The sequence below is a fragment of the Pseudomonas sp. C2B4 genome, from assembly GCF_013359695.1.
GTDB lineage: Bacteria > Pseudomonadota > Gammaproteobacteria > Pseudomonadales > Pseudomonadaceae > Aquipseudomonas.
This window is the reverse complement of record NZ_JABFMU010000021.1, coordinates 1-84,449: the sequence shown is the minus strand read 5'-3', so window position 1 is coordinate 84,449 and position 84,449 is coordinate 1. Positions and strand designations below refer to the sequence as shown.

The following is an 84,449-nucleotide window of genomic DNA, read 5'->3' as shown; positions in this document are numbered from 1 at the left end:
GCGGATGGCCTCTTCGCGAGCAGGCTCGCTCCCACAGGGGACTGCATTTCAACTGTGGGAGCGAGCCTGCTCGCGAAGACGGCGGCACAAACACCAACGAATTGCCTGAAGAAACACACAAGAACAGCCTGAGGAGATCCCCATGAACGCAGCCGTAGACGTTCTGCAATCCACCCATCAGCACATCAACCGCGACCGTCTGTGGCAGTCGCTCATGGAGCTGGCGAAACTCGGCGCCACGGTCAAGGGCGGCGTCTGTCGCCTGGCCCTGACTGACCTCGACCGCCAGGCCCGCGATACGTTTGTGAAGTGGTGTGAGGAAGCAGGCTGCACCGTCAGCATCGACGCCGTCGGCAACATCTTCGCTCGTCGTCCGGGCCGCAATCCTGACCTGCCGCCAGTGATGACCGGCAGCCACATCGACACCCAACCCACCGGCGGCAAGTTCGACGGCTGCTTCGGCGTGCTGGCCGGCGTCGAAGTGCTGCGCACCCTCAATGACCTGGGCATCGAAACCGAAGCGCCGATGGAAGTGGTGGTGTGGACCAACGAAGAGGGCTCGCGCTTCGCCCCGTGCATGATGGGCTCCGGCGTGTTCGCGGAAAAATTCACCCTGGAAGAAACCCTGGCCAAGGTCGATGCCGAGGGGGTGACCGTGGGCGAGGCGTTGAATGCCATCGGCTACGCGGGCCCACGAGCCGTCAGCGGCCACGCGGTGGGCGCTTATTTCGAAGCGCACATCGAGCAAGGGCCGATTCTCGAAGACGAGCGCAAGACCATTGGCGTCGTCATGGGCGCCCTCGGGCAGAAATGGTTCGACCTGAAACTGCGCGGCGTCGAGGCCCATGCGGGACCGACCCCGATGCACCTGCGCAAGGATGCACTGGTCGGCGCTGCCGTCATCGTTGGCGCAGTCAACCGCGCCGCCCTCGGTCACCAGCCCCACGCCTGCGGTACCGTCGGGTGCCTGCAAGCCTATCCCGGTTCCCGCAACGTCATCCCCGGCGAAGTGCGCATGACCCTGGATTTCCGGCATCTGGAACCGGCACGGCTGGACTCGATGATCGCCGAAGTCCGCGAAGTCATCGAAACCACCTGCGAGGAACACGGCCTCACTTACGAGCTGACACCCACCGCCGACTTCCCGCCATTGTATTTCGACAAGGGCTGCGTCGAAGCGGTACGCGGTGCCGCGCAAGGCCTGGGCCTGTCGCACATGGACATCGTCAGCGGCGCGGGGCACGACGCGATCTTTCTCGCCGAACTCGGTCCGGCCGGGATGATCTTCGTGCCGTGCGAAGGCGGCATCAGCCACAACGAAATCGAAAACGCCGCGCCGGATGACCTGGCGGCCGGGTGCGCGGTGCTGTTGCGGGCGATGCTGGCGGCTTCGGCGGCGATTGCGAAGGGGCAAATGGCGGCATAAGGACTGCCCTCACTCTTCCTGTGGGAGCGAGCCTGCTCGCGAAGGCGGTTTGCCATTCAACATTGATGTTGGCTGACACACCGCTTTCGCGAGCAGGCTCGCTCCCACAAGTTCTTCGCACTATCGCTGGGCCTGGCGGTCGTACTCTTCACAGGGACCATCGCATGTGTGGAGATCCAATGAGCCAGGACGTCCTGACCACCGAAACCAGTCGCCGCCAGTTGCAGCAGATCATCACCGGCCTGTCCGACGGGGTGATTCTGCTGGAACTGGACCAGACCATTGTCTGGGCCAACAACGCTGCGCTGGCCATGCACGGCGTCGATCGGATCGGCGAACTGGGGGCCGATGCCGAGGATTATGTCCGGCGTTTCGCCTTGCGTTATCGCAACCATCATCCGGTGCCGGCGGATAATTACCCGATTCACCGCGTGGCGCGTGGGGAGACCTTCAGCGATGTGCTGGTGGAGCTGACGCCGGTCCATGACGAAGAACATACCTGGGTCCACCGCGTGCGCAGCCTGGTGGTGACCGACAGCCACGGAGAGCCGGAATCCCTGGTGCTGATCATGGACGATGTCACCGACTGGGCCAGCGCCGAGCAGCGTTTCGAGAAGACCTTCGCCGCCAATCCGGCGCCGGCGGTGATCTGCCGTCTGAGCGATTTGCGCTACATCAAGGTCAATCCCGGTTTTCTCGAAATGACGGGTTATGCCCGCGATCAGGTGATTGGCAGCTCGACTTATGAGCTGGACGTGCTGGACCAGGCCGAAAACAAGGACCTGGCGAAACAGCGCTTGCGCGAAGGCGCGACCATTCCGCAAATGCAAGCCGAACTGCGCATGGCTGACGGCGACTACAAGCAAGTGATCGTCGCCGGCCAACCCCTGGAGCTCAACGACGAACCCTGCATGCTGTTTTCCTTCGTGGACATGGAGCCCCGGCGCAAGGCCGAAGTCGCCCTGCGGCAGAGCGAGGAACGGTTTGCCAAGGCATTTCGCCTGACACCGGTGCCGATCCTGGTCTGCAGCGCCGGGGATCAGGTGGTGCTGGATGTGAATGACGCCTTTCTGGAGACCCTCGCGTATCCCCGCGAAGAGGTACAGGGCAAATCCATCGCCGAGATCGACTTCATCCATGACAAGGGCGCGAAGGCCAAACTGCTAGCGGCGCTGGAGAAAACCGGACGACTGGACCGTGTTGATGTTCGCGTCCGCAAAAAAGACGTCGGGCTGATCGATTGCGCCGTGTCGGCGGAGACCGTGAACATACAGGACACCCCTTGCTACTTGCTGGTGTTGATGGACATCACCGAGCGCAAACGCACTGAGCTGGAGCTGGTGGCGGCCATTGAAGAGGTGATGAAAGACGCTTCGTGGTTCAGCCGCACGCTGATCGAGAAACTGGCCAACGTGAAAAACGTCAATTCGCCGCAATTGCCCAGTGTGTCCTTCACCGACCTGACGGTCCGCGAGCGTGATGTGCTGGAGCTGATCTGCGAAGGCCTGGCCGACAAGGAAATCGCCGCGCGCCTCAAGCTTGCGCCGAACACGGTGCGCAACCACGTCGCGACGGTGTATTCCAAACTCGATGTGCACAGTCGCAGCGAGGCGATCGTCTGGGCGCGCGAGCGTGGGTTGTTCGCCGGGGCAGGGCGATCCAGGGGGCAGCGCTAAGGTGCAAATGCACTAGCTGTCATAGTGCAAATGGAGGTTTTGGCAGGGTGCAGCGGCTCTTAGGCTGAGAGCGTGCGAACGGAGATCTCCGGATCCTTCGCGCGCGATTGTTCAAGCCGATCAAGGACTCGCCATGCAGCTGAAACACCTGACGTTTGCAGTCCCTTGCCACGAGGGTCAACCGCGATGATTCACGTGGCGCAATTGCGGTTGCAACTGGAACGCAGTTTTTCTCCCCTGGCCTGCGAATGCACCATCACAGGCGATCATTCGTTGACGGTGAAGCTCTACCATCCGGTGTCCGGGCAGGTGGACCTGGTGGTCAGCGGGTTGAACGTGGCAACGCTAAACACCAGCGAAGCGGTCGCCGCGCTGATCGAAGAGCTGCGTTACGAGCTCGAAAGCAACACCCTGCATCGCTCCGATCCCGTGCTGTGATTTTTGTCGGTTTTGACTACCGTTGGGGCTGAAGAACCCACGAAATCGGCTTTCCCATGACTCGCCCGTGAACTTTTTGGCAGTGTTTTGTTGTCACAAACTTGTCGATCACTTTTCGCGGGTCATCCTATGAACAGTCTTGGGAAACGCGTTTTCACACCACTTGCGCTGTGTGCTGTCATTCTCGGTGGCTGTGCCAGTCCGCCGCCACCTCCACCCGCCGCGCCGCCGCCACCGCCGGTCCGCACCTGCCAGGCCATGGATAAAACCGATGTGCTGGGCGATGTGCGTGATGAAAATGGCGAGGTGACGCGGGTCACTACGACCACTCGCTGTGTCACGCAGTAAACACTTGTGGGAGCGAGCCTGCTCGCGATGACGGTGTGACATTCAACTTCAATGTTGACTGGCAGACCTCTATCGCGAGCAGGCTCGCTCCCACAGTGGTTTGGCTTGGGTGTCAGGGCATCAGGACAGGAAACCACCATCGACGTTCAGCGAAACACCGGTGGTGTAGCTCGACGCGTCGCTGGCCAGGTACAGCACCGCGCCGGCCATTTCGCTTGGGTCCGCTACACGCTTGAGCGGGATCTGTGCCAGCGCGGTATTCAGGATCGCCTCGTTCTTCACCAGGGCCGAAGCGAACTTGGTGTCGGTCAGGCCCGGCAGCAGGGCGTTGCAGCGGATGCCGAACTGCGCGCATTCCTTGGCGAAGACTTTGGTCATGTTGATTACCGCCGCCTTGGTCACCGAATAGATGCCCTGGAACACGCCCGGGGAGATGCCGTTGATCGAAGCGACGTTGATGATGCTGCCGCCACCGTTTTCGCGCATCAGCTTGCCGGCTTCCACCGACATGAAGAAATAGCCGCGAATGTTGACGTCGACGGTCTTCTGGAATGCGCCGAGGTCGGTGTCCAGCACGTTGCAGAACTGTGGGTTGGTCGCGGCGTTGTTGACCAGGATGTCCAGGCGTCCGAACTGTTCCTTGATGCCGGCGAAGACCTGGCTGATCTGCTCCATTTCACCGATATGGCAAGCAATGGCCGTGGCCTTGCCGCCGGCGGCGATGATCGCGTCGGCCACGTGCTGGCAGCCTTCGAGCTTGCGGCTCGAAACGATCACGTGGGCGCCTTGCTGGGCCAGCAGTTTGGCGATGGCTTCACCGATACCGCGGCTGGCACCGGAAACGAAAGCGATCTTGCCGTCGAGGTCGAACAACTGAGTCTTGGACATGGGATTCTCTTTTAATGAAGTCTTGTTATCGAGTCAAAAGCCGGGGTTGCAGCTGATGCCAGTCGGTAGGGGCGGGCTTATTGAGTTGGTTCAGTAAGCCCACGTTATCGTTTACGACCATCGCGAGCAGGCTCGCTCCTACAGAGGATCGCCAGGGTCAGAGATCGGATTTCTGGATGACCTGCAGGCTCATCTGCTCCAGCAGTTTGTTCATGTGAATGAACTGCGCAAAGCGTTTGTCCTGGGTCTGGCCATGGTAGAAGCGGTAGTAGATCTGCTGCACGATGCCGGCCAGGCGGAACAGGCCGTAGGTGTAGTAGAAGTCGAAATTGTCGATCTGGATCCCGGAACGCTGGGCGTAGTAATCGACGAATTCGCGGCGGGTCAGCATGCCCGGGGCGTGGCTTGGCTGACGGCGCATCAGTTGCACCGGGGCCGGGTCGCCGGCTTCGATCCAGTAGGCGAGGGTGTTGCCCAGGTCCATCAGCGGATCGCCCAGCGTCGTCAGTTCCCAATCGAGCACGCCGATGATCTGCATCGGGTTGTTCGGGTCGAGGATCACGTTGTCGAAGCGGTAGTCGTTGTGCACGATGCTGGAGGTCGGGTGATCGGCCGGCATCTTGTCGTTGAGCCAGGCCTTGACCGCTTCCCACTGCGGCGCATCCGGGGTCAGGGCCTTCTCATAGCGATCGCTCCAGCCCTTGATCTGCCGTGCCACATAGCCTTCGGGCTTGCCGAGATCACCCAGGCCATAGGCGTTGTAGTCGACCCGGTGCAGTTCGACGAACTTGTCGATGAAGCTTTTGCACAGGGCTTCGGTTTTCGCTGAATCGAGCCCCAGTTCCGGTGGCAGTTCCGAGCGCAGGATGATGCCCTTGACCCGCTCCATCACGTAGAAATCGGCACCGATCACCGACTCATCGGTGCAGTGCACATAGGCTTTCGGGCAATACGGAAAACCGTCGCGCAATTGATTGAGGATGCGGAATTCGCGCCCCATGTCGTGGGCGGACTTGGCCTTGTGGCCAAAGGGCGGCCGGCGCAGGACGAACTCCTGCTCAGGGTATTCGAGCAAATAGGTGAGGTTGGACGCGCCGCCCGGAAACTGGCTGATCTGCGGCAGGCCACTGAGGCCCGGAATGTGCGCCTTGAGGTATGGATCGATCAGGCTGGCATCGAGTTCTTCGCCGGAGCGGATACGGGTGGACTGGTCAGTAAGCGCCATGCTTATCCCTTCTGCTTATTTTGGAGGCCAGACATCATTGGCTAATCTAATGGCGCGCCTTGAGCGCCACAAGTGCGACACGGTCTTATAGGTTAGCGTGTTGCCGGATAATCAGTGTTCCTGATGTGTGAGAAGCGCGGTTGCGGGCTATGGTTGAGAGGGGCTGATGGCTTCCAGGACGGAGGTGTGGAATGGGTTGTCCGCAAGTGTGTGCCAGTGCCACCCTGCAATGCAGCTTCGGCGCCGCGCCGGCGGTGCTCAATGTGCTGCCGGTGAACCGCACGCTGACCGGCGGGCTGCCAGCGGCGAACATCATGGACCACATACCGCTGGTGAATGTCACCACGTTCGGCATGTGCACCAGCCTGGCCAACCCCACGGTCGCCGCTGCGACTGCCGCGGCACTTGGCGTGCTGACGCCGATGCCGTGCATCCCGGCCACCGCCACGCCATGGATCCCCGGAGGCCCGCCGACCCTGCTGCTGGGCGGCATGCCGGCTATCGATGCCAACAGCACCCTGATGTGCAACTGGGCCGGGGTGATCAAGATCGTCATGCCGGGGCAGATGCAGATGCTCATTCCCTGATTGATGCACCGAAAATGTTGGCAGTACCGGCCTCTTCGCGAGCAGGCTCGCTCCCACATTGGATTGATGAACGACCCGGATCAAATGTGGGAGCGAGCTTGCTCGCGAAGAGGCCGGAACAGTCAGCACACCGGATTCAGGTTTCGGCCGGATCATTCCAGCGCTGAAACCACCAACGCACCCTTGAGATCGGTTTGCCCGTGTCATCCAGCGGCCGGCCGTCACTGGCGAAACCCTGTTCCGGCTCGACCAGTTGTCCATTGAGATAACGGGCCTCCACCGCCGGTTTTCCATTGGGATGAAAACGCTGGTAACGCCCCTCGCGCACGCCATCGCGGTAAAGCTCGGCTTCAGCCAGTTGTCCGTCCGGGAAAAAATTCAACGCCTCGCCATGCAGCAACCCGCGCCGGTAAGTGGCCTTGCGTTGCAGCCAGCCTTCGGGCGCGTAGAAACTGGCGATGCCCTGCAGTTTGTCCTGCTCGAAAGGCAGTTGCGCCGACAGTTGGCCATTGGGGTGATACAGCAGCGTGATGCCTTGCAGTTCGCCTCGGCTGTATTGCAGATCGGCCTGGGCGCGACCGTCGTCCTTGATATGCAGCGCACCGTCGAGTTGCCCGTCGAGCAGGCGACCCTTGAGCTGCTTATCGTTCTGCTGCACATCCAGCGGCGTCGTGGCCATGGTCACTCCCTGTCAGTTGACTTGCACCAGGCCGCCCTTGATGGTCAGCATGCCGCCACCATCCACGGTCTGCGAGGCGGCGGCCTTGTTCGTAAGGCTGATGCCGGCATCGTTGGTCATCGTGGTGCCGGCCTTGTTTTCCAGGGATGTTCCGGCCTGGCTGCTCAACGAGGTCCCGGCTTTCTGACTGATCGAGGTGCTGGCCTCGGCCGCCAGATCCGCACCGCTTTTGATCGCAAAACTGCCACCACTTTGCAGGGTCAGGGTACCGGTCACCTTGATGGTCAGGTTGCCGTCCACCGTCAGGCTGTAGTCGCCGGTGACCTTGTGCGCGTAATTGCCGCCGGTGCTGTGGTTCTGGTCGGCACCGACCTTCACCGTGCGGCTGTCCTTGACGTCGAGGCTGTCGGTGCCGGTCTGGATCGTCACGCTACGGTTGCCTTTCTCCAGGGTCACGGTTTCGTCACCGTCCTTCACGGTCCGGGTGCGCGCGTTTTGCACCGTGAGGGTTTCATCGTGACCCACCGTGGCAGTGGTATCGTTGAGCACGTTGATCTTCAGGTCTTTCTGCGCCTGCAAAAACACCTCTTCGGCGTCTTTCTTGTCCTCGAAGCGCAACTCGTTGAACCCGCCGCCACCCTTGGATGACTGAGTCTTGATCCCCGATTGCGTCTGATTGGCGGGCAAGGCATAGGGCAGGGCGTTATCGCCGTTGTAGACGCAGCCGGTGACCAGGGGGCGGTCGGGATCGCCGTCGATGAAGGTCACGATCACTTCCTGGCCGATGCGCGGCACGAATTGCATGCCGAAACCCTTGCCGCTCCAGGGCAGCACCACGCGCACCCAGCAGGAACTGGTCTCGTCATTTTTGCCGTCGCGATCCCAGGGGAACTGCAACTTGATGCGACCGTATTCGTCGGTCCAGATTTCCTCCCCGGACTTGCCTACCACGAGCGCTGTCTGCGGATGCATCCGTGGTTTGTGCGTGGTGCGCGAGGGGCGAAACGGCGTGGCCTTGGGGATGGCCTCGAAACGGTTGCGGTAGTGCTCGTGGCTGACGTCATGGGTCACCCGGGTCACCACCCAATCGATGTTCTGCGCCGGGTCATCATGCCCGGCGAGGGTGAACCAATGCCCCGGAACCAGCCAGCGGCAGTCGCTTTCGCCGACAAAGCGCTTCTCCTCACTGCGCAACCCGTCCACCCGCTGTTTGGTCAGTGCATCGCCACGGGCCTTGGCGGTGTAACCGCCCGGATGCTCATACATCGAACGCGGCCCGGCCACGGCTTCGGCCTGGGCGTACAGCGAGGTCGTCGGTGTGGTGAATTCGTAATCCGTCGCCCGGTACACCCCGGCCACGGCCTGCACACAGACCTGGCCTGCGCGAATGCCATGCAGCTCGCGTTCCCCCATTTGCTGGCCGAGGTAATTGACCTTGGGCCCGTTGGGAATCGGCACGAACGCATCGTTGCTGTCCCCCAGTACCAGCGTGTGCTTGCCGTCCTCGTGGGTGAAAAACCAGAAAATCCCCTCGTCCTCCAGCAGTCGCGAGATAAAACTGAAATCGGTCTCGCCGTACTGCACGCAATATTCCCGAGGGGTGTAACTGCCGGTGAGCGAGAGCTTGAAATCGGTGAAGCCGTGGGCCTTGAAAATCGTGGTGACGATGTCCGACGTGCTGAGGTTCTGGAACACCCGATTGTTGCTGGCCAGGGTCAGCCACCAGAGCCAAGGCCTTAAAACCAGCTGATAGCGCTCAGCCGTGGCATCGGCGGGGAGTTGGCGGATTTCGGCGACCAGCGCGTCCAATGGGCGGGTCTGGGCATCGTTGTGCAGGGTGGTGGTGACGTGGCTGGCGATGGCCGGGCTCAGAGCTAGGGAAGTGCCGTCATTGAGGCCGTTGAGGGTGTACGAGCCGAGGCTATTGAGCGCTTCATCGCCGGACAGTGACTCAGGGTAAAGCGCCGACAGCGAGGGGGCGGTGAGGGAGAGGGTGGTGTTGCTGTCGGCGGCGCGGGGCATTGGCTTTGATTCAGTCGGGTGCGCAATAAGCGTCGGCGGCACCGATGCAGCCGCTGCATGGCGTGATGTACGAGCCGTACCGGTCGCCGACGGTCTCGTAGGAAGTCAGTGATGAGACATCCTTGCCCAGAGGATGCACAACGAGAGATAGCTCCGCGATGGTGGCGCCTCTGTCATGGATCTGATGAATTATTTTCTTTTCGGCACATCCCGGGTTGCGATATTCACTGATGGCATCTGATGTAGTCGTACAGCCGGTAATGCCTTTGCGAACAGTGTCATTCGCCTTGGCCACGGCAATTCCAGCGGCTTTCTCTATCCACTTCGTAACGCCAAAAGTGCCCGCTACGGTTTTTATGTTTCGTTGCAGGTCGGGGGATACGGCGAAGTACCAATAGTTACCCGCGGACAAGCAAACAGCGATAACGCCTTCACTGTTGACACCGTTGCTTGTTAAAACCCGAGAAAATGCCACTGCTGCATCGTAGGAGGCATCATCCGGACCCATCATGTTTCCAAAGTATTTGGCGAGCAGGTCTTTCGTGGTTTGTTGAAGTGGCATGGCTTATCTCCATTCCTTCGGATTGTTGGACAGGCGTTTCACCGAGCCCATCGTCGTTGTGTTTTTGTTACCCCATTCAATCTCGGGATGAACACCCTTGTCGGCCGCCGGTTGCTGGACGCGTTACTCCAACACCCACTCCGCCAACTTCCCTGTCACCTGCGTCATCAACACATTCTCGATATCCCTGGCCCCGGCCGCACTGCATTTGGCCAGCACGGCCTGCACAATCCCGGCATCGAATTCAAACTGCTTGCCGGTCGCGGCTTTGTAGCGGCCGCGCAGTTTCTCCAGTTTCGCCAACACAATGCCCTCCAGCGTCGCCTCATCCAGTGGCCGGTACGCGACCACGGTCATGCGCGCCAGAAATGCCGGGCGAAAGGCTTGCAGCAACACCTTGTGCAGGGCTTCGTTGAAGGCGTCGGTGCCCAGCTGCGCCACGGGTGTATCGAGCAGCAACTCGGCGCCCACGTTGCTGGTGGCGAGCATCACGGTGTTTTTGAAGTCCACCACCAGGCCGGTGCCGTCCTCCATCACACCTTTATCGAACACGTTGTAAAAGGCTTCGAGCACGTCCGGGTGGGCCTTTTCGATTTCGTCCAGCAGCACCACGGAATAGGGTTTGCGCCGCACCGCTTCGGTCAGGACACCGCCGCTGCCGTAGCCGACGTAACCGGGCGGAGCGCCTTTGAGCTGGCTGACGGTGTGGGCTTCCTGGTATTCCGAGAGGTTGATGCTGATCAGGTTGCGTTCGCCGCCGTACAGGGCATCGGCCAGGGCGTAGGCGGTTTCGGTTTTGCCGACGCCGGTGGGGCCGACGAGCAGGAACACGCCGACCGGTTTCTGCGGGTCGGTGAGCCCGGCGCGGTAGGCTTGCAGGCGTTGCGCAATGGTGTTCAGCGCGATGCTCTGGCCCATCACCCGCAAGCCCATGCGCTGGCCGACGGTACGGACCGCGTGGGCTTCGTCGGCAAGCATTTTGCCCACCGGGATGCCGGTCCAGCCGGCGATCACTGCCGCCACGGTTTTGGTGTCGACCTGTTCCGGCACTAAGGGGTCGTCCTGGCGAATAGCATCGAGCCCGGCTTCCAGGCGCAGCAGTTCGGCGGCCAGGTGATCGATGCGGGTGTCGGTGGCTTCATCGGGTTTGTCGCTGTCGGCGCGTTCGCTCAAGGCCAGCAGTTCACGGCGGGTGTCCAGCAGTTCACGCACCGCGACCCGCTCTTCGCTCCAGCGGGTTTCCAGCTCGCGAATGGCCTGTTCGTTGCTCAGGGATTCGCTTTCGAGCCCGGTGATGCGTTCGCGATGATCAAGCCCGGTGGCCTGTTCCCGGCGCAGGCGTTCGACCTCATCTTTCAGGCTTTGCTGGCGGTGACGCAGACTTTCCAGCGGTGGCGGCACATCGTGCTGGCCGAGGGCGACCCGGGCGCACGCGGTGTCGAGCACGCTGATGGCCTTGTCCGGCAACTGGCGCCCGGAGATGTAGCGGTGCGACAGCTTCACAGCTTCGTGAATGGCCGCATCCAGTACCTGCACGCCGTGATGCTCTTCCAGTTTCGCAGCAACGCCGCGAAGCATTTCCACGGCGGTGGCTTCGTCCGGCTCCTCGACCTGCACCAGCTGGAAACGCCGGGCGAGGGCCGGGTCTTTTTCGAAGTATTTCTTGTACTCCAGCCAGGTGGTGGCCGCGAGGGTGCGTAATTCGCCTCGGGCCAGCGCCGGTTTGAGCAGGTTCGCCGCGTCGCTGCCACCTTCGGCACCTCCGGCGCCAATCAGGGTGTGGGCTTCGTCGATAAACAGAATGATCGGTTTTTCAGCGCTGCGAACCGCATCGATCACCCCCTTGAGCCGCTGTTCGAACTCGCCCTTGACCCCGGCACCGGCCTGCAACAGGCCCAGGTCCAGTACCCGCAGGCTGACTTCTTGCAATGAGGGCGGCACATCACCGGCGGCGATGCGCAGGGCCAAGCCTTCGACCACGGCGGTCTTGCCCACGCCCGGGGCGCCGACCAGGATCGGATTGTTCTGTCGGCGCCGCAGCAGGATGTCGATGCACTGGCGAATCTCGCCATCGCGCCCGACGATCGGGTCGATGCGCCCGGCGTGGGCGTCGGCGGTCAGGTCCTGGGTGTACTGATCGAGCACCGAGTCCTGCTTGGGTTGTGCACTCTTCTTGGCGACAGCGCGTACACCGCCGACATGTTCACGGGATTTTTCCGTCCACTCCAACAGGTTGGCGCGCAGGGCTTCACGGGGAATGCGCAGCAGCGATGAAGCACTGTTGAGCAGCAGGCTGCGGCGTTCGTCGCGGTCGATCAGCGCCAGCAGCAACAGGCCGGAGCGAATACTCTCCAGTCCCAGCACGCTGGCCTGGACCACGGCGTCCTCCAGCAGGCCGAGGGTGTGCGTCGAGATCGCCGGCGTGCGGGTGCTGCCCGCCTTGAACAAGTCCAGCGCCTTGTTGATTTCAGCGCTCAGGGCATCGCGCTCCAGACCGAAGCGCGGCAGCAGGAAGGCAAAGTCACCGCCCTCGATATCCAGCAACTCCAGCAGCAGGTGTTCGATTTCAACGAAATGATGGCCCCGTTGCAGGCAGCGTTGCGCGGCCCGTTCCAGGGCACGGCGGTTGTCCGGGTTGAGGCGTCCGATCAGGCTGGCCAGTTCCATGTTCAGGTGATCTCCGGCTGACGAAGGCGGGTTTCGATCCGCTGCACGGCGAGGCTGGTCTGGCGTTGCAAACCGCCGTTCCAGCTGAGCACCGGCGCCGTGTCGCGGCCGAGTATCAGCGGCCCGGCCCCACGCACCAGCAGCACCAGGGTTATGTCCAGGTCCGGGCCGAAATACAGGGCGCCGAGGCTGGCCAGGGCCGGGTGTGCTTCGCCGTCCGGAAGAAAGCCTGCCGCTTGTGCCGAGCTCAAGGGGCCGAGGGTGAGGCGAATCCCGGCGTGTTCATCCCACACCCGCGTGCCGGCGACGGCGCTGCGCCCCAGTTGCAGATTGCGGCCTCCGGGTTGCAGGCGGCTGCGGCTGGCCGGCGGAATCTCGCGCCAGGCCCCTTCATAAGCACTGAGTTGCACCGGCATTTCAAACTGTTCGCGCACGATGGCGGCGAAGCCGGCCAGTGAACGGCGGCCATCGGCGAACAAGGCGCTGCACGCCAGCACGGCGCTGTCGGGTATGGCCTGACGTTCCCGCAACGCCTTGGGCAACAAGCCCGTCAGCGCCCGCAGTTGCGCGTGGACGGGTGAGGCGCCCGGCGGGGTGAAGCCCACGGCGATCCGGTGTTTGCGCATCACCTTGTACAGCAGGCTCAACAGCCGATGCTGGAACAGATCGAGAAACGCGGCCGGCGCATGGTCCCTGGCCCGGGCCCGCTGCTGCAACCATTCCTGATAGGCGTAGGGCAGGGGGCCGTCGGGGCCGCCGAGGCCGAACATCGGGGTGCTGAGCACCGGGCGCTCGCCGGGTGCTTCGCTCAGGCTTTCGACCTCACTGGCGGCGAACAGCGGCGTCAACGGCCCACGCAAGCGCAGGGCTTCGGCCTGGGGCGCGCTGCCGCTGCCCAGGGAGTCGGCTTGCGGACTTTCGCGCTCCAGCAGCAACAACGCCTGCAACAGCTCGAACGCCTGCGGGTCGCGGCGCAAGCGTTGGCTCAGGCTCAGAGGGACAGGGGCATGCCGGCTTGGGGTTGCCATGCCTTGACCTCCTTGTCGGACTGCACCAGTACCGTACGCACGAAGCGGTTAGCCGTGGCATACAGGGAAAAGAACTGCGCCAGTACCGCCGAAAACAACACGGCGCTGCTGCCGACGAAATGCTGCGGGTCGAGTTGCAGACGCACTTCCAGGCCATTGCGCCAACCACGCCAGGCATCTTCGCCGATGTGCGCGATCACGCGCTCGCACTCCAGGCCCAGCAAGCCCTGGATCTGCCGCAAGGCTGCGGCCTCATCGCGCAGGTTATGCAGTTGCAGGATCTCCTTGAGCGCATCCAGGGCCTGCGGCCCTTCGACCAGCGATAAATGATTGAGGGTCAATTGCGACACCAGCCGCCAGCGCGACTCGCCGTCCAGTTGCGGCAGGCTCTGGGCGCTGGGCGGATTGCGCAACCGCGCCCAGGCCACCGGCCCCGGGCGTTCGAAGCCCAGGGGCGTGCCGGCCGGCAGGCTTTGCGCCAGGTGTCGATTGGTGCAGAGCAATTCCGCGGTAAGGCTGTAGTCGAACAGGTCGGTCAAGGGATTGAGGCGCGCGTCCACCAGACTCAACAGCACGTCACTGCCCAGCCGATTGGGCGTCAGCGCGCTGACCCGTCGCGCATGCCAGTAGCGTTGCTGTTCACCGCCACTGTGCTGCCGGCCGTAATAGGCGGGGAGGCGCTGCACACCCTGGGCCGAGCTTGCGCGCACGGTGCGGATGCTGTGGATCTCGACGCTGTTTTCCCGATGGCTGTCAGCGACCAGTCGGTATTCACTGCGGGTGCCGTCCGGACGCAACGGCTCCGATGTGCGCGGAAAAAGGTTGATGACCGGCGCGCAGCCCAGGGCAATGTCGCTGGCTTGAAGGGGCAGGCGGCTGGCCGGGGCGCGGTCGAAGACGATGTACAGCAACAGGGTCGGATCGGCGCTGGCCGCACCGGCCAGCGGTAAATCGAAGAAGTTGAATTTCTCCGGGAAGGCAAAATATTCGGCCAGCAGACGCATGCCGGGGTGGACACCGTCTTCATCGGGCAGCAGCACTTCATCACTGGCGAAACCGACGATGTCCGGCAAACCGCTGAGCGCTACCGGCACACTGCCCGGCGCTCCGGCGAGGACGTTGATCGCGTGGGCGCCGAGCAGGTCATACAGGCAGGCGTTGGTCACCGGCGATGCGGCCAGATGCACCCGCAACCGGTCGATCGCCAGTTCATCCCAGCGGGTTTCCCCCAGGCAACGCAGGCTCAGGCGCAGGGCGGAGCGGGCCTCACTCACACCGGTCAGCGCCTGGGCCTCGTCGCTGCCGAGCAACAAGGCTTCGGTGACCTCTATCGGCCACAAGCGCACCGCCGCGCTGGTGCGAAAGTGGATGCTTTCGCCTTTGCTGGTGGTGACGAACAGCGGAGTATCCCGGGGCAAGGGGTAGCCGCCGTCGAGTTTGCCTTTGCCAGGATCGGGCTCGAACTGCACGATCGCGCAGGACGGCAAGGGGCGCATGGCCAGCGGATAAAGCTGTTCCAGCAACGCGTCGCTGAATTCCGCGTAGTCGTCATCGAGCCGGCGCTGCAAGCGTGCCGCCAGCAACGCGAAACCTTCCAGCAAGCGCTCGACGTGCGGGTCGGGGCATTCGTCCGGGGACAGTTCCAGGCGCCGGGCGACCTTGGGGTAGCGTTCGGCGAATTGACTCCCGGCGCGCCGCAGCCAGGTCAGTTCGCGCTGGTAGTAGTCGAGCAGTTGCGGGTCAATCGAGTCGCTCATGGCGCACCTCCAGACTCTCACCGGCCTGTGCGATGACAAACGCCACCGGCCAGTGTTGTCGGCCGCTGCGCAATTGACCGAGCAGGCGAATGCTCAGTTGCTGAGGTTGCCCCGGCAGTGGATTGATCTGAACCTCGGCCAACAGCAGGCGCGGTTCGAAATGCTCGATGGCGGCACGGACCTCCCGCGCCAACTGACGACGGTCATCGCTGCGCTGCTGTTGCAGGGCGGTCCAGTCAGCGATGCCGTAGTCGAGAATGCTCGGCGGGGTGGTCAGCGCCCGGGGACCGCGGCGGGTGTTGAACAGGCGTAGCAACTCCGTGTGCACCGAGTCGAGCAGGTCCTGGCGATCGAACACCTGCGCGGTATCCGTCTCGCTTGAGGCCAGGCGCTCGAACAGTGGTGGGAGAATGCCAGTGCCGGCCATGGCCGCCGCGTCCGCTTACTTGGCCAGCTTGTTGGCGGCCATGTCCCAGGTCGAGGCGGCCGTGCCTTCCTTGGTGCCGTCGTCTTTCTGCGCCGTCAGCTCCCATTTGATTTTGGTGAAGTTGAGCGACAGGGTTTCCACCGGTTTGCCGCCGGTGCCGCCACTGACGCTGACGTTGGACAGCACCACGTTGGTCAGGGTGTAGATGATGAACGGCATCAGCTTGCCGTCGCCTTCGGCGGCGTTGCGCCCGACGATGACCTTGGCTTCCGGGATCGGTTTGCCGGCGCAGCAGTACTCGTTGAGAGAGGGGGTCGAGCTGTCGACAAATTTGGTCAGGGTGAACTCGCCGATGTGGGGTTTGCCGGAGGTGCGCTCCGAGTTGCTCACGTCATTGGTCACTTGCATCGCCACGTTATGGCTGTAGGACATGACTTCGATCTTGTCCGTGTAGCCCTCGAGCAGGCTGTCGCCTTTGATGTCGCCGCCGAGGTCGAGAATGATTGCATCCATCGCATGTAACTCCAGAAGGTTATCGCGTCAGATAAGCGGGGAACCCCGCCGGAAAAATCCGGCGGGGGCAGGGTGGGTCAGGCCGCGACCGGTGGCGGCAGGGTGGCGACCAGTCGGATCGATGCGGTCAGCTCCTCCAGCTGAAAGTGCGGCCGCAGGAACACCGTGGCCCGATAGGCGCCCGGCTTGCCGGCGACTTCGGTGACGTCCACCCGGGCCTCTCGCAACGGGTACTGCGCCTTGATCTCCTGCGGCGCGTTGTCGTTGATCAGCACGTAGTCGGCGATCCAGTTGTTGAGGTAGGTCTGGACGTTGTCGCGGGTCATGAAACTGCCGACCTTGTCGCGCATGATCACCTTCAGGTAATGAGCGAAGCGCGACGCGGCGAGCACGTAGGGCAACATCGCCGAGATGCGCGCGTTGGCATTGGCTTCGTTGGTGTTGTAGACCTTGGATTTGTTGGTGGTCTGGCCGCCGAAGAACACCGCGATGTCGCTGTTTTTCTTGTGGCACAGGGCGATGAAACCGAGGTCGTTGAGCTCTTTTTCCCGACGGTCGGTGATGGCCACTTCGGTCGGGCACTTGAGCGACAGGTCGCCCGAACTGGTGCGGAAGGTATGCGCCGGCAAGCCTTCCACAGCGCCCCCGCCCTCGGCGCCGCGAATCGCCGCGCACCACCCGTATTTGGCAAAGGCTTCGGTGATCCGTTGCGACAGGGCCCACGCCGCATTGCCCCACAGGTATTTACTGTGATCAGTGCCGTTCACGTCTTCGACGTAGTTCATGCCTTCGACCGGTAAGGTTTCCGGGCCATAGGGCAGGCGCAGCAAGAAGTGCGGCAACACCAGCGACACGTAGCGCGAATCTTCGCTTTCGCGGAAGGAGCGCCACTTGATCAGTTCCTGGCTTTCGAAGACTTTCGACAGATCACGGGGCACGGCCAGTTCGGTGAAGCTGTTCATGTCGAACAGCCGTGGACTGGCGGCGGCAATGAACGGGGCATGGGCCGCGGCGGCGACGTTCGACAGCTTTTCCAGCAGGCCGATGTCCTGCGGATGCCGGCCGAAGGTGTAGTCCCCCACCAGCAGGCTGAACGGGTGGCCGCCGAAGGTGCCGTATTCCTCTTCGTAGATCTTCTTGAATAACGCGCTCTGGTCGAATTCGACGGCTTTTTCCAGGTCGTTCTGCAGCTCTTTCTGGGAGACGTTGAGCAGGCGCAGTTTCAGCCGGGTGCTGGTTTCGGTGTTCTGCACCAGCATGTGCAGGCCGCGCCAGGACGCCTCGAGTTTTTGCAGGTCCGGGTGATGCAGCACTTCATTGAGCTGGGCGCTGATCAGCTCGTCGATCTGGCTGATGCGGTCGTTGATCATCGCCACAGTGTCCTTGTCGATGGCCATGCCTTCGTCGAGCACCTGGGTGGCGAACTCCGCGAGCATGTCGCGGGCGTAATCCTGCTGACTGTCGTCATGGGCCATGCGGCCCTCGGCGATGATGCGGTCGAGCAGGGATAAGGTCTGGGTCGTACTGTCGCTGGCTTGGCTTGAGGCGGAGGCGGGCATGACGGAGTCTCCCTGGAGGCGTGAGTGATCAGGCTTGCGGTTCGGCCGGGGTTTCGGCGTCGGTGTCGCCAGCGGGCGCGGCGGTGTCCGGACGGGCCGATTTGATTTCCTGCAGGCCCTCGGTGTTGGCGATGACGTCGCGCAACAGCTTGTCCAGATCGTCGTTGCCGTCGAGTTTGGTCAACAGGTCGCGCAGGCGTTGACGGGCTTCGAACAGACGCCGCAATGGGGTCACTTGCTCGACCACCTTGACCGGGTCGAAGTCGTCGATGTGTTTGAAGTTCAGCTCGATGTTGAGCTTGCTGTCGTCGCCGCTGAGGGTGTTGTTGACCTGCAAGGTGGCGCGCGGGGTGATCGAGGCGAGCACTTCGTTGAAGTTGTCGCGGTCGATTTCGGTGAAGCGCCGTTCACTCAGTTTGGGCAGGGGCTCAAGGGGTTTGCCGGAAAGGTCTGCGAGAATGCCGACCACCAGTGGCAATTCCTTCTTTTCGATGGCGTCGCCGATTTCTACGTCGTAAGTGATTTGCACTCTGGGCGGGCGGACCCGGTCGAGCTTGTGCTGAGTACTTTCTGCCATGGTGGCTGACTCCGATGCATGGGGCGGGCGCAATGCAGCGGGGAACCCCGTTCATCGCTTTCCCTTACTGGACCGTAGGTTAGAAAGGGTGGCAGATGGACCTGTCGTTCCTTTGACAAACCTTCCACATTCGGCGGGGGGGCCGAACTACCCAAGACGCTAGAACAGGTCTATAAAAATGCAAGCAAAAACAATTTTGGACGGACCAGCGAAAAGGAAAATTCATTTTGTTTGCACGAGTGTTTGCCGCGACCTTGCTCCTGAGTCTTTGCAGTTGTTCGCTGTTCGGGCCACGGGTTGACCTTGACAGCCTGACCCTGGATGTCGCCCCACGGGCCAACGACGACACACCCATCGCCGTGGATTTCATCGCGGTAAAAGATCCTGACTTGCTCAAACAGTTGTCCGGTATCACCGCCCGGCAATGGTTTGCCGAGCGCGAACAGTTCCAGCGCGACTATCGTCAACTGATGACGGTGTGGGGACTGGAGCTGGTGCCGGGGCAGTTCATCGATCGCCAGCCCTTTCCGTTGGGGGGGCAGCGGGCGGCTGGACTTTTGGTCTTCGCCAGCTATAACACTCCCGGGGCGCACCGCTTGCGCCTGGATGACCAGAGCGATGCCTGGCTCAAGTTCGACAGTCGCGAGATGAGCCTGGTCAATAACCCACCCAGGCAGTAACAGCGCCAGCCGCCGGTGTGTGCGGCACCCAAGGATGTCGAAGGGAGTCGTATGAGTCTGCTACCTGACGCGGTTTGCTGGCACGAAGGCATGCAATTGCTGCCTCAGCATTTCCAGTTGCAAGGGTTGCGCGCCGAAGCGCTGGCGGCGCATTTGGCGCAGGCCAGCAACCCGTGGTTCTGGGGGGTGAGCCGGGCAGAATTCGATCCTTCGGCCTTGAGCGGCGGGCGGGTGCGAGTGCTCCATCTTCAGGCGACCTTGCCCGACGGCTTGCCTGTCAACATTCAAGCGGGCGTGGGGCCGATGCTGGAGCTGGATGTCGGCGACGCGGTCAACGCCACCGACGATGCCACGGTCACGGTCTACCTGGCGGTCAGTCCGTTGTGGCGGGCTGGCCAGTTGTTGCCGCTCAAGGGGCGGTTGCAATCGGTGGTCGGCGAGGCGCTGCCGGACCTGACCAGCGGCGAGTACCCGGAGTCCATCACGGTGTGGCGGCCGAACCCACGCCTTTGCACGCAATTGAACAAAGCCGATTCGATCTGTCTGCCGTTGCTGAGAATCCGCAAGGAGGGCGGCGGTTTTCACGCGCTGCCCTATACGCCACCCACGCCCTGCCTGTTGCCAGATTCGGTGCTCGGGCGGCGCGTGGCCGCGCTGTGTGCCCGGGCGCGGGAAAAATGCATGTTCCTCGCCGGGCGCCTGCGTCAGGCGCAGCAGGCGGGCAATCAGGACGACGCGCTGGAGATTCGCCGGCAACTGACCGCGCTCTGGGCACGCCTGCCGGAGGTCGAAGGCACGCTGAACACTCGGCTGGCCACCCCGCAAGGATTGCATGGGCAACTGCTCGGAATGGCCGGCGCCTGGTCGGCCTTCGATCCTCTGGCCGGGGTGCCGGCGTTTGCACCACTGGACTTTCTTGAGCTGCAACGTGGCTATGAGGCGCTGCTCGATTGGCTGGAGAAGACGCTGGAGCTGATCCGCGCCGGTTATCGCAGCCTGAATTTCGAGCGCAACGAACAGAATTTTTCGATTCAACTGACCGACGATCAACCCAGCCAACGCCTGGTCATCGGCTTGCGCATGCCCAATGGCGCCAGCGAGCAGGCCGCCGGCGAATGGCTGCGCGCCGCGATCATTGCCTCGGCGCCGCACGTTGCACTGCTCGGCCGCCAGCGCATGAGCGGCCTGGCCCACCAGGCCATGAGTCGCAACGAGCAAGTGGCCTACGGTGTCGGCGATGACACGCGGTTGTTCGTGGTGACGGCCGAGGGTTCGTGGTTCGACGCACGGGTGCCGCTGGTGATCGCGGCACCTGCCTCGAAGCCGGTCAGCAGTCCGTGGCAGGTGGTGCTGTTTGTCGCTCAGGCTGGCGAAGAGGTTTGATCAGGGAAGGGGCGTGACATGTCGCAAGTCATCGCAACGGCTACACGAGGCCTTCAGGATGCGCCCTTGAGCAGCGCTTTTCGCGAAGCCTGGCAGCAATGGTTCCGGGCCTGGAACGAATTGCCCAAGGACAGTGAAGACGATTCGCTGGTGGAGGCGGTCGTCGAGTTGTCCACCCAGGCCTCCCAGCGACTGTGGCGTACGGCGTTTGCCCGGGTCGGCGACGCGGCCACCGATCAGGTCAAGGCGCTGGTCTATGCCTTTGTCGCGCTGATCGATGAAACGCTGTTGTTCAGCCCCTGGCCGGGGCAAGCGGCCTGGCAGGACAAGCCCCTGGAATCGCGACTCTATGCCAGTCGCCAGGCAGGCGAGCAGTTGCCGCAGGCGATCAAGACGCTGCTGGATGAGCAGGACCCCACCACCCGCGACCTGGCCAATGTCTATCTGCAATGCCTGATTCTCGGGTTTCAGGGCGGCCTGCGCGGGGAGCAAGGCCAGATACAACATGAACGATGGCGTCAGGCGCTTTACACCTTCGCCTGGCAGCAGGAGGCCAGTTATGCGGATGTCAGTGCCCGCTTGCAGCAACCTGCGTTGGTGGCGCCGGTGCAGTTGCCGGTGCGTCAGTCGTTGCCCGACGGCTTTCGCCTGTGGCTGTGCATCCTCGGGATGGTGTTGTTGCTGACAGGACTGGGGCAGTTGTTCTGGCGCGACATCACGCAAAAACTCGAACCGGTGCTGCAGATGACTGACGTCGCGCAGGAGTCAGAGGAATGAGTGCCTTGGCGATCGTCGCAACGGTCATCGCAGTGGTGTTGCTGCTGGTTGTGCTGTTGCTGGCGCTGTGGTGGTGGCGCACGCAGAGCGGGGCGGCGATTCGCAGTTTCTATGCCGCCGTGCGCGCCATGGAGCAAGAACAAGGCGTCCAGGATCGCTACCAGATGCCCTGGCTGCTGATGCTCGGTCATGAAACCCAGGGCTCGCAATTATGCAGCCAGTGGCAACTGCAACCCACGGACAAACCCGCCTGGTTTGGCCGCTGGTGGTCCGATCCCGATGGCGCCGTGCTGGTGGTGCCCCAGGCGCTGTTTTTGCCGGATGAAGGGATGAACCGGCAGCGGGGCGGCTGGTGGCGACTGTTGGGCTTGATCTTGCGCCTGCGCAGCCAACGACCCTTGGACGGGGTGATCTGGACAGTGCCAGTCGGCCGTTTGGCCAATGTGGAACAGGCTGCCAGTCTCGGGCTCGCGGCGCGGCGACGGTTTATCGACTTGCTGCAGCGTTTCGGCTTGAGTCTGCCGGTGTACGTGGTGGTGACCGGCCTCGAAGAAGTGCCGGGATTTCAGGAGCTGATATCGGCGCTGCCGCAAGACGCCCACGAGCGCACGTTGGGATGGTCTTCACCCTTTGGTCCGGACACCGTCTGGCAATCGCAGAACACCGATCAGGCGCTGGACCAGGTGTATCGGGCACTGGCGGAATCGATCATCGAAATCGGCACCTTGTCCGGCCAACTGAGCAGTGACCTGTATGCCTTGCCGGAGCGTTTCGAGACCTTGCGCCGGCCTCTGCAAACCCTGCTGGAACCGGTGTTCCAGGGCAACAGCCAAGGCGAGGCACCACGGTTTCGAGGGGTGTATTTCACCGCCAATCAACCGGCATCCGAGGGCTTTTCGGCCTTCGACAACGACTTGCAGCGCAACGCCTTTATCCGTCTGTTATGGCGTCAGCGCGTGGTGGCCGAGCGCGGCCTGGCCCAAGTGGTGCCGCGCCTGTTGCGTCTGCGCCAGCGCTGGCAGCGTCTGACCGCCGGCGTGGCGTTGCTGGTCGGGGTGATCTGGGCCGGTTGCATGGTGTGGGTCTGGCAGCAGTCGGTCAAGGATGCCCATGACTTGGCGCGTCACCTGCAAGCGGCACAAAAGAGCTTCGTGGCCGTGACCGACGACAATCATTGGCTGGAGCCGACGCGGCGCAATGTCCAGAGTTTCTGGCGGGTGCTGGAAAAGGCGCCGCGCTGGACGTTTACCTCCCTGGCGTACCCCACGTCCTGGTTCTCCTCGCTGGATGAGCGCCTGGAGAGCCACTTGCGCGAGACAGCACAACGTCATCTGCTGCACCCGCTGCATGAACTGCTGATTGCCGAGATGGCGCAACTCAAATCCCTGCGCAACACCGAGCGTCGTGGCAATGTGGAAAGCGAGGATCCGGCGCAGTGGCAAAACTACGTCAAGGCCAATGAGCTGGTGTCGCTGGCGGTCAACCTTGAGCAACAGAACCAGTGGTTCTACCAGGCCTTGAACAGCACCAAGGATCCGCTCGAGGACCTGATCCAACTGAGCAACAACGCGCTGTCGCTGAACCTCAACGCCGGCACGTTGCGCCACGCCGCTTACTACAACCGCCTGATGCTCGACACCGACGACACTGACTTCAAGGCCCTGGACCTGAGCCTGGACCGGGCTCTGGTCGAGGAGAACTTCTCCGGGCTCATGGAGCGCTGGCTGGATCAATATTTTCTGGCGGACAACTTCGTGCGCCAGGCTGGTTACCTCAAGCTGCATCTGGAACAGTTGGAAGTGGGCAGCGGCAACTCCCTGAAGGAGCTCGAAGACCTGCGCGGGCTGGTGGATGACCTGCAGGCGCAGATCGGTCTGACCAACTCGGCGTGGGGGCGCGGCAAGGGCCAGGATCTGGTGCCGGGTTATCGGGAAATGATGAACCGGGTGCGCCAGAGCACCTTGCTCGGGCCTCAGGTGGAGCAGCGCCTCGAACTGCAGGCGGCGAACCTGCAACAGCGTTTTCGTGACCAATGGATCGCGCAATTGGGCGCCCGGGGCAACCTGCTCGCGCAGCAGGGCAGTGGGCAACTGGTGTTGCAGGAGCATGTGGTGCAGCTGGATAACGCGGTGCAGGCACTGTTCAAGCGTGATTTCGTCTCGATCGCGATGCACTCGGATCAGTCGGACGTGGCGGTGATGCAAGGAGAGAGTGTCGATGGCGATGACCTCAATGCGGCGCTGAACTACTTCGCCAGCTACAAGAGCTATGTCGCCGATGAGCTGCCACGTATCCCGGCGGATTATCGAGGCGCACTGATGCAGGCCGCCGAAGGCGCGGTGGCTAAGGCGATGTGGCAAAGCATCAGCACCCACAATGACCAGACGCATGCCTATGGCGTATTCAATGTGCAGGCATCACAGGCCATCGCCTTGCAGAAAGCCTTTATCGAGGTGCGCCGCAGCGATCTGGCCACGCGCCTGCAAAGTGCCCTGAACCGCCGCGCCATGGCGCAGATCACCGACGGCCTGGAGGAAGTGGTGGCGCAACCGTTGTTCAGCGGACGCGCGGAAATCAATCAGTGGGACGGTTCGAAGAGTCTCGGCTTGCAGCTGTTTGGCGCCACCGATGTGCAGGACTTGAAGCTCAATCTCAAGCAGCAGTTCAACACCATGCTCGGCATCACTGAGCGTCGCACTTCGGCGCTGGAGTGGCTCAAGACTCAGCAACAGAACCTGCCGGCGCTGGATTACGAGCGGGTGACGCAGTTCAGCGCGCTCAACGATGAGCTGCTCAAGTACAAGGATCAGAACCCGGCCAGCTCGCCGGCACAGATCGAGCAATTGGTCAGTCGTGACTTCATTGACATGGATACCGGGTCCTGCGGCCAGATCCTGCAAACCGCGAACCTGTCCGGCGGCCGCGGCACGCTGGCGATGCGTGCGCTTGACCTGCAACAAACTGCCCTGCGGCGCTGCCAGTTGCTGCAACAGCAGCAGGCTTCTGCCGCCTGGAATGACCTTGCCAATTACTTCAATCAGTACCTGGCCGATCGCTTTCCGTTCGCCAATGGCCTGCAGGTGGCCGATGCCGACCCGGCACGGGTCCAGCATCTGCTGGAGTTGATCGACAAGCGTCTACCGGTGGCCCAGGCCGGGCTCTCCCTGAGCCAGACCCCGGAACGGCTGGCCGCCGAGGATTTTCTCAACCGTCTGAAGCAGGCCAGCACCTGGTTGGGGCCGATGTTTATCCGGGACAAGAGCGGCATCCTCGGCGTTGAACTGGATGTGCGCTGGCGGACCGATCGTGATGAAGAGCGCGGTGCCGATCAGGTGATTGCCTGGAGCCTGGTCGCGGGCAACCAGCAGGTCAACTACCCCGGCGAACCCCAGTCGAACCTGCGCTGGATGGTCGGCCAGCCGATCCGCCTGACCCTGCGCTGGGCGCGCAACGGTTCACAGCGTCCGGTCAGCGATCCGTTGCAATCGAGTCTGGTCGTGCGGGACCTGGAGGCAGGGTGGGAGTACAGCGGTCCCTGGTCGTTGTTGCGTCTGATGCGCACGCATTATTCCGTGCAGCGCCAGCCGAACGTGGACTACACCGATTTCCCGCTGAGCTTGCGCCTGCCGGTCACGGCACAGCCCAATGTCACGTCGGGGCAAACCCTGATGTTCGTGCGCCTGTCGCTGATGACCCAGGGCTCGAAGTTGCCCTTGTCGATTCAACCGCTACCCACCCGTGCCCCGCGTTCGCCGTTTGCGTTCACGGGCACAACCGCCGCCAATTCGCTGCAGGAGGAGGGCCTGTGAGCCTGCCATCAATGACGTTGCCTGAACGGATCACCCAACTGCTGGAGCCGATCAGCGAGGAGTCACCTTGCGGGCAGGATCTGCGTTATGAGCGCGAGTTCGACCTGCTGCGTGAGCTGCGCCGCGAAGACGACACCAGCCTGCCCACGGGCGTATGGCAAGCGTCGATCAAACGGGCGCAATGGCCGGAGGTGGAGAAACTGGCAACCAGCCTGCTGCTGGAGCGCAGCAAGGATCTGATGCTCAGCGGATGGTTGGGCGAAGCCTGGCTGCATCAGGCGGGGCTTGAAGGGTTGCCCGACAGCCTGGCGCTGGTGGCCGGCCTGTGTGAGCGCTATCCGCACCAGCTGCACCCGCAGGCCGAGGACGGTGATCCGTCCTGGCGGGTGACGCCGCTGGAGTGGCTGGTGCGACGTTACAGCGAAATACTGCTGACCCGCGTGCCGCTGTTTGAATCGGGCAACAGCGAGTTCGGCGACTTCAGCCTCGATCACTGGCGACGTCTGCAATTGCAGCAGGTTCAGGGCAATGACAGCAAGGGTGCCAAGGCGTCGGCGGAGAATGCGCGCAGCGAACAGAAAAAGCTTATCGAGCAGGTCCGTTCAACGCCCTTGTCATCCTGGTCGCACAAGCGGGACAACCTGGAACTCAGCCTGCAACAGCTGCAGCGGCTGGAGGCCTGGAGTGATCAGCAGCTCGGCGATCAAGGCCCGGGGTTTCGTCCCCTGCAAGACGTCATTGAAGCGTTGTTGACCCTGGTCCGGGAGTTCATCGCCATGCATCCAGGACAATCTGCCCCGTCATCCGTCGAAGCCGCGCCGAAGGCCGTGGTGGAGCCGCAGGTCGAGTCGGCGGCAGCACCCACGCCCCAGGTATTTCGCGAGCCAGCCAGTCGCGAGGAGGCCTATCGGCAACTGCTGGTCATCGCGGACTACCTGTCGCGGACCGAGCCCCACAGCCCCGTGCCGTACCTGATCAAACGCGGGGTGGAGTGGGGCAACAAGCCGCTGAGTGAATTGCTGGGCGAGCTGATCAGCGCCGATGCCGAGTCCCGCCGGCTCTGGACGCTGCTCGGCGTCCTCTAATGGACTTGCAGGCTGGAGGCTGGCTGCGGTAGCTCGATCGGTGTCAGCACCGGTTGACCGGAGAAAAACGCCACGAGGTTCTTGCCCACCAGTTCCACGGTGCCCTGGGTCGCTTCCGGCGACAGGCCGGCGACGTGGGGGGTGAGGATCACATTGTTCAGATGTTTCAGGGCGTCTGGCACCTGCGGTTCGGCATCGAATACATCCAGCGCCGCGCCGGCGATCCGACGTTGTTCAAGCGCGCTGATCAGGTCGGCGGTGACCACCACGCTGGCCCGGGCGATGTTGACGAGGAAACCTTTGGGGCCCAGGGCATCGAGCACCTGGCGGTTGATCAGGTGTTTGGTGCCGAGGCCGCCGGGGGCGGCGACGATCAGAAAGTCCGAGGCGCGAGCCAGCTCGGTGGGTGTCGAGCAGTAGTCGTAGGGTACGTTGCTGCGATGCTGGCGGTTGTGGTAACTCACGGTCATGTCGAAACCTGCCGCGGCGCGCTTGGCAATGGCCAGGCCGACGGCACCGAGGCCCAGTATGCCCAGGCGTTTGCCGGCCAGGGACGGGCGCATGATTTTCGGCCATTCACCCCGGCGCACGGCAGCGTCGCAGCGAGGCACGTCACGCACCAGCGACAGCAGCAGGGCCATGGCGTGGTCGGCGACCGACGAGGCATTGACCCCGGCGCCGTTGGTGACAGTGATGTCCCGGTCGGCGGCGGCTTGCAGGTCGACCATTTCATAGCCGGCGCCGATCACGCAAATGATCTTGAGATTAGGCAGGGCGGCGATTTCATCGGTATACAGGCCCAGCGGGCCGCGGGTCAGGACTGCATCGATCTGGGCCCCGTGGCGGCTGATGGCTTCGGCGCGCTCGGCGGGGGTCGGGGCCAGAATCAGGTGGAAGCCCTGATGTTCGAGGATGGGCAGGTAATCATTGATGGTTTCTACCAGTACCAGAACGGTTGCGGGCATGCTTGGCTCCTGTTGGGCATGAGATTCGGACTCGAACGTCGCGTGAGAGTGCTGGCTCCGGGACATTTTGGCAATGCTGTCTTCGCAGCCTCGCTTTCAGTGTAGGAGCTGGCGCGGCCTGCGATTTTTTTCTGACGACACTGAATATTCAGGCGGGGGAAGGGGGCTCGGGCTTCTCTGCGGTCAAAAAGTGCTGCGCCGCTTCGAGGATTTCATCCGACAGGGCTTCGCCCCGGGTGGCGCGGGCCAGCGTCAGGGCACCGACCATCAGTGAGTACTGGACCAGCGCCTGCTGCCGATTTTCGGTGGGGTCTTCGGAATCCATCAGTTTGCCGAACGAGTCGAGCAGCCGGTTCAGACCCGCCATGAACGGCTCGCGCAAGCCGCTTTCGGCGCTCTCGTGGCACATGTCGCCAGCGAAGGCCACCACCGGGCAGCTTTCGCCGGGGTTATCACGGCTGTGGGCGGACAGGTAGGGCTCGATCAGGGCCCGACGTGCAGTCGCTTTATCATCGGTGGTGGCGATCCGTTCCCGCCAGCGCGTGCCCACCTCTTTGAACACGCGTTCGCTGGCTTCTTTGGCCAAGGCCTCCTTGGACTCGAAGTGACCATAGAAGCCGCCATGGGTCAGGCCGGCAGCGGCCATCACATCGACCACGCTGATCCCGTGCAGGCCACGTTCGCGGAACAGCCGTGTAGCGGCGTCGACAATGGTTTCGCGGTTGAGGTCGGCTTGCTTGCGGGAAACTCGGGGCATTGGCGGCTCACAGGTATCGAAATTGGCAATCAGAGGGCGTATTGGGCAATGCCATTGCCGAACGACCAGTTTTCTTTTTTCACTTCCACCAGATTAATGAAAACATCCTCCAGGCGCACGGCCAGTTCGCTGTTCAGGCTCTCGGCGATGGTTTTGTAGAGCAGTTTTTTCTGCTCGACGGTGCGTCCTTCGCTGAGGGTGATCTGGATGATGACCAATTTGTCAGTGCGCGGGATGCCAAGATACCCCGGATCGAAAATGAAGTGATGCTCGTCGTGTTCGTTGAGGATCTGGAAGTTATCGTCCTTGGGCACGCCAATGGTGCTGTGCATCGCGGCGTAGATCAGCTCGCCGATGCGTTTGGCGTAAGTGGGGTCCTGTTGCTTTTTGATTTCGACGCGAACCAGTGGCATGGGAAGACTCCAGATAGAAGGCAGGTGTGTTTAAAAATACATGATGATTGACCTTTATCAAGTGTGAATCGTCATTTGGCGATGAATCGCAGGGGCTGAACATCCTGGATCCCCCTGTGGGAGCGAGCCTGCTCGCGAAGACGGCGGCAGCTGCAACATTGACGTGACTGACACACCGCTTTCGCGAGCAGGCTCGCTCCCACAGGGGTTCTCCATCGTCTGAAAAATCCCGACCTGGTACCACCGTTCCTCACCTAAGTCTTTGCTTCTGTTCACTAATCCCGGACAATCGCGCCCCTGTTTCGGCCAGGGCGCTGCCTGTCGGGTATTCCGACGCGTTCTGGCCGGGTGGCAAGTGACCGGAATGTGGAGATCCCACCGGATGAATGATCAGGCCAATAGCGTTACCGAACGCTTTGTAACAGCGACACCCGCGACGCTTTCGAGCTGGAATCGCCAAGACACCACCTGGATGCTGGGCCTGTTTGGCACGGCGATTGGTGCGGGCACCCTGTTTTTACCGATCAACGCGGGCCTGGGCGGTTTCTGGCCGCTGCTGATCCTGGCGTTGCTGGCATTCCCGATGACCTTCTATGCACACCGCGGCCTGACCCGCTTCGTGCTGTCCGGTCGTGAAGGCGCGGACATCACCGAAGTGGTGGAAGAACATTTCGGCCTCAAGGCCGGCGCGTTGATCACCTTGCTGTACTTCTTCGCGATCTTCCCGATCCTGTTGATCTACAGCGTGGCCCTGACCAACACCGTGGGCAGTTTCCTGGAGCATCAACTGCACATCATGCCGCCTCCGCGCGCGGTGCTGTCGCTGGTGCTGATCCTCGGCCTGCTGGCGGTCGTGCGTTGCGGCGAACAGATGATCGTCAAGGCCATGAGCCTGATGGTGTACCCGTTCATCGTCGCCTTGCTGTTCCTGGCGGTGTTTCTGATTCCGCACTGGAACGGCGGCATCCTGACCACGGCCAGCACACTGCCTGAGCCGTCGGCCTTGCTGCATACCCTGTGGCTGGCGATTCCGGTGATGGTGTTCTCGTTCAACCACTCGCCAATCATCTCGGCGTTCGCCGTGGATCAGAAGCGTCGTTACGGCGACCACGCCGAACAGCGCAGCTCGCAGATCCTGTCCCGTGCCCACGCCTTGATGGTGGTGATGGTGCTGTTCTTCGTCTTCAGCTGCGTGCTGACCCTGTCGCCGGCGCAACTGGCCGAAGCGAAAGCACAGAACCTGTCGATCCTGTCGTACCTGGCCAACCACTTCAGCAACCCGACCATCGCCTTCGCGGCGCCGTTGATTGCGTTCGTGGCCATTTCCAAGTCGTTCCTGGGGCACTACATCGGCGCCAGCGAAGGTCTTAAAGGCCTGATCGTCAAGAGCGGCAAGCGTCCGTCGGCCAAGACCCTGGACCGCATGACCGCCGCCTTCATGCTGGTGGTGTGCTGGATTGTCGCCACGCTGAACCCGAGCATCCTCGGCATGATCGAAACCCTGGGCGGCCCGGTGATCGCCGCCATCCTGTTCCTGATGCCGATGTACGCCATCCGCAAGGTCCCGGCCATGGCCCGCTTCCGTGGTCAGGCGTCGAACGTGTTTGTGGTGGCGGTAGGTCTGGTGGCGATTTCGGCGTTGATCTATTCGTTGAGAGCCTGATACCCCAGGCATGCACTGATCCTTGTGGGAGCGAGCCTGCTCGCGAATGCGGTTTATCAGACACATCAATGCTGGATGTGCTGCCGTATTCGCGAGCAGGCTCGCTCCCACATTGGTTTGTGTAGTGTTCAGGTAAAGCAGGGGCATAAAAAAACGCCGCCCATCTCACGATGGGCGGCGTTTTTCATTGCTCTGTAGCGTTAGGCTTGAACGACCGGGATGTTGGCGTTCGCTGCAGCTTCACGGAACTCGGCGATCTGGTCGAAGGACAGGTAGCGGTAGACATCGGCCGCCATGCTGTCGATCTTGCCAGCGTATTCCATGTACTCCTCGACGGTCGGCAGGCGACCCAGGATGGAAGCCACGGACGCCAGCTCGGCCGAAGCCAGGTAGACGTTCGCGCCGTCACCCAGACGGTTCGGGAAGTTACGGGTCGAAGTCGACACGACAGTCGAGTTCGGCTCTACACGTGCCTGGTTACCCATGCACAGCGAGCAGCCCGGCATTTCCATGCGCGCGCCAGCCTTGCCGTAGATGCCGTAGTAGCCTTCTTCGGTCAGTTGGTGAGCGTCCATCTTGGTCGGCGGCGACAGCCACAGACGGGTTGGCAGCTGACCCTTGACCTGATCCAGCAGTTTACCGGCAGCGCGGAAGTGACCGATGTTGGTCATGCACGAACCGATGAACACTTCGTCGATCTTCTCGCCAGCAACGCTGGAGAGCAGGCGAGCGTCGTCCGGGTCGTTCGGCGCGCAGAGCACAGGCTCCTTGACGTCGGCCAGGTCGATCTCGATGACTTCGGCGTATTCAGCGTCTTTGTCCGCTTCCAGCAGCTCAGGGTTGGCCAGCCAGGCTTCCATTGCTTGAGCGCGACGTTCCAGGGTACGTGCATCACCGTAGCCTTCGCCGATCATCCAGCGCAGCAGGGTGATGTTCGACTTCAGGTATTCGGCGATCGACTCTTTGGACAGCTTGATGGTGCAACCGGCAGCCGAACGTTCGGCCGAGGCGTCGGACAGTTCGAAGGCTTGCTCGACGGTCAGGGTTTCCAGACCTTCGATCTCCAGGATGCGGCCGGAGAAGGCGTTCTTCTTGCCTTTCTTCTCGACGGTCAGCAGGCCTTTCTGGATCGCGTAGTAAGGGATGGCATGAACCAGGTCACGCAGGGTGACGCCAGGTTGCAGTTTGCCCTTGAAGCGAACCAGGATCGATTCCGGCATGTCCAGCGGCATGACGCCGGTGGCAGCGGCGAACGCGACCAGACCGGAACCGGCCGGGAACGAGATGCCGATCGGGAAACGGGTGTGGGAGTCACCACCGGTACCGACGGTGTCTGGCAGCAGCATGCGGTTCAGCCACGAGTGGATGATGCCGTCGCCCGGACGCAGGGACACGCCGCCACGGGTCATGATGAAGTCAGGCAGGGTGTGGTGGGTGGTCACGTCGATCGGCTTAGGGTAAGCCGCGGTGTGGCAGAAGGACTGCATCACCAGATCGGTCGAGAAGCCCAGGCACGCCAGGTCTTTCAGTTCGTCACGGGTCATTGGACCGGTGGTGTCCTGGGAGCCGACGGTAGTCATTTTCGGTTCGCAGTAGGTGCCCGGACGGATGCCGGTCACGCCGCAAGCCTTGCCGACCATTTTCTGCGCCAGGGTGTAGCCCTTGGTGCTTTCAGCCGGTGCTTCAGGCTTCTTGAACAGGGTCGAAGGTGGCAGACCCAGCTCGGTGCGAGCCTTCTCGGTCAGGCCACGGCCGATGATCAGCGGAATACGGCCGCCGGCGCGAACTTCGTCCAACAGGACCGGGGTCTTCATTTCGAAGGTGGTCAGGACTTCGTCGGTGCCGTGCTTGCAGACTTTGCCAGCATGCGGGTACAGGTCGATCACGTCGCCCATGTGCATGTTGGAAACGTCGAATTCGATTGGCAGTGCGCCAGCATCTTCCATGGTGTTGTAGAAGATCGGAGCGATCTTGCTGCCGAAGCAGAAGCCGCCTGCACGCTTGTTCGGCACGTAAGGAACGTCGTCGCCGAAGAACCACAGAACCGAGTTGGTCGCCGATTTACGCGAAGAACCGGTACCGACCACGTCGCCGACGTAGGCGATCGGGAAGCCGGCGTTGCGCATTTCTTCGATCTGCTTCATCGGGCCGGTCTTGCCTTGCTCGTCCGGGACGATGCCGTCACGGGCCATTTTCAGCATGGCCAGGGCGTGCAGCGGGATGTCCGGGCGGGACCAGGCATCAGGAGCAGGGGACAGGTCGTCGGTGTTGGTCTCGCCAGTCACCTTGAACACGCGCAGGCTGATCTTGTCGGCCAGGGTTGGGCGCTTCACGAACCATTCGGCGTCAGCCCAGGATTGCAGCACGCCTTTGGCGTGAACGTTACCGTTCTTGGCTTTTTCAGCGACGTCGTGGAAGGCATCGAACATCAGCAGGGTGTGCTTGAGTTCTTCGGCAGCTACTGGCGCCAGTTCGGCGTCGTCCAGCAGGTTGACCAGGGTCACGATGTTGTAGCCGCCCTGCATGGTGCCGAGCAGTTCAACAGCGCGCTTCTTGTCGATCAGAGGGGATTTGGCTTCGCCTTTGGCGATGGCGGACAGGAAGCCGGCCTTGACGTAGGCTGCTTCGTCCACTCCAGGCGGTACGCGATTGGTGATCAGGTCAACGAGAAATGCTTCTTCGCCAGCCGGGGGATTTTTCAGCAGCTCGACCAGGCCTGCAGTTTGTTCGGCGTTTAGCGGCTGGGGAACGATACCCAGTGCTGCGCGCTCTTCGATATGTTTGCGGTAGGCTTCAAGCACAGTTATTACCCTCATCAGTGGTCCCAAATGGGTGTCCGGGACGCTCATCCCGAAATTGCCGTACTCATGCGCTGCATGGCGTTGTGAGCCACTTAGCCAGAATTACCGACAATTCCTTACAGAAGCTGCTTTCAAAGTTTTACGCCTGCAGAACGGGAGCTGATGAGGGTTGGCGTTGGGCTTTTCCCCGCTGGAAAAACCCCTCGCCAACACCGCTCTGAAGGAACGACTGTGCTCGTGACGCTTTGAAAACAGCTTCTAACGGACATTGGCGCCTAAAAAGGCAGGCTGATTCTACGGCAAAAAAAAATTAAAGGTAAGTCAGGTTTTATTGGACTTTGGTGGAGGCGGGCAGTAAACCCCGATTCACCCGAGGCCTTGAACTTTGAGGGGTGATCAATGGCGGACAAAGGGCTAACATGCCCGCCTGTCCTGCTTTTCGCGTTTTGCCTACCTATGCCCAATCAGACCATCAAGACCCCCTGCGTCGGCCTTTGCTCCACCGTTTACGGTGACCTGGTGTGCCGTGGCTGCAAGCGTTTCCACCATGAAGTGATTCACTGGAACGGTTACAACGAGGAAGAAAAGCGCGCGGTGTGGCTGCGTCTCGAGCAGTTGTTGTCCCAGGTGATGGCGGCCAAGGTGGAAATTTTCGATGCATCGCTGCTCAGGGCCCAGCTGGAGCAACGCAAGATTCGCTTCGTGCCGCATCAGTCGGCCTATTGCTGGGCGTACCAGCTGATCGCCCGGGGGGCGCGGGTCATCAATAATCTCGAGGCTTACGGGATGGTGCTGTTGCCGGAATTTCGCGACTGGAACCTGCCGGAATTGCGCGATGCCATTGATCGGGAATTTTTCCTGCTGTCCGAGGCGCATTATCAGCGATATATAGCGCCTGGATTCCTCAAGGATGCGTTTGGCGGGTAATTTTAAGAGCTTCGCGAGCAGGCTCGCTCCCACAGGGGAATGCATTCCAAATGTGGGAGCGAGCCTGCTCGCGAAGGCGTCCTGACAGGCGCTACAAATCTCAATGCTTGTTGGCAATCTCTTCCAGATGATCCTCGATCTCCTGCGGCTTGAGCACCAGCACATCGCTCTCCACCGCATCCAGCACCACTTCCGCCGTATTGCCGATCAGCGTTCCGGATAATCCACTGCGCGCCACGGTGCCGATCACCGTCACCGCCGCTTGCAGTTTGTGCACCATGAACGGAATCAACACGTCGGCCGGGCCTTCGGCGATGTGCAGGTGTTCATCGTCGATGTCGAATTCCGCCTGGAACGCCCGGCATTGTTCGCGATAACGCGCCTCGATGGTTTCGCTGAGCTGCAGCGTAGGGTCAGCCGCCGACAACATCGGCGAAGGATGGGCGCTGACCACGTGCAGGTGGGCCTTGGCCAGGGTAGAGATGTCATAGCCGTGATCGATGATGGTGTTGTGCAGATGGCGGTGTTCCGGGTCCGTGTTACCGACGTCGACGGCCGCCAGAATCACCTTGTCCTTCCACGAGCCTGCGGTTTTCACCAGCAGCACCGGTGTCGGGCAGTGGCGCAGCAGCTTCCAGTCTGCCGGGGTCAGCAGGGCTTTTTTCAACGCACTGTCGGGAAAGTGCTGCTTGACCACCAGGCCGCACCCTTCGGCCTGCTGCACATCGACGATGGTATCTTGCAGGCTCTGGTTCCAGGCCTGTTCGGTGGTGACGCTGTAACCGTCCTCCAGCAAAGCGGCCTTGAGTACGCTCAGCATCGCGCTGTGATCATGCTTGGGGTCGCACACCAGCAGATGCAAATGCGCCTGGGTCACGCCGGCTATCAGTTTGGCCCGTTTAAGCGCCAGGCTTTCCGAGTGTTCGGGTTCGATGACCACCAGAATGCTGCGTATGGCTTGCATGATCGGGATCTCCTGAAAATGAAAATGCATGGCGTTGCACAACTATAGTTGCTGCTCGCCGCCGGGGGTGTTGATACATATCAACGGTCGGCGGCTGGTGGTCTGCCGGCAGGCCGGTATAATCGCTGCCCTTCGTTTTGAACCTTTTATCCCGTGGGCCCCATGATCCTTCCCGAAATTCACGAGTTCCTTGGCTGTCGCACCCCCGATGGCTGGGTCCAGGCTGCGCTGGCCGATCAGGAAACCCTGCTGATCGACCACAAGAATTGCGAATTCAAGGCCGCCAGCACTGCGCTGAGCCTGATTGCTAAATATCACTCCCATGTCGACCTGATCAACATGATGTCGCGCCTGGCCCGGGAAGAGCTGGTTCACCACGAGCAAGTCATGCGCCTGATGAAAAAGCGCAAGATTGAGCTACGCCAGCTGTCCGCCGGCCGTTACGCCTCGGGGCTGCGCAAAGTGGTGCGCAGTCACGAACCGGTGAAACTGGTGGATACCCTGGTGGTCGGCGCGTTCATCGAAGCCCGCAGTTGCGAGCGTTTCGAGGCGTTGGTGCCGCATCTGGACGAAGAATTGGGCAAGTTCTATTTCGGCTTGCTGAAAAGTGAAGCCCGGCATTTTCAGGGGTACTTGAAACTGGCTTACCAGTACGGGGACGCCAAGGACATTGCCAACGTGATCGACCGCGTGCGCGCCGCCGAGCAGGAGTTGATCGAGTCCCCGGACGTTGAATTCCGCTTCCACAGCGGCGTGCCAACCGCCGCCTGACCCTGTGTAGGAGCGAGCATGCTCGCGATGGTCGTGAACGATGACGCGGGGAAACAGATGCCCCGTGGTGTTCTCTGGTTCATCGCGAGCAATCGAGCGTCGACCGGCTGCTCCTACAGGCTTAAACCCAGTCGCTCATGCCAGTCCGCAATGGACTCTTCGGGATAGACATCGAACTGTTTATCGCCCGGCCGGACGTCGACTTCTACCCACGGCGCCCTGGAGTCGAGCAACAAATGCGTGTGCTCCGGCGGTACCGGCAGCGGTGTGTCGATGGCCGACGCAAACGGATGGATCAGTTCCGGCCATTCGGGACTGAACAACCACAAACCCGAACCGCACACCGAGCAGAAGTGCCGCTCGGCGCTGCTGCGGTGGGCACGCGCCTCGCCTTCGCCCTTGAGCAGGGCATGGTAAATCGTGACGTTCCTGCGACCGCGTACCTTCAGGCTGTTGGCGTCACCGGCGATGTTGATTGCATAACCACCGCCGCCTTGGGTCTTGCGGCAAACTGAGCAATAGCAGCGCTGATAGGGGTAGGGGTGGGCGCTGGTCAGGCTGAACGACACTGCGCCGCAATGGCAGGAGCCTTCGAGATGCATGGGGGCCTCCAGTGATTTGAGTGACTTGGTTAGCCTAGAAGATAAGGGGCAAAAGTGCCGACGCCTTCGCGAGCAGGCTCGCTCCCACGGTGGATCTTCAGTGGTCACAAATCCCTTGTGGGAGCGAGCCTGCTCGCGAAGAACGATAACGCGGTCCCACTGGACGCCCATAGTCCATCAGGTCAGCATGATCGCCTCCAACTCCGGACCCGACCCGATGCGCCGACTTCCCTCCCTGGCAGCCCTCAGAACCTTCGAATGCGCCGCGCGCCACGCCCATTTCGGCCGGGCGGCGGCGGAGCTGTGTGTGACCGACAGTGCCGTCAGCCACCAGATTCGCCAGTTGGAAGAGCAACTGGGCGTCTCGCTGTTCATCCGCGAAGGCCGGCAGATTCGCCCGACGATGGCCGCCGGGCGCCTGATGCAAAGTCTGCAACAGGCCTTCGAACTGATCGGCGATGCCTGTGATGAACTGCGCGATCCCTCGTCCCTGGCGGTGTTGCGCCTGGCGGTGACCGCCGAGTTGGCGCAAAAGTGGCTGATGAGCCGTCTCACGGATTTCTATGCGCGTTACCCGCACATCACTTTGCACCTCTACGAGCAGCCGATCGACGCCGCCGCACCGGGGGAAGACATCGACCTGGCGATCACCTATGGCACCGGCCCGGTCGACAGTTCGGCGTATTTCGTCAGGCCGTTACCCGCATTGCAGTTCTTCCCGGTGTGCAGCCCCGGCCTGTTCAACCAGGGCACGCTGAAAACGCCAAGGGACCTGGCGCGCCACTGCCTGCTGCACGACGATCAGGACGGCAAGACCTGGACTGCCTGGCTCACCAGCCATGCCGGGGATCAGCGTCCCGAACGGCAACTGTATTTCGCCCACGCCGGCTTGGCACTCGAGGCGGCGGTGCAGGGGCAGGGCGTGGCGATGGGGGACAACCTGACCGCGCAGGAAGACCTGCTCAGCGGCCGTCTGGTGCGACCGTTCACCTCCAGCATGACCGCGCTGGGCCAGTACGCATTGGTGTGCGAGCGGGTACGGCTGGAGCGTCCGGCGGTGGCGCAGATGCTGGAATGGTTCAACGATCAGCTGATCGATTGATGAGTTCAATTCAAGTATTCCGAAATAATCATCGTTGGCGAGGAGGGCGCCGGCGACCTTAGCCTGTGGTCATTCCAATCCCCGCTGATGAGGTTTGCCCATGGCACGTTTGCTCGATTCCACTCCCAAACTCGACGGTTTCCGCTTGCCCGGCGAATTCGAAACCAAGGCTGGCTGCTGGCTCGGCTGGCCGGAGCGGACCGACGTCTGGCGCAACGGCGCCAAGCCTGCGCAGAAAGTCTGGGTGCAGATCGTCACCGCGATTTCCATGAGCGAACCGGTCACCGTCTGCGCTTCCGCCGCGCAATTCGCCACCGCTCGCCGCCAGTTGCCGCCGCAGGTGCGCGTCGTGGAAATGACCTGCAACGACACCTGGTTCCGCGACAGCGGCCCCTGCTTTGTGGTTAACGACCAGAGTGGCGAAGTGCGGGGTGTCGACTTCGAATTCAACGCCTACGGCGGGCTTGACGGCGGCTTGTACTACCCATGGGACAAGGACGATCAGATCGCGAGCAAGATCCTCGAAATCGAAGGTTTCGACCGCTATCGCGCGCCGCTGATTGCCGAACTCGGCGGCATCCAGAGCGACGGCCAGGGCAGCATCCTGACCACCGAGCAATGCCTGCTCAACCGCAACCGCAACCAGCATCTGGGCAAGGAAGAAGTCACCCGTCGGCTGACCGACTACCTCGGTGCCGACCAAGTGATCTGGCTGCCTCGAGGCTGCAAATTCGACGAAACCGACGGCCACGTCGACGACCTTGCATGCTTCGTGCGTCCTGGCGAGGTGGTGTTGCAATGGACCGACAATCGCGAAGACCCGCAATGGGAAATCTATCAGGAGACCTACGACATCCTGCGCAGCACCCGCGACAGCCGGGGTCGCGAGTTGATCGTGCACAAGTTGCCGCAACCGGATGTCCTGGAGTGGACCGCTGAGGAAGCGGAAGGCCTGGATCAGCAGGACAGTACCCACACCCGGCAGGCGGGCACGAAAATCTGTGCGTCTTATATCAATTACTACGCCGGCAACAGCTCGATCGTGGTGCCGCTGTTTGGCGACCGCAACGATCAAGTGGCCTTGGCGACCCTGGCCGAGCTGTTCCCCCGGCACAACATTGTCGGCATCGAAAACTCCCGGGAAATCCTCCTCGGCGGCGGCAACGTCGCGTGCATCACCATGCCGCAGTACGCGGGCACTGTCGGTAACAAAAAAGGAGTGTAACCATGGGCCTGCACAAACTGACTCAAGCGTTATTGCTGGTGCTTGCACCCCTGTGTGTGCAGGCCGCCGACACCGCCAAACCGGTGGTCAACCTGTATATCTGGGGCGAGTACCTGGCCCCGGATACCCTGAAGAATTTCGAGGCGAAAACCGGTATCCACGTGGTGGCCGATCATTTCGACTCCCTGGAAACCGTCGAGACCAAACTGCTGACCGGTCGCAGTGGCTACGATCTGGTCCTGACCGCGGGGCAGCATTTGTCTCGGGCCATCGAGAGCGGCGCGGTGCAGACCGTGGACAAGCAGCAGCTGCCGCACTTTGCCGGCGTCGGTGAAGAGTTCCGTCAGCACATGGCGGTGTTCGATCCCGGCAATCGCTACGCGGGGATTTATGCCTGGGGTACCACGGGTGTGGGGTTTCAGGAGGAAGCCGTGAAAAAACGCCTGGCTGACGCGCCTACCGACAGCTGGGCGATGCTGTTCGATCCGGCCGTGGTGTCGAAGTTCGCCGATTGCGGGGTCAGCCTGCTCAATGACCCCAACGAAGTGTTTGCCGCCGTCATGAAGTACATGGGTCTGGACATCAACCGCCAGAACCTCGATGACCTGAAGCTTGCGGAGCAGCAACTGGCGAAGATCCGCCCGTACATCCGTTATTTCGACAACGACCTGAACATCAGCGACCTGGCCAACGGCAACACCTGCGTGGCGATGTCATGGAATGGCAACGTGGCCATTGCCGCCGGCCAGGCAACGGCTGCGAACAAGCCCTACACGCTGAAATACCGGATACCGAAAGAGGGCACGCTGATCTGGTTCGATGCCATGGTGATACCCAAGGATGCTCCGCATCCCGAGGCAGGTCTGAAGTTGATGGACTACCTGATGACACCGGAAGTGATCGCGCCGATCACCGACACCATCCATTACGCCAATGCGATTACCGCGGCTGACAACCTGATCGACCCGGCGATTCGCGATGATCCGGGGACCTATCCCTCGGCGCAGGTGCGTGCATCGCTGTACAGCAAGAATGACAATGGCAAGGCGTTCAACAGGGCGTTGATTCGGGCGTTCAGTCGGTTGAAATCCGGGTTGTGATCGGCTTTGAGTGATGTGTTGTCTGTGCTGACGCCTTCGCGAGCAGGCTCGCTCCCACAGGGGATTTGTGATCACTGAAGATCTACTGTGGGAGCGAGCCTGCTCGCGAAGAACGATAACGCGGTCTATCGCGTGGGCACCCGCCACAAATACCAGGAAGCCACCGTCCGATAAGGACGCCAATCCAACCCGATCTCGATCATCTGCTTGCGTGTCGGCTGCACCTCCAGCCCCTTGAGCCGCCGATAGCCCTCACGCACACCAAAATCATCGGCCGGCAAAATGTCCGTCCGCTCCAGGCTGTAGATCAACAGCATCTCCACGGTCCAGCGCCCCACGCCGCGCAAAGTGATCAGGCGTTCGATCAGTGCTTCATCGTCCATCGCCAGCGCCGTGGCGTAATCCGGCACCACGCCGTCCAGCGCCGCCTGGGCGATGCCCTGGATGGTCGCGATCTTGCTCGCTGAAAACCCGCAGGCGCGCAGTTGATCGAAGTCGGTGGCGACAATCTGTTCAGGCCGCGGAAACGAGACCGACGGGAACAACGCCAGCAAGCGACCGACAATCGCATCGCCCGCCTTGGCGTGCAGTTGCTGGTAGGCAATCGCTCGCACCAGCGATTCATAGGGATCGCGAGCAGCATGAGGTTGATGCAGGCAGGGGCCGACAGCGGCGATGTGGCGACGCCAGTCCTCGTCGAGCGATGACAGGAATGCGGTGGCCGGCTGGTAGTTGTTGCGCATGGGCTCAGGCTGTTCCGGATGGTTTCAACAGCGCGTTGACTTCGCCATAGGTCAACGCCTTGATGCCGTGGGTGTCGAATTTGCCCGTTTGCAGAAAGTTTTGAGCCACTGAAGCCATGGCGCCATACAGAAACTCGGCGATGCCCGAGCCGGCGCTCAGGCGACGCACGCCCATGGTTTGCAATGCATCGGGCGACGGCAGGCCGGGAACCCCCAGCACATTCAACGGCAGCGTCGTCCCCTGGCATAGCGCTTTGATTTCGTACTCCGAGGTCACGCCCGCCGCGAACAAACCGTTGGCACCGGCTGCCTGATACAGCGCGGCACGCTTGAGGGTTTCTGCCACGCGATCTTCGGCGGGAACCAGGCTGCGCAGGTACACATCGGTGCGTGCGTTGATAAACAGATTGACGTTACGACGATCGGCGACCTGCCGAGCGGTTTCGATCTTGCGGGCGAGCAGTTCAGGCGGGGAGGCGCCGTCCTCGATGTTGATGCCCACTGCGCCGGCGGCGATCACCGCGTCCACCACCTGTGCAACCCGGGCCAGGTCATCGGAGTAGCCGGCTTCGATGTCCACGGTCAACGGCACCGAGATCACCCGGGCGATGGATTCGACCGTCGAGACCAGGCGCTCAAGGGGCAGGGTGTTGCCATCCGGGTAACCATGGACCCAGGCCACCGCCGCGCTGCTGGTGGCCACCGCCTGGCTGCCCAATTGCTCCACCAGTCGCGCGCCGGCGGCGTCGGCGACGTTGGTGAGGATCAGCAGACCGTCCTGATGCAGTTGGTGAAATTGATTGTCGAGCCTGTCCATCGAGTGTCCTTCCTGATGAAAATCACGGGGGGATCAGAATGCGAGTTGTTCGGTGATCTGTACCGATGCGTTTTCCAGCCTGAGCAGAAACGCCTTGCGCGGCTGGCCTCCAGCGTAGCCGGTCAGCGAACCGTCGGCGCCGATCACACGATGGCAGGGCACCACGATCGAGAGGCGGTTGTGACCGTTGGCCAGGCCCACTGCACGACTGGCGCCAGGCTTGCCCAGAAGGTTGGCAATAGCGCCGTAGGTGGTGGTCTGGCCGTAGGGGATTTTTTTCAGTTCCGCCCAGACCTGGCAGGAAAACTCGCTGCCGGGCATGTGCAGGGCAACCTTGAACTCGGTGAGCCTGCCGGCGAAATACGCGACCAGTTCCTCTTCAATCTGCTGCAAGTGCGGGTTGTGCCCTGGCGCCACGGCATAGCCAAAGCGGCTTTGCAGTGTCTCGACTTCCCGGGCCAGCGACGATTGATCGAGAAACTCAAGCAACACCAACCCACGCCGTTCGGCCATGGCGATCATCGGCCCCAGCGGCGTGGTCAGCCGGGTGAACAGCAGTGGTTCGCTGTTGGCGGCGCGGCCCGGGGTAATGTGGAAGGACTTTTGAAACGCATCGCGAAAACCGCTCAGGGATTCGTAGCCCGAGTCGAAGGCGGCGCTGTCGATGGAATCGCCCTGTTTGATGCCATCCAGTGCCATGCCCAGGCGCCGGGTGCGCAGCCAGGCGTGAAAGGTCATGCCGAAATGCTGCTTGAACCAGCGGCGCAATTTCAGCGGCTCGATCCCTTCGGCCAGCAACTGGGCGTCGGTCCAGCGTTGTTCGGGATCGGCGTCCACCGATTCGAGCAGCTTCTGCACCCAATCCGGCTCGACATCCGCGGCATCCAGCGGCTTGCAGCGAAGGCAGGCGCGGTAGCCGGCGGACAGGCATTGCTCGGCGTGGGCGAAAAACTCGACGTTCTCCGGCTTCGGCTTGCGCGCCGTGCAACTGGGACGGCAAAAGATCCCGGTGGTTTTCACCGCCGTAAAAAACACCCCCTCGTAGGCGGTGTCTCGCTCGAGCATGGCGCGGACCATCTCGGCGTGGGGCGGAAGCAGCGTGTGTTGTAGGTTCATGGACGCAGCATAGAACGGGGCTGGGGCTGTATCCACCGGAAAATCGACAGGGAACTCTGCTCATTCGCCATCAGATCAATGCCTCTGTGGGAGCGAGCTGTGGCGAGGGGATTTATCCCCGTTGGGCCGCGAAGCGGCCCCTGAACCACCCAACCGGATTTACCTGATACATCTGGTTGGCTGGTTTTACGACTGCTTCGCAGCCGAACGGGGATAAATCCCCTCGCCACAGCTCGCTCCCACAGTAGATCTCAGTGCATCAGGTGCGCCGTGCCATCAGCAGCACCGAGGCGGCGGCGGACAGGAGACCCGCGCAGCAGCGGTTGAACATCCGCTTGCCCGAGGGCTTGGCGAACCAGCGGCGCATGTGCAATCCCATGTAGGCGTAGGCCGCGATGGCGATCCATTCCAGTGCCAGGAACAGCGCACCCAATACCGCGAACTGCGGCGTGATGGCGCGGGTCGAGTCGACGAATTGGGGCAGGAACGCGGTGAAGATCAGGATCGCCTTCGGGTTGCCCGCCGCGACCAGGAATTCCTGCCGGGCCAAGGCCAACATCCCGACCGGCGCGCCTGTCACCGCATTTTCCACGCCGGGGTCAGCGCGCCACAGTTGCCAGGCGAGATAGAACAGGTACGCCGCGCCGAGGGTCTTGATCCCGTAGAACAACAGCTCCGACGTTTGCAGCACCACCGCCAGGCCCGCCGAGGCGAGAGCGATCATCCCGGCGAACGCCAGCAAGCGCCCGACCCCGGCCAGGCACGCGGTACGGTAGCCGTAGCGGGTCGAGTTGCTGACCGACAGCAGGTTGTTCGGGCCTGGCGCCATGTTCAGGGCGAAGCAGGCCGGCAGGAAAAGGGTGAGGGTGGCGAGGTCCATGATCGGGCTCCTGTAACGAGAGCGGTATTTTTACACGGCACTCGGACGGTTGCCCCGTACAGTCATGATGACAAGCGCCATAGCAGTGGCTAGCGGGCAAATTTTTTCGCCCCGGCCACGCACGCAATCACCGCCACCGTCACCCCGAGCATGCCGAGGCTGACCTGTTCGTGGAGCAAGGTCGCCGCCAGCGCCAGGCCGAAAAACGGTTGCAGCAATTGCAGCTGCCCGACGGCGGCAATACCGCCCTGGGCCAGTCCGCGATACCAGAACACAAAGCCGATCAGCATGCTGAACAGCGACACGTAGGCCAGGCTGAACCAGGCGGGCGTGCTGATGCCGCTGAACGACGCCGGCATCCGCCACCAGGTCAGTGCCGCCATGACCGGCAACGCCAGCACCAGCGCCCAGGAAATCACCTGCCAGCCGCCCAGCGTGCGGGACAGCTTCGCCCCTTCGGCATAGCCCAGGCCGCAGGCCAGGATCGCCAGCAGCATCAGGATGTCGCCTTGGGGCGAGGCCGTCAGGCCTTGGGCCACGGCGAAGCCGACCACCAGCAGGCTGCCCAGCACCGAGAAAATCCAGAACACCGGCCGAGGCCGTTCGCCGCCACGCAAGACCCCGAACACGGCCGTCGCGAGCGGCAACAGGCCGACGAACACGATGGAGTGCGCGGAGGTCACGTATTGCAACGCCAGCGCGGTCAGCAGCGGGAACCCGACCACCACGCCCAGGGCTACGAGGGTCAGGGATAGAAGTTGATGGCGCGCAGGGCGTTTTTCCTTGAACACCAGTAGCAGGCACAGCGCCAGAATGGCGGCGATCGTCGCCCGGGCCACCGTGAGGAATACCGGATCGAATTCCAGCACTGCCACCCGTGTCGCGGGCAGCGAACCGCTGAAGATCACCACACCGATCAGGCCATTGATCCAGCCGCTCGCGCCGGTTTCCAGCACGGGGCTTTGCAGGTTCGAGGTCCGTTCCATTTCGTTCACGCTCATTGTCTGGGTTGCACAAAACCCATCCTATGGTCGACTATCAATACAATCAAAAAATTGTCATGGATACATTTCCGCATGCCTCGATCGCGCTACAAGCAACTGGTGGATGCCTTCGCCGCTGACATCCGTTCAGGTCATTTGCCGCCGGGTACGCGTCTGCCGACCCACCGGCAGTTGGCCAGCGAGCACGGGTTGGCGCTGGTCACCGCCAGCCGGGTGTATGCCGAGCTTGAGAGCATGGGCTTGATCAGCGGCGAGACCGGGCGTGGAACATTCGTCAGGGAGACCTCACTGCCACCCGGTCAGGGCATTTCCCAGGCCGTGGTAGCGGCGGGGATGATTGACCTCAATTTCAACTACCCGTCGTTGCCCGGTCAGGCCGACCTGTTGCGCAACGCCTTGCGTCAGCTTGCGTTGTCAGGGGATCTCGAAGCCCTGCTGCGCTACCAACCCCACGCGGGGCGAATGCATGAGCGGGCTTCGGTCGCACGCCACTTGGGTGAGCGTGGCCTGAACGTGTCGGCTGAGCAGGTGCTGATCGTCAGCGGCGCGCAGCATGGCCTGGCGGTGGTGATGATGACGCTGCTCAAGCCCGGCGATGTCATCGCCGCCGATGCCTTGACCTATCCAGGCTTCAAGACGCTCGCCGAAACGCTGCACCTTGAAGTCTTGCCCATTCCTGTCACCGACAAGGGGCCTGATCTGCCGGCCCTGGAAGAATTGTGCAGGCGTCGGCCGGTTCGGGCCGTTTACTCAATGCCGACCTTGCACAATCCGCTGGGCTGGGTGATGGATGCCGGCCAGCGCGAGCGGTTGGTGGCCATTGCGCGCCAGCATGACCTGATGATCATTGAGGATGCCGCCTACGCTTTTCTGGCCGAAAACGCACCGGCGCCGCTGGCGGAAATGGCGCCGGAAAGAACGGTGTACGTATCCGGATTATCCAAGAATGTCGCCACCGGGTTGCGCGTCGGTTTTGTGGCCTCGCCGGCGAAATGGGTCGCAGGATTCGAACGCACGATCATGGCAACCACCTGGAATACCCCGGGCGTGATGACGGCCATTGCCACGGGCTGGCTGGACGACGGCACCGTTACCCGGCTGGAGGCGCAAAAACGCAGCGACGCGCAGGCTCGGCAAGCCTTGGCGCGGGAGGTGCTGGCGGGACTCAGGACTATCAGCCATCCGGCGTCGTACTTCATCTGGTTGCCGTTGGCCGAAGACGCCCGCGCCGACCGGATCGCCATGGCGCTGATGCGCGAGCAGGTGTCGGTGTCGCCCGCCGAACCCTTTGCCATCACCCCCCATGTGCCGCACGCCATTCGCCTGGCGCTGGGTTCGGTGGACATGGATTCGCTGCGCCAGGCGCTGGTGAAAGTGAAGCGGGTGGTGGGCTACTACTCATAGCGGCCGCGCAGGGCAGTTTTCTTCAATACGCACACCCGAGGGCTCCTTACTGTGGGGCCTGGTTCAACTGACAGGAAGAAGGTGTGCGATGAGTCTGATGATGTCCATGGCGGCGTTTGCGTTGGCCGCTTCGATAACGCCGGGGCCGGTGAATATCGTGGCGCTGAGTTCGGGAGCGCGTTTCGGTTTTCGCGCCAGCCAGCGGCATGTGGCCGGGGCGACCCTGGGATTTGTGCTGCTGTTGGTGCTGATGGGGCTGGGCTTGCATGAGCTGTTGCAGCGTTGGCCGGCCATGACGCAAGTGGTGCAGTGGGCCGGCGTGGCCTTCCTGTTGTACATGGCGTTCAAACTGGCGGCCGACAACGGGCAGTTGGAGGCCAAGGACTCGGACCGCGCCCCCTCGATGCTGTATGGCGCGGTCATGCAATGGCTCAACCCCAAGGCCTGGCTGGCCTGCGTGGCCGGCATGGGGGCGATTGTCGCCGATGGCGAGGCGCGGCTGGTGTGGCAGTTTGCGGCGGTGTATCTGGTGATCTGCTATCTGTCGGTTGGCTGTTGGGCGTACGCCGGGACCTTTTTGCGGGGGTATCTGAATAATCCGGCGGGGATGCGCGGGTTCAACCGGGTGATGGCGTTGTTGCTGGCGGTGAGTGCGGTTTACTTGTTACTGCCGAGTGGCTGATACCCTGCGGTTCTGAAATCGAGTAGAACCTGTGGCGAGGGGATTTATCCCCGTTGGGCTGCGAAGCAGCCCTCAGCATTCCTTCAGACAAACCTTGCATGCAGGTTTTGCGACGGCTTCGCAGCCCAACGGGGATGAATCCCCTCGCCACAAAAGTCCTTGCGCGCAAGTTCCAGTGAGTGAAATCAGCCGCGATACTGCCCCGGCGTCGCCGCCAGGTGTTGTTTGAACGCCCTCTGAAAATGCGCCTGATCGGAAAATCCCGCTTCCAGCGCCACGTCGGCAATCAGCTTGCCATTGCGCAGTTGTTCCCGGGCGAACTGGATGCGCTGGTTGACCACAAAGGCGTGAGGCGTCATGCCGTAATGCTGCTTGAAGGCGCGGATCAGGTAGGACGGCGATAGCTGCGCCGCCTCGCAAATGTCTTCGAGCTTGAGTATTTGCGTGCAGTGATCGCGGATGAAATCGGCGGCGCGTGCCAGCTTGAAGTTGGGCTCGCGCAGCGGTTGATCGACCGGGTTCAGTCGCAGTTGCACCTCGGTGAAAAACTCCACCGCTGCGCTGTGCTTGTGCAGCACGTCCTGCTGCTGATCGACCAGGACGTCATACAAACCCTTCAAACCGTCAAACAGCACGACGTCCGTCGTATGGGTGGCGGCAAAGCGGCGAAACGCCAGGTCGTCGCTGACGCCGAGCTGATGCTGCAAGTCAGTGAGCCAGAGGGTATCGACATACAGCATCAGGTAAGACCACGGCTGGTCGTTGATCGGATTGCAGGCGTGGACGTCGCCGGGGTTCATCAACACCACGGTGCCGGCGCTGACCTCGGACTGAGATTGCTCATGGACATAGGTACTGCGCCCGGCGGTGATCGCACCGATGGAGAAATGCGCGTGGGAATGCCGGGTGTAACAGACTTCACGCCCGTCGGCGATGGCGCGAGCCTCGATGAAGGGCAGGGCGTCATCGCGCCAGAAGCGCGGCGCCTTGTCGATGTCCCTGGGCTTGGAGAGCTTCATGGTCAGTCCTCGGCAGATCAGCTTCGGAGTGTATTAGCTCTCGCCGTTAAAGGCTTGTTGCAGTTCAGCGATATCGAGTTTTTTCATCTGCATCATCGCTGCCATGGCGCGCTGGGATTTCGTTGTGTCGGGGTCTTTGAGCATGTCCATCATCGCCACCGGCACGATCTGCCATGACACCCCGAACTTGTCCTTGAGCCAACCGCACTGCTGCGCCTCGGCCGGGCCGCCCGCGGACAAACGGCCCCAGAAGTGATCGACTTCTTCCTGGGTCTGGCAATTGACCTGAAACGAGATGGCTTCACTGAACTTGAAATTCGGGCCTCCGTTGAGAGCGGTGAAAGTCTGCCCGTCGAGTTCGAAACTGACCGTCAGCACCGAGCCTTCTTCATGGCCATGGATTTCCTGACCGGCCTTGCCGTAGTGAGTGATGGCGGTGATTTTTGCGTGATCGAAGATTGCGCAGTAATACTTTGCAGCCTCTTCAGCCTGACCATCGAACCACAGGCAGGGTGTGAGCTTTTGAACATGTAGCATGGCGGGTCTCCCTGGCAGGTTTTTGCAATGCTGGACTATCAGCGTAGTCAGCCTCCGCTCGTCCGGTTGTGCCGTAGATCGCCAAAATGCTTTTTGGTCTTTTTTGTAGGAGCGAGCTTGCTCGCGAAAAACCCGAAGCCACTGAGGTGATTCAGGCATCCCGCGTCATCGTTGGCCACCATCGCGAGCATGCTCGCTCCTACAGGGAAGAAGTGTAGTCATTATGACGTATAGATGAGTCTTTAGGACTCTGCGTGGATGGAGTCATTTTGACTTTTAAATCACAAGTTATTGATTTATATGCTGTAAATATCTGGCATGAGACTTGATATCGTTTACGTACAACTGAACTGCTACAGGAGTACGGAAAATGTTCCATTTCTTCAGCAATCCTCAGAATGTTCTGCACCTTTCCAGCCGCGTGCTCGGCATCGGCCTGGCGATGTTGCTGGCAGGCATCTACGGCGCGTACCTCTATGTCGGTCATCTGTCGATCGTGGCGCAGGTGGCATTGCACGCCATGACCATTGTCGGCCCAACCTTGCTGAAAATCGGTTACGTCATGCGCCTGCTGGCTCAGCACCGGTTGAGCAAACCACTGACCGGGGCGCTGGTCTGATGCGCAAACTGCTCGCGGCACCCGTCTTCAGTCTCGGTTTTCGTCCATTTTTTCTGGCCGGGGCCACGTTCGCCGCGCTCGCGATAGCGATCTGGGCCTTGTGGTTGTACGGCCGTTTGCCCGGTGCGCAACCGGTCGGCGGCATGCTCGCCTGGCATCGACACGAAATGCCGTTTGGATTCGCCGTGGCGATCATCGCCGGCTTCCTGCTGACGGCGGTACCGAACTGGACCGGTCGACCGGGGCTCAAGGGCTGGCCGTTGATCGGGCTGGTGCTGGTCTGGCTGCTGGCGCGACTGGCCTGGGTGATGCCGATTCCTCCCGGGATTCTGTTGCTTTTGCAGGTGCCGTTCCTGCCGTTGCTGGCCGGGGTACTGGGCCGTGACCTGGTGGCGGCCGGCAAGCGCGACAACTATCCGATTCTCTTGATGGTCACGCTGTTGGCCGGATGTCAGGCCATGACGCTATGGGGCATCTCGACCGACGACGTCGGCTTGCAACGGCGAGGCGTGCTGGCCGCCTTGTGGCTGGTGGGCGCGATGATGAGCGTGATTGGCGGACGGGTGATCCCGTTCTTCATCCAGCGCGGCTTGAATCGCCCGGCGCAGCCTGCGGGCAGTCCATGGCCGACCCGCATTCTGCTGGTGAGCGGTTTGCTTGCTGCCCTGACATTCGCCCTCGGATTGCAGGACGTTCCCCGGCCTTGGCTGGCGGCGTTGTTTGTGTTGATGGGGGCTTTGCACCTGCTACGCCTGTGGCGCTGGCATGATCGGGGCATGTGGCGCGTGCCGCTGCTGTGGTCGTTGTATCTGTCTTATTGCTGGCTCGCGATCGCGGTTTTGGCCATGGCGCTGTGGCATGCCGGGCTGATGCCGCAACAGAGCCTGGCCACCCATTCACTGGCGGTAGGTGGTGTGGGCGGGCTGATATTGGCGATGATCGCCCGGGTCAGTCTGGGTCATACCGGGCGGCCGTTGCAGCCGTCGAAAGCGATCGTGGTGGGGTTTGCCCTGGTGTTGGTGGCGGGGCTGGCGCGGGTTTTGTTGGTGCCGTTTTCCGGTCTGGGGTTGGGGCTGTCGGCGGTGCTTTGGTGTATGGCGTTTGGACTGTTTCTGCTGCGGTACACGGATATATTGCTTAAGCCAAGGGCGTAGTCACCTATCACCCTGTGGGAGCGAGCCTGCTCGCGAAGGACGTCAACGATTACGCGTGCCGCCTGAATGACAGCGTTGTTCTGACGTTTTTCGCGAGCAGGCTCGCTCCCACAGTTGATCGGTGGTCGATACCCACAGGTGACCGGTGGTCGATACACCTCGGCCTGCAAGGCAAATTGGACTTAGCTGAAGGGATAACCCGAGGCGCGCGTAGGTCGTTGACGACCACAGCGGCGCCCCCCCTTCAGAACACCCTGAGTCTGAGGACCTTCGCAATGCTGACCCTCAATATCAATGGCAAGGACCAGGAACTGGATGTCCCCGCGGACATGCCTTTGCTCTGGGTCCTGCGCGATGTCGCACACCTGACCGGGACCAAGTTCGGCTGCGGCATGGCCCAGTGCGGTGCCTGCACCGTGCACATCGACGGCACGCCGCTGCGCTCCTGCATCACGCCCGCCACGGCCGTGGCCCATGGGCAAAAAATCCTCACCATTGAAGGTTTGTCGATTGACGGTTCGCACCCGGTGCAGCAAGCCTGGGCCGAACTCGATGTGGTCCAGTGCGGCTACTGCCAGTCCGGGCAAATCATGTCGGCGGCGGCCTTGCTGGCGAAGATCCCGCAACCGACTGACAGCGACATCGACCAGGCGTTGTCCGGCAACATCTGCCGCTGCGGCACCTATCCAAGAATCCGCGCCGCAGTCAAACGCGCCGCCCAATTGGGTTGATGGCCATGAACAGCTTCAACCCGCTTTCGCGTCGTGGTTTTCTCAAGGGCAGTGCCGTACTGGGCGGCGGGCTGGTGGTGGCGTTTGTCATTCCCGGTGCCCATCGCTTTGCCATGGGCGCCGAGAATCAGGGCAACGTGTTCGCGCCCAACGCCTTCCTGCGCATCGGCAATGACAACAGTGTCACCGTGTTGCTCGGTCACTCGGAAATGGGCCAGGGAATCTGGACCGGCCTGACCATGCTGATCGCCGAAGAGCTGGATGCCGACTGGTCGAAAATCCGCGTCGAACATTCCCCTGCGTCGGCCAAGGATTACGGTCTGGCCGGGTTTGGCGGCATGCAGATCACCGGTGGTTCGACCTCGACCTGGATGGAGTTCGACCGCTATCGTCAGGCCGGTGCGGCGGCGCGGTTGATGTTGATCGAGGCCGCGGCCAAGCGCTTCAACGTCGCGCCTTCAGCGATTCGCACCGAATCAGGCGTGGTGATTGCCGGCGACCAGCGTGCCACCTACGGCGAACTGGCCGATGACGCCGGTAAGCTGCCGGTGCCGGACCCGGCGTCGATCAAACTCAAGGACGCGAAAGACTGGAAGATCATCGGCAAACCCACCCAGCGTCTGGACACCCCGGAGAAAATCACCGGGCGCGCAAAATTCGGCATGGACGTGCAGTTCGAGGGCTTGATGACGGCGATGGTCGCTCGCTCGCCAACGTTCGGCGGCAGCGTCAAATCCTTTGAAGGCGCCGAGGCGCTGGCGGTGCCTGGCGTGCACAAAGTGGTGCAGGTGCCCACCGGCGTGGCGGTGATTGCCGATCATTATTGGGCGGCGAAACTGGGGCGCGATGCGTTGCACGTCGAGTGGAACCCGGGGCCGAACAGCGGGCTCGACAGTCAGAAATTGCTGGAGGACTTTCGCAAACTGGCCGCCACGCCGGGCCTCCCGGCCAGCCAGGCCGGCGATCCCAAGGTGGCGTTGGCCAAAGCGGCCAAGACTCTCGACGTCGAGTACAGCGTGCCGTACCTGGCTCATGCGCCGATGGAACCGCTCAATTGCACGGTGAAAATCACCCAGGACAAATGCGAGATCTGGACCGGCACGCAGTTCCAGACTCTGGACCAGATGATCGCCGGCCAAATCACCGGGCTCAAACCCGAGCAAGTCGAGATCCATACCGCGTTCCTCGGTGGTGGCTTCGGCCGGCGGGCCAACCCGACCTCTGACTTTGTCGCCGAAGCGGTCCAGGTCGCCAAGGCGGCGGGCGCACCGGTGAAAACCGTATGGGCACGGGAAGATGACATCCGGGGTGGCTATTACCGCTCGGCCTTCCTGCATCAGGCGCGGGTGGGTCTCGGTGCGGACGGACTGCCGATGGCCTGGATGCATGTGCTGGTCGGCCAGTCGATCATGGCCGGCACCTCGCTGGAAGCGGCCATGGTCAAGAACGGCATCGACAAGACCTCCGTGGAAGGGGTGGCGGACAGTCCCTACCTTGAGGGGCTGGCCAACCATCTGGTTGAACTGCACTCGCCGAAGACCGGCATCAGCGTGCTGTGGTTGCGTTCGGTGGGGCATACCCATACGGCCTTCGTCATGGAATCGCTGATCGATGAACTGGCCGCAGCGGCAGGCAAGGACCCGGTGGAGTACCGACGAACCTTGCTCAAGGACCATCCGCGGCACCTCGGTGTGTTGAACCTGGCGGTGGAGAAAGCCAACTGGAAGGCACCCCTGCCGGACGGCCATGCCCTGGGCGTGGCCGTGCATGAATCGTTCGGCAGCTACGTGGCCCAGGTCGCCGAGGTGTCGCAGGACAACCTGGCGATTCGCGTGCACCGGGTGGTGTGCGCGGTGGACTGCGGGATTGCGGTCAATCCCAAGAGTATCGAGGCGCAGATGCAGTCGTGCATCGCCTTCGGCCTGGGCTTCACCTTGCACAGCAAGTTGACGATCAAGGACGGGCAAGTGGTGCAATCGAATTACCACGACTACCAGGTGCTGCGGCTCAGTGAAATGCCGGTGGTTGAGGTGCATATCCTGCCCAGCAGCGAAAAACCCGGTGGTATCGGCGAGGCCGGCGTGCCACCCACGGCACCGGCAGTGGCCAACGCGGTGTTCGCCCTGACCGGGCAACGCCTGCGTGAACTGCCGCTGCAGTTGTCGGGGGTGTGAGATGAAGCGACATCATTGGTTGTTGGGCGCGGTGATACTGGTGTGCCTGTTCATTTATGCCTCGGAGCTGTTCGCCGATGACAAGGAGGCCGTGAAGGCCTTCGACACCGTGCGACAAGTCTTCCAGAGCCCCCGCTGCCAGAACTGTCACATACCCGGTGATTCGCCGTTGCAATTCGATGCCGGCATCCCCCACGCGATGAATGTCGTGCGTGGCATGGACGGCCAGGGGGCGGCGGGTTTGCCCTGCGCCAGTTGCCATGCCCAGGCCAATCCGCCGGCCAGTTACGGTCCCAATGCACCACCGGGCGCGCCCCATTGGAGCCTGCCGCCCGCGGCGCACAAAATGGCCTGGATCGGCCTGCCGCCCGACCAGCTATGCAGCATGATCAAGGACCGCGCGAGCAACGGCGACCGTGACTTCGCCGCGCTGATCAAGCATGTCAGCGAAGACAAACTGGTGTTGTGGGGCTGGAATCCGGGTGGTCACCGTGCGCCGGTGCCAGTGCCGCATGACCGTTTTGTCACTCAGTTCAAGCGCTGGGCCGAGGCAGGAGGGCCTTGCCCGGTACAGGGAACTTGACCATCGGTCATTGGACATGGAGTCAAACCGGTAGCGAGGACTCTAAAGAACATACCCTCCAAGGGAGTATGTGATGCTGATCTCAGGCAAACCGCACAAAACAGGTGTATGTGCAGGGACGCCGCAACAGGAACGCGAACTGCTGCGCGATCTTGCCCGTAAAGCCGAGCAAGAACTGATCGGGGTGCAGATGGCGAGCATGGATGAACTGACGCTGTTGCCCAACCGGCACGGGTTCATCGCCCTGGCTGAATTGGGACTGGAGGCCTGCATGCAGTTGGAAAGGCCAGCAACCCTGCTGTTTTTCAATCTCGATGACTTCAAGCGCATCAACTATCTGTTTGGCCGTGCAGAAGGGGACAACGCGTTGAAAACCTTTGCCGATGTGTTGCGCATCGGTTTTCGGGAAAGCGATATCGTCGGGAGGCTGGACGGCGCGACCTTCGTTGCCTTGCTCACGGGCTCCTGTGGCGTGGACATGACGGCGATCAAGGTGCGGCTCGAGGAAATGCTCGATGAGCGCAATGCCACGGTGCATCGCGGGTACGACATTCGTTTCAGCATCGGGCAGATCGAGTATGACCCTGAGGTTCATGGCTCGGTCGAAGAACTCCTGGTTGAGGCGGAGAGGGTGATGGGCCGGTAGTGGGATGTGGTGATTGCTGGCCTCTTCGCGAGCAGGCTCGCTCCCACATTGAACTGCTGTGAACGCCAATCCACTGTGGGAGCGAGCCTGCTCGCGAAGGCGGCGGTCCATTCACCAACTATTTTGCAAACAACTGCCCAATATCCTTGAACGCCTTGAACTCCAGCGCATTACCGCATGGATCGAACAAAAACATCGTCGCCTGTTCCCCCACCAATCCTTGAAAACGAATCCCCGGCTCGATCACGAAGCGCGTCTCCAGCGCCTTCAACCGCTCGGCCAGCGCCTCCCATTCCGCCATCCCCAGCACCACGCCGAAATGCGGCACCGGTACATCATGGCCGTCCACGGCATTGGTGTGGGCGGCTTCCTGTGAAGCGTTTTTCGGCGCCAGGTGGATCACCAGTTGATGGCCGAAAAAATTGAAATCGACCCAGTGATCGCTGGAACGACCTTCCTCCAGGCCAAAAACACTGCCGTAGAAATGCCGCGCCGCGGCCAGGTCGTAGACCGGAATGGCCAAGTGAAAAGGGGACAGTTGCATCAGGCTAGCCTCGCTTGGAAGTGGAGTTCAGGCAGAGTTTAGCCCTGTGCTTTTCGATTGAAAGACGATAGTTTTTGCATCGAGCACAAATTATTTCGATCAATCGAGGCGCCCCCATGCTGCGTGAACTGAAAACCTTCATTGCCGTGGCGCGCTACGGCACATTCGCCGCAGCGGGCATGCATATTGGCCTGACGCAGTCGGCCGTCAGCGCGCAGATTCGCAATCTGGAGCAGGCGCTGGGCATCCGTCTGTTCGATCGCACCGGGCGTCAGGCGCTGCTTAACGCGGCGGGGCAGCGCGCGTTGCCGATGGCCAGGGAGATGCTGGAGACCTTCAGCCGCATGGCGATCAGCGATGACGTCGGCGAGTACCGGGGCGAGCTGAAGATTGGCGCGGTGGCTACGGCGCAGACTGGCCTGTTGCCACAGGCGCTGCTGCGATTGCGTCAGCAGGCGCCGCGCCTGGAGCCGAAGCTGGTGCCCGGGGTGTCGTTGAATCTGCTGAGCCAAGTGGACACCGGTGAAGTGGACCTGGCCATCCTGATCAAACCGCCCTTTGAATTGCCCAAGGAACTGTCGTCGCAAGTGATCCGCCGCGAGCCGTTCGTGTTGATTGTGCCGACGGACGTCGAGGGCGACGATCCGCTCAAGCTGCTCACCGACCATCCCCATGTGCGCTACGACCGCAACTCGTTCGGTGGGCGACTGGTCACGCGGTTTCTGCGTGAGCAACAGATTGACGTACAGGTCGCGCTGGAGCTGGATGAGCTGGAGGCCATTGTGAAAATGGTCGAGTGCGGATTGGGCGTTTCGCTGTTGCCGCAGGCCGGGTTGTGGCTGGAGCATGGGGCGAAGGTCAGGGTGATTGAGTTGGGCGAACTGACGTTTTTCCGGGAAATGGTGCTGCTGCAGCGCTACAGCCAACGACTGCAGCCGATTCAGCAGTTGTTTGCCAAATGCCTGAACACTGAATAACCCTGTAGGAGTGAGCCTGCTCGCGATAGCGGTGTGACATTCACTTCGATGTTGACTGGTAGACCGCTATCGCGAGCAGGCTCGCTCCTACAGTGGAATGCATCAAGGCCAAAATCCGGCCAATAAAAAACCCGCCAAAAGCGGCGGGTTTTTTAATGGCTAACCGAAGATCACTCTTCGAGGTTACCCATGGCCGTGGTGTTGAAGCCACCGTCCACGTACATGATTTCGCCGCTGATGCCCGACGCCAGGTCCGAGCACAGGAACGCGCCGGCGTTGCCGACTTCTTCGATGGTGACGTTGCGACGCAGCGGGGTTTGCGCTTCGTTGGCGGCCAGCATCTTGCGGAAGTTCTTGATGCCGGAAGCGGCGAGGGTGCGGATCGGACCGGCCGATACGCAGTTGACGCGAGTACCGTCCGGGCCCAGGGAGCCGGCCAGGTAGCGAACGCCCGCTTCCAGGGAAGCCTTGGCCATGCCCATCACGTTGTAGTTCGGCATGGTGCGCTCGGCGCCCAGGTACGACAGGGTCAGCAGGCTGCCGTTGCGGCCTTTCATCATTTCGCGACCGGCCTTGGCCAGGGCCACGAAGCTGTAGGCGCTGATGTCGTGAGCGATGCGGAAACCTTCACGGGTGGTGGCTTCGGTGAAGTCGCCGTCCAGTTGGTCGCCCGGGGCGAAACCGACGGAGTGCACGATGCAGTCCAGGCCGTCCCACTTCTTGCTCAGCTCTTCGAAGACCTTGGCGATTTCGGCGTCGCTGGCCACGTCGCACGGGAAGCACAGCTCAGGGCTCGAACCCCAGCCTTGTGCGAACTCTTCGACACGACCCTTGAGTTTGTCGTTCTGATAAGTGAAGGCAAGCTCAGCGCCCTCGCGATGCATGGCGGCAGCGATGCCGGATGCGATGGACAGCTTGCTGGCGACACCGACGATCAGTACGCGCTTACCGGCGAGAAAACCCATGTGTTGCTCCTCTCTTTCAGGTTATTGCGCAGTGTCCGGAGCCAGGAAAGCGGCTTCCAGCAACTGCTGTGTATACGGATGTTGGGGGGCGGCAAAAATGCTTTGCGCGTCTCCCTGTTCGACCACTTGGCCATGCTTGACCACCATCAGCTGGTGGCTCAGCGCCTTGACGACAGCCAGGTCATGGCTGATAAACAGATACGTCAGGTTGTACTTGGTTTGCAGTGAACGCAGCAGCTCCACCACTTGGCGTTGTACGGTGCGGTCGAGGGCCGAAGTCGGCTCGTCCAGCAGAATCAACGCCGGTTTTAGCACTAATGCCCGGGCAATGGCGATTCTCTGCCGCTGCCCACCGGAAAATTCGTGGGGGTAGCGGTGCCGGGTGTCCGGATCCAGTCCTACCTCCTTGAGTGCCGCAATAATCGCTTGTTCCTGTTCTTGCTCAGTGCCGATCTTGTGAATCCGCAGGCCTTCGCCGACGATCTGGCTCACGCACATCCGTGGGCTCAGGCTGCCGAACGGGTCCTGAAACACCACTTGCATCTCCCGCCGCAGCGGCCTGACTTGTTGCTGCGTCAGGCAGTCTAGCTGCTTGCCCTCAAAACGGATGGCGCCCTGGCTGCCGATCAGTCGCAAGATCGCCAGACCCAGGGTCGACTTGCCGGAACCGCTTTCGCCCACAATCCCCAAGGTTTGGCCCTGGGGCAGGTTGAAGTTGATGCCGTCCACCGCCTTGACGTAATCCACCGTGCGCTTGAGCAGGCCTTTTTTGATCGGAAACCAGACTTTCAGGTCCTCGACCGTCAGCAACGGCGGGCCGATTTCATTGGTCGCCGGCGTCCCGCTGGGCTCCGCTGCCAGCAGGATCCGCGTGTACGGATGCTGCGGCGCGCGAAACAATTCTTCACACGATGCCTGTTCGACGATGCATCCGCGCTGCATGACACATACGCGATGCGCAATTCTTCGCACCAGGTTCAAATCGTGGCTGATCAACAGCAAGGCCATGCCCAGTCGGGCCTGCAATTCCTTGAGCAATTCGAGGATTTTCAGCTGAACGGTCACATCCAGCGCGGTGGTGGGTTCGTCCGCGATCAGCAACTCCGGCTCATTGGCCAGGGCCATGGCGATCATTACCCGCTGACGCTGACCACCCGACAATTCGTGGGGCAGGGCCTTCAGGCGTTTTTCAGGCTCCGGGATGCCGACCATTTCCAGCAGTTCCAGCGTGCGCTTGGTCGCCACTTTGCCGACCAGGCCTTTGTGGATGCCCAGTACCTCGTTGATCTGCTTCTCGATCGAGTGCAGCGGATTGAGCGAGGTCATCGGCTCCTGGAAGATCATTGCGATCCGGTTGCCGCGGATGTGGCGAATGGTTTTCTCTTTCAGGTCCAGCAGGTTTTGCCCGGAGTACTCGATGGTGCCCGACGGGTGGCGGGCGAGCGGGTAGGGCAGCAGGCGCAGGATGGAGTGCGCGGTCACCGATTTGCCGGAACCGCTTTCGCCCACCAGTGCCAGGGTTTCGCCGCGCTTGATATCGAAACTGACGTTTTCGACCACCCGCTGGCAATGTTCGCCGACGACAAATTCGACGGCGAGGTCGCGCACTTCGATCAGATTGTCCTGATTCATTTCACTTCCTCGGGTCGAAGGCATCGCGAGCGGACTCGCCGATGAACACCAGCAGGCTCAACATCAGCGCCAGTACCGCAAATGCGCTCATGCCCAGCCAAGGCGCCTGCAGGTTGGACTTGCCCTGGGCCACCAGCTCACCCAGCGACGGGCTGCCCGCCGGCAGGCCGAAGCCGAGGAAATCCAGGGCGGTCAGGGTGCCGATGGCGCCGGTCAGGATGAACGGCATGAAGGTCATCGTCGAGACCATGGCATTGGGCAGGATATGGCGGAACATGATCGCGCCATTCTGCATCCCCAATGCCCGGGCTGCACGCACGTATTCCAGGTTACGCCCACGCAGGAACTCGGCGCGCACCACGTCCACCAGGCTCATCCAGGAAAACAGCAGCATGATCCCCAGCAACCACCAGAAGTTTGGCTGTACGAAGCTGGCGAGGATGATCAGCAGGTACAGCACCGGCAACCCGGACCAGATCTCCAGGAAACGCTGCCCGGCCAGGTCGACCCAGCCGCCGTAGAACCCCTGCAGCGCGCCGGCAATCACGCCGATGATCGAGCTGAGCAATGTCAGGGTCAGGGCGAACAGCACCGACACGCGAAAGCCGTAGATCACCCGGGCCAGCACGTCGCGGCCCTGGTCATCGGTGCCCAGCAGGTTATCCGTCGACGGCGGCGCGGGGGCCGGGACCCGCAGGTCGTAGTTGATGCTCTGGTAGCTGAACGGAATCGGCGCCCACAGCACCCAGGCATCCTTTGCCTTGAGCAGTTCGCGGATGTACGGGCTCTTGTAGTTGGCCTCCAGCGGAAATTCACCGCCGAAGGTGGTTTCCGGATAGCGCTTGAGCGCCGGGAAGTACCAGCCGTTGTCGTAGTGCACCACCAGTGGTTTGTCGTTGGCGATCAACTCGGCGCCAAGGCTTGCGCCGAACAGGATCAAAAACAGCCACAGCGACCACCAGCCGCGTTTGTTGGCCTTGAACAGTTCGAAGCGGCGGCGATTGAGAGGGGACAGGTTCATCTCAATGCTCCCGGCTTTCGAAGTCGATGCGCGGATCGACGAAGGTGTAGGTGAGGTCGCCGATCAGTTTCACCACCAGTCCCAGCAGGGTGAAGATGAACAGCGTGCCGAAGACCACCGGGTAATCGCGGTTGATCGCGGCTTCGAAACTCATCAGGCCGAGGCCGTCGAGGGAGAAGATGACTTCCACCAGCAACGATCCGGTGAAGAAGATGCCGATGAAGGCCGACGGAAAACCGGCGATCACCAGCAGCATGGCGTTGCGGAACACGTGGCCGTACAGCACGCGGTGATTGGTCAGGCCCTTGGCCTTGGCGGTAACCACATACTGCTTGTTGATTTCATCGAGGAAGCTGTTCTTGGTCAGCAGGGTCATGGTCGCGAAGTTGCCGATCACCAGCGCGGTCACCGGCAGCGCCAGGTGCCAGAAGTAGTCGAGGATCTTGCCGCCCATGCTCAGTTCATCGAAGTTGTTCGACGTCAGTCCGCGCAGCGGGAACCAGTCCAGGTAGCTGCCTCCGGCAAACACCACGATCAGCAGGATGGCGAACAGGAAGGCCGGGATCGCGTAGCCGACGATGATCGCCGAACTGGTCCAGACATCGAAGTGGGTGCCGTGCCGCGTGGCCTTGGCGATCCCCAGGGGGATCGACACCAGGTACATGATCAGGGTGCTCCACAGCCCGAGGGAGATCGATACCGGCAGCTTTTCCTTGATCAGGTCGATGACTTTCGCATCGCGGAAGAAACTGTCGCCGAAATCCAGGGTGGCGTAGTTCTTGACCATGATCCACAACCGTTCCGGCGCCGATTTGTCGAAACCGTACATGTGCTCGATTTCCTTGATCAGCGCGGGATCCAGGCCTTGGGCACCGCGATAGGCGGAACCGGCCACCGAGACTTCCGCGCCGCCACCGGCGATACGGCTGGTGGCGCCTTCGAAGCCTTCGAGCTTGGCGATCATTTGCTCCACCGGACCGCCAGGAGCGGCCTGGATGATCACGAAGTTGATCAGCAAAATGCCGAACAAGGTGGGAATGATCAGCAGCAGTCGCCGAAAAATATACGCCAGCATCTGATTACTCCGTGCCTGCAGGGTCGGCTTGCAATTTGGTTTCGATCTCTATGGCCGGTTTCGCATCGGGCTTGACCCACCAGGTGGCGGTGCCGATGTCATATTTGGGGGAGACCTTCGGGTGGCCGATGTGGTTCCAGTAGGCCACGCGCCAGGTCTTGATGTGCCAGTTGGGGATTACGTAATAACCCCATTGCAGCACACGGTCCAGTGCCCGAGCGTGGGCCACCAGGCTTTTGCGCGAATCGGCGTTGATCAGTTGCTCGACCAGTTGATCGACCACCGGGTCCTTGAGGCCCATGGAGTTGCGGCTGCCCGGTTTATCGGCGGCCGCTGTCATCCAGAATTCGCGCTGTTCGTTGCCCGGTGAGTTGGACTGCGGGAAGCTGCCGACGATCATGTCGAAGTCCCGCGAACGCACCCGGTTGACGTACTGCGAGACGTCGACCCGGCGGATCACCAAGTCGATGCCCAGGTCGCTCAGGTTGCGCTTGAACGGCAACAGCACGCGTTCGAATTCGGTCTGGGCCAGCAGGAATTCGATGGTCACCGGTTTGCCATTGGCATCGACCATCTTGTCATCGACGATGCGCCAGCCAGCCTCTTGCAGCAGTTGGTAAGCCTTGCGCTGCTGGGTGCGGATCATGCCGCTGCCGTCGGTGACCGGGTTCTGGAACGCTTCGCTGAACACTTGCTCGGGAATCTTGTCGCGGAACGGGTCGAGGATCGCCAGTTGATCGGCGTCCGGCAGGCCGGTGGCGGCCATCTCCGAGTTCTCGAAATAACTGCGGGTACGGGCGTAGGCACTGTTGAACAGCTGCTTGTTGGTCCATTCGAAATCGAGCAACAGGGTCAGGGCCTGGCGCACGCGCACGTCCTGGAACACCGGGCGGCGCAGGTTGAAGACAAAGCCTTGCATGCCGGTGGGGTTGCCGTTGGGGATCTGTTCCTTGATCAAGCGACCCTCGGTCACCGCCGGGATGTTGTAGGCGTTGGCCCAATTCTTCGCGGTCATCTCCAGCCAGTAATCGAACTGCCCGGCCTTGAGGCCTTCCAGCGCCACGGTGTTGTCGCGGTAATAGTCGGTGGTCATCACATCGAAGTTGTAGAAGCCACGGTTGACCGGCAGGTCCTTGCCCCAGTAATCCTTGACCCGCTCATAACGCACCGAGCGTCCGGCCTTCACTTCGGTGACCTTGTACGGGCCGCTGCCCAACGGCACTTCCAGGTTGCCCTTGTTGAAGTCCCGGGTCGCCCACCAGTGTTTGGGCAGCACTGGCAGCTGGCCAAGGATCAACGGCAATTCGCGGTTGTTGCTGTGCTTGAACTTGAACAGCACCGTCAGCGGATCTTCGGCGACCACGTCTTCGACGTCGTTGTAGTAGCCGCGGTACATCGGCGCGCCGTCCTTGATCAGGGTCTGGAAGCTGAACACCACGTCTTCGGCGCGGACCGGATGGCCGTCATGGAAACGCGCTTCGGGCCGTAGATAGAAGCGTACCCAGTCGTTGTTCGGGGCTTTTTCGATCTTGCTGGCGATCAGGCCGTATTCGGTAAAGGGCTCATCCAGGCTCTGCTTGGCCAGGGTGTCGTAGATCAGGTCGATATCGTTGGCCGACACCCCTTTGCTGATGAACGGGTTAAGGCTATCGAAACCGCCGAACCCGGCCTGGCGGAAGATGCCGCCCTTGGGCGCGTCCGGGTTGACGTAGTCGAAGTGTTTGAAGTCGGCCGGGTATTTCGGCGGCTCGTTGTACAGGGTCAGGGCATGTTGCGGGGCGGCACAGGCCAGCCCTGCGAACAACAGGGCGCTGGCCTGCAACAGCAAAGCGCTGATGGGTTTCATCGATCTTTCTCCGAAGATTTCAGCCACCACGCGCTCAGGCCCAGGGTGTAGGGCGGCGTGGTGACGAAGGCGAACCGGTTGCGGTAAGCCAGGCGGTGATAATTGAGGTACCAGTTGGGAATGATGTAGTGCTGCCACAGCAACACCCGGTCCAGCGCCTTGCCGGCAGCGATCTGGTCGTCGCGGGACTTGGCCGCGAGCAGTTGATCGAGCAGATGATCGACCACCGGGTTGGCAATGCCGGCGTAGTTCTTGCTGCCCTTGATCCCGACCTGGCTGGAGTGGAAGTACTGCCACTGTTCCAGGCCGGGGCTGAGGGTCTGGTTGAGGGTCATCAGAATCATGTCGAAATCGAACTGGTCGAGGCGCTGTTTGTACTGAGCGCGATCGACGGTGCGTAACCGTGCATCGACGCCAATGCTGGCGAGGTTCTCGACGTAGGGCTGGAGGATGCGTTCCAGGTTTGGATTGACCAGCAGAATCTCCAGGCGCAGCGGTTGCCCGGCGGCATTCTGCAAACGCTGTCCGTTGAGTTTCCAGCCCGCTTCGGCGAGCAGGGCCAAAGCCTGGCGCATGGTTTCCCGAGGGATGCCGCGGCCTTGGGTCTTGGGCAGGCTGAACGGTTCGGTGAACATCCGGGCGGGCAATTGCTCGCGATAAGGTTTGAGCAGCAACCACTCATGACCCACTGGCAAACCGGTGGCGGAGAATTCGCTGTTGGGGTAATAGCTCATGGCGCGTTTGTAGGCGCTGCTGAACAACGTGCGGTTGGTCCACTCGAAGTCGAACATCAATCCCAGTGCTTCGCGCACCTTGGCGTCGGAAAAGGTTGGGCGGCGGCTGTTCATGAACAGGCCTTGGCTTTGAGTCGGGATCTGGTGCGGGATCTGTGCCTTGATCACGTCGCCGCGACGGATCGCCGGAAAGCGGTAGCCCGTGGCCCAATTCTTCGCCTGATGCTCGATGTAGATATCGAACTCGCCGGCCTTGAACGCTTCGAAAGCCACGTCACTGTCGCGATAGAACTCGACCTCCATGCGGTCGACGTTGTATTTGCCGCGATTGACCGGCAGATCCTTGCCCCAGTAATCCTTGACCCGTTCGAACACGATCTGCCGCCCCGGCGTGACCGAAGTGATGCGATACGGTCCGCTGCCCAGCGGCGGTTCGAAGGTGGTCGCCTTGAAGTCCCGACCTTTCCAGTAATGCTGCGGCAGCACCGGTAACTCACCCAGGCGCAGGATCAGCAAGGGATTGCCGGCTCGCTTGAACACGAAGCGAATACGCTGAGGATTGAGGATGTCGACCCGCAACACTTCCTGCAGATTGGTCCGGTGCTGCGGATGGCCTTCCTTGAGCAGCAACCGGTAGGAGAACGCGACGTCGTAGGCGGTGATCGGCGTGCCATCGTGGAAGCGTGCTTCCGGGCGCAGGTTGAACACCACCCAGCTGCGGTCTTCGCTGTACTCCACCGATTGGGCGATCAGGCCATAGCTGGAGGTTGGCTCATCCCCGGAGGGGGCGTATTGGCCGGTGCCGACCATCAGCGGTTCGTTGAGCTCGTTGATGCCGTATTGCAGGAAGTTCGGCGTGGCAACCGGGCTGGTGCCCTTGAAGGTGTAGGGATTGAGCGTATCGAAGGTGCCAAACGCCATCACCCGCAACGTACCGCCCTTGGGCGCTTGCGGGTTGACCCAGTCGAAGTGGGTAAATCTGGCCGGGTACTTGAGCGTGCCGAACTGCGCATAACCATGGCTTTCGCTGATCGTCGCGCTTGCGGTGGAGCTCAAGGCCAGGCTGATCAGGAGCGAGAGGAGGGGATACTTCAAGTAAGGAATCCGATCCAGGCGGCTTGGGCTTTGTGGCCAGTACAGTAACAGCTTGTATGGACAGGAAAAAGACGGGGGGTTAATGCAAATCTAATCCCTGTAGTAGCCGAGCTTGCTCGCGATGGTCGTGAACGATTACGCGTATAACCAGGTGCCCGGCGGCGCCCTCGGATTTTTCGCGAGCAATCGAGCGTCGACCGGCTGCTCCTACAGGTGGGGGCAAATTTCGTGGACAAAAAAAGCCCCTGATTATCAGGGGCTCATTTATTAGTGCGGGTTCGATACCGTCAGCATCTGTCCAGGCTTCAGCGCCTGGCCGACGCGCGGGTTCCAGCGCTTGAGGTGCTGCATTTCAACATTGAAGCGCTTGGCCACGATGTACAGCGAGTCACCTTGCTGAACCTTGTACTGGGACTGCGGCTTTTTGCTCTCGCCTTTGGTTTTGGCATTCGCCGCCACCACGGTGTTGATGCGCCCGGAACTGCCTTTGCTGGTGTCCTGCATGACCAGGGTCTGGCCAGGCTTCAGGTTCTTGCCACTCAGCTTGTTCCAGCGCTGCAGATCCTTGACGTCGACGTTATTGGCCTTGGCGATGGAGCCCAGGTTGTCACCGCGCTTGACCCGGTAGCTACGCTTGGCACTGGCCACCTGTGTGCTGTCCGCGCCATCGAAGACCGGCTTGAGCGACTTCTTGCTGATCAGCTCTTCAGGACGCATGGTCTGCAGGCTGGTGGTCAGCAGTTGCGCCTTGGACGTCGGCACCAGCAAATGCTGGGGGCCGTCGATGGTGGTGCGCTGCTTGAAGGCCGGGTTGAGCTGGAACAGTTCGTCTTCGTCGATGTTGGCCACTGCGGCGACCTTGGACAGGTCCATGCGCTGGTTGATTTCGACGACCTGGAAATAGGGTTCGTTGGCGATCGGGTTGAGGTTCACGCCGTACGCTTCCGGCGCCATCACCACTTGCGACAGTGCCAGCAGCTTCGGCACGTAGGCCTGGGTCTCGGAGGGCAGTGGCAGGTTCCAGTAGTCGGTGGGCAGACCAAGTCTTTCGTTACGCTCGATGGCCCGGCTGACGGTGCCTTCGCCGGCGTTGTAAGCGGCGAGGGCCAGCAGCCAGTCGCCGTTGAACATGTCGTGCAGGCGCGACAGGTAGTCCATCGCGGCGGTGGTCGAAGCGGTGATATCGCGACGGCCATCATAGAAACGGGTCTGGCGCAGGTTGAAATAACGCCCGGTGGAGGGGATGAATTGCCACAGGCCAACCGCATCGGCGCGGGAATAGGCCATCGGGTTGTAGGCGCTCTCAATCACCGGCAGCAGTGCCAGTTCCAGCGGCATGTTGCGTTCTTCAAGACGCTCGACGATGTAATGAATGTAGAGACTGCCGCGTTCGCCGGCATTTTCGAGGAAAGACGGATTGCTGGCGAACCACAGGCGCTGTTGCTCGATGCGCGGGTTGACGCCCAGTCCGTCCTGCAACTGGAAGCCCTGGCGCATGCGCTCCCAGACATCCTGCGGGATCTGCGGGCTCGGCTTTTCGCTGAGCCAGATGGGCTTCTGCTTGGCGCGCGCGGCAATATTCGGAGTGTGCGCCGCATCGGTCTGCGGCACATGGCTGGAACAGCCCGCCAATGTCGCGGACACAGCCACCGCTATGGCTTGCGCCAGGCGGGTCAGAGCGTCCGAATTGATGGCTTTACGAATGGATGACGACATTGGCTGGAAGTGAGTTCCGGGCAAAAATGTCGGGCGATTCTAGAAAGCGCACCCCCAACGGTCAACCACTCATGGTTTTTGTACCATCGTACAAGCTGTTTAGAACGTATCTTTCCAAGCCCTCAGCGACGCAAAAACCATATCGGGCGCAGAGTTATCGGTGCCGGTCCGTTCGTCCGCTTTTTCTTTAACGGATGTTTCGGAGGTGCGCAAAAACGGATTCGTTCTCTTTTCCAGCGCTATCGTGGAGGGCAGTGTGATGACCCCGGCTTCCCGTTTCCGGGTGACACTGGCCAGGCGTTCGAGGGTGTCCGGATTGTCCGGTTCCACGGCAGCGGCGAAGCGCAGATTGCTCAGGGTGTATTCGTGGGTGCAGTACACCTGTGTCTCTTCTGGAAGCGCCGCGAGGCGGGACAGCGAGGTGTGCATTTGTTTGGGCGTGCCTTCGAACAGGCGTCCGCAACCGGCGGCGAACAAAGTGTCGCCACAAAACAGCAGGCCAGGGTGATAATAGGCAATGTGGCCCAAGGTATGGCCGGGCACGGCGATGATCTCGAAGTCATGGCCCAGCACGGTGATGCGATCGTTATCCTTGAGCGCGATGTCCCGACCCGGAATGTTCTCGCTGGCTGGACCCCAGACTTTCGCGTCCGTCGCGCGCTTCAGCTGTTCGACGCCGCCGACATGGTCATGATGATGGTGAGTGATCAGGATATCGCTCAGGCGCCATCCCGGATTGGCCAGAAGCCAGGCTTGTACCGGCCTGGCATCGCCCGGATCGACCACTGCGCAGTGCCGGGTGTCGGGGTCTTGTAACAACCAGATGTAGTTGTCGGTAAAGGCGGGCAGGGCACTGATCTGTATCATCGTCGGATTCGCCAAGCGGAAAACAATGGTGCATCTTAGAACTTCCTGGCGCGTTGGAGAATGCAATGACCGATAAAGCGTTCGCTCAGGCCGATCCTGACTGGCTGGCGTTGATCAGCGCGGCCCGTGAGTGGCTGTCCGGTCCGATCGGGCAGTTTTTGCTGGATGAAGAACGGCGCATGCTCGAAGAAGAGCTGGGCCGCTTTTTTGGCGGCTATCTGGTGCATTACGGTCCCTCGGCCCAGACGCCGCCGGCGGCGCCGCAGGTCCAGCGCAATGTGCGTCTGGGCGCGCCTTTGCCGGGCGTCGAGATTGTCTGTGAAGAACAGGCCTGGCCGTTGAGCGAGCATGCAGCCGATGTGGTGGTGTTGCAGCACGGCCTGGATTTCTGCCTGTCGCCCCACGGATTGCTGCGTGAGGCCGCGAGCAGTGTGCGGCCCGGCGGGCACCTGTTGATCATCGGCATCAACCCCTGGAGCAGTTGGGGCCTGCGTCATGTGTTTGCTCACGATGCGTTGCGCAAGGCCCGCTGCATTTCTCCGTCGCGGGTGGCCGACTGGCTGAACCTGCTGGGCTTCGCGCTGGAGAAACGCCGCTTCGGGTGCTATCGTCCGCCGCTGGCTTCGCCCGCCTGGCAGACCCGCCTGGCCGGTTGGGAACGCAAGGCCGGTGACTGGCAATTGTCCGGCGGCGGCTTCTATTTATTGGTCGCGCGCAAGATCGTGGTGGGCCTGCGGCCGGTCCGTCAGGAGCGTCGCGAACCGATGGGCAAGCTGATTCCACTGCCGATGGCCAAGGTCAATCGCCGGCGCATCGAACCGTAATACCCACTTTATATTTCCGGCCGGGCTTGTTCCCGGTCTCGGGCGTTGTCGATCTTCGATCGGCGAGCCACCGCATTTTCTGGATAGATTGGCATGAGCGATAGCGTAGAACTGTTCACCGATGGCGCCTGCAAAGGCAACCCTGGCCCTGGCGGCTGGGGCGCATTGCTGGTGTGCAAGGGCGTCGAAAAGGAACTCTGGGGCGGCGAAGCCAACACCACCAACAACCGCATGGAGTTGATGGGCGCGATCCGCGGCCTGGAAGAACTCAAGCGTCCCTGCGACGTGCTGCTGGTGACTGACTCGCAATACGTGATGAAAGGCATCAACGAGTGGATGGCCAACTGGAAAAAACGCGGCTGGAAAACCGCCGCGAAAGAACCGGTGAAAAACGCCGACCTGTGGATGATGCTCGACGAGCAGGTCAATCGTCACAACGTCACCTGGAAGTGGGTGCGCGGGCACATCGGCCATCATGGCAACGAGCGCGCCGACCAACTGGCCAACCGTGGCGTGGATGAAGTGCGCGGGTTCAAGCAGGCCTGACCTGAGTTCAACCGATAGACCGTGTCGCTCCTTTCGCGAGCAGGCTCGCTCCCACAGTTGATCTCCAGTGAACACAACCATTGTGTCCGCGCCAGATTTTATGTGGGAGCGAGCCTGCTCGCGAATGAGAACAACACGGTCTATCTGATAGACCCCGGCGAGCGTGCTAACATCGCCGCCTTTGTACGAATGACCCGTTGAGAGCTGAGCACTGATGGCCACCAGATCCGTTGTACTCGATACCGAAACCACCGGCATGCCGGTGACCGACGGCCACCGGATTATCGAAATCGGTTGTGTCGAGTTGATCGGTCGGCGCCTGACGGGCCGGCATTTTCACGTTTATCTGCAACCGGACCGCGAGAGTGACGAAGGCGCCATCGGCGTCCACGGCATCACCAACGAGTTCCTGGTGGGCAAACCGCGTTTTGCCGAGGTGGCCGAAGAGTTCTTCGAGTTCATCAAGGGCGCGCAGCTGATCATTCATAACGCGGCGTTCGACGTTGGCTTCATCAACAACGAATTTGCCCTGATGGGTCAGCACGATCGTGCGGACATCGCGCAACACTGCTCGATCCTCGACACCCTGCTGATGGCCCGGGAGCGTCACCCGGGGCAGCGCAACAGCCTCGATGCCCTGTGCAAACGCTATGGCGTCGACAACTCCGGCCGTGAGCTGCACGGCGCCTTGCTCGACTCCGAGATTCTCGCCGACGTTTACCTGACCATGACCGGTGGGCAGACCAGCCTGTCCCTGGCCGGTAATGCGTCCGATGGCAACGGCTCCGGTGAAGGCGCGGACAACTCGGCCACGGAAATCCGCCGCTTGCCGGCCGACCGCAAACCGACTCGCATCATTCGCGCCAGCGAGGATGATCTGGCTCAGCATATGGCGCGCCTGGAGGTCATCAGCAAATCGGCGGGTGGACCGGCGTTGTGGCTGCAGTTGGCCGAGGCTGAAGCACAGGCGTAAGTCTTTGAATAAAGATCGCAGCCTCGTTTCACTCGACAGCTCCTACAAGGAATGTGCCCTGTAGGAGCTGTCGAGTGAAACGAGGCCGCGATCTTTTGATCTTGATAAAGCGTTGACCCATTTTAGGGCATTGCACTCGCCACATCCGCTCCAACCCTCTACCCTGAGGTGATTGGCAGGCTCTGGCCCGCCGCCTCAGGACACTGAGCCTCATGTACAAAGATCTGAAATTCCCGGTCCTGATCGTCCATCGTGACATCAAGGCCGACACCGTCGCCGGCGACCGCATACGGGGCATTGCCCGGGAACTGGAGCAGGAAGGATTCAGCATCGTCTCGGCGATGGATTACACCGAAGGGCGCCTGGTCGCTTCGACGCATCACGGCCTTTCGTGCATGTTGATCGCGGCGGAAGACGCCAGCGCCCATTCCCATTTGTTACAGAATATGGCCGAGCTGATCGGGTTGGCGCGAGTGCGTGCGCCTGATTTGCCCATCTTCGCCCTGGGCGAGCAAGTGACCCTGGAAAATGCGCCCGCCGATGCCATGGCCGAGCTGAATCAGCTGCGCGGCATTTTGTACCTGTTCGAAGACACCGTGCCATTTCTCGCGCGACAGGTGGCACGGGCTGCGCGCAAGTACCTGGACGGGCTGCTGCCGCCATTTTTCAAGGCATTGGTGCAGCACACCGCCGATTCCAACTATTCCTGGCACACCCCCGGTCATGGCGGCGGCGTGGCGTATCACAAGAGTCCGGTGGGCCAGGCCTTTCATCAGTTCTTCGGGGAAAACACCCTGCGTTCGGATCTGTCGGTATCGGTGCCCGAACTGGGTTCACTGCTGGACCACACCGGCCCGCTGGCAGAAGCCGAAGCCCGGGCGGCGCGCAATTTCGGCGCTGATCACACCTTTTTCGTGATCAATGGCACCTCGACCGCCAACAAGATCGTCTGGCATTCCATGGTCGCCCGCGATGATCTGGTGCTGGTGGACCGCAATTGCCACAAGTCGGTGCTGCATTCGATCATCATGACCGGTGCCATTCCGCTGTACCTGTGCCCGGAACGCAATGAACTGGGGATCATCGGTCCGATTCCGTTGAGCGAGTTCAGCCCGGAATCGATCCAGGCCAAGATCGCCGCCAGTCCGCTGACCAAGGGCAGGGCGCCCAAGGTCAAACTGGCGGTGGTGACCAATTCGACCTATGACGGTCTCTGCTACAACGCCGAGCTGATCAAGCAACAACTGGGCAACAGTGTCGAGGTGCTGCACTTCGATGAGGCCTGGTATGCCTACGCGGCGTTCCATGAGTTTTTCGCCGGGCGTTACGGCATGGGCACGTCCCGCAGTGACGACAGCCCGCTGGTGTTCACCACCCACTCCACTCATAAATTGCTGGCCGCGTTCAGTCAGGCCTCGATGATTCACGTGCAGGATGGCGGAGCGCGGCAGTTGGACCGTGATCGCTTCAACGAAGCGTTCATGATGCACATCTCCACGTCGCCGCAGTACGGCATCATTGCGTCGCTGGATGTCGCGTCGGCCATGATGGAGGGCGGGGCCGGGCGTTCGCTGTTGCAGGAAATGTTCGACGAAGCCCTGAGTTTTCGTCGGGCGCTGGCCAACCTGCGACAACATATCGCGGCCGACGACTGGTGGTTTTCCATCTGGCAGCCGCCGTCAGTGGAAGGCATTGATCGGGTTGAGACCGAAGACTGGCTGCTGCAGCCGGAGCATGACTGGCACGGCTTTGGCGACGTGACCGACAATTACGTCCTGCTCGACCCGATCAAGGTCACCCTGGTGATGCCGGGCCTGACCGCGGGCGGCGCACTGAGCGAGCGGGGGATTCCGGCGGCGGTCGTCAGCAAGTTCCTCTGGGAGCGCGGGCTGGTGGTGGAAAAGACCGGGCTGTATTCGTTTCTGGTGCTGTTCTCCATGGGCATCACCAAGGGCAAATGGAGCACGCTGCTCACCGAGCTGCTGGAGTTCAAGCGCAGCTACGACGCCAACGTCAGCCTGGCGACCTGCCTCCCGTGCGTGGCGCAACAGAACGTCGCGCGCTACCAGGGCATGGGCCTGCGCGATCTGTGCGATCAGTTGCACGGCTGCTATCGCAGCAATGCCACGGCCAAACATCTCAAGCGCATGTACACGGTGTTGCCGGAAGTCGCCATGAAACCCGCGGATGCCTACGATCAATTGGTACGCGGTGAAGTCGAAGCGGTGTCGATCGATGCTCTGGATGGGCGTATCGCTGCCGTGATGCTGGTGCCTTATCCGCCGGGAATTCCGTTGATCATGCCTGGCGAACGTTTTACCGAATCGACCCGTTCGATCATCGACTACCTGGCGTTTGCTCGCACGTTCGATAGCAGCTTCCCGGGATTCGTCGCCGATGTGCACGGCTTGCAACACGAAGATGAGGGCAATGGACGGCAGTACACCGTCGATTGCATCAAGGAATGAGGACCTATCCGAGTATGCAACCTGTCATGAATCCGAATTATCCGGGGTTGTCGGTGCGTGTGGCCGACGAAGGCTTTGCCGCCTATATCTGGGGCAGTGATTTCAGCTTTGAGGTGGCGGCCTACGGCGCGCCGCAAGTCGGTCAGCCATTGGCACAATGGCCGGTCACGCCAATCACGCCTTACCGTAAATGCTATGGCATCGATCCTGAAGAATTCAGCAGTTTCCGCGATGCCGCCGACAGTGCGATTTTCATGGCCTACCTGGACGATCAGCCGGTGGGTCACCTGGTGATCAGCACCAACTGGAACGGTTTTGCCCATATCGACGAACTGGCGGTGCATGCCCCGGCACGACGCCATGGCGTGGCCAAGGCATTGCTGGATGTGGCGCAGTTCTGGAGTCGCAAGAAAAAACTGCCGGGCATCATGCTGGAAACCCAGAACAACAACCTGGGCGCATGCCGTTTGTATGAACGTTGCGGCTATGTGCTTGGGGGTGTCGATCACATGCGCTATCGGGGCATCGACCCCAACACCGCCGAGGTGGCGCTGTTCTGGTACCGCGTGTTCGATAACCCGCTGGAAAACCCTGTCAGTTCCCCAGCATCGCCGCGGCTTGTTCCGTAACGATCCCCAGCAGGGTCTGGACTGCGGGGGAGGGTTCGCCGTTTTTCAGGGTCAGGGCATAGACACTGATGGGCACTGCGGGCGCCAGCGGACAGACGTCGAGCCCGGCGGACCTGGCGCCCAGGGCGGTGAAGGGGTCGACGATGGCCAGGCCTTCACCGGCCTCGACCATGCTACGCATCATCTGATGGGTCTGGACCCGTGTCTGAATGACCGGTGCCGGGCGCAGGGCCTGCAGTTTGTGCTCAAGGGCGGGACTGAGTGGATCATGGCCTTCGAGGCCGACCATCGCCTGGCCGGCCAGGTCCTGCAGTGAGATGTACTTCTGTTTGGGTTGCAGCCAACCGTGGGGGGCGAGCAGTTGCAGCTTGCCTTGGGCGATGACCTGGCAATGGATCTCGGCGTGATCGGGGTCATGCAGGCTCAGGCCCAGGTCGCTTTCTCGCAGCAACAGGCTCCTGACGATGTCTCGGGTGGGTTGGCTCAGGAGAGTGCAAGGCGCGTCGGGCAGGCGTCGGCGCAGGGCCGCGATGCTTTGCGGCAGCAGTTGCTGGGCCAGCGGTGGGGTGCAGATGATGCGCAGTGGCGGGGCCAGGTATTGCCGCAGGCTGTTGGCCAGGCGCTGTACCGGTTCGAGCGCATCGTAGACATGGGCGATTTCAACCTGCAGTTCCCGCGCCTCGCGGGTAGCCTGCAAGCGTCCCCGCACGCTGGAGAACAGCATGAAACCCAACTGATCCTCGGCCTCGCGCAAAACGCGTTCGACCTCGGTCACCGGCAACTGCAGCCATTCGGCGGCGGTGCCCAGGTGACCGGTCTGCAGGAGTGCCTGGATCACTTCGATATGGCGTAAGCGCATGCGTGAAGTCCATGTTCAGCAGGAGAAGGAGTCAGTGTCTGAATCCTAACCCAAGTCCGCGCATATGACTTCTGCTCATAACGCCGAGTTATGAAGCGACGATCGATTCCGGTTCACGGGTCAGGGTCACGCCCGTTTGCACCAACTGAAACTCGTTGTCAGCGAGCTTGTTGACGCGGTCGCCAATAGCCAGTTTGTACGTGGTGACAGGCGCGCCGTCCGCCGACGGTGTGGATTCCTGGAACTCATGTACGGAATAAATGCGGCCTTCCGCGTCTCTTGCATGGAACTGACCGACGAGTACTGCTGCCATCTGCTTAGAACCTCTGGAGATAAAACGCTTGATTTGCGGCTGTGTAGACCGCCATCGAGCACGGTAAGTTTTCCTACACAAAAAAAATAATCAGGACGCGGATATACCTGTGTTTACTGGTTGAACCGTCGTCTGATCATCTATAACTACAGGCTCCCCCCACGGACAGTCGAGAGTCTTCCATGAGCAATGTCTATACCGTCGCCGTAGTGGTCGGCAGCCTGCGCAAAGCATCGATCAATCGCAAGGTTGCCCTCGCGCTGGCGGAACTGGCACCGGCCAACCTGAAACTGAACATCGTCGAAATCGGCGATCTGCCGCTCTACAACGAAGAAATTGACGGCGATTCACCGCCGGCAGCCTACAGCACTTTCCGGCAACAAGTGAGTTCATCCGACGCAGTGCTGTTCGTGACCCCGGAATACAACCGTTCGGTGCCGGCCCCCATGAAGAATGCGATTGATGTGGGCTCACGCCCTTATGGCAAGAGTGTCTGGAGCGGCAAACCGGGGGCGGTATTCAGTGCTTCGCCGGGCGCGATAGGCGGATTTGGTGCAAACCATCACTTGCGCCAGTCCATGGTGTTTCTCGACGTACCGATGATGCAGCAACCGGAATCCTACCTGGGGGGCGCCGGCTCGGCGTTCGACGAGGCGGGCAATCCGTCCGAGTCGGTCAGGCCGTTTCTGCAAAAGTTCATCGATTCTTATGCCAAGTGGGTCGAACAGCACAAGAAAGCCTGACAAATCCTGCTGTAGGAGCGAACTCGCTCGCGAAAAACCCGAGAGCGACCCGTTTAACCAGAAAGCACGCGTAATCGTTAACGACCATCGCGAGCAAGCTCGCTCCTACAAGAGGCGGCTGCAGATCATCGTTTCCATTTCCGCCAACCAGGCGGCGGTTTGCGCCGTCGCCGGTTGTGCGGTGACGCAATAACGACGGCCGCCCCAGGCCATGATCACCCAGGCATCAATGGTCGTCGGCGAGGGTTGCGCAGGCAGATCGGTACAGGCTGCAAAGGCTTCGCGCCATTTTTGCGTCAGTTCCTCGAACACCCTTCGATGATGTTTGGGCTCGGCGATCCGGTGTTCGATCAGTAGCACGGCATGATTGAACAGCGGTTGCTGGGCATCGTCGGGGTCGCATGTCAGGCGGACAAGGCGCTTGATTCGGGTTGACCAGTCCAGGTCGCTGGCTTGTACGACACCTTCATCGATATCCCGTAACAAGGCATCCAGGCGATGTCGGATATATCCGGACAGCAAGGCCTCCTTGCTCGGGAAATAGTCGTACAGCGTGCCAATGGCAACGCCTGCTTCCAGCGCCACCTCGCGGGTGGTCAAACCCGACCAGCCATCGCGTTGCCAAATCCGAACAAACGCCTGGTAAATCGCTTCGACTGTGAAAACCGCCCGGGCCTGACTCGGCCGTTTCAACGGTTTTGCGCGGGGATTGAGGGTGGGCACCTGGCCCTTGCTGTTTCCGAACCCGTTCTTCATTGGCTGCCGCTACGCTGGTACTACCCGCCACACTGTCGCAGCAGGAGACTGAAGGATGCAAAGTTCGAGCACGGTAACACGGCTGATTACCCGTAAAAACGCCCTTGATCAGAGTCGCATTGAGGAGCACCAGCGCAGCCTGGTGCCGGCGGCTGGAGAGGTGATTGTCAAAATCGATCGTTGTGCACTGACGACCAACAACATTACGTATGCGGCCTACGGCAATTCGATGAACTACTGGGGATTCTTTCCGACAGGGCTGGCGGAATGGGGACACGTTCCCGCCTGGGGCTTTGCCGATGTGGTGGCCTCGGATGTGCCTGGCATCAAGGTCGGGGAGCGCTTCTATGGGTATTTCCCGATTGCCAGTCATCTCTGGATGCGCCCGGAACGTGTCACTGAACGGGGTTTTTACGACGGCGCCGAGCATCGAATCGGATTGACCTCGGCCTACAACCAGTACACCCGATGCAGTTGGGACGGCTACTACAGCCCGGACACCGAAAACCTGCAGATTCTGCTCAAGCCGCTGTTCCTGACCTCCTCGATGCTCGCCGACTTCTTGCAGGACAAGCAGTTTTTCGGGGCAGAACGGGTGGTGTTTTCCAGCGCTTCGAGCAAAACCGCTTATGGCGCGGCCGTCTGCCTGGGCGATCATCCTGACCTGGAAAGGGTGGCGCTGACCTCGGCCGGCAACAAAGCCTTTGTCCAGCACCTTGATTGTTACGAGCAGGTCGTGTCCTACGAGGAGCTGAACAGTCTGGTCAATGACCGTCCGACACTGTATGTGGACTTTTCCGGTGACCTGGACTTGCGTGACCGGGTGCACCGGCATTTTGCCGAACAGTTGATCTACAGCTGCTTCGCGGGATCTGCGCAGAGCACCCACGAAGCCCGGCTGACGGCGATCGAGGGGCCGCAGCCGGTGTTCTTTTTCGCGCCGGTCCAGATTCGCAAGCGCAACGCCGATTGGGGGCCGGAAGGGGTCAGTCAGCACATCGGTGAAGGCTTGCTGCAGTTCTTCCGAAAAGTGACCTCGCTTGAAAAACCCCTGATCCAAGTGATAGAAAGCCGGGGCTATGAAGCGGCGCAAGCCGTTATTTCCCGTCTGTTTCACGGACAGGTCGCGCCGCTGGAGGGGCATGTGATTCGGTTGTGACGAGTCCTGCCGCACGTTCAGGGCTGGCCTGCCATCACATTCCTCAATGGTTCCAAGGCTGCCCTGAATGCTTGTAGCGTCACTGATTTTCCTGTTGACCATCACGTTGGTGATCTGGCAACCCAAAGGCCTCGGCGTGGGCTGGAGTGCGGTATTCGGCGCAGTGCTGGCGCTGATTTGCGGGGTGGTGCACCTGGCTGACATCCCGGTGGTGTGGCAGATCATCTGGAATGCCACCGGCACGTTTATCGCGCTGATCATCATCAGCCTGTTGCTGGACGAGGCCGGCCTGTTTGCCTGGGCCGCGTTGCACGTGGCGCGTTGGGGCCGAGGCAACGGGCGCAAATTGTTCGCTTACATGGTGCTGCTGGGGGCGCTGGTTTCGGCGTTGTTCGCCAACGATGGCGCGGCACTGATCCTCACGCCCATCGTGATCTCCATGCTCCTGGCGCTGCGCTTTTCGCCGGCGGCGACCCTGGCGTTCGTCATGGGTGCCGGTTTCATCGCCGACACGGCAAGCCTGCCGCTGGTGGTGTCGAACCTGGTGAACATCGTGTCGGCAGACTTCTTCAACATTGGGTTCAACCGCTATGCGGCGGTGATGATTCCGGTCAACCTGGTGAGCGTTGCCGCGACACTGGCGATGTTGCTGTGGTTTTTCCGACGCGACATTCCGCGCGATTATGACCCTGAGCAACTGGCGCATCCGGCGACCGCCATCCACGACAAGGCAACGTTTTATGCCGGTTGGGCGGTGTTGGCGATTCTGTTGCTCGGCTGTTTCGCCCTGGAGCCGCTGGGTATTCCGATCAGCGCGATCTCGGCGGTATGCGCCGCGTTGTTGCTGGCCATCGCCGCTCGCGGGCACAAGATTTCCACGCGCAAAGTCATGAAGGAAGCGCCGTGGCAGATCGTTATTTTCTCGCTGGGCATGTATCTGGTGGTCTATGGCCTGCGTAACGCCGGGCTCACCGGATATCTGGCGCAATGGCTCAATGGCTTTGCCGAGTATGGCGTGTGGGGCGCGGCCATGGGCACCGGGGTGCTGACAGCGTTGCTGTCGTCGATCATGAATAACCTGCCGACAGTGCTGATCGGCCTGCTATCCATCGATGCCAGTCAGGCGACGGGCATGGTGAAGGAGGCCATGGTCTACGCCAACGTCATCGGCAGCGACCTTGGCCCGAAAATCACCCCGATCGGCAGTCTGGCGACGTTGTTGTGGTTGCATGTGCTGGAGCGCAAGAGCATCCGGATCGGCTGGGGGTATTACTTCAAGGTCGGGATCGTATTGACGGTGCCGGTGTTGCTGGTGACGTTGGCGGCGTTGGCTGTGCGGTTATCCCTCTAAACCGGGTCGCCCCCTTCGCGAGCAGACTCGCTCCCACAGTTGAAGTGCATTCTCCCTGTGGGAGCGAGCCTGCTCGCGAAGGGGCCAGTCCAGTCACCTCAAAACTCAACTCTGCCCCGGCACGTTCGGCCAAAGATCCGCCACCAGAAACAGCCGCTCGGCTTCTTCCCAATCGCCATCGGCATTTTCCGTCAAGCGCACCAGCAGTTGCGCCGGCGCCACGGGCGACAAATCACTCAACCACGCCTTCAACTGCTCCTCACTCCAGGCCTGCCCGGCAGGATAGTGCGCCGGCGCCAGCCAGGCGTGGCGGGGCAGGAGTTGCCAGCGACCGGGTGGACTTTGTCCGACAAAATCAGGCCAATCCTTTTGATGCAGCCAGCGACCGCGCAAGTGTTGCGGATGTGCACCGTCGGGAGGTGCCGCTTGCCCGGGCCATGGATAGAGCAGATAGCCACCCAGCCACAAATGCGCGCTGAAATGGCGGATATCCAGCGCTGCCAGCACTTCGCGGCTCTCGGGGCGCGCGGAAATCGGCAGTTGATGCTGGCTCAGATGCGTCAGCTTGCGGTCCAGCCGATCATGGCAGCCGGGGCCGAGCCATTGCGCCGCGTCGTGGCCATCGCCGTTCTGCGGACCGAGATAAAGCTTGATCGCCAGTTCCAGGTGATGCACGCCATCGCGATCGCGCAGCAACATGTCCAGCTCGCCCAGGGTATGGCCTTCGCGGCGGATCGGCATATTGGCGGCAATCAGTCCGATACCGGGCGCATGTTCGACGGCAAATTGCCAGAGGCGTTCGTAGTACAGGCCAAGACGCCGGGTGCGTGCCTGGGCCAGCCAGTGCAGCAAGCCGTAGCTGTCGTGATCGAGACGTCGCAGCCAGTGCTCCAGGCGCTCCGGTGCCTGGACCCAGTCGCTGCCGGCCAAGGGATGGCGTTGCGGCCACGGCGTGTCGACGAGCATCGGCGGCGCGAGTATGACCCACGCCAGGTCGCGCACCTCGGGGTGGTGCAACTGGTGGGGCAACTGCAACAAATCTGGAAATAGGATCATCTTGCGAGCATAGCCTCTAACAGGAGTACATCCTTGTCGCTGAAAGGATTTTGTCTATCCCGAGCTTTCGCCCATAATCGTGTTTTTCGCCGTCGCAGGTCCCGCGTCCTGCCCCCGAGTCCTGTAGGAGCCCCATGGAGCAATTTCGTAATATCGGCATCATCGGACGCCTCGGCAGTTCACAGGTGCTGGATACCGTTCGCCGACTGAAACGGTTTCTGCTCGATCGTCACCTGCATGTGATCCTCGAAGACACCATCGCCGAAGTCCTGCCGGGCCACGGCCTGCAAACCTCATCGCGCAAGATGCTCGGCGAAGTGTGTGACATGGTGATTGTGGTCGGCGGTGACGGCAGCCTGCTCGGCGCGGCGCGGGCACTGGCCAAACACAATATCCCGGTGCTCGGCATCAACCGCGGCAGCCTGGGTTTCCTGACCGATATCCGTCCCGACGAACTGGAAATCAAGGTCGCCGAAGTGCTCGACGGCCACTATCTGGTGGAAAACCGCTTCCTGCTGCAAGCCGAAGTCCGTCGCCACGCCGAGGCCATCGGCCAGGGCGATGCGCTGAACGATGTGGTTCTGCACCCCGGCAAATCCACGCGGATGATCGAGTTCGAGCTGTACATCGACGGCCAGTTCGTCTGCAGCCAGAAGGCCGACGGTCTGATCGTCGCCACGCCCACCGGATCCACCGCCTACGCGCTCTCTGCCGGCGGTCCGATCATGCATCCCAAGCTCGACGCCATTGTAATTGTGCCGATGTACCCCCATACCTTGTCGGGTAGACCGATTGTGGTCGATGGCAACAGTGAGCTGAAAATCGTCGTGTCCAAGGATATGCAGATTTACCCGCAAGTCTCGTGTGACGGGCAGAACCACTTTACCTGTGCGCCCGGCGACACCATCACCGTCAGCAAGAAAGCCCAGAAGCTGCGGCTGATCCATCCGCTCGACCACAACTACTATGAAGTCTGCCGGACCAAGCTCGGCTGGGGCAGCAAGTTGGGTGGTGGAGGCGACTGATGCTCGATCCCGCGCGTAGCTACGACCTGATCGGTGACGTGCACGGTTGCGCTCTGACCCTTGAGCATTTGCTCGACCGGCTCGGTTATCACAAGCAGGGGGGCGTCTGGCGCCATGCGTCGCGCATGGCGGTGTTCGTCGGCGATATCATCGACCGTGGCCCGCGAATACGCGAGGCGCTGCACATCGTTCACGACATGGTCGAGGCCGGCCAGGCGCTGTGCATCATGGGCAATCATGAATTCAACGCCCTGGGCTGGGTTACGCCGGCGCTGCCCGGTAGCGGCAAGCAATTCGTCCGTGAACACACCCCGCGCCATGCCCGTTTGTTGCACGAAACCCTGACTCAGTTCGAACACCATCCCGGCGACTGGCATGACTTCCAGCAATGGTTCTATGAGCTGCCGCTATTCGTCGATGCTGGGCGCTTCCGGGTGGTCCACGCCTGTTGGGATGGCGGCCTGATCGAGCCACTTCGGGCACTTTTCCCCGATGGCTGCGTCGATGAGCACTTCCTTCAGGCCTCGGCCGAGTCGGGCAGTTTCGCCTGCACCGTGTTCGATCGCCTGCTGCGCGGCACCGACATGCGCCTGCCCCATGGCTTGACCATGACCAGCGGCGACGGTCTGGTGCGTTCGTTCTTCCGCACCAAATTCTGGGAAGATGACCCGCAGACCTACGGCGACATCGTGTTTCAGCCCGATGCGCTGCCCGACCCGGTGGCACAAACGCCCCTGTCGTCCAGTGAAAAAAACAACCTGCTGCGTTATGGCATCGACGAGCCGCTGTTGTTCGTCGGTCACTATTGGCGCAGCGGCAAACCGGCGCCGATTCGTCCGAATCTGGCGTGCCTGGATTACAGCGCCGTGCTCTACGGCAAACTGGTCGCCTATCGCCTGGATCAGGAAACGCGGCTCGATCCGCATAAATTTGTCTGGGTCGATGTCGAACGGCCAGAGGTGTTGCAATGAGTAAGGTCGCGGTATTGCGCTTGCCGCTGGCGGTGGACTTGAGCGGCTTCGTCAAGTTGCTGCAACGCATGCAGGTGCCTCATCGTGTCAGCGAAGAGGCGGGCGAGCAGGTGTTGTGGGTGCCGGACAACATCAGCGAGGACGTGCGCGCCCTGTACGAGCGCTTTCCAGCGGGCGATCCCGATCAACAGCTGGATATACCCGTAGCCCAGACCGTTCGCCGGCCGGGCTTCGCAGAGCAGGTTCGCTACGCCAAGGCCACCGCCGCCGTGTTGGTGCTGAGCATTCTGGTCGGCGCACTGACGCAGCTGGGCGACAATTTCGCCACCCTGCGCTGGCTGACCTTTCTCGATTTCCGCATCGTCGGCGAGTACATCCACTTCACTCCCCTGGCCGACAGCCTGGCGGCGGGGCAGTGGTGGCGACTGGTCACGCCGATGCTGATCCACTTCGGCATCCTGCACCTGGCCATGAACGGCATGTGGTACTGGGAGCTGGGACGGCGCATCGAGTCGCGCCAGGGCAGCATCAACCTGATCGGCCTGACCCTGCTGTTCAGCCTGACGTCCAATTACACCCAATATTTGTTCAGTGGCCCGACCTTGTTTGGCGGGTTGTCCGGCGTCCTGTACGGCTTGCTCGGACATTGCTGGATTTTCCAGCTATTGGCGCCGAACCGCGCTTATCGTCTGCCCCGTGGGGTGCTGGTGATGATGCTGGTGTGGTTGCTGCTGTGCCTGTCCGGGCTGGTCTCGATGATCGGCTTCGGTGAAATCGCCAACGCGGCCCATGTCAGCGGGTTGCTCGTCGGATGCTTGACCGGTTTGTTGGGTGGTTTGTACAACCGCCGTAAACTGGCCGCCTGAAACAGTTTATGTAAATAGAGAACGCGGAGACCCAATGTCCTCTTTTAACGAAATGATCAAGAACATCACCCCGGACATCTACCAGAGCCTGAAACTGGCGGTGGAAATCGGTAAATGGTCCGACGGTGGCAAGCTCACCACCGAGCAACGCGAACTGTCGCTGCAAGCGATGATCGCCTGGGAAATCCAGAACCTGCCCGAGGAAGAGCGTACTGGCTACATGGGCCCGCAGGAATGTGCATCGAAGTCGATTGAAGTGCCGAATATCCTTTTCAAGTCGGATGCCATCCATTGATCGAGATTGGCCGCGGTGCAATCAGTAAAATGTCGGCGCGCCTGGACGGGCCGAACGTGCAATACGCATTTCGCCTGGGCGACGTCGAGGTTCCGGTCAACCCGTTGATCGGTACCACGGTGCGCCTGGAATACCTGGGTGCGATCCATTGCATCCATTGCGGGCGCAAGACCAAAACCAGTTTCAGCCAGGGTTACTGCTACCCGTGCATGACCAAGCTGGCCCAGTGCGACGTGTGCATCATGAGCCCGGAACGCTGCCATTACGACGCCGGCACCTGCCGGGAGCCGGAGTGGGGCGAGAAGTTCTGCATGACCGATCACATCGTCTACCTGTCGAACTCGTCCGGGGTGAAAGTCGGGATTACCCGCGCCACCCAGCTGCCGACCCGCTGGATCGATCAGGGCGCCAGCCAGGCGCTGCCGATCGTGCGCGTCGCGACCCGCCAGCAGTCCGGCTTCGTCGAGGACCTGTTTCGCAGTCAGGTCGCCGACAAGACCAACTGGCGTGCCTTGCTCAAGGGTGATGCGGTTTCGGTGAATCTGGCCGAGGTTCGCGATCAACTGTTCGAGAGTTGCGCCGAAGGCCTGCAAGGTTTGCAGGAACGATTTGGCCTGCAGGCGATCCAGACGATGAGCGATGTCGAGCCGCTTGAAATCCGTTTCCCGGTGGAGCAATACCCGGCCAAGATCGTCAGCTTCAACCTGGACAAGAACCCGATTGCCGAAGGCACGCTGCTGGGGATCAAGGGTCAATACCTGATCTTCGATACCGGCGTGATCAACATTCGTAAGTACACGGCCTATCAGCTCGCCGTGCATCAGTAAGGACTCCAGCATGCGCACCGAACAACCGAAGATGATCTACCTCAAGGACTATCAGGCGCCTGAGTACCTGATCGACGAAACTCACCTGACCTTCGAGTTGTTCGAGGACCACAGCCTGGTCCATGCGCAACTGGTGATGCGCCGCAACCCCGAGCGTGGCCCGGGCCTGCCGCCGCTGGTGCTGGATGGTCAACAACTGGACCTGCTGTCGGTGACCCTGGCCGATCGCGAGCTGACAGCCGCCGACTACCAGTTGACCGAGAACCACCTGACGCTGCACCCGACCAGCACCACGTTCACGGTCGACACCAGCGTACGCATCCACCCGGAAACCAACACCGCGCTGGAAGGCCTGTACAAGTCCGGCACGATGTTCTGCACCCAATGCGAGGCCGAAGGCTTCCGCAAGATCACCTATTACCTCGACCGCCCGGACGTGATGAGCACGTTCACCACCACCGTGGTCGCCGAGCAGCACAGCTACCCGGTGCTCTTGTCCAACGGCAACCCGATCGCCAGCGGTCCCGGCGAAGACGGCCGGCACTGGGCGACCTGGGAAGATCCGTTCAAGAAACCGGCGTACCTGTTCGCGTTGGTGGCCGGTGATTTGTGGTGTGTCGAAGACACCTTCACCACCATGACCGATCGCACCGTGGCGCTGCGCATCTACGTCGAGCCGGAAAACATCGACAAGTGCCAGCACGCGATGAACAGCCTGAAGAAATCCATGCGCTGGGATGAAGAGGTGTACGGTCGCGAGTATGACCTGGACATCTTCATGATCGTCGCCGTGAACGACTTCAACATGGGCGCGATGGAGAACAAGGGCCTCAACATCTTCAACTCCAGCGCCGTGCTGGCGAAGGCCGAAACCGCCACCGACGCCGCGCACCAGCGGGTCGAAGCCATCGTGGCCCACGAATACTTCCACAACTGGTCGGGCAACCGCGTGACCTGCCGCGACTGGTTCCAGTTGTCGCTCAAGGAAGGCTTCACCGTATTCCGCGATTCGCATTTCTCCGCCGACATGAACTCGGCCACGGTGAAACGTATCCAGGACGTGGCTTATCTGCGCACCCACCAGTTCGCCGAAGACGCCGGCCCTATGGCGCACGCGGTACGTCCGGACAGCTTCATCGAAATTTCCAACTTCTACACCCTGACCGTGTACGAAAAGGGCTCGGAAGTGGTGGGCATGATCCACACCTTGCTGGGTGCCGATGGCTTCCGCAAAGGCAGTGACCTGTACTTCGAACGCCACGACGGCCAGGCCGTGACCTGCGATGACTTCATCAAGGCCATGGAAGACGCCAACGGTGTCGACCTGACCCAGTTCAAGCGCTGGTACAGCCAGGCCGGCACGCCACGTCTGGCGGTGAGCGAGTCCTACGACGCGGCGGCGAAAACCTACAGCCTGACCTTCCGCCAGAGCTGCCCGCAGACCCCGGACAAGGCGGAAAAACTGCCGTTCGTGATCCCGGTCGAACTCGGCCTGCTGGACAGCAAGGGCGCCGAGATTGCCCTGCGTCTGGCCGGTGAAGCGTCGGCGCAAGGTACTTCACGGGTCATTTCGGTGACCGAAGCGGAACAGACCTTTACCTTCGTCGACATCGCCGAACAACCACTGCCTTCGTTGCTGCGCGGTTTCTCGGCGCCGGTGAAACTGAGCTTCCCGTACAACCGTGATCAGTTGATGTTCCTGATGCAGCACGACAGCGACGGTTTCAATCGCTGGGATGCCGGCCAGCAATTGTCGGTGCAGGTGCTGCAAGAGCTGATCGCCCAGCAACAGAAAGGCGAAGTGCTGGTGCTCGATCAGCGCCTGGTTTCGGCCTTGCGCACCGTGCTGTCCGATGAGTTGCTGGATCAGGCGATGGTCGCCGAAATGCTTTCGCTGCCAAGCGAAGCGTACCTGACTGAAATCAGCGACGTGGCGGATGTCGAAGCCATTCACATCGCCCGTGAGTTCGCCCGCAAGCAACTGGCTGACGCACTGTTCGAAGGCTTGTGGCTGCGTTATCAGGTCAACCGCGACCTGTCCAAGCAAACCCCGTATGTGGCCGAGGCTGAACATTTTGCCCGCCGCGCGTTGCAGAACATTGCGCTGTCGTACCTGATGCTCAGCGGCAAGCCGGAAGTGCTGTCGGCGACGCTGGAGCAGTTCGACGCATGCGACAACATGACCGAGCGTTTGACCGCGCTCGCGGTGCTGGTCAACTCGCCGTTCGAGGAACAGAAAGCCAAGGCCCTGGCTAGCTTCGCCGCGCACTTCAGCGACAACCCGCTGGTCATGGATCAGTGGTTCAGCGTTCAGGCTGGCAGTGTGTTGCCGGGTGGTCTGGATCGGGTCAAGGCGTTGATGGAGCATCCTGCGTTCAACATCAAGAATCCGAACAAGGTTCGGGCATTGATCGGCGCGTTTGCCGGGCAGAACCTGATCAATTTCCATGCGGCGGATGGTTCCGGGTATCGCTTCCTGGCGGACCTGGTGATCGAGCTGAACGGGTTCAATCCGCAGATTGCTTCCCGGCAGTTGGCGCCTTTGACGCGCTGGCGCAAGTACGACAGTTCCCGTCAGGCGTTGATGAAAGGGGAGCTGGAGCGGATTCGGGCTTCGGGGCAATTGTCCAGTGATGTGTTTGAGGTGGTCAGCAAGAGCCTGGCTTGAGTCTGGCTTGAACTTGGCGGCCTTCGGGCCGACCAGGTTCTGGGTTGTTTGAGTACATATCCGTTGCTGCGGTAACGGCCACTTATGGTTTCGCCCTTACGGCGAGTCCCTTTTTCAAACGCCAAAAAGGAACCAA

Annotated in this window: 76 protein-coding genes; 38 read left to right on the top strand and 38 right to left on the bottom strand. The window is 61.3% G+C overall.

Features of this window, described 5'->3' with window-relative positions; genetic code table 11:
• The first annotated feature begins 142 nt into the window (after positions 1 to 142).
• The 3 genes from HNQ83_RS15715 to HNQ83_RS15705 all read left to right on the top strand — a co-directional run bounded on the left by HNQ83_RS15715 (position 143) and on the right by HNQ83_RS15705 (position 3,540).
• Complete coding sequence (locus HNQ83_RS15715) at positions 143 to 1,426, top strand: Zn-dependent hydrolase (RefSeq protein ID WP_175389810.1); 1,284 nt, start codon at positions 143 to 145, stop codon at positions 1,424 to 1,426.
• A gap of 179 nt (positions 1,427 to 1,605) precedes the next feature.
• Positions 1,606 to 3,102 (top strand): helix-turn-helix transcriptional regulator, encoded by a 1,497-nt coding sequence (locus HNQ83_RS15710; RefSeq protein ID WP_175389809.1) that lies wholly within the window; start codon positions 1,606 to 1,608, stop codon positions 3,100 to 3,102.
• A 186-nt stretch (positions 3,103 to 3,288) separates the two neighbouring features.
• A complete protein-coding gene (locus tag HNQ83_RS15705) occupies positions 3,289 to 3,540 on the top strand; it encodes a DUF1652 domain-containing protein (protein ID WP_175389808.1) in 252 nt (83 codons plus the stop codon).
• Positions 3,541 to 4,008: 468 nt separating this feature from the next.
• Here the strand turns inward: HNQ83_RS15705 and HNQ83_RS15700 are convergent, their stop codons facing one another.
• On the bottom strand, positions 4,009 to 4,776 hold the full coding sequence (locus HNQ83_RS15700) for an SDR family oxidoreductase (protein ID WP_110962532.1): 768 nt from the start codon (positions 4,774 to 4,776) through the stop codon (positions 4,009 to 4,011).
• Between the two features lie 157 nt (positions 4,777 to 4,933).
• A complete protein-coding gene (locus HNQ83_RS15695; protein WP_175389807.1) occupies positions 4,934 to 6,001 on the bottom strand; it encodes a phosphotransferase family protein in 1,068 nt (355 codons plus the stop codon).
• A 191-nt stretch (positions 6,002 to 6,192) separates the two neighbouring features.
• On the opposite strand from HNQ83_RS15695, the gene HNQ83_RS15690 reads away from it, so the two are divergent.
• Positions 6,193 to 6,588, top strand: coding sequence for a DUF4280 domain-containing protein (locus HNQ83_RS15690; protein WP_175389806.1), 396 nt, complete (start codon positions 6,193 to 6,195; stop codon positions 6,586 to 6,588).
• A 136-nt stretch (positions 6,589 to 6,724) separates the two neighbouring features.
• Here HNQ83_RS15690 and HNQ83_RS15685 read toward each other — a convergent pair whose 3' ends face one another.
• The 10 genes from HNQ83_RS15685 to tssB form a co-directional block, all read right to left on the bottom strand.
• Positions 6,725 to 7,267 (bottom strand): toxin-antitoxin system YwqK family antitoxin, encoded by a 543-nt coding sequence (locus HNQ83_RS15685; protein WP_175389805.1) that lies wholly within the window; start codon positions 7,265 to 7,267, stop codon positions 6,725 to 6,727.
• 12 nt (positions 7,268 to 7,279) lie between these two features.
• On the bottom strand, positions 7,280 to 9,289 hold the full coding sequence (gene tssI, locus HNQ83_RS15680; RefSeq protein ID WP_175389804.1) for a type VI secretion system tip protein VgrG: 2,010 nt from the start codon (positions 9,287 to 9,289) through the stop codon (positions 7,280 to 7,282).
• 10 nt (positions 9,290 to 9,299) lie between these two features.
• The gene (locus HNQ83_RS15675; protein WP_175389803.1) at positions 9,300 to 9,851 is read right to left on the bottom strand and encodes a hypothetical protein; all 552 of its coding nucleotides are present in this window, start codon (positions 9,849 to 9,851) and stop codon (positions 9,300 to 9,302) included.
• Between the two features lie 123 nt (positions 9,852 to 9,974).
• A complete protein-coding gene (gene tssH / locus HNQ83_RS15670; RefSeq protein ID WP_175389802.1) occupies positions 9,975 to 12,518 on the bottom strand; it encodes a type VI secretion system ATPase TssH in 2,544 nt (847 codons plus the stop codon).
• A 2-nt stretch (positions 12,519 to 12,520) separates the two neighbouring features.
• Positions 12,521 to 13,546 (bottom strand): type VI secretion system baseplate subunit TssG, encoded by a 1,026-nt coding sequence (gene tssG, locus HNQ83_RS15665; protein ID WP_175389801.1) that lies wholly within the window; start codon positions 13,544 to 13,546, stop codon positions 12,521 to 12,523.
• Entirely contained in the window at positions 13,510 to 15,303 is a 1,794-nt protein-coding gene (gene tssF / locus HNQ83_RS15660; protein ID WP_175389800.1) for a type VI secretion system baseplate subunit TssF, read from the bottom strand. The genes tssG and tssF overlap by 37 nt, the downstream gene beginning before the upstream one ends.
• The gene (gene tssE / locus HNQ83_RS15655) at positions 15,287 to 15,730 is read right to left on the bottom strand and encodes a type VI secretion system baseplate subunit TssE (RefSeq protein ID WP_175389799.1); all 444 of its coding nucleotides are present in this window, start codon (positions 15,728 to 15,730) and stop codon (positions 15,287 to 15,289) included. The genes tssF and tssE overlap by 17 nt, the downstream gene beginning before the upstream one ends.
• A 15-nt stretch (positions 15,731 to 15,745) precedes the next feature.
• Positions 15,746 to 16,243 (bottom strand): Hcp family type VI secretion system effector, encoded by a 498-nt coding sequence (locus HNQ83_RS15650; RefSeq protein WP_175389798.1) that lies wholly within the window; start codon positions 16,241 to 16,243, stop codon positions 15,746 to 15,748.
• A gap of 77 nt (positions 16,244 to 16,320) precedes the next feature.
• The gene (gene tssC / locus HNQ83_RS15645) at positions 16,321 to 17,802 is read right to left on the bottom strand and encodes a type VI secretion system contractile sheath large subunit (protein ID WP_175389797.1); all 1,482 of its coding nucleotides are present in this window, start codon (positions 17,800 to 17,802) and stop codon (positions 16,321 to 16,323) included.
• A 28-nt stretch (positions 17,803 to 17,830) separates the two neighbouring features.
• The gene (tssB, locus tag HNQ83_RS15640; protein WP_095194988.1) at positions 17,831 to 18,379 is read right to left on the bottom strand and encodes a type VI secretion system contractile sheath small subunit; all 549 of its coding nucleotides are present in this window, start codon (positions 18,377 to 18,379) and stop codon (positions 17,831 to 17,833) included.
• A 227-nt stretch (positions 18,380 to 18,606) separates the two neighbouring features.
• Here tssB and HNQ83_RS15635 point away from each other — a divergent pair, with 227 nt between their 5' ends.
• The 5 genes from HNQ83_RS15635 to tssA are packed head-to-tail and all read left to right on the top strand — an operon-like array spanning position 18,607 to position 26,113.
• Positions 18,607 to 19,059 carry a type VI secretion protein gene (locus tag HNQ83_RS15635; RefSeq protein WP_175389796.1) on the top strand — a complete coding sequence of 151 codons (453 nt, stop codon included), beginning with the start codon at positions 18,607 to 18,609 and terminating at the stop codon, positions 19,057 to 19,059.
• Between the two features lie 51 nt (positions 19,060 to 19,110).
• Entirely contained in the window at positions 19,111 to 20,442 is a 1,332-nt protein-coding gene (gene tssK, locus HNQ83_RS15630; RefSeq protein ID WP_175389795.1) for a type VI secretion system baseplate subunit TssK, read from the top strand.
• Positions 20,443 to 20,460: 18 nt separating this feature from the next.
• Entirely contained in the window at positions 20,461 to 21,219 is a 759-nt protein-coding gene (locus HNQ83_RS15625; RefSeq protein WP_175389794.1) for a DotU family type IV/VI secretion system protein, read from the top strand.
• Positions 21,216 to 25,028 carry a type VI secretion protein IcmF/TssM N-terminal domain-containing protein gene (locus HNQ83_RS15620; RefSeq protein ID WP_175389793.1) on the top strand — a complete coding sequence of 1,271 codons (3,813 nt, stop codon included), beginning with the start codon at positions 21,216 to 21,218 and terminating at the stop codon, positions 25,026 to 25,028. The genes HNQ83_RS15625 and HNQ83_RS15620 overlap by 4 nt, the downstream gene beginning before the upstream one ends.
• On the top strand, positions 25,025 to 26,113 hold the full coding sequence (gene tssA, locus HNQ83_RS15615) for a type VI secretion system protein TssA (protein WP_175389792.1): 1,089 nt from the start codon (positions 25,025 to 25,027) through the stop codon (positions 26,111 to 26,113). Before HNQ83_RS15620 ends, tssA begins: the two co-directional genes overlap by 4 nt.
• On the opposite strand, the gene HNQ83_RS15610 is transcribed toward tssA, so the two are convergent.
• The 3 genes from HNQ83_RS15610 to HNQ83_RS15600 all read right to left on the bottom strand — a co-directional run bounded on the left by HNQ83_RS15610 (position 26,110) and on the right by HNQ83_RS15600 (position 28,248).
• A complete protein-coding gene (locus HNQ83_RS15610; protein ID WP_175389791.1) occupies positions 26,110 to 27,078 on the bottom strand; it encodes a 2-hydroxyacid dehydrogenase in 969 nt (322 codons plus the stop codon). The two genes, tssA and HNQ83_RS15610, sit on opposite strands and share 4 nt — an antisense overlap.
• 148 nt (positions 27,079 to 27,226) lie before the next feature.
• The gene (locus HNQ83_RS15605; protein ID WP_175389790.1) at positions 27,227 to 27,835 is read right to left on the bottom strand and encodes a TetR/AcrR family transcriptional regulator; all 609 of its coding nucleotides are present in this window, start codon (positions 27,833 to 27,835) and stop codon (positions 27,227 to 27,229) included.
• Between the two features lie 29 nt (positions 27,836 to 27,864).
• Complete coding sequence (locus HNQ83_RS15600; RefSeq protein WP_175389789.1) at positions 27,865 to 28,248, bottom strand: tautomerase family protein; 384 nt, start codon at positions 28,246 to 28,248, stop codon at positions 27,865 to 27,867.
• 382 nt (positions 28,249 to 28,630) lie between these two features.
• On the opposite strand from HNQ83_RS15600, the gene HNQ83_RS15595 reads away from it, so the two are divergent.
• Positions 28,631 to 29,911, top strand: coding sequence for a serine/threonine transporter (locus HNQ83_RS15595; RefSeq protein ID WP_175389788.1), 1,281 nt, complete (start codon positions 28,631 to 28,633; stop codon positions 29,909 to 29,911).
• 200 nt (positions 29,912 to 30,111) lie between these two features.
• Here HNQ83_RS15595 and acnB read toward each other — a convergent pair whose 3' ends face one another.
• On the bottom strand, positions 30,112 to 32,712 hold the full coding sequence (gene acnB / locus HNQ83_RS15590) for a bifunctional aconitate hydratase 2/2-methylisocitrate dehydratase (protein ID WP_175389812.1): 2,601 nt from the start codon (positions 32,710 to 32,712) through the stop codon (positions 30,112 to 30,114).
• Positions 32,713 to 33,168: 456 nt separating this feature from the next.
• Between acnB and HNQ83_RS15585 the strand changes: the two genes are divergently transcribed.
• Positions 33,169 to 33,639, top strand: coding sequence for a DUF1289 domain-containing protein (locus HNQ83_RS15585; protein WP_175389787.1), 471 nt, complete (start codon positions 33,169 to 33,171; stop codon positions 33,637 to 33,639).
• A gap of 100 nt (positions 33,640 to 33,739) precedes the next feature.
• On the opposite strand, the gene HNQ83_RS15580 is transcribed toward HNQ83_RS15585, so the two are convergent.
• Entirely contained in the window at positions 33,740 to 34,603 is an 864-nt protein-coding gene (locus HNQ83_RS15580; RefSeq protein WP_175389786.1) for a universal stress protein, read from the bottom strand.
• A gap of 162 nt (positions 34,604 to 34,765) precedes the next feature.
• On the opposite strand from HNQ83_RS15580, the gene HNQ83_RS15575 reads away from it, so the two are divergent.
• Complete coding sequence (locus HNQ83_RS15575; RefSeq protein ID WP_175389785.1) at positions 34,766 to 35,374, top strand: tRNA-(ms[2]io[6]A)-hydroxylase; 609 nt, start codon at positions 34,766 to 34,768, stop codon at positions 35,372 to 35,374.
• A 113-nt stretch (positions 35,375 to 35,487) separates the two neighbouring features.
• Here HNQ83_RS15575 and HNQ83_RS15570 read toward each other — a convergent pair whose 3' ends face one another.
• The gene (locus HNQ83_RS15570; protein WP_175389784.1) at positions 35,488 to 35,976 is read right to left on the bottom strand and encodes a GFA family protein; all 489 of its coding nucleotides are present in this window, start codon (positions 35,974 to 35,976) and stop codon (positions 35,488 to 35,490) included.
• Between the two features lie 217 nt (positions 35,977 to 36,193).
• Between HNQ83_RS15570 and HNQ83_RS15565 the strand changes: the two genes are divergently transcribed.
• The 3 genes from HNQ83_RS15565 (at position 36,194) to HNQ83_RS15555 (ending at position 39,403) form a co-directional block, all read left to right on the top strand.
• Positions 36,194 to 37,078 (top strand): LysR substrate-binding domain-containing protein, encoded by an 885-nt coding sequence (locus tag HNQ83_RS15565; RefSeq protein WP_175389783.1) that lies wholly within the window; start codon positions 36,194 to 36,196, stop codon positions 37,076 to 37,078.
• Positions 37,079 to 37,178: 100 nt separating this feature from the next.
• Positions 37,179 to 38,303 (top strand): agmatine deiminase, encoded by a 1,125-nt coding sequence (gene aguA, locus HNQ83_RS15560; RefSeq protein WP_175389782.1) that lies wholly within the window; start codon positions 37,179 to 37,181, stop codon positions 38,301 to 38,303.
• A 2-nt stretch (positions 38,304 to 38,305) separates the two neighbouring features.
• Positions 38,306 to 39,403 (top strand): extracellular solute-binding protein, encoded by a 1,098-nt coding sequence (locus HNQ83_RS15555; protein ID WP_175389781.1) that lies wholly within the window; start codon positions 38,306 to 38,308, stop codon positions 39,401 to 39,403.
• 125 nt (positions 39,404 to 39,528) lie between these two features.
• Here HNQ83_RS15555 and HNQ83_RS15550 read toward each other — a convergent pair whose 3' ends face one another.
• The 5 genes from HNQ83_RS15550 to HNQ83_RS15530 form a co-directional block, all read right to left on the bottom strand.
• On the bottom strand, positions 39,529 to 40,146 hold the full coding sequence (locus HNQ83_RS15550) for a DNA-3-methyladenine glycosylase (RefSeq protein WP_175389780.1): 618 nt from the start codon (positions 40,144 to 40,146) through the stop codon (positions 39,529 to 39,531).
• Between the two features lie 4 nt (positions 40,147 to 40,150).
• Entirely contained in the window at positions 40,151 to 40,963 is an 813-nt protein-coding gene (locus HNQ83_RS15545) for an isocitrate lyase/phosphoenolpyruvate mutase family protein (RefSeq protein ID WP_175389779.1), read from the bottom strand.
• Positions 40,964 to 40,996: 33 nt separating this feature from the next.
• Positions 40,997 to 42,079, bottom strand: coding sequence for a bifunctional transcriptional activator/DNA repair enzyme AdaA (locus HNQ83_RS15540; protein WP_175389778.1), 1,083 nt, complete (start codon positions 42,077 to 42,079; stop codon positions 40,997 to 40,999).
• Between the two features lie 259 nt (positions 42,080 to 42,338).
• Positions 42,339 to 42,959 carry a LysE family translocator gene (locus HNQ83_RS15535; RefSeq protein WP_175389777.1) on the bottom strand — a complete coding sequence of 207 codons (621 nt, stop codon included), beginning with the start codon at positions 42,957 to 42,959 and terminating at the stop codon, positions 42,339 to 42,341.
• 89 nt (positions 42,960 to 43,048) lie between these two features.
• Entirely contained in the window at positions 43,049 to 43,945 is an 897-nt protein-coding gene (locus tag HNQ83_RS15530) for a DMT family transporter (protein ID WP_175389776.1), read from the bottom strand.
• A 90-nt stretch (positions 43,946 to 44,035) separates the two neighbouring features.
• Here HNQ83_RS15530 and HNQ83_RS15525 point away from each other — a divergent pair, with 90 nt between their 5' ends.
• Both HNQ83_RS15525 and HNQ83_RS15520 read left to right on the top strand, forming a co-directional pair.
• Positions 44,036 to 45,367, top strand: a complete 1,332-nt coding sequence (locus HNQ83_RS15525) for a PLP-dependent aminotransferase family protein (RefSeq protein WP_175389775.1) — start codon at positions 44,036 to 44,038, stop codon at positions 45,365 to 45,367.
• 88 nt (positions 45,368 to 45,455) lie between these two features.
• Positions 45,456 to 46,049 (top strand): LysE family translocator, encoded by a 594-nt coding sequence (locus HNQ83_RS15520; RefSeq protein WP_175389774.1) that lies wholly within the window; start codon positions 45,456 to 45,458, stop codon positions 46,047 to 46,049.
• Positions 46,050 to 46,234: 185 nt separating this feature from the next.
• Here the strand turns inward: HNQ83_RS15520 and HNQ83_RS15515 are convergent, their stop codons facing one another.
• Complete coding sequence (locus tag HNQ83_RS15515) at positions 46,235 to 47,068, bottom strand: AraC family transcriptional regulator (protein WP_175389773.1); 834 nt, start codon at positions 47,066 to 47,068, stop codon at positions 46,235 to 46,237.
• A 33-nt stretch (positions 47,069 to 47,101) separates the two neighbouring features.
• Entirely contained in the window at positions 47,102 to 47,605 is a 504-nt protein-coding gene (locus HNQ83_RS15510) for a VOC family protein (RefSeq protein WP_175389772.1), read from the bottom strand.
• Positions 47,606 to 47,975: 370 nt separating this feature from the next.
• On the opposite strand from HNQ83_RS15510, the gene HNQ83_RS15505 reads away from it, so the two are divergent.
• The 6 genes from HNQ83_RS15505 to HNQ83_RS15480 all read left to right on the top strand — a co-directional run bounded on the left by HNQ83_RS15505 (position 47,976) and on the right by HNQ83_RS15480 (position 53,512).
• Positions 47,976 to 48,224: a transmembrane sensor/regulator PpyR gene (locus HNQ83_RS15505; protein WP_175389771.1), complete on the top strand. Its 249-nt coding sequence runs from the start codon at positions 47,976 to 47,978 to the stop codon at positions 48,222 to 48,224.
• Positions 48,224 to 49,378 carry an NnrS family protein gene (locus tag HNQ83_RS15500; protein WP_175389770.1) on the top strand — a complete coding sequence of 385 codons (1,155 nt, stop codon included), beginning with the start codon at positions 48,224 to 48,226 and terminating at the stop codon, positions 49,376 to 49,378. The genes HNQ83_RS15505 and HNQ83_RS15500 overlap by 1 nt, the downstream gene beginning before the upstream one ends.
• A 275-nt stretch (positions 49,379 to 49,653) precedes the next feature.
• Complete coding sequence (locus HNQ83_RS15495) at positions 49,654 to 50,109, top strand: (2Fe-2S)-binding protein (protein WP_175389769.1); 456 nt, start codon at positions 49,654 to 49,656, stop codon at positions 50,107 to 50,109.
• 5 nt (positions 50,110 to 50,114) lie between these two features.
• Positions 50,115 to 52,283 (top strand): xanthine dehydrogenase family protein molybdopterin-binding subunit, encoded by a 2,169-nt coding sequence (locus HNQ83_RS15490; RefSeq protein WP_175389768.1) that lies wholly within the window; start codon positions 50,115 to 50,117, stop codon positions 52,281 to 52,283.
• Between the two features lies 1 nt (position 52,284).
• Positions 52,285 to 52,866 carry a hypothetical protein gene (locus HNQ83_RS15485; protein WP_175389767.1) on the top strand — a complete coding sequence of 194 codons (582 nt, stop codon included), beginning with the start codon at positions 52,285 to 52,287 and terminating at the stop codon, positions 52,864 to 52,866.
• 73 nt (positions 52,867 to 52,939) lie between these two features.
• A complete protein-coding gene (locus HNQ83_RS15480; protein WP_175389766.1) occupies positions 52,940 to 53,512 on the top strand; it encodes a GGDEF domain-containing protein in 573 nt (190 codons plus the stop codon).
• Between the two features lie 118 nt (positions 53,513 to 53,630).
• Here the strand turns inward: HNQ83_RS15480 and HNQ83_RS15475 are convergent, their stop codons facing one another.
• Positions 53,631 to 54,056, bottom strand: a complete 426-nt coding sequence (locus tag HNQ83_RS15475) for a VOC family protein (protein WP_175389765.1) — start codon at positions 54,054 to 54,056, stop codon at positions 53,631 to 53,633.
• Between the two features lie 116 nt (positions 54,057 to 54,172).
• Here HNQ83_RS15475 and HNQ83_RS15470 point away from each other — a divergent pair, with 116 nt between their 5' ends.
• Positions 54,173 to 55,033: a LysR family transcriptional regulator gene (locus tag HNQ83_RS15470; protein WP_175389764.1), complete on the top strand. Its 861-nt coding sequence runs from the start codon at positions 54,173 to 54,175 to the stop codon at positions 55,031 to 55,033.
• 170 nt (positions 55,034 to 55,203) lie between these two features.
• Here the strand turns inward: HNQ83_RS15470 and fabI are convergent, their stop codons facing one another.
• From fabI to gloB, 8 genes are all read right to left on the bottom strand, one after another.
• Complete coding sequence (gene fabI, locus HNQ83_RS15465) at positions 55,204 to 55,998, bottom strand: enoyl-ACP reductase FabI (RefSeq protein ID WP_020799278.1); 795 nt, start codon at positions 55,996 to 55,998, stop codon at positions 55,204 to 55,206.
• Between the two features lie 21 nt (positions 55,999 to 56,019).
• Complete coding sequence (locus HNQ83_RS15460) at positions 56,020 to 57,630, bottom strand: ABC transporter ATP-binding protein (RefSeq protein WP_175389763.1); 1,611 nt, start codon at positions 57,628 to 57,630, stop codon at positions 56,020 to 56,022.
• A gap of 1 nt (position 57,631) precedes the next feature.
• Positions 57,632 to 58,651: an ABC transporter permease gene (locus tag HNQ83_RS15455; RefSeq protein WP_175389762.1), complete on the bottom strand. Its 1,020-nt coding sequence runs from the start codon at positions 58,649 to 58,651 to the stop codon at positions 57,632 to 57,634.
• 1 nt (position 58,652) lies between these two features.
• On the bottom strand, positions 58,653 to 59,726 hold the full coding sequence (locus HNQ83_RS15450; RefSeq protein WP_175389761.1) for a microcin C ABC transporter permease YejB: 1,074 nt from the start codon (positions 59,724 to 59,726) through the stop codon (positions 58,653 to 58,655).
• A 4-nt stretch (positions 59,727 to 59,730) separates the two neighbouring features.
• On the bottom strand, positions 59,731 to 61,572 hold the full coding sequence (locus HNQ83_RS15445; protein ID WP_175389760.1) for an extracellular solute-binding protein: 1,842 nt from the start codon (positions 61,570 to 61,572) through the stop codon (positions 59,731 to 59,733).
• Positions 61,569 to 63,401, bottom strand: coding sequence for an extracellular solute-binding protein (locus HNQ83_RS15440; RefSeq protein ID WP_175389759.1), 1,833 nt, complete (start codon positions 63,399 to 63,401; stop codon positions 61,569 to 61,571). Before HNQ83_RS15440 ends, HNQ83_RS15445 begins: the two co-directional genes overlap by 4 nt.
• Before the next feature lie 267 nt (positions 63,402 to 63,668).
• On the bottom strand, positions 63,669 to 65,117 hold the full coding sequence (locus tag HNQ83_RS15435; protein ID WP_175389758.1) for a transglycosylase SLT domain-containing protein: 1,449 nt from the start codon (positions 65,115 to 65,117) through the stop codon (positions 63,669 to 63,671).
• Between the two features lie 99 nt (positions 65,118 to 65,216).
• On the bottom strand, positions 65,217 to 65,984 hold the full coding sequence (gene gloB, locus HNQ83_RS15430; RefSeq protein WP_175389811.1) for a hydroxyacylglutathione hydrolase: 768 nt from the start codon (positions 65,982 to 65,984) through the stop codon (positions 65,217 to 65,219).
• Between the two features lie 65 nt (positions 65,985 to 66,049).
• Between gloB and HNQ83_RS15425 the strand changes: the two genes are divergently transcribed.
• From HNQ83_RS15425 to HNQ83_RS15405, 5 genes are all read left to right on the top strand, one after another.
• Complete coding sequence (locus tag HNQ83_RS15425; protein WP_175389757.1) at positions 66,050 to 66,808, top strand: methyltransferase domain-containing protein; 759 nt, start codon at positions 66,050 to 66,052, stop codon at positions 66,806 to 66,808.
• A gap of 93 nt (positions 66,809 to 66,901) precedes the next feature.
• Positions 66,902 to 67,354 (top strand): ribonuclease HI, encoded by a 453-nt coding sequence (rnhA, locus tag HNQ83_RS15420; RefSeq protein ID WP_175389756.1) that lies wholly within the window; start codon positions 66,902 to 66,904, stop codon positions 67,352 to 67,354.
• 214 nt (positions 67,355 to 67,568) lie between these two features.
• Positions 67,569 to 68,327: a DNA polymerase III subunit epsilon gene (gene dnaQ / locus HNQ83_RS15415; protein ID WP_175389755.1), complete on the top strand. Its 759-nt coding sequence runs from the start codon at positions 67,569 to 67,571 to the stop codon at positions 68,325 to 68,327.
• Positions 68,328 to 68,539: 212 nt separating this feature from the next.
• A complete protein-coding gene (locus HNQ83_RS15410; protein WP_175389754.1) occupies positions 68,540 to 70,795 on the top strand; it encodes an Orn/Lys/Arg decarboxylase N-terminal domain-containing protein in 2,256 nt (751 codons plus the stop codon).
• 14 nt (positions 70,796 to 70,809) lie between these two features.
• Entirely contained in the window at positions 70,810 to 71,424 is a 615-nt protein-coding gene (locus HNQ83_RS15405; RefSeq protein WP_175389753.1) for a GNAT family N-acetyltransferase, read from the top strand.
• On the opposite strand, the gene HNQ83_RS15400 is transcribed toward HNQ83_RS15405, so the two are convergent.
• Positions 71,390 to 72,283 (bottom strand): LysR family transcriptional regulator, encoded by an 894-nt coding sequence (locus HNQ83_RS15400; protein ID WP_175389752.1) that lies wholly within the window; start codon positions 72,281 to 72,283, stop codon positions 71,390 to 71,392. The genes HNQ83_RS15405 and HNQ83_RS15400 overlap by 35 nt on opposite strands.
• A gap of 88 nt (positions 72,284 to 72,371) precedes the next feature.
• A complete protein-coding gene (locus HNQ83_RS15395; RefSeq protein WP_175389751.1) occupies positions 72,372 to 72,596 on the bottom strand; it encodes a hypothetical protein in 225 nt (74 codons plus the stop codon).
• Positions 72,597 to 72,778: 182 nt separating this feature from the next.
• Between HNQ83_RS15395 and HNQ83_RS15390 the strand changes: the two genes are divergently transcribed.
• Complete coding sequence (locus tag HNQ83_RS15390) at positions 72,779 to 73,339, top strand: NADPH-dependent FMN reductase (RefSeq protein WP_175389750.1); 561 nt, start codon at positions 72,779 to 72,781, stop codon at positions 73,337 to 73,339.
• Positions 73,340 to 73,444: 105 nt separating this feature from the next.
• Here HNQ83_RS15390 and HNQ83_RS15385 read toward each other — a convergent pair whose 3' ends face one another.
• On the bottom strand, positions 73,445 to 74,095 hold the full coding sequence (locus HNQ83_RS15385; RefSeq protein WP_175389749.1) for a TetR/AcrR family transcriptional regulator: 651 nt from the start codon (positions 74,093 to 74,095) through the stop codon (positions 73,445 to 73,447).
• Positions 74,096 to 74,150: 55 nt separating this feature from the next.
• On the opposite strand from HNQ83_RS15385, the gene HNQ83_RS15380 reads away from it, so the two are divergent.
• Complete coding sequence (locus HNQ83_RS15380) at positions 74,151 to 75,254, top strand: DUF2855 family protein (protein WP_175389748.1); 1,104 nt, start codon at positions 74,151 to 74,153, stop codon at positions 75,252 to 75,254.
• A 67-nt stretch (positions 75,255 to 75,321) separates the two neighbouring features.
• Positions 75,322 to 76,605: an arsenic transporter gene (locus tag HNQ83_RS15375; protein ID WP_175389747.1), complete on the top strand. Its 1,284-nt coding sequence runs from the start codon at positions 75,322 to 75,324 to the stop codon at positions 76,603 to 76,605.
• A 105-nt stretch (positions 76,606 to 76,710) separates the two neighbouring features.
• On the opposite strand, the gene HNQ83_RS15370 is transcribed toward HNQ83_RS15375, so the two are convergent.
• The gene (locus tag HNQ83_RS15370) at positions 76,711 to 77,661 is read right to left on the bottom strand and encodes a DUF1853 family protein (RefSeq protein ID WP_175389746.1); all 951 of its coding nucleotides are present in this window, start codon (positions 77,659 to 77,661) and stop codon (positions 76,711 to 76,713) included.
• Positions 77,662 to 77,795: 134 nt separating this feature from the next.
• Here HNQ83_RS15370 and HNQ83_RS15365 point away from each other — a divergent pair, with 134 nt between their 5' ends.
• The 6 genes from HNQ83_RS15365 to pepN are packed head-to-tail and all read left to right on the top strand — an operon-like array spanning position 77,796 to position 84,313.
• On the top strand, positions 77,796 to 78,686 hold the full coding sequence (locus HNQ83_RS15365) for an NAD(+) kinase (protein WP_011333623.1): 891 nt from the start codon (positions 77,796 to 77,798) through the stop codon (positions 78,684 to 78,686).
• On the top strand, positions 78,686 to 79,657 hold the full coding sequence (locus tag HNQ83_RS15360; protein WP_175389745.1) for a metallophosphoesterase: 972 nt from the start codon (positions 78,686 to 78,688) through the stop codon (positions 79,655 to 79,657). Before HNQ83_RS15365 ends, HNQ83_RS15360 begins: the two co-directional genes overlap by 1 nt.
• Positions 79,654 to 80,523, top strand: a complete 870-nt coding sequence (locus HNQ83_RS15355; protein ID WP_175389744.1) for a rhomboid family intramembrane serine protease — start codon at positions 79,654 to 79,656, stop codon at positions 80,521 to 80,523. The genes HNQ83_RS15360 and HNQ83_RS15355 overlap by 4 nt, the downstream gene beginning before the upstream one ends.
• Positions 80,524 to 80,557: 34 nt before the next feature.
• Positions 80,558 to 80,818, top strand: coding sequence for a YeaC family protein (locus HNQ83_RS15350; protein WP_095194932.1), 261 nt, complete (start codon positions 80,558 to 80,560; stop codon positions 80,816 to 80,818).
• Complete coding sequence (locus tag HNQ83_RS15345) at positions 80,815 to 81,645, top strand: DUF2797 domain-containing protein (RefSeq protein ID WP_175389743.1); 831 nt, start codon at positions 80,815 to 80,817, stop codon at positions 81,643 to 81,645. The genes HNQ83_RS15350 and HNQ83_RS15345 overlap by 4 nt, the downstream gene beginning before the upstream one ends.
• A 10-nt stretch (positions 81,646 to 81,655) precedes the next feature.
• On the top strand, positions 81,656 to 84,313 hold the full coding sequence (gene pepN, locus HNQ83_RS15340; RefSeq protein ID WP_175389742.1) for an aminopeptidase N: 2,658 nt from the start codon (positions 81,656 to 81,658) through the stop codon (positions 84,311 to 84,313).
• The last annotated feature ends 136 nt before the right edge of the window (positions 84,314 to 84,449 follow it).

Excerpts from the sequence above, each read along its gene's own strand:
- HNQ83_RS15510 (WP_175389772.1), bottom strand. The coding sequence starts at position 47,605 with ATGCTACATGTTCAAAAGCTCACACCCTGCCTGTGGTTCGATGGTCAG.
- HNQ83_RS15370 (WP_175389746.1), bottom strand. The coding sequence starts at position 77,661 with ATGATCCTATTTCCAGATTTGTTGCAGTTGCCCCACCAGTTGCACCAC.
- HNQ83_RS15715 (WP_175389810.1), top strand. The coding sequence starts at position 143 with ATGAACGCAGCCGTAGACGTTCTGCAATCCACCCATCAGCACATCAAC.
- HNQ83_RS15695 (WP_175389807.1), bottom strand. The coding sequence starts at position 6,001 with ATGGCGCTTACTGACCAGTCCACCCGTATCCGCTCCGGCGAAGAACTC.
- HNQ83_RS15410 (WP_175389754.1), top strand. The coding sequence starts at position 68,540 with ATGTACAAAGATCTGAAATTCCCGGTCCTGATCGTCCATCGTGACATC.
- dnaQ (WP_175389755.1), top strand. The coding sequence starts at position 67,569 with ATGGCCACCAGATCCGTTGTACTCGATACCGAAACCACCGGCATGCCG.
- HNQ83_RS15620 (WP_175389793.1), top strand. The coding sequence starts at position 21,216 with ATGAGTGCCTTGGCGATCGTCGCAACGGTCATCGCAGTGGTGTTGCTG.
- HNQ83_RS15460 (WP_175389763.1), bottom strand. The coding sequence starts at position 57,630 with ATGAATCAGGACAATCTGATCGAAGTGCGCGACCTCGCCGTCGAATTT.
- HNQ83_RS15585 (WP_175389787.1), top strand. The coding sequence starts at position 33,169 with ATGCCCAATCAGACCATCAAGACCCCCTGCGTCGGCCTTTGCTCCACC.
- HNQ83_RS15425 (WP_175389757.1), top strand. The coding sequence starts at position 66,050 with ATGACCGATAAAGCGTTCGCTCAGGCCGATCCTGACTGGCTGGCGTTG.
- HNQ83_RS15380 (WP_175389748.1), top strand. The coding sequence starts at position 74,151 with ATGCAAAGTTCGAGCACGGTAACACGGCTGATTACCCGTAAAAACGCC.
- HNQ83_RS15555 (WP_175389781.1), top strand. The coding sequence starts at position 38,306 with ATGGGCCTGCACAAACTGACTCAAGCGTTATTGCTGGTGCTTGCACCC.
- HNQ83_RS15405 (WP_175389753.1), top strand. The coding sequence starts at position 70,810 with ATGCAACCTGTCATGAATCCGAATTATCCGGGGTTGTCGGTGCGTGTG.
- HNQ83_RS15520 (WP_175389774.1), top strand. The coding sequence starts at position 45,456 with ATGAGTCTGATGATGTCCATGGCGGCGTTTGCGTTGGCCGCTTCGATA.
- HNQ83_RS15605 (WP_175389790.1), bottom strand. The coding sequence starts at position 27,835 with ATGCCCCGAGTTTCCCGCAAGCAAGCCGACCTCAACCGCGAAACCATT.
- HNQ83_RS15515 (WP_175389773.1), bottom strand. The coding sequence starts at position 47,068 with ATGAAGCTCTCCAAGCCCAGGGACATCGACAAGGCGCCGCGCTTCTGG.
- rnhA (WP_175389756.1), top strand. The coding sequence starts at position 66,902 with ATGAGCGATAGCGTAGAACTGTTCACCGATGGCGCCTGCAAAGGCAAC.
- pepN (WP_175389742.1), top strand. The coding sequence starts at position 81,656 with ATGCGCACCGAACAACCGAAGATGATCTACCTCAAGGACTATCAGGCG.
- HNQ83_RS15545 (WP_175389779.1), bottom strand. The coding sequence starts at position 40,963 with ATGGACAGGCTCGACAATCAATTTCACCAACTGCATCAGGACGGTCTG.
- HNQ83_RS15525 (WP_175389775.1), top strand. The coding sequence starts at position 44,036 with ATGCCTCGATCGCGCTACAAGCAACTGGTGGATGCCTTCGCCGCTGAC.
- tssC (WP_175389797.1), bottom strand. The coding sequence starts at position 17,802 with ATGCCCGCCTCCGCCTCAAGCCAAGCCAGCGACAGTACGACCCAGACC.
- HNQ83_RS15575 (WP_175389785.1), top strand. The coding sequence starts at position 34,766 with ATGATCCTTCCCGAAATTCACGAGTTCCTTGGCTGTCGCACCCCCGAT.
- HNQ83_RS15450 (WP_175389761.1), bottom strand. The coding sequence starts at position 59,726 with ATGCTGGCGTATATTTTTCGGCGACTGCTGCTGATCATTCCCACCTTG.
- HNQ83_RS15610 (WP_175389791.1), bottom strand. The coding sequence starts at position 27,078 with ATGCCCGCAACCGTTCTGGTACTGGTAGAAACCATCAATGATTACCTG.
- HNQ83_RS15390 (WP_175389750.1), top strand. The coding sequence starts at position 72,779 with ATGAGCAATGTCTATACCGTCGCCGTAGTGGTCGGCAGCCTGCGCAAA.
- HNQ83_RS15500 (WP_175389770.1), top strand. The coding sequence starts at position 48,224 with ATGCGCAAACTGCTCGCGGCACCCGTCTTCAGTCTCGGTTTTCGTCCA.
- HNQ83_RS15675 (WP_175389803.1), bottom strand. The coding sequence starts at position 9,851 with ATGCCACTTCAACAAACCACGAAAGACCTGCTCGCCAAATACTTTGGA.
- HNQ83_RS15485 (WP_175389767.1), top strand. The coding sequence starts at position 52,285 with ATGAAGCGACATCATTGGTTGTTGGGCGCGGTGATACTGGTGTGCCTG.
- tssB (WP_095194988.1), bottom strand. The coding sequence starts at position 18,379 with ATGGCAGAAAGTACTCAGCACAAGCTCGACCGGGTCCGCCCGCCCAGA.
- HNQ83_RS15480 (WP_175389766.1), top strand. The coding sequence starts at position 52,940 with ATGCTGATCTCAGGCAAACCGCACAAAACAGGTGTATGTGCAGGGACG.
- tssG (WP_175389801.1), bottom strand. The coding sequence starts at position 13,546 with ATGGCAACCCCAAGCCGGCATGCCCCTGTCCCTCTGAGCCTGAGCCAA.
- HNQ83_RS15360 (WP_175389745.1), top strand. The coding sequence starts at position 78,686 with ATGCTCGATCCCGCGCGTAGCTACGACCTGATCGGTGACGTGCACGGT.
- HNQ83_RS15650 (WP_175389798.1), bottom strand. The coding sequence starts at position 16,243 with ATGGATGCAATCATTCTCGACCTCGGCGGCGACATCAAAGGCGACAGC.
- HNQ83_RS15355 (WP_175389744.1), top strand. The coding sequence starts at position 79,654 with ATGAGTAAGGTCGCGGTATTGCGCTTGCCGCTGGCGGTGGACTTGAGC.
- HNQ83_RS15550 (WP_175389780.1), bottom strand. The coding sequence starts at position 40,146 with ATGCGCAACAACTACCAGCCGGCCACCGCATTCCTGTCATCGCTCGAC.
- HNQ83_RS15565 (WP_175389783.1), top strand. The coding sequence starts at position 36,194 with ATGCGCCGACTTCCCTCCCTGGCAGCCCTCAGAACCTTCGAATGCGCC.
- HNQ83_RS15580 (WP_175389786.1), bottom strand. The coding sequence starts at position 34,603 with ATGCAAGCCATACGCAGCATTCTGGTGGTCATCGAACCCGAACACTCG.
- HNQ83_RS15700 (WP_110962532.1), bottom strand. The coding sequence starts at position 4,776 with ATGTCCAAGACTCAGTTGTTCGACCTCGACGGCAAGATCGCTTTCGTT.
- HNQ83_RS15365 (WP_011333623.1), top strand. The coding sequence starts at position 77,796 with ATGGAGCAATTTCGTAATATCGGCATCATCGGACGCCTCGGCAGTTCA.
- HNQ83_RS15505 (WP_175389771.1), top strand. The coding sequence starts at position 47,976 with ATGTTCCATTTCTTCAGCAATCCTCAGAATGTTCTGCACCTTTCCAGC.
- tssI (WP_175389804.1), bottom strand. The coding sequence starts at position 9,289 with ATGCCCCGCGCCGCCGACAGCAACACCACCCTCTCCCTCACCGCCCCC.
- tssE (WP_175389799.1), bottom strand. The coding sequence starts at position 15,730 with ATGGCCGGCACTGGCATTCTCCCACCACTGTTCGAGCGCCTGGCCTCA.
- HNQ83_RS15600 (WP_175389789.1), bottom strand. The coding sequence starts at position 28,248 with ATGCCACTGGTTCGCGTCGAAATCAAAAAGCAACAGGACCCCACTTAC.
- HNQ83_RS15455 (WP_175389762.1), bottom strand. The coding sequence starts at position 58,651 with ATGAACCTGTCCCCTCTCAATCGCCGCCGCTTCGAACTGTTCAAGGCC.
- aguA (WP_175389782.1), top strand. The coding sequence starts at position 37,179 with ATGGCACGTTTGCTCGATTCCACTCCCAAACTCGACGGTTTCCGCTTG.
- HNQ83_RS15690 (WP_175389806.1), top strand. The coding sequence starts at position 6,193 with ATGGGTTGTCCGCAAGTGTGTGCCAGTGCCACCCTGCAATGCAGCTTC.
- tssK (WP_175389795.1), top strand. The coding sequence starts at position 19,111 with ATGAGTCTGCTACCTGACGCGGTTTGCTGGCACGAAGGCATGCAATTG.
- HNQ83_RS15595 (WP_175389788.1), top strand. The coding sequence starts at position 28,631 with ATGAATGATCAGGCCAATAGCGTTACCGAACGCTTTGTAACAGCGACA.
- HNQ83_RS15495 (WP_175389769.1), top strand. The coding sequence starts at position 49,654 with ATGCTGACCCTCAATATCAATGGCAAGGACCAGGAACTGGATGTCCCC.
- HNQ83_RS15540 (WP_175389778.1), bottom strand. The coding sequence starts at position 42,079 with ATGAACCTACAACACACGCTGCTTCCGCCCCACGCCGAGATGGTCCGC.
- gloB (WP_175389811.1), bottom strand. The coding sequence starts at position 65,984 with ATGATACAGATCAGTGCCCTGCCCGCCTTTACCGACAACTACATCTGG.
- HNQ83_RS15490 (WP_175389768.1), top strand. The coding sequence starts at position 50,115 with ATGAACAGCTTCAACCCGCTTTCGCGTCGTGGTTTTCTCAAGGGCAGT.
- HNQ83_RS15535 (WP_175389777.1), bottom strand. The coding sequence starts at position 42,959 with ATGGACCTCGCCACCCTCACCCTTTTCCTGCCGGCCTGCTTCGCCCTG.
- tssH (WP_175389802.1), bottom strand. The coding sequence starts at position 12,518 with ATGGAACTGGCCAGCCTGATCGGACGCCTCAACCCGGACAACCGCCGT.
- HNQ83_RS15705 (WP_175389808.1), top strand. The coding sequence starts at position 3,289 with ATGATTCACGTGGCGCAATTGCGGTTGCAACTGGAACGCAGTTTTTCT.
- HNQ83_RS15530 (WP_175389776.1), bottom strand. The coding sequence starts at position 43,945 with ATGGAACGGACCTCGAACCTGCAAAGCCCCGTGCTGGAAACCGGCGCG.
- HNQ83_RS15470 (WP_175389764.1), top strand. The coding sequence starts at position 54,173 with ATGCTGCGTGAACTGAAAACCTTCATTGCCGTGGCGCGCTACGGCACA.
- HNQ83_RS15385 (WP_175389749.1), bottom strand. The coding sequence starts at position 74,095 with ATGAAGAACGGGTTCGGAAACAGCAAGGGCCAGGTGCCCACCCTCAAT.
- HNQ83_RS15395 (WP_175389751.1), bottom strand. The coding sequence starts at position 72,596 with ATGGCAGCAGTACTCGTCGGTCAGTTCCATGCAAGAGACGCGGAAGGC.
- HNQ83_RS15570 (WP_175389784.1), bottom strand. The coding sequence starts at position 35,976 with ATGCATCTCGAAGGCTCCTGCCATTGCGGCGCAGTGTCGTTCAGCCTG.
- tssF (WP_175389800.1), bottom strand. The coding sequence starts at position 15,303 with ATGAGCGACTCGATTGACCCGCAACTGCTCGACTACTACCAGCGCGAA.
- HNQ83_RS15350 (WP_095194932.1), top strand. The coding sequence starts at position 80,558 with ATGTCCTCTTTTAACGAAATGATCAAGAACATCACCCCGGACATCTAC.
- HNQ83_RS15445 (WP_175389760.1), bottom strand. The coding sequence starts at position 61,572 with ATGAAACCCATCAGCGCTTTGCTGTTGCAGGCCAGCGCCCTGTTGTTC.
- HNQ83_RS15475 (WP_175389765.1), bottom strand. The coding sequence starts at position 54,056 with ATGCAACTGTCCCCTTTTCACTTGGCCATTCCGGTCTACGACCTGGCC.
- HNQ83_RS15400 (WP_175389752.1), bottom strand. The coding sequence starts at position 72,283 with ATGCGCTTACGCCATATCGAAGTGATCCAGGCACTCCTGCAGACCGGT.
- HNQ83_RS15435 (WP_175389758.1), bottom strand. The coding sequence starts at position 65,117 with ATGTCGTCATCCATTCGTAAAGCCATCAATTCGGACGCTCTGACCCGC.
- HNQ83_RS15710 (WP_175389809.1), top strand. The coding sequence starts at position 1,606 with ATGAGCCAGGACGTCCTGACCACCGAAACCAGTCGCCGCCAGTTGCAG.
- fabI (WP_020799278.1), bottom strand. The coding sequence starts at position 55,998 with ATGGGTTTTCTCGCCGGTAAGCGCGTACTGATCGTCGGTGTCGCCAGC.
- HNQ83_RS15685 (WP_175389805.1), bottom strand. The coding sequence starts at position 7,267 with ATGGCCACGACGCCGCTGGATGTGCAGCAGAACGATAAGCAGCTCAAG.
- HNQ83_RS15625 (WP_175389794.1), top strand. The coding sequence starts at position 20,461 with ATGTCGCAAGTCATCGCAACGGCTACACGAGGCCTTCAGGATGCGCCC.
- HNQ83_RS15375 (WP_175389747.1), top strand. The coding sequence starts at position 75,322 with ATGCTTGTAGCGTCACTGATTTTCCTGTTGACCATCACGTTGGTGATC.